This window comes from Curvibacter gracilis ATCC BAA-807 (assembly GCF_000518645.1).
In the GTDB taxonomy this organism is placed as follows: domain Bacteria; phylum Pseudomonadota; class Gammaproteobacteria; order Burkholderiales; family Burkholderiaceae_C; genus Curvibacter; species Curvibacter gracilis.
In genome coordinates, this window is the sequence record NZ_KI912466.1 from 310,988 (window position 1) to 424,175 (window position 113,188).

General features: G+C 67.2%; 103 protein-coding genes, 3 tRNA genes and 1 pseudogene (1 of these 107 only partly in view). 44 read left to right on the top strand and 63 right to left on the bottom strand.

The annotated features are described in order from the left end of the window. A pseudogene (locus tag L880_RS34615) lies at positions 1-232 on the top strand (histone); the annotation flags it as partial. 91 nt (positions 233-323) lie between these two features. On the opposite strand, the gene L880_RS0127030 reads toward L880_RS34615, so the two are convergent. The 7 genes from L880_RS0127030 to L880_RS0127060 all read right to left on the bottom strand — a co-directional run bounded on the left by L880_RS0127030 (position 324) and on the right by L880_RS0127060 (position 7,194). Then, positions 324-1,220, bottom strand: coding sequence for a carbohydrate kinase family protein (locus L880_RS0127030; protein ID WP_027478249.1), 897 nt, complete (start codon positions 1,218-1,220; stop codon positions 324-326). Positions 1,221-1,247: 27 nt separating this feature from the next. Beyond that, the gene (locus L880_RS36715) at positions 1,248-2,924 is read right to left on the bottom strand and encodes a zinc-ribbon and DUF3426 domain-containing protein (RefSeq protein WP_051443626.1); all 1,677 of its coding nucleotides are present in this window, start codon (positions 2,922-2,924) and stop codon (positions 1,248-1,250) included. Between the two features lie 79 nt (positions 2,925-3,003). Next, positions 3,004-3,891, bottom strand: a complete 888-nt coding sequence (gene prmA, locus L880_RS0127040) for a 50S ribosomal protein L11 methyltransferase (protein ID WP_027478250.1) — start codon at positions 3,889-3,891, stop codon at positions 3,004-3,006. A 60-nt stretch (positions 3,892-3,951) separates the two neighbouring features. Beyond that, positions 3,952-5,301, bottom strand: coding sequence for an acetyl-CoA carboxylase biotin carboxylase subunit (gene accC / locus L880_RS0127045; protein ID WP_027478251.1), 1,350 nt, complete (start codon positions 5,299-5,301; stop codon positions 3,952-3,954). A 110-nt stretch (positions 5,302-5,411) separates the two neighbouring features. After that, positions 5,412-5,867, bottom strand: coding sequence for an acetyl-CoA carboxylase biotin carboxyl carrier protein (accB, locus tag L880_RS0127050; protein WP_027478252.1), 456 nt, complete (start codon positions 5,865-5,867; stop codon positions 5,412-5,414). A 173-nt stretch (positions 5,868-6,040) separates the two neighbouring features. Further along, a complete protein-coding gene (locus L880_RS0127055; RefSeq protein ID WP_027478253.1) occupies positions 6,041-6,604 on the bottom strand; it encodes a TlpA family protein disulfide reductase in 564 nt (187 codons plus the stop codon). Further along, positions 6,601-7,194: a hypothetical protein gene (locus L880_RS0127060; RefSeq protein WP_027478254.1), complete on the bottom strand. Its 594-nt coding sequence runs from the start codon at positions 7,192-7,194 to the stop codon at positions 6,601-6,603. The genes L880_RS0127055 and L880_RS0127060 overlap by 4 nt, the downstream gene beginning before the upstream one ends. A gap of 168 nt (positions 7,195-7,362) precedes the next feature. Between L880_RS0127060 and mpl the strand changes: the two genes are divergently transcribed. Next, entirely contained in the window at positions 7,363-8,748 is a 1,386-nt protein-coding gene (gene mpl, locus L880_RS0127065) for a UDP-N-acetylmuramate:L-alanyl-gamma-D-glutamyl-meso-diaminopimelate ligase (protein WP_027478255.1), read from the top strand. A gap of 9 nt (positions 8,749-8,757) precedes the next feature. Here mpl and phnE read toward each other — a convergent pair whose 3' ends face one another. The 5 genes from phnE to L880_RS0127090 form a co-directional block, all read right to left on the bottom strand. After that, the gene (phnE, locus tag L880_RS0127070) at positions 8,758-9,570 is read right to left on the bottom strand and encodes a phosphonate ABC transporter, permease protein PhnE (RefSeq protein WP_027478256.1); all 813 of its coding nucleotides are present in this window, start codon (positions 9,568-9,570) and stop codon (positions 8,758-8,760) included. Next, complete coding sequence (locus tag L880_RS0127075; protein WP_027478257.1) at positions 9,567-10,400, bottom strand: PhnE/PtxC family ABC transporter permease; 834 nt, start codon at positions 10,398-10,400, stop codon at positions 9,567-9,569. The genes phnE and L880_RS0127075 overlap by 4 nt, the downstream gene beginning before the upstream one ends. Then, positions 10,397-11,230: a phosphonate ABC transporter ATP-binding protein gene (locus tag L880_RS0127080; protein ID WP_027478258.1), complete on the bottom strand. Its 834-nt coding sequence runs from the start codon at positions 11,228-11,230 to the stop codon at positions 10,397-10,399. Before L880_RS0127080 ends, L880_RS0127075 begins: the two co-directional genes overlap by 4 nt. A gap of 21 nt (positions 11,231-11,251) precedes the next feature. Then, positions 11,252-12,151 carry a putative selenate ABC transporter substrate-binding protein gene (locus L880_RS0127085; protein WP_157463079.1) on the bottom strand — a complete coding sequence of 300 codons (900 nt, stop codon included), beginning with the start codon at positions 12,149-12,151 and terminating at the stop codon, positions 11,252-11,254. A gap of 86 nt (positions 12,152-12,237) precedes the next feature. Next, entirely contained in the window at positions 12,238-12,483 is a 246-nt protein-coding gene (locus tag L880_RS0127090) for a hypothetical protein (protein ID WP_027478260.1), read from the bottom strand. A 304-nt stretch (positions 12,484-12,787) separates the two neighbouring features. On the opposite strand from L880_RS0127090, the gene L880_RS0127095 reads away from it, so the two are divergent. After that, on the top strand, positions 12,788-14,575 hold the full coding sequence (locus L880_RS0127095) for a sensor histidine kinase (protein WP_027478261.1): 1,788 nt from the start codon (positions 12,788-12,790) through the stop codon (positions 14,573-14,575). Between the two features lie 86 nt (positions 14,576-14,661). Further along, positions 14,662-15,300 carry a hypothetical protein gene (locus L880_RS0127100; RefSeq protein WP_157463080.1) on the top strand — a complete coding sequence of 213 codons (639 nt, stop codon included), beginning with the start codon at positions 14,662-14,664 and terminating at the stop codon, positions 15,298-15,300. Positions 15,301-15,325: 25 nt separating this feature from the next. On the opposite strand, the gene L880_RS0127105 is transcribed toward L880_RS0127100, so the two are convergent. The 6 genes from L880_RS0127105 to L880_RS0127130 are packed head-to-tail and all read right to left on the bottom strand — an operon-like array spanning position 15,326 to position 19,962. Continuing rightward, on the bottom strand, positions 15,326-16,105 hold the full coding sequence (locus L880_RS0127105; RefSeq protein ID WP_245615393.1) for a lysophospholipid acyltransferase family protein: 780 nt from the start codon (positions 16,103-16,105) through the stop codon (positions 15,326-15,328). Positions 16,106-16,136: 31 nt separating this feature from the next. Next, positions 16,137-17,444, bottom strand: a complete 1,308-nt coding sequence (locus L880_RS0127110; RefSeq protein WP_027478264.1) for a dihydroorotase — start codon at positions 17,442-17,444, stop codon at positions 16,137-16,139. Between the two features lie 14 nt (positions 17,445-17,458). Then, positions 17,459-18,421 carry an aspartate carbamoyltransferase catalytic subunit gene (locus L880_RS0127115; RefSeq protein ID WP_019577122.1) on the bottom strand — a complete coding sequence of 321 codons (963 nt, stop codon included), beginning with the start codon at positions 18,419-18,421 and terminating at the stop codon, positions 17,459-17,461. Positions 18,422-18,437: 16 nt separating this feature from the next. Continuing rightward, a complete protein-coding gene (pyrR, locus tag L880_RS0127120; protein WP_019577123.1) occupies positions 18,438-18,944 on the bottom strand; it encodes a bifunctional pyr operon transcriptional regulator/uracil phosphoribosyltransferase PyrR in 507 nt (168 codons plus the stop codon). After that, entirely contained in the window at positions 18,941-19,366 is a 426-nt protein-coding gene (ruvX, locus tag L880_RS0127125) for a Holliday junction resolvase RuvX (protein ID WP_027478265.1), read from the bottom strand. The genes pyrR and ruvX overlap by 4 nt, the downstream gene beginning before the upstream one ends. Continuing rightward, the gene (locus L880_RS0127130; protein ID WP_019577125.1) at positions 19,363-19,962 is read right to left on the bottom strand and encodes a YqgE/AlgH family protein; all 600 of its coding nucleotides are present in this window, start codon (positions 19,960-19,962) and stop codon (positions 19,363-19,365) included. The genes ruvX and L880_RS0127130 overlap by 4 nt, the downstream gene beginning before the upstream one ends. A 21-nt stretch (positions 19,963-19,983) precedes the next feature. On the opposite strand from L880_RS0127130, the gene L880_RS0127135 reads away from it, so the two are divergent. Continuing rightward, positions 19,984-21,459 carry a cryptochrome/photolyase family protein gene (locus L880_RS0127135; protein WP_027478266.1) on the top strand — a complete coding sequence of 492 codons (1,476 nt, stop codon included), beginning with the start codon at positions 19,984-19,986 and terminating at the stop codon, positions 21,457-21,459. 36 nt (positions 21,460-21,495) lie between these two features. Here the strand turns inward: L880_RS0127135 and L880_RS0127140 are convergent, their stop codons facing one another. From L880_RS0127140 to L880_RS35310, 6 genes are read right to left on the bottom strand one after another with little or no spacing between them, the layout of a single operon-like run. Further along, complete coding sequence (locus L880_RS0127140) at positions 21,496-27,948, bottom strand: Hpt domain-containing protein (RefSeq protein WP_027478267.1); 6,453 nt, start codon at positions 27,946-27,948, stop codon at positions 21,496-21,498. A 38-nt stretch (positions 27,949-27,986) separates the two neighbouring features. Further along, on the bottom strand, positions 27,987-30,311 hold the full coding sequence (locus L880_RS0127145; protein WP_027478268.1) for a methyl-accepting chemotaxis protein: 2,325 nt from the start codon (positions 30,309-30,311) through the stop codon (positions 27,987-27,989). 25 nt (positions 30,312-30,336) lie between these two features. Beyond that, a complete protein-coding gene (locus tag L880_RS0127150) occupies positions 30,337-30,882 on the bottom strand; it encodes a chemotaxis protein CheW (protein ID WP_027478269.1) in 546 nt (181 codons plus the stop codon). Positions 30,883-30,907: 25 nt separating this feature from the next. Then, on the bottom strand, positions 30,908-31,273 hold the full coding sequence (locus L880_RS0127155; RefSeq protein WP_019577130.1) for a response regulator: 366 nt from the start codon (positions 31,271-31,273) through the stop codon (positions 30,908-30,910). Beyond that, a complete protein-coding gene (locus tag L880_RS0127160) occupies positions 31,273-31,671 on the bottom strand; it encodes a response regulator (RefSeq protein WP_019577131.1) in 399 nt (132 codons plus the stop codon). Before L880_RS0127160 ends, L880_RS0127155 begins: the two co-directional genes overlap by 1 nt. 50 nt (positions 31,672-31,721) lie before the next feature. Further along, complete coding sequence (locus L880_RS35310) at positions 31,722-31,895, bottom strand: rubredoxin (RefSeq protein ID WP_084461699.1); 174 nt, start codon at positions 31,893-31,895, stop codon at positions 31,722-31,724. A gap of 92 nt (positions 31,896-31,987) precedes the next feature. On the opposite strand from L880_RS35310, the gene thiD reads away from it, so the two are divergent. The 4 genes from thiD (at position 31,988) to L880_RS0127180 (ending at position 35,986) form a co-directional block, all read left to right on the top strand. After that, complete coding sequence (gene thiD, locus L880_RS0127165) at positions 31,988-32,920, top strand: bifunctional hydroxymethylpyrimidine kinase/phosphomethylpyrimidine kinase (RefSeq protein WP_027478270.1); 933 nt, start codon at positions 31,988-31,990, stop codon at positions 32,918-32,920. Continuing rightward, positions 32,904-34,220 carry a glutamate-1-semialdehyde 2,1-aminomutase gene (gene hemL / locus L880_RS0127170; RefSeq protein WP_027478271.1) on the top strand — a complete coding sequence of 439 codons (1,317 nt, stop codon included), beginning with the start codon at positions 32,904-32,906 and terminating at the stop codon, positions 34,218-34,220. The genes thiD and hemL overlap by 17 nt, the downstream gene beginning before the upstream one ends. 135 nt (positions 34,221-34,355) lie before the next feature. Continuing rightward, positions 34,356-34,535, top strand: a complete 180-nt coding sequence (locus L880_RS0127175; RefSeq protein WP_019577134.1) for a hypothetical protein — start codon at positions 34,356-34,358, stop codon at positions 34,533-34,535. A 92-nt stretch (positions 34,536-34,627) separates the two neighbouring features. Next, positions 34,628-35,986: a sigma-54 interaction domain-containing protein gene (locus tag L880_RS0127180; RefSeq protein WP_027478272.1), complete on the top strand. Its 1,359-nt coding sequence runs from the start codon at positions 34,628-34,630 to the stop codon at positions 35,984-35,986. Here L880_RS0127180 and ccoG read toward each other — a convergent pair whose 3' ends face one another. Then, positions 35,987-37,423 (bottom strand): cytochrome c oxidase accessory protein CcoG, encoded by a 1,437-nt coding sequence (gene ccoG, locus L880_RS0127185; protein ID WP_027478273.1) that lies wholly within the window; start codon positions 37,421-37,423, stop codon positions 35,987-35,989. Between the two features lie 237 nt (positions 37,424-37,660). After that, entirely contained in the window at positions 37,661-37,918 is a 258-nt protein-coding gene (locus L880_RS36120) for a hypothetical protein (RefSeq protein ID WP_169737812.1), read from the bottom strand. Between L880_RS36120 and L880_RS33775 the strand changes: the two genes are divergently transcribed. The 4 genes from L880_RS33775 (at position 37,917) to L880_RS0127205 (ending at position 46,676) form a co-directional block, all read left to right on the top strand. After that, positions 37,917-40,415, top strand: a complete 2,499-nt coding sequence (locus L880_RS33775; RefSeq protein WP_051443627.1) for an EAL domain-containing protein — start codon at positions 37,917-37,919, stop codon at positions 40,413-40,415. The genes L880_RS36120 and L880_RS33775 overlap by 2 nt on opposite strands. A 222-nt stretch (positions 40,416-40,637) precedes the next feature. Next, entirely contained in the window at positions 40,638-43,859 is a 3,222-nt protein-coding gene (locus L880_RS0127195) for an efflux RND transporter permease subunit (RefSeq protein WP_027478274.1), read from the top strand. A gap of 1 nt (position 43,860) precedes the next feature. Continuing rightward, positions 43,861-45,198: an efflux RND transporter periplasmic adaptor subunit gene (locus tag L880_RS33780; protein ID WP_245615395.1), complete on the top strand. Its 1,338-nt coding sequence runs from the start codon at positions 43,861-43,863 to the stop codon at positions 45,196-45,198. Next, positions 45,195-46,676, top strand: a complete 1,482-nt coding sequence (locus L880_RS0127205; RefSeq protein WP_027478275.1) for an efflux transporter outer membrane subunit — start codon at positions 45,195-45,197, stop codon at positions 46,674-46,676. The genes L880_RS33780 and L880_RS0127205 overlap by 4 nt, the downstream gene beginning before the upstream one ends. Before the next feature lie 18 nt (positions 46,677-46,694). Here the strand turns inward: L880_RS0127205 and L880_RS0127210 are convergent, their stop codons facing one another. Genes L880_RS0127210 through L880_RS0127245 form a run of 8 tightly spaced genes read right to left on the bottom strand, consistent with a single transcriptional unit; the run spans position 46,695 to position 54,841 of the window. Further along, complete coding sequence (locus L880_RS0127210; RefSeq protein ID WP_027478276.1) at positions 46,695-47,498, bottom strand: crotonase/enoyl-CoA hydratase family protein; 804 nt, start codon at positions 47,496-47,498, stop codon at positions 46,695-46,697. Positions 47,499-47,517: 19 nt separating this feature from the next. Beyond that, positions 47,518-48,540, bottom strand: a complete 1,023-nt coding sequence (locus tag L880_RS0127215; RefSeq protein ID WP_027478277.1) for an acyl-CoA dehydrogenase family protein — start codon at positions 48,538-48,540, stop codon at positions 47,518-47,520. A 37-nt stretch (positions 48,541-48,577) separates the two neighbouring features. Next, on the bottom strand, positions 48,578-49,753 hold the full coding sequence (locus L880_RS0127220; RefSeq protein WP_027478278.1) for an acyl-CoA dehydrogenase family protein: 1,176 nt from the start codon (positions 49,751-49,753) through the stop codon (positions 48,578-48,580). A gap of 37 nt (positions 49,754-49,790) precedes the next feature. Next, positions 49,791-51,053 (bottom strand): CaiB/BaiF CoA transferase family protein, encoded by a 1,263-nt coding sequence (locus L880_RS0127225; RefSeq protein ID WP_051443628.1) that lies wholly within the window; start codon positions 51,051-51,053, stop codon positions 49,791-49,793. After that, positions 51,050-52,054, bottom strand: coding sequence for a Bug family tripartite tricarboxylate transporter substrate binding protein (locus L880_RS0127230; RefSeq protein WP_019577145.1), 1,005 nt, complete (start codon positions 52,052-52,054; stop codon positions 51,050-51,052). Before L880_RS0127230 ends, L880_RS0127225 begins: the two co-directional genes overlap by 4 nt. Positions 52,055-52,081: 27 nt before the next feature. After that, positions 52,082-53,074: a Bug family tripartite tricarboxylate transporter substrate binding protein gene (locus L880_RS0127235; RefSeq protein WP_027478280.1), complete on the bottom strand. Its 993-nt coding sequence runs from the start codon at positions 53,072-53,074 to the stop codon at positions 52,082-52,084. 41 nt (positions 53,075-53,115) lie between these two features. Continuing rightward, a complete protein-coding gene (locus tag L880_RS0127240; protein ID WP_051443629.1) occupies positions 53,116-53,607 on the bottom strand; it encodes a MaoC family dehydratase in 492 nt (163 codons plus the stop codon). Between the two features lie 13 nt (positions 53,608-53,620). Then, positions 53,621-54,841: a CaiB/BaiF CoA transferase family protein gene (locus L880_RS0127245; protein WP_027478282.1), complete on the bottom strand. Its 1,221-nt coding sequence runs from the start codon at positions 54,839-54,841 to the stop codon at positions 53,621-53,623. 77 nt (positions 54,842-54,918) lie between these two features. Between L880_RS0127245 and L880_RS0127250 the strand changes: the two genes are divergently transcribed. Both L880_RS0127250 and L880_RS0127255 read left to right on the top strand, forming a co-directional pair. Then, positions 54,919-55,827: a LysR family transcriptional regulator gene (locus tag L880_RS0127250; protein ID WP_027478283.1), complete on the top strand. Its 909-nt coding sequence runs from the start codon at positions 54,919-54,921 to the stop codon at positions 55,825-55,827. Positions 55,828-55,925: 98 nt separating this feature from the next. Then, positions 55,926-56,357 (top strand): YidB family protein, encoded by a 432-nt coding sequence (locus L880_RS0127255; protein WP_027478284.1) that lies wholly within the window; start codon positions 55,926-55,928, stop codon positions 56,355-56,357. Between the two features lie 13 nt (positions 56,358-56,370). Here the strand turns inward: L880_RS0127255 and hemW are convergent, their stop codons facing one another. The 5 genes from hemW to L880_RS0127280 all read right to left on the bottom strand — a co-directional run bounded on the left by hemW (position 56,371) and on the right by L880_RS0127280 (position 61,022). Beyond that, complete coding sequence (gene hemW, locus L880_RS0127260) at positions 56,371-57,549, bottom strand: radical SAM family heme chaperone HemW (protein WP_245615414.1); 1,179 nt, start codon at positions 57,547-57,549, stop codon at positions 56,371-56,373. A gap of 23 nt (positions 57,550-57,572) precedes the next feature. After that, complete coding sequence (rdgB, locus tag L880_RS0127265; protein WP_019577152.1) at positions 57,573-58,187, bottom strand: RdgB/HAM1 family non-canonical purine NTP pyrophosphatase; 615 nt, start codon at positions 58,185-58,187, stop codon at positions 57,573-57,575. Between the two features lie 33 nt (positions 58,188-58,220). Then, a complete protein-coding gene (gene rph / locus L880_RS0127270) occupies positions 58,221-58,961 on the bottom strand; it encodes a ribonuclease PH (RefSeq protein WP_027478286.1) in 741 nt (246 codons plus the stop codon). 151 nt (positions 58,962-59,112) lie between these two features. Continuing rightward, positions 59,113-60,015, bottom strand: a complete 903-nt coding sequence (locus L880_RS0127275) for a PP2C family protein-serine/threonine phosphatase (protein ID WP_027478287.1) — start codon at positions 60,013-60,015, stop codon at positions 59,113-59,115. Beyond that, positions 60,012-61,022, bottom strand: a complete 1,011-nt coding sequence (locus tag L880_RS0127280) for a serine/threonine protein kinase (RefSeq protein ID WP_027478288.1) — start codon at positions 61,020-61,022, stop codon at positions 60,012-60,014. The genes L880_RS0127275 and L880_RS0127280 overlap by 4 nt, the downstream gene beginning before the upstream one ends. A 71-nt stretch (positions 61,023-61,093) precedes the next feature. On the opposite strand from L880_RS0127280, the gene L880_RS0127285 reads away from it, so the two are divergent. The 4 genes from L880_RS0127285 to L880_RS0127300 all read left to right on the top strand — a co-directional run bounded on the left by L880_RS0127285 (position 61,094) and on the right by L880_RS0127300 (position 65,253). Further along, positions 61,094-62,011 (top strand): YicC/YloC family endoribonuclease, encoded by a 918-nt coding sequence (locus tag L880_RS0127285; RefSeq protein WP_084461702.1) that lies wholly within the window; start codon positions 61,094-61,096, stop codon positions 62,009-62,011. A 34-nt stretch (positions 62,012-62,045) separates the two neighbouring features. Continuing rightward, a complete protein-coding gene (gmk, locus tag L880_RS0127290; RefSeq protein WP_019577157.1) occupies positions 62,046-62,666 on the top strand; it encodes a guanylate kinase in 621 nt (206 codons plus the stop codon). Positions 62,667-62,682: 16 nt separating this feature from the next. Further along, positions 62,683-62,883, top strand: coding sequence for a DNA-directed RNA polymerase subunit omega (gene rpoZ, locus L880_RS0127295; protein ID WP_027478290.1), 201 nt, complete (start codon positions 62,683-62,685; stop codon positions 62,881-62,883). A gap of 96 nt (positions 62,884-62,979) precedes the next feature. Beyond that, positions 62,980-65,253: a RelA/SpoT family protein gene (locus L880_RS0127300; RefSeq protein ID WP_027478291.1), complete on the top strand. Its 2,274-nt coding sequence runs from the start codon at positions 62,980-62,982 to the stop codon at positions 65,251-65,253. A 17-nt stretch (positions 65,254-65,270) separates the two neighbouring features. Here L880_RS0127300 and greB read toward each other — a convergent pair whose 3' ends face one another. Beyond that, a complete protein-coding gene (gene greB, locus L880_RS0127305; RefSeq protein WP_027478292.1) occupies positions 65,271-65,840 on the bottom strand; it encodes a transcription elongation factor GreB in 570 nt (189 codons plus the stop codon). Between the two features lie 247 nt (positions 65,841-66,087). Here greB and L880_RS33785 point away from each other — a divergent pair, with 247 nt between their 5' ends. Then, positions 66,088-66,339, top strand: coding sequence for a hypothetical protein (locus L880_RS33785; RefSeq protein WP_043330814.1), 252 nt, complete (start codon positions 66,088-66,090; stop codon positions 66,337-66,339). Between the two features lie 30 nt (positions 66,340-66,369). Continuing rightward, positions 66,370-67,938 carry a polyphosphate:AMP phosphotransferase gene (pap, locus tag L880_RS0127315; RefSeq protein WP_027478293.1) on the top strand — a complete coding sequence of 523 codons (1,569 nt, stop codon included), beginning with the start codon at positions 66,370-66,372 and terminating at the stop codon, positions 67,936-67,938. A gap of 163 nt (positions 67,939-68,101) precedes the next feature. Here pap and L880_RS0127320 read toward each other — a convergent pair. Then, positions 68,102-68,178: transfer RNA gene (locus L880_RS0127320), tRNA-Arg, on the bottom strand. 455 nt (positions 68,179-68,633) lie between these two features. Here L880_RS0127320 and L880_RS35970 point away from each other — a divergent pair. Beyond that, positions 68,634-68,846, top strand: a complete 213-nt coding sequence (locus L880_RS35970) for a hypothetical protein (RefSeq protein ID WP_157463081.1) — start codon at positions 68,634-68,636, stop codon at positions 68,844-68,846. Between the two features lie 12 nt (positions 68,847-68,858). Then, positions 68,859-69,278 (top strand): Rap1a/Tai family immunity protein, encoded by a 420-nt coding sequence (locus tag L880_RS0127325; protein WP_027478294.1) that lies wholly within the window; start codon positions 68,859-68,861, stop codon positions 69,276-69,278. A gap of 7 nt (positions 69,279-69,285) precedes the next feature. Here the strand turns inward: L880_RS0127325 and L880_RS33790 are convergent, their stop codons facing one another. Beyond that, the gene (locus L880_RS33790; RefSeq protein WP_051443631.1) at positions 69,286-69,918 is read right to left on the bottom strand and encodes a TetR/AcrR family transcriptional regulator; all 633 of its coding nucleotides are present in this window, start codon (positions 69,916-69,918) and stop codon (positions 69,286-69,288) included. A 130-nt stretch (positions 69,919-70,048) separates the two neighbouring features. On the opposite strand from L880_RS33790, the gene L880_RS0127335 reads away from it, so the two are divergent. After that, positions 70,049-71,335, top strand: a complete 1,287-nt coding sequence (locus L880_RS0127335; RefSeq protein ID WP_027478295.1) for an MFS transporter — start codon at positions 70,049-70,051, stop codon at positions 71,333-71,335. Positions 71,336-71,628: 293 nt separating this feature from the next. Next, complete coding sequence (locus L880_RS0127340; protein WP_027478296.1) at positions 71,629-73,494, top strand: subtype B tannase; 1,866 nt, start codon at positions 71,629-71,631, stop codon at positions 73,492-73,494. Between the two features lie 204 nt (positions 73,495-73,698). Here L880_RS0127340 and L880_RS0127345 read toward each other — a convergent pair. Further along, a tRNA-Ile gene (locus tag L880_RS0127345) sits at positions 73,699-73,775 on the bottom strand. Between the two features lie 46 nt (positions 73,776-73,821). Then, positions 73,822-74,826, bottom strand: a complete 1,005-nt coding sequence (gene hrcA / locus L880_RS0127350; RefSeq protein ID WP_019576040.1) for a heat-inducible transcriptional repressor HrcA — start codon at positions 74,824-74,826, stop codon at positions 73,822-73,824. A gap of 29 nt (positions 74,827-74,855) precedes the next feature. Between hrcA and L880_RS0127355 the strand changes: the two genes are divergently transcribed. From L880_RS0127355 to rapZ, 3 genes are read left to right on the top strand one after another with little or no spacing between them, the layout of a single operon-like run. Then, positions 74,856-75,752, top strand: a complete 897-nt coding sequence (locus L880_RS0127355) for an NAD kinase (RefSeq protein WP_027478297.1) — start codon at positions 74,856-74,858, stop codon at positions 75,750-75,752. A gap of 2 nt (positions 75,753-75,754) precedes the next feature. Beyond that, the gene (gene recN, locus L880_RS33795; RefSeq protein ID WP_051443632.1) at positions 75,755-77,467 is read left to right on the top strand and encodes a DNA repair protein RecN; all 1,713 of its coding nucleotides are present in this window, start codon (positions 75,755-75,757) and stop codon (positions 77,465-77,467) included. A gap of 3 nt (positions 77,468-77,470) precedes the next feature. After that, positions 77,471-78,322 carry an RNase adapter RapZ gene (gene rapZ, locus L880_RS0127365; RefSeq protein ID WP_027478298.1) on the top strand — a complete coding sequence of 284 codons (852 nt, stop codon included), beginning with the start codon at positions 77,471-77,473 and terminating at the stop codon, positions 78,320-78,322. A gap of 17 nt (positions 78,323-78,339) precedes the next feature. Here the strand turns inward: rapZ and mutY are convergent, their stop codons facing one another. The 3 genes from mutY to mutM all read right to left on the bottom strand — a co-directional run bounded on the left by mutY (position 78,340) and on the right by mutM (position 82,248). Then, positions 78,340-79,395 carry an A/G-specific adenine glycosylase gene (gene mutY / locus L880_RS0127370; protein WP_027478299.1) on the bottom strand — a complete coding sequence of 352 codons (1,056 nt, stop codon included), beginning with the start codon at positions 79,393-79,395 and terminating at the stop codon, positions 78,340-78,342. Between the two features lie 4 nt (positions 79,396-79,399). Then, the gene (locus tag L880_RS0127375; RefSeq protein ID WP_019576045.1) at positions 79,400-81,355 is read right to left on the bottom strand and encodes a dynamin family protein; all 1,956 of its coding nucleotides are present in this window, start codon (positions 81,353-81,355) and stop codon (positions 79,400-79,402) included. A 77-nt stretch (positions 81,356-81,432) separates the two neighbouring features. Beyond that, positions 81,433-82,248, bottom strand: coding sequence for a bifunctional DNA-formamidopyrimidine glycosylase/DNA-(apurinic or apyrimidinic site) lyase (gene mutM, locus L880_RS0127380; RefSeq protein WP_027478300.1), 816 nt, complete (start codon positions 82,246-82,248; stop codon positions 81,433-81,435). Positions 82,249-82,286: 38 nt separating this feature from the next. On the opposite strand from mutM, the gene L880_RS0127385 reads away from it, so the two are divergent. The 7 genes from L880_RS0127385 to pth all read left to right on the top strand — a co-directional run bounded on the left by L880_RS0127385 (position 82,287) and on the right by pth (position 88,101). Next, complete coding sequence (locus tag L880_RS0127385; protein WP_245615397.1) at positions 82,287-84,038, top strand: tetratricopeptide repeat protein; 1,752 nt, start codon at positions 82,287-82,289, stop codon at positions 84,036-84,038. Next, complete coding sequence (locus tag L880_RS0127390; RefSeq protein ID WP_043330816.1) at positions 84,035-84,553, top strand: lipoprotein insertase outer membrane protein LolB; 519 nt, start codon at positions 84,035-84,037, stop codon at positions 84,551-84,553. Before L880_RS0127385 ends, L880_RS0127390 begins: the two co-directional genes overlap by 4 nt. Positions 84,554-84,580: 27 nt before the next feature. Beyond that, entirely contained in the window at positions 84,581-85,453 is an 873-nt protein-coding gene (gene ispE, locus L880_RS0127395) for a 4-(cytidine 5'-diphospho)-2-C-methyl-D-erythritol kinase (RefSeq protein ID WP_027478303.1), read from the top strand. A gap of 20 nt (positions 85,454-85,473) precedes the next feature. After that, positions 85,474-85,550: transfer RNA gene (locus tag L880_RS0127400), tRNA-Gln, on the top strand. A gap of 47 nt (positions 85,551-85,597) precedes the next feature. Next, the gene (locus L880_RS0127405; protein ID WP_019576050.1) at positions 85,598-86,572 is read left to right on the top strand and encodes a ribose-phosphate pyrophosphokinase; all 975 of its coding nucleotides are present in this window, start codon (positions 85,598-85,600) and stop codon (positions 86,570-86,572) included. A 111-nt stretch (positions 86,573-86,683) separates the two neighbouring features. After that, positions 86,684-87,307, top strand: a complete 624-nt coding sequence (locus L880_RS0127410; RefSeq protein ID WP_027478304.1) for a 50S ribosomal protein L25/general stress protein Ctc — start codon at positions 86,684-86,686, stop codon at positions 87,305-87,307. Between the two features lie 137 nt (positions 87,308-87,444). Continuing rightward, on the top strand, positions 87,445-88,101 hold the full coding sequence (gene pth, locus L880_RS0127415) for an aminoacyl-tRNA hydrolase (RefSeq protein WP_027478305.1): 657 nt from the start codon (positions 87,445-87,447) through the stop codon (positions 88,099-88,101). On the opposite strand, the gene L880_RS0127420 is transcribed toward pth, so the two are convergent. Further along, entirely contained in the window at positions 88,092-88,349 is a 258-nt protein-coding gene (locus L880_RS0127420) for a YfhL family 4Fe-4S dicluster ferredoxin (RefSeq protein WP_027478306.1), read from the bottom strand. The genes pth and L880_RS0127420 overlap by 10 nt on opposite strands. A gap of 285 nt (positions 88,350-88,634) precedes the next feature. Between L880_RS0127420 and L880_RS0127425 the strand changes: the two genes are divergently transcribed. The 6 genes from L880_RS0127425 (at position 88,635) to L880_RS0127450 (ending at position 95,454) form a co-directional block, all read left to right on the top strand. After that, positions 88,635-89,585, top strand: coding sequence for an ABC transporter permease (locus tag L880_RS0127425; RefSeq protein ID WP_027478307.1), 951 nt, complete (start codon positions 88,635-88,637; stop codon positions 89,583-89,585). After that, a complete protein-coding gene (locus tag L880_RS0127430) occupies positions 89,582-90,463 on the top strand; it encodes an ABC transporter permease (RefSeq protein WP_027478308.1) in 882 nt (293 codons plus the stop codon). The genes L880_RS0127425 and L880_RS0127430 overlap by 4 nt, the downstream gene beginning before the upstream one ends. Before the next feature lie 26 nt (positions 90,464-90,489). After that, positions 90,490-91,506 (top strand): ABC transporter ATP-binding protein, encoded by a 1,017-nt coding sequence (locus L880_RS0127435; protein WP_027478309.1) that lies wholly within the window; start codon positions 90,490-90,492, stop codon positions 91,504-91,506. Continuing rightward, on the top strand, positions 91,503-92,375 hold the full coding sequence (locus tag L880_RS0127440; RefSeq protein ID WP_027478310.1) for an ATP-binding cassette domain-containing protein: 873 nt from the start codon (positions 91,503-91,505) through the stop codon (positions 92,373-92,375). Before L880_RS0127435 ends, L880_RS0127440 begins: the two co-directional genes overlap by 4 nt. 163 nt (positions 92,376-92,538) lie before the next feature. Beyond that, positions 92,539-94,026, top strand: coding sequence for an ABC transporter substrate-binding protein (locus tag L880_RS0127445; RefSeq protein WP_027478311.1), 1,488 nt, complete (start codon positions 92,539-92,541; stop codon positions 94,024-94,026). A 3-nt stretch (positions 94,027-94,029) separates the two neighbouring features. Then, positions 94,030-95,454 (top strand): amidase, encoded by a 1,425-nt coding sequence (locus L880_RS0127450; protein WP_027478312.1) that lies wholly within the window; start codon positions 94,030-94,032, stop codon positions 95,452-95,454. 13 nt (positions 95,455-95,467) lie between these two features. Here the strand turns inward: L880_RS0127450 and L880_RS0127455 are convergent, their stop codons facing one another. After that, complete coding sequence (locus L880_RS0127455; RefSeq protein ID WP_043330818.1) at positions 95,468-96,331, bottom strand: LysR substrate-binding domain-containing protein; 864 nt, start codon at positions 96,329-96,331, stop codon at positions 95,468-95,470. Positions 96,332-96,444: 113 nt separating this feature from the next. Here L880_RS0127455 and L880_RS0127460 point away from each other — a divergent pair, with 113 nt between their 5' ends. Together L880_RS0127460 and L880_RS33800 are read left to right on the top strand one after the other, a co-directional pair. After that, positions 96,445-96,843: a tautomerase family protein gene (locus tag L880_RS0127460; protein WP_027478314.1), complete on the top strand. Its 399-nt coding sequence runs from the start codon at positions 96,445-96,447 to the stop codon at positions 96,841-96,843. A 38-nt stretch (positions 96,844-96,881) separates the two neighbouring features. After that, complete coding sequence (locus tag L880_RS33800) at positions 96,882-98,282, top strand: tetratricopeptide repeat protein (protein ID WP_051443633.1); 1,401 nt, start codon at positions 96,882-96,884, stop codon at positions 98,280-98,282. 34 nt (positions 98,283-98,316) lie between these two features. Here the strand turns inward: L880_RS33800 and L880_RS0127470 are convergent, their stop codons facing one another. The 8 genes from L880_RS0127470 to L880_RS0127505 form a co-directional block, all read right to left on the bottom strand. Next, on the bottom strand, positions 98,317-98,553 hold the full coding sequence (locus tag L880_RS0127470; protein ID WP_211245364.1) for a hypothetical protein: 237 nt from the start codon (positions 98,551-98,553) through the stop codon (positions 98,317-98,319). 4 nt (positions 98,554-98,557) lie between these two features. Further along, entirely contained in the window at positions 98,558-99,577 is a 1,020-nt protein-coding gene (locus tag L880_RS0127475; RefSeq protein WP_027478316.1) for a hypothetical protein, read from the bottom strand. A gap of 111 nt (positions 99,578-99,688) precedes the next feature. Continuing rightward, positions 99,689-100,555: a DUF429 domain-containing protein gene (locus L880_RS0127480; RefSeq protein WP_027478317.1), complete on the bottom strand. Its 867-nt coding sequence runs from the start codon at positions 100,553-100,555 to the stop codon at positions 99,689-99,691. A gap of 2 nt (positions 100,556-100,557) precedes the next feature. Beyond that, entirely contained in the window at positions 100,558-101,439 is an 882-nt protein-coding gene (locus L880_RS0127485; RefSeq protein ID WP_027478318.1) for an EamA family transporter, read from the bottom strand. Between the two features lie 51 nt (positions 101,440-101,490). After that, complete coding sequence (locus tag L880_RS0127490) at positions 101,491-101,913, bottom strand: BLUF domain-containing protein (protein ID WP_027478319.1); 423 nt, start codon at positions 101,911-101,913, stop codon at positions 101,491-101,493. 2 nt (positions 101,914-101,915) lie between these two features. Further along, positions 101,916-102,617 (bottom strand): GTP cyclohydrolase I, encoded by a 702-nt coding sequence (gene folE, locus L880_RS0127495; protein ID WP_019576066.1) that lies wholly within the window; start codon positions 102,615-102,617, stop codon positions 101,916-101,918. Positions 102,618-102,757: 140 nt separating this feature from the next. Continuing rightward, positions 102,758-103,969, bottom strand: coding sequence for a cardiolipin synthase ClsB (gene clsB / locus L880_RS0127500; RefSeq protein WP_051443634.1), 1,212 nt, complete (start codon positions 103,967-103,969; stop codon positions 102,758-102,760). Between the two features lie 2 nt (positions 103,970-103,971). Further along, positions 103,972-104,709 (bottom strand): endonuclease/exonuclease/phosphatase family protein, encoded by a 738-nt coding sequence (locus L880_RS0127505; RefSeq protein ID WP_027478321.1) that lies wholly within the window; start codon positions 104,707-104,709, stop codon positions 103,972-103,974. Between the two features lie 150 nt (positions 104,710-104,859). On the opposite strand from L880_RS0127505, the gene L880_RS0127510 reads away from it, so the two are divergent. Beyond that, entirely contained in the window at positions 104,860-106,629 is a 1,770-nt protein-coding gene (locus L880_RS0127510) for a response regulator (protein WP_027478322.1), read from the top strand. 30 nt (positions 106,630-106,659) lie between these two features. On the opposite strand, the gene nudB is transcribed toward L880_RS0127510, so the two are convergent. The 6 genes from nudB to ubiB all read right to left on the bottom strand — a co-directional run. Beyond that, on the bottom strand, positions 106,660-107,121 hold the full coding sequence (nudB, locus tag L880_RS0127515; RefSeq protein WP_027478323.1) for a dihydroneopterin triphosphate diphosphatase: 462 nt from the start codon (positions 107,119-107,121) through the stop codon (positions 106,660-106,662). 97 nt (positions 107,122-107,218) lie between these two features. Beyond that, positions 107,219-109,027, bottom strand: a complete 1,809-nt coding sequence (gene aspS, locus L880_RS0127520; protein WP_027478324.1) for an aspartate--tRNA ligase — start codon at positions 109,025-109,027, stop codon at positions 107,219-107,221. Between the two features lie 27 nt (positions 109,028-109,054). Continuing rightward, positions 109,055-109,681: a DUF502 domain-containing protein gene (locus L880_RS0127525; RefSeq protein WP_027478325.1), complete on the bottom strand. Its 627-nt coding sequence runs from the start codon at positions 109,679-109,681 to the stop codon at positions 109,055-109,057. 8 nt (positions 109,682-109,689) lie between these two features. Continuing rightward, positions 109,690-110,055, bottom strand: a complete 366-nt coding sequence (locus L880_RS0127530; RefSeq protein WP_027478326.1) for an FmdB family zinc ribbon protein — start codon at positions 110,053-110,055, stop codon at positions 109,690-109,692. A gap of 97 nt (positions 110,056-110,152) precedes the next feature. After that, positions 110,153-111,607, bottom strand: a complete 1,455-nt coding sequence (locus L880_RS0127535; protein WP_027478327.1) for a high affinity choline transporter 1 — start codon at positions 111,605-111,607, stop codon at positions 110,153-110,155. 60 nt (positions 111,608-111,667) lie between these two features. Next, on the bottom strand, positions 111,668-113,188 hold the 3' portion of the coding sequence (gene ubiB / locus L880_RS0127540; protein ID WP_027478328.1) for a ubiquinone biosynthesis regulatory protein kinase UbiB. Its footprint extends 45 nt past the window's final position; 1,521 of the gene's 1,566 nt are visible here — the last part of the coding sequence; its start codon lies off the right edge, out of view; its stop codon occupies positions 111,668-111,670.

A 113,188-nucleotide genomic window follows, 5' to 3' on the forward strand; every position in this document is an offset into this window, starting at 1 on the left:
TCCTGCCAAGAAGGCCGCTGCACCGACCAAGAAGGCTGCTGCTCCGAAGAAGACCGCGGCCACTGTGGCCAAGAAGGCTCCGGCTGCCAAGAAGCCTGCTGCCAAGAAGGCTGCCGCGAAGAAGGCGCCCGCCAAGCCTGCCGCTGCCCCTGTGGCTCCTGCTGCTCCGGCCGCTCAGACCACACTCAACCCTCAGGCTGCCTGGCCTTTCCCGACCGGCAACAAGCCCTGAGCGACACGTTCTCCGACGTGCCAGCCCGACGCCTCACGGCCTCGGGCTTTTTTGTGGGTGAAGCCGGCGCAGGCCGGGCCCCTTCACCCGATCAAGGCTGGAAGTCGAGCTGGTAGTTCTGCGGCCCGCGCTGGGCGATCTTGAGCGCACCGACCCGGCTGCCCAGGGCCGCACAACGCACCAAATCCCAGCCCTGCTCCAGACCGAACAGAAGAGCGCCGCGCCAGGCGTCACCACAACCGGTCGGGTCCACCACGGCCTGGGCCTGCACCGGCGGCACATGGGTGCGCTGGCCCGCCACCCACACTTCGCTGCCTTCGGCGCCCAGCGTGATCACCAGGCCACCCTGCACACGCCGCGAAATCTCGGCCGGGGTCCAACCGGTGCGATCACACAACATCTTGCCTTCGTAGTCGTTGACGGTGACCCAGGTGGCCTGGTCCACGAAGCGCGCCAGATCGGCACCGTCGAACATCGGCAAACCCTGCCCCGGGTCGAACACAAAGGGGATCCCGGCGGCCTTGAACTGGGCGGCATGCTCGATCATGGCGTCGCGCCCGTCTGGCGAGATGATGCCCAGGCGCACATCGGGGCGCGCCTCGATGCGGGTCTGGTGCGCCTGCATCATGGCGCCGGGGTGGAAGGCCGTGATCTGGTTGTTGTCACGGTCGGTCATGATCATGGCCTGGGCCGTGTAGGTGTCCGAGACCTGACGCACGTACTCGCAGCTGATGCCCAGCGTGCGCAGGCGCTCCAGGTAGTCAGCGCCATCGTTGCCGACCGTGGCCATGGGCAAGGGCGTGCCCCCCAGCAACTTGAGCGCATAGGCGATGTTGCCGGCGCAGCCACCAAAGTCGCGCCGCAAGGCCGGCACCAGGAAAGACACGTTGAGGATGTGGAGCTGATCCGGCAGGATCTGGTCCGCGAACCGCCCCTCGAAGGTCATGATGGTGTCGAAAGCCAGGGAACCACAGATGATTGCTGCCATGTTGTTGAAATCGTTTCTTGAAAGTCGTCAGGGATAAAAAACCAGCACCCGGTAACCCGCGATGCGCAAAGAAGCGGCTCCCGCCACCCGCACAGGCAAGGTCGCACTCCACTCGGCTCCGGGGCCCAATGTCGGTGGCGCGCCCAGTTCGGCCGGCAGGAACACCCGGCGCAGCACGGCCTGGTCCTGCGAGTCGGTGAGGCTGAGTTCGGCGGCCGGCATGCCCAGCGGCAGCGCGCCGGTGTTGCGCACGGCCAGGGCCAGTTGAAAGCCCTCGCCATGGGTCTTGTTGAAGGCCGAGGATTCGATGACCAAGGACTCGATGCGGCGCAGCGGCGCCAGATCACAGCCCACCACGTCACACAGGGCTTGCAAGGCGGGCCGCAGACCGGGCTCGGCGGCCACCAGGCGGGCACGTTCGTGCAAGGCCCACTGGAGCACCAGCAGGCCGGACAACAGCAGCGCCGCCAAGCCCAGCACGCCACGCACCAGCGGACGGCGCCAGAAGGCCTCGCGCCGCGCCCGGCGCAGAAACTGCAGGCCCTTGAGCACATCGGGACCAAAGGCATCCACTTCATCTTCGGCACGCCGAGCGGGCGCCGGCGCGGGTGCGGCCGCCATGGCCTGGGCCGGCGTTTCGGCAGCCCACTGCGTGGACAGATCTCCCGGTGCATCCACGGCGGCCGATTCGGACAGCAGGCTGGGCGACACCTCGTCCGCCAGGCCTGGCTCGTGCCGCACGGGCTCGGTCTTCAGTGGCGGCACGGGCTCCGCCACGCCGGATGCGGCCGGTGCGGCGGGTGGGGCCGGATCATCCGGAAAACGCAGGGCCGCCAGTGTCACCCCCGGGGGATCGGCACGCGGAGGCCGCGGGGTACCGGGCAGGTCCAGCTCAGGCACCGACAACACGGGAAACCGATCGCCCTGCGGGCGCACACGCGGCTCGACGGACTCGGTGACGGGCGCAAACTCGACCTGAACGCGGGGCTCCTCAGGCTCGGGCTGGGGGGAGAACACCTCCCGCAGATCCAGACCCAGATCGTCCTCGTCCAGGGTGGGCTCGACCTGGCGACGTGCATCGGGCGTGGCCAGATCCAGATCCAGCCGGGCCAGTTGTTCGGCCAGCAATTCATCGGCACTGCGTGGCACCACGGGCTCGGCCACAGGCGCCTCAGGTGCGGGGACACGAACAGGTGCAGGGGGTGGGGGCAGCACCAGATCGGGCATCACCAGCTCTGGCATCACCAGCTCTGGCATCACCGGCTCGCGGCTGGGCCGGGGGGCTGGCGGGGCAGCGGGTGGTTCTGGCGGCGAAGCCGGCACGGGCGCCACGGCCGGCACAGGCACCTGGACCGGCGCTGCGACAGGCTGGCGTACAGCCTGCGGCGCAGGCGTTACCGATGGGCTGATCGGGCTGCGGACGGCAGGGGTGGAAGGTGGGCTCGAAGGTGTGCCGGGGTTGGTACCGGAAGGAGCACGCAAAAAGGCCGGCGGCTCGGGCCGGGGGCTTCGTGCGGCGGACTGCGGCCCCTGGGCCAGCGGGCCGGCAGCGGCAGGGGCATCGCCCTCCTGGACCAGGTTGGCCGTGGCATCGAACACCTCGGTGCACTGCCCGCAGCGCACCCAGCCGTCGGAAATCCTCAATTGGTCCGGCACGACCTTGAAGGTCGTGGCGCAGGCTGGGCAACGTGTGATGAGGCTCATGGATGCGCCTGATTGTAGGGGCGCGGCCGCATTTTTCACCCGGCGGATCACCCGCTGGCACGGCGGGTGTGGCGCCGGCTTAACGCTGCGCGGTCATCAGGATCCAGCCGTCTTCGCTGTCGGCCACCGACAACTGCAGCCAGGGGGCGTAGGCCGCCTTGAGTTCATCGGCCTGGCGCTCCAGGATGCCGGCCAGCACCAGCGAGCCGCCTGCCGCCACATGGGCACACAACAGCGGTGCCAACACCTTCAAAGGCGTGGCCAGGATGTTGGCCAGCACCGTGTCGTAAACGCCTTGCGCCTTGTCTGGCAGGCCGGCGTTCAAGGCCACACCGTTGGCCTCGGCATTCAGGTGGGTGGATTGCACGGCCGCCTCGTCGATGTCGACCGCGTCGATGGCCTGGGCACCGTGTTTGGCCGCACCGATGGCCAGAATGCCCGAACCACAGCCATAGTCCAGCACGCGGCCCAGGGCGGCCGTGGCCGGCCGCCGCGCAATCCAGCGCAGGCACATGCGGGTGGTGGGGTGGGTGCCGGTGCCGAAGGCCAGCCCCGGGTCCAGGCGGATCACCTGGCGGGCCTGCTCGGGCGGCTCGTGCCAGGTGGGCACGATCCAGAACTCGGGGGTGATCTCGACCGGCGAGAACTGCGATTGGGTGAGGCGCACCCAGTCTTCATCGGGCACCTTGGCCAGGCCCAGCAGACGGCAGTCGGCAAAGAAATCCTGCAACTGCAGCAGCTTGGCCGCCTCATCGGCGCTGGCCTCGTCGGGGAACAGGGCGATCACGCGCGAACGCTGCCAGCCCTCCTTGGGCGGGGGCATGCCGGGTTCACCGAACAAGGCCTGCTCGGCATCGGTCTGGGCGTCGGCGTCCTCGACGCTGACGCTCAGGGCATCCAGCGCATCGAGCGCGTCGCTCACGGTTTCGACGTGGTCTTCGGGGCACAGCAGCCGGAGTTCAAACATGGCGTTCCTGGGGTCTTGGGAGGCCGGCCGCCCGCAGCGGGGCAGTCCGGCCCGGGCCGATCAGCGCTTGTGGTGGCCCAGCCACTCTTCAAGGTAGTGGATGTTGGTGCCGCCGGCCATGAACTTGGCATCCACCATCAGCTCGCGGTGCAGCGGGATGTTGGTGTTGATGCCCTCGACCACGGTCTCCAGCAAGGCGGTGCGCATGCGGGCCAGGGCCTGCTCGCGGGTGTCGCCGTGCACGATGATCTTGCCGATCATCGAGTCGTAGTTGGGCGGCACGAAGTAGTTGGTGTAGACGTGCGAATCCACGCGCACACCGGGGCCGCCCGGCGCATGCCACATGGTGATGCGGCCCGGCGACGGCACGAACTTGTACGGGTCTTCGGCGTTCACGCGGCACTCGATGGCGTGGCCCCGGATCTCGATCTGGCGCTGCGTGAACGGCAGCTTCTCGCCCGCGGCGACCATGATCTGGGTCTTCACGATGTCGATGCCGGTGATCAGTTCGGTCACCGGGTGCTCCACCTGCACGCGGGTGTTCATCTCGATGAAGTAGAACTCGCCGTTTTCGTACAGGAACTCGAAGGTGCCCGCACCGCGGTAACCGATCTTCTTGCAGGCGGCGGCGCAACGCTCACCGATCTTTTCGATCAGCTTGCGCGGGATGCCCGGGGCCGGCGCCTCTTCGATCACCTTCTGGTGGCGGCGCTGCATCGAGCAGTCGCGCTCGCCCAGATAGACCGCATTGCGGTGCTTGTCAGCCAGGATCTGGATCTCGATGTGGCGCGGGTTCTGCAGGAACTTTTCCATGTAGACCGCAGGATTGCCGAACGCAGCCCCCGCCTCGGCCTTGGTCATCTGCACCGCATTGACCAGCGCGGCCTCGGTGTGCACCACGCGCATGCCGCGGCCACCGCCGCCGCCTGCGGCCTTGATGATGACCGGGTAGCCCACGGTCTTGGCGATGCGCTTGATCTGCACCGGATCATCGGGCAGTTCACCCTCCGAACCCGGCACGCAGGGCACGCCGGCCCGGATCATGGCCTGCTTGGCCGACACCTTGTCGCCCATGATGCGGATCGACTCGGGCGTGGGGCCGATGAACTGGAAACCGCTTTTCTCGACGCGCTCGGCAAAGTCGGCGTTCTCGCTCAGAAAGCCATAGCCAGGGTGGATGGCCTCGGCGTCGGTCACCTCGGCTGCCGAGATGATGGCAGGCATGTTGAGGTAGCTTTGGGGTGACGGGGCCGGGCCGATGCACACGGCCTCTTCCGCCAGCTTGACGTACTTGGCATCGCGGTCGGCCTCGGAATAGACCATCACCGCCTTGACACCCAGTTCGCGGCAGGCCCGCTGGATGCGGAGGGCGATCTCCCCCCGGTTGGCAATCAGGATTTTCTTAAACATCAGTGCTCCCGGGGCGGCAGAGCCCCGCACGCAGCGCGTGCACTATCTCAGGGATGGGCACCCGACGGCTGACGGCCCCGCAGGCCCGCCGTGCCGGCACCCCCATGCGCTCACTCGATCACGAACAAGGGTTGACCGTATTCGACGGCCTGGCCGTTCTCACCCAGGATCTGGGTCACGGTGCCCGACTTGTCGGCCTCGATCTCATTGAGGATCTTCATGGCCTCGATGATGCAGATGGTCTCGCCTTCCTTGATCTGGCTGCCCACCTCGACAAAGGCCTTGGCACCCGGGCTGGAGGCGCGGTAGAACGTCCCCACCATGGGCGACTTGACCGTGTGCCCTGCGGGTGCCGCAGCGGCGGCGGGTGCAGCGGCAACCACCGGAGCGGCAGGTGCTGCGGCCACGGCAGGCTGGGCCAGCACAGGCGCTGCCACCACTTGCTGAACCACGGCCCCGCCCCCCTTCACGATGCGCACCTTGCCTTCGGCTTCGGTGATTTCCAGTTCTGAAACATTGGATTCAGACACCAGATCAATCAGGGTCTTGAGTTTTCGCAGGTCCATGTAAGCTCCAACAGCTGAAACGATAACAGGCGCGAATTTACTGCAAAACAGCGCCAAAATTCATCATCAGCAGACAAATTAATTACAACTTCATTCAGGCACATCAAAGAAAATGCCCTGGAAGTCTGCAGGAAGGCCCCTGAGCAGAAGGGGCCTCAAAGACACCCCGGCGGTCAGCCGGAGCGGGTCCACGCCGCCAGTTCCTGGGGCGTGATCTGGCCCATTTTACGCTGTATTACCCGTCCATCCGGCGCGATCACCACCGAAAACGGCAAACCGCCGTTCTCATTGCCCAGGGCACGCGCCAGCTCGGTGCCCCCCAAACCGGCCAGTCCGACCGGAAATCCCAGCGGCGTACGGCTCAGGAAACGGGCCACAGAACTGGGCTGATCGATCGCCAATCCCAGCACTTGCCAGCCATTGGCCGAAGTTTCGCGCTGGAACCGATCCAGCATGGGCAGCTCCTCCACACACGGGGGGCACCAGGTGGCCCAGAAGTTGATCAGCAGGGGTTTGCCCTTGAAATCGGCCAGCACCAGCTCACCGCCACCGGGGCGGTCGAACTTCAGGCCCCACAGCTCGGACAAGGCCGCACCGGCCTCCCCGTCCGTGCCTTGCGGCCGCATGCGCCACCAACCCAGGCCAGCGCCGGCCACGGCGGCCAACCCTGCGGCCGAGGCCCACAACCAGCGGCGCCGACCGGCACCGGAAGAATTCACCACCGGGGATTCGCTCATGCTTCAGCTTTCTTCAACAAGGCCTGGACGGCGGCCAGATTGCCCCGGGGCGCACGCCCGCGGGCATCGGGCAGCAGGGCGCCACGCAGATCGTCCAGGTCATAGATCAACAGATGCACACCGATCACCTCGCCCAGCGCCTTGCAGGGCGAGCCCAGCGACAGGGCCTCGACCGGCTCACCCCGAAAACCCTGCACCGTCTGCGGCTCGTAGTCGACGTTGTGGTCGATCAGCCGGATCTCGGCCGACTTGGGGTCATCACAGAACAACTGGATACGGATATCGGACAGGCGCGTCGCGGTGCCCTGCCAGACCGCCCCCGTCAGGTGCGGGCGGAACTCCGCCATGCGCTCCATCCAGACCAGGGCCAGTTCGCGCAGCGCACGCAACTCGGCCGGCTGGGTGTCGGCACAGAACAATTCGATGTACTCCAGCACCGCATCCTCGACCGCGAGGTTGTCGGGCAGGGCCGTGCGGGCCGGCAAACCCAGCTGCTTGACGGCACGGCGCTTGGCCGCGCCATATTCCAGGCCTTCTTCCACCACCATGCGGGCAGCGGTCGCGGCGATTTCTGAGGCGAGACTTTCCATGGAGACTGGCCAGGCGGGCCTTCAGCACGCTGACCGCAGAGATTGCAAAGCGGGCATTTTGCGCTTTTTCGCCGCCCGGCTCCGCCGCTACCAGATTGATAGCTCGGCAGCCCGCCCCCACGCTGGCCCTGGCCGGCACCGCCCATGACCCCACGTAAAATCGGTTTCATGCACATTCACATCCTGGGTATTTGCGGCACCTTCATGGGCGGCCTGGCGGCCCTGGCCCGCGAGGCGGGCCACCGCGTCACCGGCTGCGACGCGGGGGTCTACCCCCCGATGAGCGACCAGCTGAGGGCCTTGGGCATCGACCTGATCGAAGGCTTCTCGGCCGATCAGATGGCCCTGAAGCCCGATGTCTTCGTGGTCGGCAACGTGGTCAGCCGCGCCAGACTGGCCGACGGCAGCCCCAAGTTCCCGCTGATGGAAGCCATTCTGGACCAGGGGGCGCGCTACACCAGCGGCCCGCAATGGCTGGCCGAGCACCTGCTGCACGGCCGCCACGTGCTGGCCGTGGCCGGCACGCACGGCAAGACCACCACCACCTCGATGCTGGCCTGGGTGCTCGATCAGGCCGGCCTCCAGCCCGGGTTTCTGGTCGGGGGCGTGCCACTGAACTTCGGGGTGTCGGCACGGCTGGGGCAAGGCAGCGCCTTCGTGATCGAAGCCGACGAGTACGACACCGCCTTCTTCGACAAGCGCAGCAAGTTCGTGCACTACCGCCCGCGCACTGCGGTGCTGAACAACCTGGAGTTCGACCACGCCGACATCTTCGACAACCTGGCCGCCATCGAACGCCAGTTCCATCACCTGGTGCGCACCGTGCCGGGCCAGGGCCGCGTGGTGGTCAACGGCCTGGAAGAAAGCCTGACCCGCGTGCTGGCCCAGGGCTGCTGGAGCGAGGTGCGCAGCTTCGGCAGCACGGTGAGCGATTTCTCCGCCGAGGGCGAGGCCCATGATTTCGCCGTGCTGCGCCATGGCCAAACCGTGGCCCGCGTGCAGTGGGCGCTCAGCGGCGCCCACAACCAGCTCAATGCCCTGGCCACCGTGGCCGCGGCCGATCACCTGGGCGTGCCCGCCGAGGTGGCGGCCGAGGCGCTGTCGCGCTTCCAGAACGTGAAGCGCCGCATGGAAGTGCGCGGCCAGGTCGGCGGCATCACCGTGTACGACGACTTTGCCCACCACCCCACGGCCATCCGCACCACACTCGACGGCCTGCGCCAGCGCCTGGGCCCGGTGAGCGACACCGGTGGCCGCATCCTGGCGGTGTTCGAGCCACGCAGCAACACCATGAAGCTGGGCACCATGAAGGCCCAGTTGCCCTGGTCACTGGCCAGCGCCGAGCTGGCCTTCTGCCACACCGGCGGCCTGGACTGGGACGCGGCCGAGGCCCTGGCGCCCCTGGGTGCGCGCGCCCACACCGCCCCCGACATCGCCACCCTGGTGCAGCAAGTGGCGGCTGCGGCCCGCCCCGGCGACCACGTGGTGTGCATGAGCAACGGCGGCTTCGGTGGCGTACACCAGCGCCTGCTGCAGGCCCTGACCCGGGCCTGAACAGCCCCCTCAGCGCATCAGGGCACGGCGCGCCAGCAGGCTGAGCGCGTCCACCGCCGCCACCATCAACAACATGGCGGCCAGGATGGTGGCCGTCTTGCCCATGTGGAACAGGCCCATGTGAAAGGCCAGCAACTGGCCCAGGCCACCCGCCCCCACCACGCCCAGCACGGCCGCGGCGCGGATGTTGTTCTCCCAGCGGTACAGGGTGTAGCTGAGCCACTGGGGCAGCACCTGGGGCAGGCTGGCGTAAGCCAGCACCTGCACGCGCCCCACGCCCTGCTGGCGCAGCGCCTCGGCCGGGCCGGTCGGGGCATTCTCCAGCGCCTCGGCAAACAGGCGCCCCAGCACGCCCAGGGTGTGGCAGGCCAGGGCCAGGGTGCCGGCGAACGGCCCCAGGCCAGCCGAAATCAACAGCAGCGTGGCCCAGACCAATTCTGGGATGGAGCGCAAGGCATTGAGCAAGCAACGCGTCGGGGTGCGCAGCCAGGCCCGCTCCCCCGCCTGCAGCCGGCTCGCCGGCAGCGCCAGCAGCAGGCCGCCCAGCGCGGCCAGCCCGGTGCCAAGCAAGGACATGGCCAGGGTCTCCCAACTGGCCACCAGCACCTGGCGCAGCAGGCCGGGCGACAGATCGGGCGGGTAGAACTCGCCCAGGAAGCGGCCCATGCTGTGCAGGGCCTCCAGCGACAGGAACTGCTGCCACTGCAGATCCAGCGAGGCCGCACTGGCCACCACCAGCGCCAGCACACCGACGGCAAACCACAGACCGGGTCGGCGCCAGGGCGCCGGGGCCCGCAGATCTGAAGGCAAGACGGGCCTCATCCGAGCAGCCTCCGCAGGCCGGCACTGACCCGATCGGCCAGGGCCACCAGGGCCATGAACACCAGCAGCATGCTGGCCACCTCGGCGCCATTGAACATCTTCATCGAGTTGTCGAGTTGCTGGCCCAACCCCCCGGCACCGACAAAGCCCAGCACCACCGAGGACCGGATGGCGCACTCCCAGCGGTAGACGGTGTAGGAACTGAGCTCGGCCGCGCAGGTGGGCAACAAGCCGTGGAAGAAGGCCTGCAGGCGGCCCGCGCCATTGCGCAGCAGGGACTGGGCCGCATGCTGCTCGCCACTTTCCAGGATTTCGCCATAGACCTTGCCCAACATGCCGGCATAGGTGAGCGCAATGGCCAGCACACCGGCGGTGGGCCCCAGCCCGACCACCCGCACAAACACCAGGGCCCAGACCAGCTCGGGCACGCTGCGCAGCACGATCAAGAGCGCACGCACAAGCTGGCGCGCCCAGAACGGCCCCCGGGCCATGCGGCCGGACAAGGCCGACACCGACAAGGCCGCGGTCGACAGCAAGGTGAGCGGCACCGCCAGCAACCAGCCCAGCGCCACCCCGACCGTGGCCATGGCCACCGTGCGCCAGGACTCGCGCGCCAGCATCGTCAGAAACTCGGCCCCGCCCGCCAAGGGCCAGAAGCTGGCCAGAAAGCGCCCGCTGAAGGCCAGCGAGTCGGGCTGCAGCAGGATCCAGGGCTTGAATTCGGTGGCCTGCAGCAAGGGCCACAGCAGCACCAGCACCACGGCGCAAGCGGCCAGGCGCTGTCGCCAGGCCGGGTCGCGCTGCGGGGCCAGGCGTGCCGCCGGGTTCAACGACACGACAGCCCCACCGGCTCCACCAGGTCATCGACATGCAGGCCTGGGGCGGGTGGCCCCTCACCCCGCAGCTCATGTTCGTGCTGGGCATACAGCCGAGCCAGCCGCTGCGGGCTCACCTCGGCGGCGGGCAGGTCGAACACCAGACGCCCCTCGCGCAGGCCCACGATGCGGGTAAAGCAGGCCAGCGCCACCTCCACCTGGTGCAGCGAAGCCACCAGGGTGATGTCCCGCTCACGGGCCACCCGCTGCAGGGTGGCCATGGCCTGGCGGGCCCGGGTGGGGTCCAGGGCCGACAGGGGTTCATCCACCAGCCACAGCGAGGCCGGTGCCAGCAGGGCACGGGCCAGGCCCACGCGCTGGCGTTCGCCGCCCGACAGGCGATCCACCCGCTCGAACAGCTTGTCGCCCAGATCGAAGTGCTCCAGGGCCTCAAAAGCCGCCGGCAGATCGCTGGGGTGGAACAGCGAGGCCAGACTGGCCAGCAGCCCCATGGCCGGCAGGCGCCCGGCCAGCACCGAGGTGACCACGCGCTGGCGGGGCGGCAGCGGTGGCACCTGGGGCGCCAGGAACAGACGGCCGCGCAGCTGCTGCAGGCGCCCCCGTGGCAGTCCCCAGGGGTCAAGCCCGTCCAGCCTCAGCACCCCGCTCGAGGGCGGCAGAGCACAGGCCATCACCTGCAGCAGGCTGGTCTTGCCAGCGCCCGAGGGCCCGATCACGGCCACCTGCTCGCCGGGCCGCAGGCGCAGGCTCAACCCGGCCAGCGCGGCCCGCGCGCCTGCGCGTGCGGCCGGGTGCTGGGCAGCGACCTGGTCGAGCTCAAGCATCAGACCCAAGGGCGGCTCCGATCAGAGCAGACCGGCGCTGCGCGCGGCCGCTTCGATGCTCTTGTAGTTCTCGACCTTGGTCGGGATGAAACGGGTGGCGCGCTGCAGGTCCAGCACTTCTTTGCCCTCGGGCGTGCTCTTGTTGAGCGCGAGGAAGGCCTGGGTGATCTTGTCGCGCAGGGCGGCCGGCATGTCGGCGTGCACCGACCAGTTGTAGTCGTAGTAAGGCGGGGTGGTGTAGAACACCTGCACCTTGCTGGTGTCCACCTTCTTGTCGGCCACGAACTTGTCCCACACCGAGATGTTGAGCGCCCCGGCCTGCACCTTGCCCGAGGCCACGGCGGCGATGGTGGCGTCATGGGCGCCGCTGTAGGCAACCCGGCGGAAATCATGCTCGGGGTTGAGGCCGGCCTGCAGCAGGAAGCTGCGCGGCATCAGGTGGCCCGAAGTGCTGCTTTGCGAGCCGAAACTCACATCCTTGCCCTTGAGGTCGGCCAGCGACTTGATGGCCGGGTCGGCGCTGATGAAGACCGACTTGAACTTTTCGTCTTCTTCACGCTGCACCAGCGGGATGATCTTGCCGTTGGAACGCACCTGGGCCTGCACGAAGGTGAAGCCGCCGAACCAGGCCATGTCCACCTTCTTGTTGACCAGGGCCTCCACCGAGGCGGCGTAGTCGGTGACCGGGGTGTATTCCACCTTGACCGCCAGCTTGGCTTCCAGGTACTTCATCAGCGGCGCGGCCTTGCGGGCCAGCTCGGTGGGCGACTCGTCGGGGATGGCGGTCACTCGCAGCACCTGCTGGGCCTGGCTCAGCGGGGCCAGGCTCAACAGCGCGGCGGCCAGCAGAGTGCGCAGAGCGGTGTTGCGGGTGACGAGGCGGGGGGTCGGGCGGGGGGTCGGGCTGATGAGCGAGTGCATGCAGGGTCCTTGCGGGTCGGGAAGGCCGGCAGGTTACACCGAAAGATTGTCCGCCCCAACAACGAACTCACATTCGGGTGCAGGCTTCAGCCTTTGGCCACAGGCCACGCCGCAGGAGGGTGTTCGCGTGCATCGGGCAGACCCAGCACCAGAAAGCAGCTGTCACAGCGTGCATAGGCGACCGGGTCACTCAAAGGCCAGGCCAGATGCTTGTCCTTGGTGCGGGCCCCGCAATAGACCGCCTCGTCGATCTCGCTCAGGGCCAAGCGCCCACAGCGCGGGCAGGCCAGGCTGGACAGGTCGATGTTGAACGCGGCGGCTTTGTTGGGCATGGCAGTCCGGAAATCGATGGACAAGGGGCAGGTCGCAAATCAGCTGCCACGCCCATGCGGTCAACAAGGCTTCAACAGCTCACCTGAGGGGATCTTGAAGCAAATGCTGCACCGCAGCAACCAAAAACCCACCCCACCCGCGCAATAGTTGGCGACGCCGCGCGATTCGCACATCCAGCAAGCCATTCGTGCCGTTTTTGTTCGCAGTACGAAGCTCCCCTCTCCCCCTGCTGTCGCCCAACGGTCAAACGGTGGCGCCAAGCGGATGTAGCACCGTATGATGGCAAGAAACCAAGACGTCACCATGTCCGAAGCCTCGGCGCCATCGTCCCCTCTCACCCCCCTGATCTCACCCCCTCAGCTGATGCGGGGGTTCACCGGCTCACGCCTGAGCTGGATGGTGGCCCTGTCGGTGCTGGCCCTGCTGGCCATCGGTTGGGTGGCCGTGGTGCTGACGCTGGATCTGAAGGCCCGTGATGCGCTGGCCGCCGAGGTGCGTCAGAACACCAACCTGGCCCGGGTGCTGCAAGAGCAGACGGTGCGGGTGCTGGCCTCGGTCGATCAAGCCACGCTGCGCATGCGCGACCTGGCCGTGGCCGGCGAACTGACATCGGCCGACTACGTGCGCATTGCCAACGAAACCGGTCTGGTGCCACACATCCTGACCCAGCTGTCGTTGATCGACGCCAAGGGTCGCTTCGTGGGCAGCAACATCGACCCGACCGGCGAGAAGACCGGCCACGTCGACCTGTCGTCACGAGAGCACGTTCAGGTTCACCTCGCGCCCGACAAGGTGCCTGACGCATCGCGCCAGATGAGCGCTGATGGCCTGTACATCGGCAAACCGGTGTTGGGCAAGGTCTCGAACAAATGGACCATCCAGCTGTCGCGCCAGATCCAGAGCAGCGACGGCAAACCCTTGGGCGTGATCGTGGCCTCGCTGAACCCGGCCTACTTCGAGCAGTCCTACAGCGAGGTCAACCTGGGCTCACTGGGCGGTGTCACCTTGCTGGGCGATGACCGCAATGTCCGCGCCCGGGTGATCGGTGGAGCACCGACCGGCATGGGCACCACCTTGTCGAACAACTCGACCATGGCCCGCCTGCCCCAGAACGAGCGGGCCGGCTGGTCCATCATCACCAGCAACATCGACAAGGTCGAACGCGTGGCCGCCTACCACCGTGTGGCCGCATACCCTTTGCGCGTGTACGTGCTGACCAGCACCGAAAGCGCGCTGAGCGACTGGCGCAGCCTGCGCAATGTGAGCGTGACGCTGATGGGCCTGCTGACCGTGGCCTCGCTGGCCGGCGCCGGGGTGTTTTTGCGCGGCCTGCGCCAGTTGGAAAACAAGAACCATGCACTGCAGATCAGCGAAGCGCAGGCCCAGTCGGCCAGCCGTGCCAAGAGCGAGTTCCTGGCCGCCGTGTCGCACGAATTGCGCACCCCCTTGACCAGCATCCGGGGCTTTGCCGAGCTGATGGAGATGCGCCTGGAGCAGCCCCGCTTCAAAGACCAGGCACGCATGATCCGCAAGGCAGCCGAGCACCTCAATGAGCTGCTCACGGAGATCCTCGATCTGGCCAAGGTGGAGGCTGGTGCCATGCCGGTCACACCCGAGCCTGTGGCCTTGACCGAGCTGCTGCAATCGACGCTGGACTTTTTCAGCGTGACGGCGGCGCAGAAATCGCTGGACCTCAAGTTGCAACTGGCCCCCAGCACCCCACAGACCCTGTTGTGCGATGGCCTGCGCCTCAAACAGATCCTCAACAACCTCCTGTCCAACGCGCTCAAATTCACCGCTGAGGGCAGCGTGACCGTGGAGGTGGACGCCGGCGACGACAGGGTGAACTTCCATGTGGTGGACACCGGCCCCGGCATTGCCGCCGAGTTGCACGAGACCATCTTCGAGCGCTTCCGCCAGGGCAATGACCGTGTCAGCTACGAGCACGGCGGCACAGGCCTGGGCCTGTCACTGTCTCGCGCGCTGGCCGGCCTGATGGGCGGCACGCTGACCGTGCAATCCAGCCCCGGCCAAGGGGCCCGCTTCACCCTCAGCCTGCCGCGTCCGGCCCTCCCCCAGGCAGCGGCCTGAAACGCGGCTGACCAGCCTGGCGCCTCGTCATGGCGCCGTCATGCGCGGCCCGAAGAATGGCGCTCGTGATGGCCAACAGCAACTCCATGCAAGCATTCGAAGGGCAACTCGCCAGCGCGGGCTGGCGCCCCGGTTTGCCGCCGGCTCACGCGACGGTGTCCGGGCGACAAGAGGCATCTGCCGCCCGTGAAGGCTTCGCGGCCTGCGCCCAGCACCCCGGGCTGCTGTTCTTCCACGCCGGCCCTTTCAATGCCGAGCTGGTGCAGGCAGCCACCCAACGCCTGCGCCAGCGCCTCGATGAGCTGGAGGCGCCCCGACACGCCAAGGAGCGCCTGCTTCGCGTGTTCACCGCGCTGGCGCGCCACCTGGCCAGGCCGGGGCTTGAGGCGGCAGAGCCCCAGGGGCGCATCGCCGTGGGCGGTCTCGGTGAGCATTTCTGGGTTCTTTGCAGCCGGCGCCTGCCCTCGGACCAAGTGGCAGGGGTGCGCGCCCGACTGGACACCCTGCGCCTGCTGAGCGCCGACGAACTCGCCGTGCTCAACCCCGGCGAGCACCGGTTCGACACCCTGAGCGAGGTGGCCGGTGCGCCAGACGAACCCGGGCCTGAAGAGGGCGACTCAGGCTGGTTGCAGGTGGCCTGCAACAGCTCGGCCCCGATCGAATACGGGTTCTCGAGACCGCTGCCCGATGGCGGCGCCCAGCTTCACGTGCGCGCCTGGATCTGAGGGATCTGAGCCCGCTGCGCTGGCTTCAATCGGCCAGTCGGCTCACCTGCTGGTGCAGGTCCGCCGCCCAGCTGCGGCGGTCACGGCCCAGGGCGTGCTGCAGTTCGCCGTAATGCACCACCGCCACGATGGGTTCGCTGGTCAGCGTGCGCCACAACGAGCCGACCAGGGTGTCATCCCCCACATAGCACGGCGCCAGCGAACGCTGGCCATCGGCCGCGTCGACAAACTTCAGGGCCACCGGCTGCACCGGTGCCGCAGCCGACACTGCGGCCTGCAGCAAATTGGCGTGGAAGGGCAGCACCTGCAGACCGTCCCCCGTGGTGCCCTCGGGAAACACGGCCAGCACGTCGCCGCGCTTCAGGCTGTCGCTCATGTCGTGCACCACCCGCATGGCGTCACGGCGTGAAGCGCGCTCGATGAACAAGGTGCCGGCCGCCGAGGCCAACGCACCGATCAGGGGCCAGCGCCGCACCTCGGATTTGGACACGAAGCGGCAATGCCGGCTGGCGTGCAGCACCACGATGTCGAGCCAGGAGATGTGGTTGGACACCAGCAGCGCCGGCCCCAGGGGGACCGGTGTGCCCCGCACCTGCAGGGCAATGCCCAGCACCTGGAGCAGGCGGCTGGCCCAGGCCTGCACCTGCATTTCGCGCTGCTCTGCGCCCAGGCGCGGAAAGCGCAGCATCACGGTCCAAAGGCCCGCCAACACGTGCAGCAGCACGCGCCACAGGCGCCAGACAGCCTGCAGCGCCCGCAGCCAGGTGCCCGGGGCACCCGGCTGGCGGTGGGTGGAGGGGTTCATAGCGCGCAGCAACCCGGACTGAGGCAGCGCCTCAGGCGCGCTCGAAGGCCACCTGGCCGCCCACCACCGTGTAGCGCACCTGGCCCGGCATGGCCGTGCCGGTCAGCTCATAGGCAAACGGGGTGTGCTTGCCCTGGCTGCGCAGCGCCTGCGGCAGCACCTGCCACACGGCTTCGGGGTCGAACACGCACAGGTCGGCCACGCCACCTTCGATCACCTGGCCCACGCTGGCCTGCAAGGTGCCCAGCGCCGAGCCCAGCACCTGGGCCGGGTCGCGCGTCAGCACCGACAGCGCGCGCGGCAGGCTCAGACCCAGCTCCTGACCCCACTTGAGGGCCAGGCTGAGCAGCAGCTCAAAGCCGGTGGCACCGGGCTCGCTCTCGGCAAACGGCAGGGTCTTGGCGTCTTCGTCGACCGGGTTGTGGTCGGACACCAGGGCGTCGATGGTGCCGTCGGCCAGCGCTTCGCGCAGGGCGTCGCGGTCGCGTTGCTGGCGCAGCGGCGGGGTGAGGCGGGCACGGCTGTCGAAGAAGCCGATGTCGGCATCGATCAGGTGCAGCGAGTTGATGCTCACGTCGCAACTCACGGGCAGGCCCTCGGCCTTGGCCTGACGCACCAGGGCCACACCGGCGGCGCTGCTCAGGCGGCACAGGTGGACCCGGGCACGGGTGCTGCGCTGCAGCTCGAAGATGGTGTGCAGGGCGATGGTTTCGGCGGCCACCGGCACGCCGCTCAGGCCCAGGCGGGTGGCCAGGGGGCCGCTGGCGGCCACGCCCTTGCCCAGGTACAGCTCTTGCGGGCGCAGCCAGACGGTGTAGCCGAAGGTGCTGGCGTATTGCAGGGCGCGCTGCAGCACCTGGGTGCTGACCAGGGGCACCTCGGCCTGGCCGAAGCCGATGCAGCCGGCCTCGGTGAGCTCGGCCATCTCGGTCAGCACTTCGCCGGCCAGGTTGCGGGTCAGTGCCCCCAGCGGGAACAGGCGCGACTGGTGCAGCTTCTCGGCACGGAACTTGAGCATCTCGACCAGACCGGGTTCGTCAAGCACCGGGTCGGTGTCGGGCAGGCAGACCACGCTGGTCACGCCGCCGGCCACGGCCGCCGCCATCTCGGATTCGAGCATGCCCTCGTGCTCGTGGCCGGGCTCGCGCAGGCGCGCCGCCAGGTCCACCAGACCCGGGGCCACCACCAGACCGGTGGCATCGATCACGCGCTGCGGCGTGAACTCGCCCCGCAGGGCGCCAATCGACACGATGCGGCCCGCGGCCACGGCCACGTCGGCCACTTCGTCACGGCCCGAGGCCGGGTCGATCACACGGCCGTTCTTGATCAGCAGATTCATGGTGTTGCTCTCCCTCAGGCCTCGTTGCCGGCCACGATGCTCATCACGGCCATGCGGACCGCGATGCCGAAGGTGACCTGGGGCAGGATCACCGATTGCTTGCCGTCCACCACGGCCGAGTCGATCTCGACGCCGCGGTTGATCGGGCCCGGGTGCATCACGATGGCATCCGGCTTGGCCAGCTGCAGCTTCTCTTCGGTCAGGCCGAAGCTCTTGAAGAACTCCTGGCTGGAGGGCAGCAGCGCGCCGCTCATGCGTTCGTTCTGCAGGCGCAGCATGATCACCACGTCGCAGTCCTTGATGCCCTCTTCGAGGGTGTGGAACACCTTCACGCCCATCTGCGCCATGTCGCTGGGCACCAGGGTCTTGGGGCCCACCACACGCACCTCGGCACAGCCCAGGGTGGTCAGGCCGTGGATGTCGGAGCGCGCCACCCGCGAGTGCAGCACGTCGCCCACGATGGCCACCGTGAGGTTGGAGAAATCCTTCTTGTAGTGGCGGATGGTGAACATGTCGAGCAGCCCCTGGGTGGGGTGCGCATGGCGGCCATCGCCGGCATTGATCACGTGCACATGGGGGGCCACGTGCTGGGCGATGAGGTAGGGCGCGCCCGACTCGCTGTGCCGCACCACGAACAGATCGGCCGCCATGGCCGACAGGTTGGCGATGGTGTCGAGCAGCGACTCGCCCTTGGAGGCCGAGGAGCGCGCGATGTCGAGGTTGATCACGTCGGCCGACAGGCGCTTGGCCGCGATCTCGAAGGTGGTCCGGGTGCGGGTGCTGTTCTCGAAGAACAGGTTGAACACGCTCTTGCCGCGCAGCAGGGGCACTTTCTTGACCTCGCGGTCGCTGACGCTGACAAAGTTGGCCGCCGTGTCCAGGATGTGGGTCACGATGTCCTTGGGCAGGCCTTCGATGGAGAGCAGGTGGATCAGCTCGCCGTTCTTGTTGAGTTGGGGGTTTCGTTTGTGGAGCATGGCAATTCCCGGTGGTTCAGGCCTGTTCGACATGGAAGCTGAAGCCGCCCGCCTCGCTGCGTGCCAGCGCCAGCGTGCTGGCTGCCGGCAGGGCGACTCGGGCTGCGGCGTAGTCGGCCTGGATGGGCAGTTGACGCCCGCCCCGGTCCACCAGCACGGCCAGGCGCACGCTGGCCGGGCGGCCGTAGTCGAACAGCTCGTTGATCACGGCGCGCAGGGTGCGGCCGGTGTAGAGCACGTCGTCGAGCAGCAGGATGTCGGCGCCATTGACGTCGAAGGGCAGCAGGGTCTGGCCGGCCGAACTCAGGCCGCGCTGGGCGAAGTCGTCGCGGTGCAGGGCCGATGAGATCACGCCCGGCGCGCCGGGCAGGCCCAGCTCTTTTTGCAGGCGCTCGACCAGCCAGGCACCGCCCGAGGTGATGCCCACCAGGCGGGTTTCAGGCCCCATCAGGGAACGGACACCGCGCACCAGCTCGCGGTAAAGTGCTTCGGCATCCAGGACCAGGCTTCCGGTGGAACTCAAGGCAGACTCCTCAAAAACTGTTCAAGAATGATGCACGCCGAGGCCGCATCGGCATCGGCGGCACCCAGGGAATGGGCTTCGGTGGTGCTGTAGCGCTCGTCCACCTCGAACACCTGCAGGCCGTAGCGGCCCTTGAGCTGGCGCGCGAAACGGCGCGCCTTGACGGTGTTCTCGTGTTCGGCGCCGTCGGGGTGGAAGGGCACGCCCACCACCAGGGCGTCGGGCTGCCACTCGGCCAGCACCTTGGCGATCGCCTCGAAACGGCGGTCGCCTTCGGCGGCAATGGTCTTTTGCGGCGTGGCCGACCGGGTGAAGCGGTTGCCCACCGCCACCCCGGTGCGCTTGGCACCGTAGTCAAAAGCCAGAAACGATTGGAACTGGGCGGGAACCGCTGGAACGCCGGGGCGGTCAGCAGTGCTCATGCGTGCCCCGCCTCGGGCGACAGCATCCAGGCCTGCAGGCCCAGCAGGGCCAGGGCCTGGTCGTAGCGCTGTTCGATGGGGGTGTCGAAGATCACGCGGCTGTCGGCATCGACCGTGAGCCAGCTGTTTTCAGCCAGCTCGGACTCGAGCTGGCCACCGCTCCAGGACGAATAGCCCAGGGTGACGATGACCCGGCGCGGGCCGGCGCCGGTGGCCAGCGCCTCCAGCACATCGCGCGAGGTGGTCATTTCAAGCCCCCCGGGGATGGTCATGGTGGAAGCGTAGGCCGACTGGTCGCCCTCGGGCGTGTCGGCCACCATGGCGTCGTGCAGCACGAAGCCGCGTTCGGTCTGGACCGGGCCGCCTTGCAGCACCGGGGCGTCGGACAGGTCGGACCGACGCAAAGACAGATCGACCTTGTCAAACAAGGCCTTGAGTGAGAGATCGCTGGGTTTGTTGATGATGAGGCCCAGCGCGCCGCGCTCGCTGTGCTCGCACAGGTAAACCACACTGCGCGCAAAAGCCTCATCCTCCAGCCCGGGCATGGCGATCAGGAAATGATTCGTCAGGTTGATGGGGGCAGAATCAGAAGGCATCCCGCGATTTTAACGGTCCCTATGCCCAAGCCTTACCCGATCGGTCTTTTCTGGTTCCGGCGCGACCTGCGCGCCCTCGACAACGCCGGCCTGCACCAGGCCCTGAGCCAGTGCGAACAGGTGCACACGGTGTTCGTGCTGGACACCGACATTCTTGACCCCTTGCCGCGCCAGGACCGGCGGGTGGACTTCATCGTGCAGAGCCTGGCCCAGCTCGACGAGGCCTTGCGCGCCCTGGCCGGGCGGGCCGCTGCCGGCCTGATCGTGCTGCACGGCCCGGCCCGCCATGAGGTGCCGGCCCTGGCTCTGCGCCTGGGTGCCCAGGCGGTGTTCACCAACCACGACGACGAGCCCGCCGCCCTGCAGCGCGACAGCGAGGTGCGCACGGCCCTGAGCCGCCAGGGCCTGGCTTTCCACACGGCCAAGGACCAGGTGATCTTCGAGCGCCGCGAGGTGCTGACCCAGACCGGCTCGGTGTACGGCGTGTTCACGCCCTACAAGAACGCCTGGCTCAAAAAAATCACGCCCTTCTACCTGAAAGGCTACCCGGTGGAACGCCACGCCAGCGCCCTGGCCGACCGGCCGGAAGGCCTGCGCGAAGCACCACCCAGCCTGGAGGCCATCGGCTTTCAGCCCACCAACCTGAACAGTCTTCGCCTGCCCGTGGGCCTGATCGGCGCCCGCACCCTGCTGGACGACTTCCGGCCCCGGCTGGAGGCCTACCAGCGCACGCGCGATTTCCCGGCCCTCAAGGGGCCCAGCTACCTGAGCACGCACCTGCGCTTCGGCACCGTGTCGATCCGTGAGCTGGCCGCCCTGGCCCACCAGGCCAGCCGCCAGGACCCCACCGACACCGGTGCCGCCACCTGGCTGAGCGAGCTGATCTGGCGCGATTTCTACATGCAGATCCTGGCCAACCACCCGGGCGTGGTGACGAACAGCTTCAAGCCCGAGTACGACGCCATTGAGTGGGAACAGGGCCCGCAGGCCGAGGCCTGGTTCCAGGCCTGGTGCGAGGGCCGCACCGGCTACCCGCTGGTGGACGCGGCCATGGCCCAGCTCAACCAGACCGGCTACATGCACAACCGGCTGCGCATGGTGGTGGCGAGCTTTCTGGTCAAGGACCTGGGCATCGACTGGCGTCGCGGCGAGGCCTATTTTGCGCAGCAGCTCAATGACTTCGACCTGGCGGCCAACAACGGGGGCTGGCAATGGGCCAGCTCCAGCGGCTGCGATGCACAGCCCTACTTCCGCATCTTCAACCCGGTGAGCCAGAGCGAGAAGTTCGATGCCGAGGGCCGCTTCATCCGGCGCTACCTGCCGCAGCTGGCGGGCTTGCAGGGCGCCGCCCTGCACGCGCCCTGGCAGGCCCGCCCCATCGACCTGCAGGCCGCCGGCCTGCGCCTGGGGGTGGACTACCCGCTGCCCATCGTGCAGCACGACGAGGCGCGCCAGCGCACGCTGGCGCGTTACGCGGTGGTCAAGAAGGCGGGCTGACCCTGGCTTCGGGTCAGCGACGGGCCAGCTTCGAGGTCAGGCCGGGGTGTCGGCCACCACGCCCTGGCCGGCATAGTGCCGCACCAGGCTCAGCAGTTCCTCTTCGGCGTAGGGCTTGCCCAGGTAGTGGTTGACGCCCAGCTCCAGCGCGTGTTCACGGTGCTTGGCCGCAATGCGCGAGGTGATCATGATGATGGGCAGCTCGCGCAGGGCCGCATCGTGGCGGATGTTGCGCGCCAGGTCGAAGCCGTCCATGCGCGGCATCTCGATGTCGGACAGCACCACCACCGGGCGTTCGTCCTGCAGACGCTCCAGGGCCTGCAAGCCATCGGCGGCCAGGGTCACACGGTAGCCTTCGCGCTGCAGCAAGCGCTGGGTGACGCGGCGCACGGTGATCGAATCGTCCACCACCAGCACCAGCGGCGCCTGGGTATCGGCCAGCACGGCCGGCTCGGCCACAGGGCCTGAGGCATCGGCCGCCGCGGCCACCGACAGGGCATGGCGGGCCCGGATCTGCTCGCCATACACATTGGCCAGCGCCACCGGGTTGTAGATCATCACCACCGCCCCCGAGGCCAGCACCGACATGCCGGCCAGGCCGGGCAGGCGCGAGAGCTGCGGCCCGAGGTTCTTCACCACCACTTCCTGGTTGCCCAGCACTTCATCGACGTGCACCGCGATGCGTTGGGCCGCGCTGTGGAAGATCACCACCGGCCGCGTGCGGGCTGCCGGCTCCTGGCTGTGCGCGCCCAGTTGCAGCAAGGCCCCGCCCCAGTAGAAGGGCACGGTCTCGACCCCCAGGTCGAACTGGTCACTGCGGTAGGCTTCGTCCAGCTCGGTGGGGCCCGAGCGGCGCACGATCTCGACCAGGCTGGCCGGCACGCCCAGGGTGGCCTGGCCGATGCGCAGCATCACCACCTGGGTGACCGCCGTGGTCAGGGGCAGCACCAGCTTGAAGCGGCTGCCCTGCCCGCTGCGGCTGCGGGTTTCGATGCGCCCGCCCAGGGCGTTGACCTCGGTGCGCACCACGTCCATGCCGATGCCGCGGCCCGCCAGCTCGGTGACCTCGCTGGCGGTGGTGAAGCCGGGCATGAAGATCATCTGCGCGGCTTCGTCCTCGGACAGCACGTGGCCGGGGGCCATCAGGCCCTGGCTCTGGGCGCGTTCGCCGATCGCCGCCAGGTCCAGCCCGGCACCGTCATCGGCGAATTCGACCGACACATCGTTGCCGCTTTGCGTGACCTGGATGCCGATGCTGCCGGTGGCCGGCTTGCCAGCCGCCGCACGTTGCTCCGGGCTTTCGATGCCGTGCGCCACCGCGTTGCGCAGCAGGTGCTCGAAGGCCGGGGTCATGCGGTCCAGCACGCCGCGGTCCATCTCGATGCTGCCACCGCTGATGTCGAGCTTGATCTGCTTGCCGGTTTCCTTGGCCGATTGCCGTGCAATCGCGTACAGGCGCTCGGCAATGCCGTCGAACTCGACCATGCGGGTGCGCAGCAGGTCGCGCTGCAGCTCACGCGCCTGGCGGGCCTGGGCCACCAGCTCGTCTTCAGTGCTGTCCACCGTGCGCTGCAGGTTGCGCTGCACCATGGCCACGTCGTTGACCGACTCGGCCATCATGCGGGTGAGCTCTTGAACGCGGGTGAAGCGGTCGAACTCCAGCGGGTCGAAGCCCGCATCCGAGTCCTTGGCCTGGGCCAGGCGCGACTGCATCTGCGACTCGGCCTGCAGCTCGATGTCGCGCAGCTGCTGGCGCAGCCGATCCAGGTTGCCTGTGAGCTCGCCCAGCGAGTTGCGCATCTGCCCCACACGCGACTCCAGGCGCGAGCGCGAGATCATGACCTCGCCGGCCTGGTTGACCAGGCGGTCCAGCAGCTGCGAGCGCACCCGCACCGACTGGCCCGCCAGCGTCTTTTGCGGCACCCACTGCACGGTGGGCGGCAGGGCCGGCCGTGGCACGGCGGCGGCCGGGGTTTCACCCGACAAATCCTGCGTGGCGGCCTGCAGATCGGCCTCGGTGGCCGCCTCGCTGTAGCCGCGCAGCGCATCAAAATTGGCCTGCAGACCGTCAAAGCGGTTCACCAGGGCCTCAAGCGCCGGGGCGTCCACGCCGGTCTCGCCCAGCCCTTCAATGGCCGACTCCATGCGGTGGGCCATCTCGCCCAGGCGCAAGGCACCCGCCAGGCGCGCACTGCCCTTGAGGGTGTGCAACAGGCGCAGCAGTTCGGCCCGGGGTTCGGTCTGGGCCGGATCGTCCTGCCAGTGGCGCAGGCTGGCCGCCACTCGGGGCAGCAATTCGAGGGCTTCTTCTTCGAAGATCGGGAACAGGTCGGGGTCGATCACGTCGACCGCGTCAAACTCGTCGTCGTAGGCCCGCTCGGGCGCGGCCTCGGGGGCCAGGGGTTCAGGGGCCGCCAAGGGCTCGGGCGGGGTCTCGTCGGCGGGCAGCTGCGCTTCGGCGAGCGGCTCTTGCGGCGACTCCAGCGCCAAGTCCGGCACCCACTCTGGCACCAAGGCCTGCGCGGCCTCAGGGCTCAGCGCAGCGTCCACGCCTTCGGTCAGCGCCTCAGGCGCAGCGAAGGCCTCAGGCACCGCTTCAAGCTGGGGCTCGGGCAGGGCTTTGTCCGTGGCGCCCGGTGCAGCCAGAGGCTCAGCCACAGGGGACTCGCCCGTTTCGGCGAAGCCGGGCTCGTCAAAGACCGGCTCATCAAAGGCGGGTTCGTTCGACGCCTGGGCCGGCGCATCGATCCATTCCGAGGGCTCGGCCAGGGCCAGGCCCTCCGGCATGGGAACCCCCGCCTCGGTCGCCAGAATGGCCTCGAGGGCCTGCACCACGGCCGGCTGCGGCTCTTTGAGGAAGCCCGCGGCAAACTGGTGCAGCAGGCGGCGGATGTCATCGGCCGCGTCGACAAAGGCACGGGCATCGGCCTCGGTGCCCCGGCTTTGCAGCTGCACGTGTTGCAGCGCATGTTCCAGCGTGCGGGCCAGCGAAGACAAGGCCTTGAAACCCACGGTGGCCGAACTGCCGGCCAGAGAATGCGCCAGCGCCACCGCCGTGTCGGGCACAGGCTCGTGCAGCTCCAGCGCCCACTCGCCCAGCGAGGTCTGCAGACGGCGTGACCACTCGTCGGCCTCATTGAGGTAGACGTTGTACAGCGGAATGCTCAGGCGCAGGTCGCCGATGACCCGGATCGACTCGTCGTCGCTGGCAGGCGCCAGGAGGCTGGCGGCATCGGCATCGGCATCGTGCTCCGGCTCCGGCTCCGGCTCCGGCTCCGCAGGCTGATCTGCTTGGGCGACTTCACCCGGCTCGGTCAACGCGGGCTCCAGCGCCAAATCGGCTTCGATCGGCAGCGGCAGCAACTCGTCAAGGCCGTCGGCCTGTGCCTGGTCCAGGGCCTCCAGCGGCAGATCGGACAGCGGCTCGGCCAAGTGATCAACCGGCAGGGCATCCAGGGCGCGCGAGAGCTCGTCGTCCAAAGCAGCATCCACAGCAGCGTCCAGGCTGGCTTCGTCCAGGGTGCTGGCAGGCAACGGCGGGCTGGCAGGCCCGGCATCGGCTTCCAGCGGGAAGTCGAGTTCAAAATGGGGCAAGGCGTCAGCCACGGCAGCGGCCTCAGCCGGGTCACCTGGCAGATCGAGGTCCAGATCCGGCAGGCCAGCGCCCAGCTCATTGGGGGCCGGCGCGGCGGGCTCGGCAGGGGCACCGGCCAGGGCTGCCTCGAACTGGGCGAAATCAATGTCCTCGACATCAAATGAGGCCGGGGTGGGCTCGGCTTCAGCGGCCGTCTCAACCGGCGCATCCTCGCTGTAGGACATCATCGCCGTCGGTGCGAAGTCGAGCTGATGAGGCGCATCGTCTGTTGACACCGCTGGCTCTTGCGGCAACGACAGGCCGTCGAGTGAGAGGTCGAAATCAGCGTCCAACCCGGCCTCGAGCGCGGGTTCGGGGGCCGGTTCAGCCTCAGGCAGCGGCGCAGGGGCTGTGGCTTCGGCCAACTCCAGGCTCGGCAGTTCGGGCAGTTCAGGCAGCTCGGTTGGTGCCGCAGCGGGCTCATGGCCCTCGGCCGCAGTTTCCAGCAGAGGCAGCAGACGGTCCTCCAGCCGCAGGGCATCGGCGGCCTCGCGGAAGGGGGCGGCACGCCAGTCCTGGGCCTGGTGGGCGGCAATGTCGTCCACCCAACGCGAAAACTGATTCAGGGCCTGGATGGACAGCGTCAGCAAAGGCTTGCTGGCGGGCTTCTGGTCGGCCAGCCAGGCGTTGTGCAACTGCTCCAGCGCCCAGGCGGCTTCGCCGAATTCGCCCAGCCCCACCATGCGCGAGCTGCCCTTGAGGGTGTGGAAGGCCCGACGCAAGGCGGTCTGGTCGCCCAGCGATGCCGGGTCGTGGTGCAGGGCATCGATGGTGGCGGCGCCCTGGGCAAAGACCTCACGGGCTTCTTCCAGGAAGACGTCGATGAGTTCATCCTCTTCGATCGCGGGGGCCTCGGTCCGGGCCGGCGGCGGCAGCGAAGGCGCGGCCACTTCATCACCCAGCGCACCCATGTCCAGGCTTGCGGGCTCGGTGGGCGTGAAGGACGCGGTGCCGGGAAGGGATGGCGCAGCGCTGGGCACGGCCTCGACGGGGCGCGGCGGCACCGAGGATGGGGCGCCCAAGGCCAGCGAGTCGACAAAAAGCGGGGGCTCGACCGCCGCTTCGCCAGCGTCGGCCGGGCCGAATTGCTGGCGCTGTCGGCCACCCAGGAACTTCAGCTCGCCAGCCTCTTCGTCGTACACGAACAGCTTGCGCGCCAGCGTGCGCTGGTAGCTCAGCATGTCGATCAGAAAGCCCAGGGCCCCCAGGCTGTTGCCCAGGCGCTCGAAGGTGCCGGCGCGCAGGGCGTCGCTGGTCACTTCATCGACCATCAGGCGCTCGACGCTGTCGCGCATGCGCATGGCCGCGTGGGCGGCCTGCTCCAGCCCCAGCACCGAGAGCACGCCCCGCATCTGCGACAGGCGTGCCGGCACGGCGGTCAGCACCTGGCTGTCCGAAGGCTGGCGGAAGAAGGTGTCGAGCGACTTCTCGACCTCGGTCAGGGTGGAGCGCAGTTCTTCGACCACGCTGCCCATGGTCTGGCGATCGCTGACACGGCGGTACAGCTCTTCCATCCAGGGCTCCAGGGGGCCCACCTCCTCGCCCGCCAGCACCTGGTCCAGGCGCTGGGCCAGCGCGCGCGAGCGCTCGCTCATCTGGGCTTCGTCGATGTCCATTTCCTGGTAGCAGGCCTGCAGGAACAGCACGGCCGTGGCCACCTCCATGGCCAGCGAGGCGCCCGGGGCGTCGCCGCTCAGTGCGGTGGCTTCAGCCGCCCGCTGCAGGGCCTGCCCCAAGGGTTGGCTGCCTGGGTGCAGCTTGGACAGCGATTCACCCACCAACGCAAACTGGTCGACGGCGCTGCGCAGCTTGTTGCGGTCGCCGCCGGCCAGGGCCGACCAGGTGTCGGTGGCGGTGGCAATGCGCTTGCGTGCCTGCACCAGCACGGCCGGATCGAATCGACCGAACCGGCGGGTCTCGTAATCGGCCGGCGCATGGCGTTGCAGGCCATAGGCCTCGCGCACCGCCCGCAGCAAAGGGGCCGGCTGGCTGTCCGCCGGGCAGGCCTGGGCGCAGTAGAAGAGAAGGTCCTGGAACAGGCGCTCCGACACGGCCACCTCGCCGCGGGCCAGGGCCGAGTACTGCACCAGCACGCGTGAGATCACGCGCTTGACGTAGACATCCAGTGGTACCAGTCCCAGCGACAGGCCTTCGAAGAAACCCGCGGCCACCTTCCAGAACAGGCGCCCGCCCTGGGTGCCGGCGCTCGCCAGCCCGGCGGCGATCTGGGCCATGGCGCGGGCCCCTGCGGGGCGGCCGGTCTTGACCAGCTTGAGCATGGCGTGGTCGAAGCGCGAGCGCACGTCGGGGTGGTAGTCGAGCGGCACCACGCTGTCGGGCAGGGCCGGATCGGCCACCCGGCGCTCACTGCCCCACAGATCGGCGGGATGGATGCGCTCCACGCCCAGCCACTGCTGCACGTCGCGGAACTGGGGGAACAGGCTGACGGCCGACACCTCGTGACCCGCCAGCACCGCCTCCAGGTATTCGCTGATGGCGAAGCTGGCCCGCTCGATCAGGCCGATGGTGTCCGGGGTGCAGCTCGATGGCGTCTGGATGAACTTCTGCGCCATGGACTCCAGGGCCCGCATCATCAGCGCCACCGGCGCCATGCCCACCATCTCAAGGGCCCCTGTGGCCTGGTGCATCTGCTGGCGCGCCAGGCGCAGCGCGCTCACATCGACGCTGCCCAGCTCGGCGCCGTGGCTCAGCGAGGCCTCATGCACATGGCGGCGCATCGCCTTGATCGCGCCGTCGAGGGACTTGCGCAGTTCGTCCAGCACCCAGGCCAGGGGGCCCAGGTCATGGTCTGCCGCCTCCAGGGCGGCAGGGGACACAGCGTCGGTGGGTCGCATGGAAGGTTCCAGTCAGGCGTTGGGGCGAACGGCCCCGATCAGGCGATCTTGAACCGCGCCACCGAGTGACGCAGTTCATCGGCCATCTGCGACAGTTCGCGCACCTGCTGGGCCGTGGTCCGGGTGCCTTCTCCGGTCTGTTCGGTCACGGCAAAAATGTGCTGGATGTTGTCGGCCACCTCGTTGGCCAGCGTGGCTTCCTTGGACGCCGCCGACGAGATCTGCTCGATCAGCTCGGCCAGTCGTTGCGACACGCGGTCGATCTCGGTGAGGGCGGTACCGGCGCTGTCGGACAGTCGCGCCCCTTCCACCACACCCTGGGTGGAGCGCTCCATGGCGGCCACGGCATCCTGGGTGTCGGTCTGAATCGCCTTCACCAGCGCCGCGATCTGGCGCGTGGCGTCGGCGGAGCGCTCAGCCAGGCGCTGCACTTCTTCCGCCACCACCGAGAAGCCGCGACCGGCTTCACCGGCCGACGCGGCCTGGATGGCGGCGTTCAGGGCCAGCACGTTGGTCTGCTCGGTGATGTCCGAAATCAGCTCGGTGATTTCACCGATCTCCTGTGACGATTCACCGAGTCGCTTGATGCGCTTGGAGGTTTCCTGGATCTGGTCACGGATGGCGTTCATGCCGCCGATGGCGTTCTGCACCGCCTGCAGACCCGAGTCGGCGGCCTGCAGCGATTGGCGGGCCACCGAGGCCGACTCTTGCGCCTGCGCCGACACGCCATTGATGCGCGAGGCCATTTCGAGCACCGAGCGGCCGGTTTCACGGATCTCCCGCAGCTGCTCGGTGGAGGCCGCCAGCAGTTCGGTCGAGGTGTTGTCCACCTGGGCCGTGGTCTGGGCCACCCGGGTGGCCGTGTTCTGCACGTTGCCCACCAGCACCCGCAGTTCTTCCACCGTGTAGTTCACCGAGTCGGCGATGGCGCCGGTGATGTCTTCGGTCACCGTGGCTTCCTGGGTCAGGTCGCCTTCGGCCACCGTCTGCAGTTCGTTCATGAGTCGCAGAATGGCGGCCTGGTTGGCGTCGTTGACGCGCTTGGCCTCCTGCTCCTGGCGCTGGGCTTCGAGCTGCTGCAACTCGGCAGCGGTCTGGCGGTTGCGGCTGTCGAGCAGCTGCACACGGGCCAAGCCGAAAGCACAGATCAACACGAAGAACGAGGCCACCACCAGCGACAGGATGGAGGTCAGGCTCAGACCGGTCTGCGAGGACAGGCGCCCCTGCAGGTCTTCCAGGCCCCGGCGCAGCGGCTCGGAGTCGTTCAGGATGGCGGATTGCGCCTCGCGGGCCGACACCAGGCCTTGCAGGTTGCCCAGAATGGCACCGGCCTGGCTGCGGGTCTGGTCATAGACCTTGATCAGGCTTTCGAGCTGTTCGCGGGTCTGGGCGTCCTTGGAGGCGGCCAGCCGCAGCTCGGGGCTGCCATTGAGCAGGCCCTGGGCGATCTCGCGGAAGGAGTTCAGGTCCTTGCCCAGCAGGAACACGGCCTCGGGGCTCACGCCCTCGGTGGTCTGGAACTCGTTGGCCGACTTGCCGATGCGCTGGGTCAGCATCACCAGCTGGCCGGCGGCCGAGATCTCGGAGGCCGGTGCGTTCTGCTGCAGCTTGAGCGAGGAGATGGTTTCGGCGATCTCCAGCAGGTCGGCAGACTGGCGGTTGATGGTGCGCAACGCCTCACCCACCTGGGTCAGGATCTTCTGCTGGCTCATCACCACGGCAGCGTTGCGCTCGGCACGCTCCATCAGGGGCATGACCTTGTCCAGATCGGGCTTGAAATCATTGCCCAGCGGCTCCAGGCGCATCTGGTCGTCGCCACTGGTCAGGCCACGCACGGTCTTCACGAGCACCCCCGAGCTCTCGACCACGTCAGGGAAGGCCTGCGGGCTGCCCACCAGGGCCTGCGACACCGACTTGGCCAGGCGCTGCGACTGCATCAGCGACTGCCCCGAAGCGGCCAGCTGCTGGGCCACCTTGTCGGCCTGGCTCAGCGCCACACCGGCAATCGCCGCCAGCACCAGCAAGGCCACCCCCAGCAGGATGAACAGCACACGCTGGTGCCGGGCCACCGTGCCCCGCCCCAGCAGGGGCAGCTCGATCTGGCCCTCGGTGGCGTCCTTGATCTCGGATTCGGCCAGCCGGGTTTCCGAGAAATTGACCTGGCGGTTGTCCAGTTCGGTCTCAGGCGCCATGGAGTCGACCAGGCCGCCCGCGTTCTGTGCCAGGTCCTGGGCTGAATCGACATGCTCAGGCAACGCGTGCAGGGTATCTGGCCCGCCCAGCCCCACGGCCACCGAGGACTCGGCCTCCGCCGGAGACTTCTTCTTGGCAAACAGCTTTCCGATTTGATCCGCAAATGACATGGAACGACCTTGATGGCTGAGGCACTCAGGCACTGATACTGAGGAACTGCGCGGACTGCGAGAGCGACAGGAGTTGGATCTCCTGCCAGGCCTCGCCTTGCGCATCGGTGTGGAGGGCGCCGAAGAAGCCCGGGGCATCTTCGGCAGGGGGCGCACTGGAGACGAAAGCGTCGGGGCTGCGCAAACCGGCCAGGCGGTCAACCACCAGGGCCACGTTCACATCCAGGGCGGCATTGAGCGCCAGCAGGCTGCAATCGGCCTGGGCCAGTTCGGAGCGCGGACGCAGGGCGGGCGCAGCAGGCCAGACCTCGGTCAGGAAAGCGGCCAGGTCGACCACACCGGACAGGTTGCCACGCAAATTGGCCACGCCCCAGAACCAGGGCCGGGTGTAAGGCACCGGCTGCACCGGCGACCATGGAAAGATCTCACCCGACTGGGCCAGTGGCATCAGGTAACGCCCGGCTCCGGCGTGCACCGCCAGCCAGGCAATCGAGGGCCCTTCGGCTTGCGCAGCTTGCAGTCGGGCCGCCAGACGGCTTTGGAGTTCGCGGAGAGCATCTCGATTGGCCATTGGGGGGGGTCGCAGGTCTGGGCGATCAGTTCAGCGCGTTGATCTTGGCCTTGAGTTCGGCGGGATCGACCGGCTTGGTGATGTAGCCCCGGGCGCCCTGCCGCAAACCCCAGACCCGGTCGGTTTCCTGGTTCTTGCTGGTGCACATGATGATGGGCACGTCGGCGTACTTGGGGTCGCGGCTGATCGAGCGTGTGAGCTGGAAGCCGTTCTGGCCGGGCATCACGACATCCATCAGGATGAGATCGGGTTTTTCTTCGGCCAGGCGCTTGAATGCTTCGTCAGCGTTTTCAGCGGTGCGGACCTGCATACCGCTTTTCTGCAGCAAATCAGACAGGAACATCAGTTCCGTCTTCGAATCGTCAACGATCAGCACTTTGTGAATCGACATCACAACGCTCCTAGAGTCGGCATACCGAATTGCCGCACGGCCTGCAGCAACTGGTCCTTGGTGAAGGGTTTGGTGAGGTAATCCTGACAACCCACCATGCGTCCGCGCGCCTTGTCGAACACGCCGTCCTTGGAGGACAGCATCACGACCGGCGTCGCAGCAAAGCGCTCATTGCGTTTGATGATGGCACAGGTCTGGTAGCCATCCAGCTTGGGCATCAGGATGTCGCAGAAGATGAGCTGCGGCTCGTAGTCATTGACCTTGGCGAGCGCATCAAAGCCGTCGTCGGCCAGCAGGACGTCATGGCCGCCTTGCTTGAGAAAGATTTCGGCGCTGCGGCGGATGGTGTTGCTGTCGTCCACCACCAGCACCTTGAGACCTGAACTGTCAATGGACATCAGTGCATTCCTCGTGTCGCCAGATCGACGCCAGCAAAGGAGTCACGGGTTCAGATCTGGACCATTTCAAAGTCTTCCTTGCGGGCTCCGCACTCGGGGCAGGTCCAGTTCATCGGAACCTTTTCCCAGGGGGTGCCTGGCTCGATGCCATGCTCGGGAGCACCGGTGGATTCGTCATAAATCCAGCCACAAATAAGACACATCCAAGTTTTGTTATCAGTCACAGCTTAAGGGGCCTTCGAATAGAATGCAATGATTGTATCGAGTCCCAAGGCCGCTTCTGCTACCCTGAGCAGACTGCCCATTTCCGGACTTCATGACCACGCTCACACCCCCCCCCAGCGCCCCTGCGGCCAGCGACGAAGACAGCACGCCGGCCTGCGTGATGGTGTTCAACGCCAGCGACCCGAGCGGCGCCGGCGGCCTCACGGCAGACATCACCACGATCGCCTCGGTCGGCGGCCATGCCCTGCCCGTGGTGACCGGCAGCTACATCCGCGACACCTCCGAAATCTTTGACCACGCCGCCTTCGACGACGAGGTGGTCACCGAGCAGGCGCGCACCATGCTGGAAGACGTGCCGGTGCAGGTGATCAAGGTGGGCTTCGTGGGCGACCCGGAAAACCTCAGCGCGATCGCCGAGATCAGCTCCGACTACCCCGACATCCCGGTGGTGGCCTACATGCCCAACCTGTCGTGGTGGCAGGAAGACAAGATCGACAGCTACCTGGACGCGTTTTCCGAACTGCTGCTGCCCCAGACCTCGGTGTTGGTTGGCAACCACAGCACCCTGTGGCGCTGGCTGCTGCCCGACTGGAACAGCGACCGCTCCCCCAGTGCGCGCGACATTGCCGCAGCGGCCGCCAAGCAAGGCGTGCCCTACACGCTGGTCACCGGCATTCCGCTGGCCGAGCAGCACGTCGACAACGTGCTGGCCAGCCCGCAAAGCATCCTGGGCCACGTGCAGTTCGAGCTGTTCGACGCCGTGTTCGCAGGCGCTGGCGACACCCTGTCGGCCGCGCTGGCCGCGCTGGTGGCCACCGGCATCGACCTGGGCGAAGCCACCAGCGAGGCCCTGAGCTACCTGGACCGCTGCCTGGATGCGGGCTTCCGCCCCGGCATGGGCCATGTGATCCCCGATCGCCTGTTCTGGGCCCAGCCCGAAGAAGGTGAAGACGACAACGAGAACCCCGACGCCAGCGACACGCTGGCCGGGTTTGTGATTCCTCCCCATGACACTCAACACTGACCTGAACCTGCCCCTGTTCGAGCGCGCCAAGCGCGTGATCCCCGGCGGCGTGAACTCGCCCGTGCGCGCCTTCCGCGCCGTGGGGGGCACGCCGCGTTTCGTGAAACGCGCCCAAGGCGCCTATTTCTGGGACGCCAACGACCAGCGCTTCATCGACTACATCGGCTCCTGGGGCCCGATGATCCTGGGCCATGGCCACCCGGCCGTGCTCGAGGCCGTGCAGAAGGCGGCCCTCGAAGGCTTCTCTTTCGGCGCCCCCACCGAGCGCGAGGTTGAGCTGGCCGAAGAAATCCTGAGCCTGGTGCCCTCGATGGACATGGTGCGCCTGGTCAGCTCCGGCACCGAAGCCGGCATGACCGCGATCCGCCTGGCCCGAGGCGCCACCGGTCGCAGCAAGCTGATCAAGTTCGAGGGCTGTTACCACGGCCACGCTGACGCCCTGCTGGTCAAGGCAGGCTCGGGCCTGGCCACCTTCGGCACCTCCACCAGCGCCGGTGTACCGCCCGAGGTGGTGCAGCACACCCTGGTGCTCGAGTACAACAACATCGAGCAGCTTGAGGAGGCCTTTGCCCTGCACGGCAAGGAACTGGCCTGCGTGATGATCGAGCCGATCGCCGGCAACATGAACTTCGTGCGCGCCTCGGTGCCCTTCATGAAGCGTTGCCGCGAGCTGTGCTCGGAGCACGGAGCCCTGCTGATCCTCGATGAGGTGATGACGGGCTTCCGCGTGGCCCTGGGCAGCGCCCAGAGCGTCTACGCCCAGGCCATCCCCGGCTTCGAGCCCGACATCACGGTGATGGGCAAGGTGATCGGCGGCGGCATGCCGCTGGCCGCCTTCGGCGCGCGCCGCGCCATCATGGAACACCTGGCCCCGCTGGGCGGCGTTTACCAGGCCGGCACCCTGTCGGGCAACCCGGTGGCCACCGCCTGCGGCCTGGCCACGCTGCGCGAGATCCGCAAGCCCGGTTTCTTCGAGGCCCTGTCGGCCAGCACCCTGTCTCTGGTGGACGGCCTCAAGGCGGCTGCCGCCGCCGAGGGCGTGCCCTTCAGCGCCGACTGCCAGGGCGGCATGTTCGGCTTCTTCCTGATGCCGGAGCTGCCGCAGAACTACGCCACCGTCATGAAGACCGACAGCGCCCGCTTCAACCAGCTGTTCCACGGCCTGCTGGAGCGCGGCGTCTACATCGCCCCGGCGCTGTATGAAGCCGGCTTTGTGAGCAGCGCCCACAGCGCCGACGACATCGCCCAGACCGTGGCTGCTGCCCGCGAGGTCTTCAAGACCCTGGCTGCCGCAGGCTGAGCGCCTCAGGCCGGGCCGCGGCCCGGCCGGGTGCGGCCTGGTGCGGTCGGGTGCGGCCAAAGCCCTTGCAGATGCGCACCGCTGTGCTAAAAATGAAGCACTGACCGCGCCCTGCGGCCATGAAAAGAGGGCGTCATGAGCAACAACAAGCCGCTTCGCTTCTGGGAAGTCGATCTGCTGGAGTGGGCCAAGCAGACCCTGATCGACCTGTTCGTGCTGGCCCAGTTCACCTCGGTGTTCCTGTTCCTGACCCTGCCGGTGGTGATTCCGGGCTTGTTGATGTGGGGATTCCAGATCCTCACCGGCCGCCCCTGAGGGGCGCGTCCCCCACCTCTTTCGCTTCACCATCCCCCCTGGACTGCCATTTCTTTGGCAGTATTGGCAGCCACTGCCAATCCACTGCCGCCATGCCCCGCACCCGCCCCCTGCTCCGCCCCACGGCGGCACTGCCCAGCCCCGATGAGCTCAAGGCCCTGCTGTCCTTCCTGGAGCACGACCCTGCCCCCATGATGGTGCTCGACCCGGCCTACAACATCCTGGCCGCCAACACCGCCTACCGGCGCCAGTTCGGGGTGGCCGACGCCTCGCCCCTGGGGCGCAAATGCTATGAGGTGTCGCACCACTACGACGTGCCCTGCGACCAGGCCGGTGAGCATTGCCCGATGCGCCACGCGCTGGAGCGACGCCGCGCCGATCGCGTGCTGCATGTGCACCACACCCCGCGCGGGCTGGAGCATGTCGACGTCGAACTGCGCCCGATCCAGGACCACCAGGGCCAGGTGATCGCCTTTGTCGAACGGCTGTCCACCCTGCGCAGCGCTTCGCCCCAGGTGCGGGCCGACGGTCTGGTGGGGCACTCGAGCGCCTTCACCCAGGCCCTGGCCGCCTTGCAACGCGTGGCGCCCTCGAACCTGCCGGTGCTGTTGCTGGGCGAATCGGGCACCGGCAAGGATTTGTTTGCGCGCGCCCTGCATGAGGCCAGCGAACGCGCCAACGGCCCCTTTGTGACCGTGGACTGCTCGGGCTTCACCGAGACCCTGTTCGAGAGCGAGCTGTTCGGCTACGAGAAAGGGGCCTTCACCGGCGCCACCCAGCGCAAGAAAGGGCTGGTGGAGACCGCCACCGGGGGCACGCTGTTCCTCGATGAAATGGGCGACGTGCCCTTGAGCATGCAGGTCAAGCTGCTGCGGCTGATCGAATCGGGCACCTTCCGGCGTGTGGGGGGCATCGAGACCCTGCGCGCCGATTTCCGCCTGGTGGCCGCCACCCACAAGCCCCTGGCGCGCATGGTCGAACAAGGCCAGTTCCGGCAAGACCTGTACTACCGCATCAACGCATTCCCGGTGCACCTGCCCGCCCTGCGCGAGCGTGCCGACGACATCCCACTGCTGGTGGAATCCATCCTGGCGCGCAGCCCCGCCGGGGGCCTGCGCTACCGGGTCGACGCCGAGGCGCTGCGCTGCATGCAGCAGTACGCCTGGCCGGGCAACATCCGCGAGCTGCGCAATGTGATCGATCGGGCGCGCCTGTTCGCCGACGATGGCGTGATCGGCCTGGCCCACCTGCCGCCGGACACACTTCAATCCGGCGCCCACGACAGCCCATGGACTGCCACTGCGGCACGGCCAGCGGCACTCCCACCGGGCGCCCGCCAGACACCCGACGCGCTGCGCGAACTGGCCAGGCGCTTTCAGGGCAGTCGCAAAGAACTGGCGCGCCAGCTCGGCCTGAGCGAGCGCACCCTCTACCGGCGCCTGAAGGACTGATCAGCGCGGCACCAGGAAGGCCGACTTCTCGGACACATGCGCGTCGCCGCCTTCCGCACCGATCGAGAAGTACACCGTGTGCGAACCCGCCGGGGCCGAGCCATAGGGCACCTGCAGACGCACCGGCACCCAGCGTGACTCGGCAGGGCCCACCTCCACCCGTTCCTCGGAGGCCAGCTTCAGCCCCTCCAGGCCCGAGGCGCCCAGCCGGTAGGTCTGCGGCTTTTCGGTGGCGTTCATGATCTGCAGCCGGTACACGTTCTCCAGCATGCCGCCCGGGGCGATGCGCGACAGCGCGGCGCGGTCGCGCACCACATCCACGCGCAGCGGGGTGCGCAGCATCAGGTGGGAGAACAGGGCCACGGTCAGCGCCAGCAGCACCGTGGCATACACCAGCACCCGGGGACGCATCACGTGGCGCAGGATCTGCGCCCGCGACCAGCCGTTGCGCACCGCGTTCTGGGTGGAGTAACGCACCAGCCCGCGCGGGTAGTTGAGCTTGTCCATCACCGTGTCGCACACGTCGGCACAGGCGCCGCAACCGATGCACTCGTACTGCAAGCCCTTGCGGATGTCGATGCCGGTGGGGCACACCTGCACGCACAGTTCGCAGTCCACGCAGGCGCCCAGCTTCAGTGCGGCCGGGTCGGCCTTGCGCGAACGCTTGCCACGCGGCTCGCCACGCGCCTCGTCGTAGGTGACGATCAAGGTGTCCTTGTCGAACATGGCGCTCTGGAAACGCGCATAGGGGCACATGTACTTGCACACCTGCTCGCGCATGAAGCCGGCGTTGCCATAGGTGGCAAAACCATAGAACAGCACCCAGAAGGTCTCCCAGGGACCCAGGGTGTGGGTCCAGACCTCCAGGCCCAGGGTGCGCACCGGCGTGAAATAGCCCACGAAGGTGAAGCCCGTCCAGCCGGCCACCGCCAGCCAGACGAGGTGCTTGCCGCCCCGCCGCCACAGCTTGTTGAGCGACATCGGCGCCTCGTCCAGCCGGATGCGGGCCATGCGGTCGCCCTCGAAGCGCCGCTCGATCCACAGAAAGATCTCGGTGTACACCGTCTGCGGGCAGGCGTAGCCACACCACAGCCGCCCAGCAACTGCCGTGAACAGGAACAGTGACAGCGCCGAGATCACCAGCAGCCCGGTCAGGTAGATGAAATCCTGCGGGTACAGCACGATGCCGAACAGGTAGAAGCGCCGGGCCCCCAGGTCGAACAGCACCGCCTGACGCTGCCCCCACTCCAGCCAGGGCAGACCATAGAAGACGATCTGGGTGAGGAAAACCAGCCCCCAGCGCCAGCGCGCAAACAGGCCGCTGACCGAGCGAGGGTGGATCTTCTTCGTGGCGGCATACAGAAACACCTCGGTCTCTTCCGGCGGAGCCGCAACGATGGGGATGACTTTGTTCGTGGAGGAAGGTGTGGAATCCATGGCAACCCGGTTCAATGAGGGCCTCACCGCGCGCACCGTGCCTCGCAGTTGAGCCCGCGCGCACCCGGTGGTGTCCCGGGTCCGCAGATCATGGCTTGACATGGGCAGATTTCGTGCCAGCCCGGTTTGTGACGAAAAGTCATTTGAATACAAGGACTTAGGCATGACACACCGGCAGGGCTCGGGTTCTGGCAGCCGTCTGACCGCCAAAAACTGCCAAACACTGCCATATCGGCCTCAAATCACTGCCAACACTGCCAAGCCTGAGCGCGACATCACAGCGGTGCCGGGAAGGACCTTCAGTCGCGCCTCAGCCCAAAAATCACTTTCGTCAATTTTATTTCGAAAATCAGAATTTAATTTCACAAAAATCATCTTGAAATTAAAAAATGCTTGCGCCGTTTCATATCTAGTATATATTTCAAATAAATCGACATCCCATCCGCTTGGCACCCTTCCACCGAGGCCATGGCACATCTCAAGGTTGGCCCCCATGACACACGTCAGCAGTCCAGAGCACCCGCCCCCGCAGCCCCTGGCTGCCGCAGAGCAGAGCGCCCTGCAACGCCTGCACCAGCAGTTGCGCCAAAACTGCCCTGACGTGTTCCAAGCCGCTGCACATCACCTGCTGCAGGAGCCCCTGAGCCAGGCGCACCGCCCCAACGACGCCTCGGAAACGCAGTTGCAACAACTGCAGACCGCCTACTTCACCAATCTCACGGAAGGGCCCTATGGCGAGGGCTATCGCCAAAGCCGGGACCAGATGGGCCTGGCCATGGCGCGCCTGGACCTGCCTCCCAGCTGGCTGGCCGAGGCCTATCGGCACTACCTGCAGACCGTGCTGCCCTGCATGGTCCAGGCCCATGCCAAGCAACCGGACGAGTTGCTGACCCAGATGCTGGCCCTGAGCAAGGCGCTCATGCACGACATGGGCTTGGCCTCCGATGCACTGCTGCGCCACCGCCAACCCACGCTGCCCCGCCTGGGCAGCTACGACGCCGCCTTTGCCGGCCTGCCCTGCGGCACCCTGGTGCTCACCCCGGACCTGACCGTGGTGTATGCCAACCCGGCCATGGAATGCCTGCTGAACCTGCACGCCGGGGATCTCCCGGGAACTGCTCTGCAAGATTGGCTCGACGTGACGCCCCTGTTGGCGCTTGCGGAGCAGTCCATCCACCAGAACCTGGCCTGCGAGACCCTCACGCTGTGCCGCAGCGGGCATCCCGAAGCCCTGGCCATTCCCGTGCGCGCCACTGCACGCCCTCTGCGCGACGCCCCAGACAGGGGCGAGCCCCATCTGCTGCTGGTGTTTGAAGACCTGCGCCATCAAACCCGGCTCACACGCGACCTGCTCAACGCCCAGGCGGTGGCCAGCGTGGGCACCTGGCAGATCGACCTCGCCACCGATGTGATGCTGCTCAGCCCCCAGGCCATCAGCCTGCTGAACTGGCCTGAAGACCAGGTCTGCACCTTCCGGGCCCTGATGGATCACATCCATGAGGAAGACCGGGCCAGCGTCGAAAAGGCCTGGCAGGCGGCCCTGGAAGGCGCCCCTTTCCGGGTGGAGCACCGCATCCAGATCGGGCAGAGGCTGCGCTGGGTGGAGGCCCGCGGCCGCCTCGAATATGACGCGCAGGGTCTGCCATTGAAAGGCCACGGCACCTTGCTTGACATCTCGGAGCGCCATCTGGCGGCCGAACACCTGCAGCGCCTGGCGTTCTACGACGTGTTGACCGGGCTGCCCAACCGGACCCATGGCCTGGTGCTGGCGCAGCAGATGCTGGACCGCTGCGAGCGTGCCGGCCGTCAACTGGCCTTGTTGTTCCTGGACCTGGACCGCCTGCAGGAGATCAACGACATCCTGGGTCACGCCATGGGCGACCAGGTGCTGCGCGAGGTGGCGCAGCGCTGCCAATCCATGCTGTGCAAGGACCAACTGCTGGCGCGCATCGGTGGCGACGAATTCATGGTGGCCTGTGAAATCGACGGCCTGGAAGATGCCCACCACATCAGCCGCCACCTGATGCACACCCTGGCCCAGCCGATCGGCACCACGGCGCCTGCGATCGAGGTGGGGGTGAGCATCGGCATGGCCTTGTTTCCCAGCCAGGGGCACACGGTCGAAGAACTGCTCAAGCACGCCGATCTGGCCATGTTCAAGGCCAAATCCCTCGGTGGCGGGCACTGCGAACTGTACGAGCAGCACATGAGCGAACGGCTGCACCGCCGCAACACCCTGGCCACACGCCTGGCCAAGGCCCTGGGCAGCGGCGGCCTGCACCTGCACTACCAGCCCAAGATCGACCTGCACAGCGGCCGACTGACCGGCCTGGAAGCCCTGGCCCGCTGGAACGATCCCGAACTGGGCACGATCAGCCCGGGCGAATTCATCCCGGTGGCAGAAGAACGCGGGCTGATCGTGCAACTGGGCGACTGGGCCCTGCGCGAAGCCAGCCGCCAATGGACCGCCTGGTGCACGCCCGCCACACCGGCCCCGCCGCCGATTGCCGTGAACGTGTCGGCCGCCCAGCTCAGCGACGAATCCTTCCCGACCCGGGCGATTCAATTGGTGCGCGCGGCCGGCGCCCGGCCCGAGGCGATCGAACTGGAGATCACCGAAACCGCCATGATGCTCGACCCCCAACGGGCCCGGCGTGTGGCCGACCAGTTGGTGGCGGCGGGCTTCAACCTGACGATCGACGATTTCGGCACCGGCTACGCCTCGATGGCCCAGTTGAAGAACTTTCCGGTCGGCAAGCTGAAGATCGACATGAGCTTTGTGCACGACATGCTGCGCGCCCCGGCCGACCAGGCCATCGTCACGGCGGTGATCAGCATGGCCCGGGCCCTGCAGCTGCGCACCGTGGCCGAAGGGGTGGAAACCCCGGAACAGGCCCGCACCCTGCTGGCCTTGGGCTGTGACGAGGCCCAGGGCTACCACTATGCGCCCGCGCTGCCGCCCCGGCTGCTGGCGGCAGAGTGGCTGGCATAGCCATCAGACCGATCAGAATCAAAACCATCGGTACCAGCATTTTTTTCAGAAAAACCAGCACAGAGCCATGCGGACCCATGGCTTTGCCAAGCCAGCCAAGGCCTGGCGTCGGCCTGGGTCATGCTTCTCCTGCAAAATGTTTGGTTACGTTGAGCGCCGGCAGCTCCATCAGGGGATGGGCCCGTTCGCACCACGCCTGTCTGCCAACCGGATGCCTGCCCCATGTGGATCGTCAATATTGCGCTGCGCCGACCCTACACGTTCATCGTGATGGCCTTGCTGATCGTGCTGGCCACCCCCTTGGCGCTGATGCGCATGGCCACCGACATCTTTCCGGAAATCAACATCCCGGTGATCAGCATCATCTGGAACTACACCGGTCTGTCGGCCCAGGAGGTGGGCACCCGCATCACCAACGTCAATGAACGCTCGCTGACCACCACGGTCAACGACATCGAGCACATCGAGTCGCAGTCGCTGGCCGGCATCGCGGTGATCAAGGTGTTCTTCCAGCCCGATGCCAACATCCAGACCGCGCTGGCCCAGGTCACCTCCTCGGTGCAGGCCATCGTGCGCCAGATGCCCCCAGGCATCACGCCGCCGCTGGTGATCAAGTACTCGGCCTCCAGCATCCCGGTGATCCAGCTGGGCCTGGCCAGCCCCTCGATGTCGGAGCAGGGCCTGTTCGATGCCGCCGTCAACTTTCTGCGCCCGCGCCTGATCACCATCCCCGGCGCGGCCGTGCCCTTCCCCTACGGTGGCAAGAACCGGGTGGTCTCGGTGGACCTGAACACCCGCGCCCTGCAGGCCAAGGGCCTGACCCCCTCGGATGTGGTGAACGCCATCAATGCGCAGAACCTGATCCTGCCCGGGGGCACGGCCAAGCTCGGCGAGACCGAGTACACGGTGTCGATGAACGGCTCGCCCGCCAACCTGGAGGGCCTGAACGCCCTGCCCATCCGCTCCAGCAACGGCACCACCATCACCCTCAGCGACGTGGCCAATGTGCGCGACGGCTTCAGCCCCCAGACCAACATCGCGCGCCAGGACGGCAGCCGCGGCGTGCTGCTGTCGGTGCTGAAGAACGGCAGCTCGTCCACCCTGGAGATCGTCACCAAGCTGCGCGAGCTGCTGCCCTCGGTGGCCCAGACCCTGCCGCCCGATCTGAAGATCACCCCCTTGTTCGACCAGTCGCTGTTCGTGAAGGCGGCCATCAGCGGCGTGATCCATGAGGCGCTGATCGCCGCCTGCCTGACCGCCGCCATGATCCTGCTGTTCCTGGGCAACTGGCGCAGCACCTGCATCATCGCGGTGTCGATCCCGCTGTCGGTGCTGTCGGCCATCCTGATGCTCTATGCCCTGGGCGAGACCATCAACCTCATGACCCTGGGCGGCCTGGCCCTGGCGGTGGGCATTCTGGTGGACGACGCCACCGTGACCATCGAGAACATCGAGCGCCACCTGCACCTGGGCACGCCGCTGGAGCAGGCGATTCTGGAAGGGGCCGGCGAGATCGCCGTACCGGCCTTTGTCTCCACGCTGTGCATCTGCATCGTGTTCGTGCCCATGTTCTTCCTGACCGGCGTGGCCCGCTACCTGTTCGTGCCGCTGGCCGAATCGGTGGTGTTCGCCATGATGGCCTCCTACGTGCTGTCGCGCACCCTGGTGCCCACCCTGGTCAAGCTGCTGATGCGCAACGCCCCGCCCGTGGACGACAGCCGGCCAGGCTTCTTCCGCCGCATCTACCTGAGCTTCGACGCCGGCTTCGAGAGCCTGCGCGGTGTCTACGTGGTGATCCTGAGCGGCCTGCTGACGCGCCGCGCCAGCTTCATCACCGCCTTTCTGGTGTTCTGCATCGCCTCCTGCGGGCTGTATGGCGTGCTGGGGCGGGACTTCTTTCCGAGCGTGGACGCCGGCCTGATCCGCCTGCACTTCCGCGCCCCCACCGGCACCCGCATCGAAGAAACCGCCCGCCTGGCCGACCGCATCGAGAACGCGGTGCGTGAGCTGATCCCGCCCGAAGAACTGGAGACCATCCTCGACAACCTGGGCCTGCCCTACAGCGGCATCAACCTGTCGTACAGCAACGCGGGCACCATCGGCACACTCGACGGTGAGGTGCAGATCGCCCTGCGCCATGGCCACAGCCCCACCGACGAGCACGTGAAGCGCCTGCGCGCCGAACTGCCCAAGCGCTTCCCCGGTGTGGAGATCTTCTTCCAGCCGGCCGACATCATCACGCAGATCCTCAACTTCGGGCAGCCGGCCTCCATCGACGTGCAGTTCAGTGGCGCCAACATCGCCGAGAACTACCGCCTGGCCAGCGTGCTGCAAAGCAAGGTGCGGCAGATCGATGGCGCGGTGGACGTGCACATCCAGCAGCGCATCAACCAGCCCACCAAGAAGCTCGACATCGACCGCGCCCAGCTGCAGCAGCTGGGCCTGAACGCCAACAACGTGGCGCAGAACCTGCTGGTCTCGCTGTCGGGCAGCTTCCAGACGGCGCCGGCCTTCTGGCTGAACCCGGCCAACGGCGTGGTCTACAGCATCGCGGTGCAGACCCCGCAGTACCAGGTCGACTCGCTGGACAACCTGTTGCAGATCCCGGTGGGCGTGCCCATCACCAACAGCGTGCCCACCGGCAGCACCGCCGCCGCCCAGCCCCCTGCCCAGTTGATGAGCAACCTGGTCACCGTGCGCCCCACCCGCGAGCAGACCGTGGTGTCGCGCTACAACATCCAGCCCGTGGTGGACGTGTTCGTGAGCGTGTCCGGGCGCGACCTGGGCAGCGTGGCCGCCGAGGTGCAGCAGGCCATCGACAGCATGAAGGCCGACCTGCCCCGGGGCAGCAGCGTGAAGATGCGCGGCCAGGTGGAGACCATGCAGAGTTCGTACCTGGGCCTGGGCGTGGGCCTGATCATGGCCATCGTGCTGGTGTACCTGCTGATCGTGGTCAACTTCCAGTCCTGGGTGGACCCCTTCATCATCATCACCGCCCTGCCCGCCGCCCTGGCCGGCATCGCCTGGATGCTGTTCCTCACCGCCACCACGCTCAGCGTGCCCGCGCTCACCGGGGCCATCATGACCATGGGCGTGGCCACGGCCAACAGCATTTTGATGATCTCGTTTGCCCGCGAACGCCTGCTGGACGGCGCGCCGCCCCTGTCGGCCGCGCTGGAAGCCGGCACCACCCGCCTGCGCCCGGTGCTGATGACCGCCCTGGCCATGATCATCGGCATGCTGCCCATGGCCGTGGGCCTGGGCGAAGGCGGCGAACAGAACGCGCCGCTGGGCCGAGCCACCATCGGCGGCCTGCTGTTTGCCACCGTCTCCACTTTGTTCTTCGTGCCTGTGGTGTTTGCCGCAGTGCACCGCGCCCTCGAACGCCGGGCCGCCCGCCGACTTCAGGCGGCCGCCCCCCTCTCCGCCCAAGGAAATGCCTGATATGAGCCACGCGCAGCGACACTCTTCCATCGGAATCCACGGTCTGCACCAGCACGAAGGGGCCCACAACATCAAGCGCATCCGACTGCTGCGGCGCGCGCGCTGGGCGGCCCTGGGCGTGCTGCTGGTGCTGGGCGCCGGTGCCGCCCTGGTGATGACCGAGCGCGCCGCCCAGGCCAAGGCCCTGGCGGCCAGCACGCAGGAGAACGCCAAGGTGCACGTCTACGTGGTCTCGCCCCGCCCCGGGCGCGGCCAGCAGACCCTGCAACTGCCGGGCAGCCTGCAGGGCTACATCGAGACCCCCATCTACGCGCGCAGCAGCGGCTACGTCAAACAGTGGTTCAAGGACATCGGTGCGCGCGTGAACAAGGGTGAGCTGCTGGCCGAGATCGCCACCGGCGAGATCGAACAGCAGCTGGCCGAGGCCCGGGCCAACCGGGCCCAGGTGCAATCCAACCTGCAGCTGGCACGCACCTCGTTCGAGCGCTGGCAGGGCCTGCGCGCCCGCGATGCCGTGTCGCAGCAGGAGCTCGATGAGCGCCAGAACACGCTGAAGCTGGTGCAGGCCAACCTGGCCGCCAGCGAGGCAGTGGTGCAGCGCCTGGAGCTGCAACTGTCTTACAACCGCATCGTGGCGCCCTTCAGCGGCGTGGTCACCAAGCGCAACATCGACGTGGGCAGCCTGGTCGACGCCGGCAACGGCGGCGCCCCCAAGCTGCTGTTCACCCTGTCGCAGACCGATGTGCTGCGCCTGTACGTGTCGGCACCGCAAAGCGTTGCGCCGCGCATCAAGGCCGGCCAGGAAGCCCTGGTCACCCTGTCCGAGCTGCCGGGCCAGACCTTCACCGGCAAGGTGGTGCGCACCGCCGGCGCCATCGACCCGGCCACCCGCACCCTGCAGGTGGAGATCAACCTGCCCAACCCCGACGGCAAGCTGCTGCCGGGCTCGTATGTGCAGGTGGCCCTGCAGGCCGCCGGCGCCGACAAGCCCCTGCTGACCGTGCCCAACAACGGCCTGCTGTTCCGCCCCGAAGGCACGCTGGTGGCCACCGTGGTCGACGGCAAGGTGCAGCTCAAGAAGGTGACCCTGGGCCGGGATCTGGGCGTGCGCATCGAGATCCAGAGCGGCCTGTCGCCCCAGGACAAGCTGATCATCAACCCCCCCGACTCGCTGGCCGAGGGCGACGCGGTGGTGGCCAGCGACGCGCCGGTGCCGGCCAACAACAAGGAAGGCGGCAAGGAAGGCAGCAAGGACGGCGGCAAAGAGGGTGCCAAGCCTGATACCCAGCCCAACAAGGCCCCCGAAGCCCCGGCCAAGGCCGAGCGGAGCGCCTCATGAAAGCCCCCGCGCTGCAGCGCCTGGCGCGGCACGGCGCCTGGCTGGGCCTGGCCCTGCTGGGCGGCTGCTCGGCCGTGGGGCCCGACTACGTGCGCCCCACCACCGCGGCCCCGGCCCACTGGCAGGCCGAAGCCGGCTGGCAGGCCGGCCAGCCGCGTGACGACGAACTCAAAGGCCCCTGGTGGCTGCTGTACGCCGACGCCACGCTGCAGAGCCTGGTCGACACTGCCCTGAAGCAGAACAACACCCTGGCCCTGGCCCAGTCACGCCTGGACCAGGCCCGGGCCCAGACCGACTCGGCCCTGGGCGCCCTGCTGCCCCGGGTGGGCCTGCAGGCCGGCACCTCGCGCTTTCGCACCTCGGCCAACCGGCCGCTGAGCAGCTACACCAGCGCCAACAGCTCGGTCGAGCAAAGTGACTACCAGACCGCCCTGACCGTGAGCTATGAGGTCGACCTGGCCGGCCGGGTGCGGCGCCAGCTGGAGAACGCCCGGGCCGCCCAGGCGCAATCGGGTGCCGATTTCGAGAACACCCGCCTGGTGCTGACGGCCCAGCTGGCCAGCAGCTACCTGGCCCTGCGCGGGCTGGATGCCGAGATCGAGGTGCTGAACCAGACCCTGAAGGCGCAGCGCCAGACGCTGGACTTCGTCACCGCCCGGCACGACCTGGGCAGTGCCTCGGGCATCGACCTGGAGCAGCAGCAAGGCCTGGTCTCGGGCACCGAGGCCCAGCTGCAGGGCCTGCGCGACAGCCGGGCCCGCTTCGAGCACGCGATCGCCACGCTCACCGGCCAGCCGGCCCCCAGCTTTCAACTGGCCGCCGACACCCGCCTGCCCGAGCCGCCGCAACTGCCCCTGGGCACCCCGGCCTCGCTGCTGGAGCGCCGCCCCGACATTGCCAGCGCCGAACGGGCCATGGCCGCCGCCAATGCCCAGATCGGCATCGCCACCAGCGCCTACTACCCCAGCCTGACCCTGAACAGCCTGTATGGCGACGACAGCAACGGCTTCAGCAAGCTGTTCTCGGCGCCCAGCCTGCTGTGGTCACTGGGCCTGAGCGCCACCCAGACCCTGTTTGACGGCGGCCGCACCACGGCGGCGGTGAACGTGGCCAAGGCCGGCTACCAGCAGGCCAGCGCCAGCTACCGGCAGACCGTGCTGCAGGCCTTCCAGGAGGTGCAGGACAGCCTCACCACCCAGGCGGCGCTGCGCGAAGCCCAGCGCTCGCTGCAGCAGGCCGTGAAAAGCGCCGGCAAAGTGCTGGAGCTGTCGCAGGCCCGCTACCGGGCCGGCGCCTCCAGTCTGCTGGAGGTGGTGCTGGCCCAGCAGACCCTGCTGGGCTACCAGCGCCAGCAGGTGCAGAACCAGAGTCAGCAGTTGCTGACCTCGGTGCAGCTGATCAAGGCCCTGGGCGGCGGCTGGAAGGCCAGCGACGCCACCCTGGGCCAGGCCAGCCCGGCCCGCGTGGCTCAGGACTGACAGCGCGGCGCTCGTGGCTCAAGACTGGAAGCGCGGCGCGCGCTTCTCGACAAAGGCGCGCACCGCCTCGAAGTGGTCTTCGGTGGTGTGGGCCAGGGCCTGGTAGGCGGCCGACAACTCCAGCAACGACTCCAGCGAGCTGCGCTCGCCCTCGCGCAGCAGGCGCTTGGTCATGCGCAGCACACCGCCCGGGTTGGCGGCGATCTTGCCGGCCAGGGCGCGGGCCGCCGCCATCAATTGATCGGCCGGCACCACGCGCGAGACCAGACCGCAGGCCAGGGCCTCGGCGGCGCCGATGGCCTCGCCCGTGAACGCCATCTCGGAAGCCTTGGACAGGCCCACCACCCGCGGCAGCAGCCAGGCGCCGCCATCGCCGGGCACGATGCCCACGCGCACAAAGCTCTCGGCAAAGCTGGCGCCCTCGGCGGCAATGCGCAGATCGCACATGCAGCACAGGTCCAGCCCGGCTCCGATGGCCGGCCCGTTGATGGCCGCGATCACCGGCACGTCGAGCTGGTACAGGGCGCGCGGCAGGCGCTGGATGCCCTGGCGGTACTCCTCGCGGATGGCGTCGGGGGAGGGCCGGTCGCGCTCGTAGCGCTGCATGTCCTTGACGTTGCCGCCCGAGCTGAACACCGGGCCCTCGCCGGTCAGGATCACCACCCGCACGCCCGGGTCGCGGCGCACCGCCTCACAGGCCTGCACGAACTCGGCCACCGCGGTGTTGCCGGTCAGCGCATTGCGCGTGGCGGGCTGGCTCATGGTGAGGATGAGGACAGGGCCCTCGCGTTCGGATTTCAGGAAAGGGCTTGAGTCGGTCATGGGGAACTCCAGTGGGGGGTCATGCAGTCAGCGGGCTGGCATCGGTGAGCTGGCGCAACAGGTCCAGCGCCAGGCCCTCGTGCCCGTTCACCAGCGCCTCGCCCAGCACGCCCTGCCAGTGCGATTCGCTGCCACCAGCCTGGCGCCAGGCGTGCAGGCGGCGCGTGTAGAGCTGCAGGTCGAACTCGGCGGTGAAGCCGATGGCGCCATGGATGGCATGCCCCAGCGCCGCCACCTCGGGCGCGGCCTCGCTGCAGCGCGCCTTGGCCAGCGCGGCGCGCAGCGGATCGGGCGCCTGCACGGGGCCCTGGCAGCCCAGGCGGGCGGCCATGCGCGAGGCGAACACCAGTTCGGCCATCACGCTGAGCTGGTGCTGGATGGCCTGGAACTTGCCGATCGGGCGGCCGAACTGCTGGCGCTCGTTGGCATGCTGCAGGCTGCGCTCGAACACCGCCCTCATGGCGCCGGCCATCTGGGCCGCGTACAGCACGGCCTGCAGCTCGCGCAGCGGCGGCAAGGCGCCGGGCCAGGCGGGCGCCGCCTGCCAGGTGGCCAGCGGCCAGCTCAGGGTGGCCTCCTGGGCCAGCCCGGCGGCGTCCACCCGGGCCTCGGCCACCGGCAGCAGGGCACAGCGGTCGAGGTGGCGCAGCAGCACGTGGCTGGCCACGCGGGCACAGGGCACGCCGGTGCAGACGAGGCGCTCCCCGTCGTCCAGCGCCTGTGCGGCCAGCGTGAGCGGCCCCTCGGGCCAGGCCAGGCCGGCCTGGGCCAGCAGGCCGCGCGCCAGCAGGGTCTCGCCCAGCGGCACAGGCAGGGCGAACTCGCCGCACAAGGCCAGCAGGCCGAAGGCCTGGCCCAACCCGAGGCCGGCGCCGCCCTGGGCCTCGGGCAGCAGGGCGTCGGCAAAGCCCGAATCGTGCAGGGCCTGCCACAGGGCCTGGGCCGGGCCACCGGCCTCGACGGCGCGCACCACGGCCGGGTCGGCGTGGGCCTGCAGCAGGGTGCGCAGCGAGGCGGCAAAAAGGTCTTGCTCGTCGTTCATCAACCGGCCTTTCTCGATGGAGTGGTCAGGCGGCTCATCAGCGCAGCCCCAGGCCGCGCGCGATCATGCCGCGCAGGATGTCGCGGGTGCCGCCGCGCAGCGAGTACGAGGGCGCCACCTGGATCACGTAGTTCAGCGTGTGCAGCAGGCCCAGGGGCACGCTCTGGCCCTCGGCCAGCCGGGTGCCCAGGTCGTCCGCCAGCGCAGCCGGGATCAGCTGCTCGACGCCGGTGCCCAGGTCTTTGACCAGGGCCGACTCGACTACCGGGCTCTCGCCCCGCGCCAGCCGCCCGGTGACCGCCACCGACATGGCGCGCAGCGGGGCCAGTTGGGCCAGCACCCGGCCGGCCAGCCGCAGGGCGGCCGTGTTGCGCTGCGGGTGGGTGGCAGCGTCCTGGCGCACAAAGGCCAGCCATTCGTCGAACAGCACGATGCTGGAGTACAGGCGCTCGGGCCCGCTGCGCTCGAAGGCCAGCTCGGCCGTCACCTGGGCCCAGCCCTGGCCCTCGGCACCGATCAAGGCCTCGGGGGCCAGCGCCACATCGTCGAAGAAGACCTCGCAGAAATGGCGGTCGCCCGATTGATCGGTGATGGGCCGCACCGTGACCCCGGGCAGCGACAGGTCGACGATGAATTGCGACAGGCCCTGCTGGCGGTCGCCGGCTTCGCCCGAGCTGCGCACCAGCGCGATCATGTAATGGCAGTGGTGGGCGTTGGTGGTCCAGATCTTCTGGCCGTTCAGGCGCCAGCCGGTGTCGGTGCGGGTGGCGCGGCTGCGCACGCTGGCCAGGTCGGAGCCGGCGCCGGGCTCGCTCATGCCGATGCAGAAGAAGGCCTCGCCGCGGCAGATGGCCGGCAGGTAGTGACGCTTCTGCGCCTCGGTGCCGTATTTGAGGATCAGCGGGCCGCTCTGGCGGTCGGCAATCCAGTGCGAGCCCACAGGGGCGCCGGCGTTGAGGAACTCTTCCACCAGCACATAACGGGCATAGGGGCTGCGCCCGCCGCCGCCATAGGCCGTCGGCAGGGTGATGCCCAGCCAACCCTGCGCGCCCAGCGCCCGGCTGAAGGCCGGGTCGTAGCCCGACCAGGAGCGCGCCCGGGTGACGCCGGGCACGCCGCGCAAGGCCTGCTCCAGAAAGGCCCGCACGGGGGCGCGCAAGGCCTCGTCCTCGGCGGGGATGGGGGTCAGGTCCAGGGAGTCGAGGGCACTCATTCAGCCATCCTTGTGAGGTGATGTGCGGCGAGGCGATTCATGCCAGCACCCCTTGTTGCGTCAGTTGATCGAGTTCGGCCTCGCCCAGGCCCAGGCACTCGGCCAGCACGGCACGGGTGTGCTGGCCCAGGGTGGGCGGGGCGTGGCGGTATTGCACCGGGGTGTCCGACAGCCGGATCGGGCTGGCCACCAGCGGGATGTCGGCCCCGGCCACCGGGTGTGGCAGGTGGGTGATCACGCCGCGCGACTGCAGCTGCGGGTCGGCAAACACCTGGGCCATGTTGTTGATGGGGCCGCAGGGCACGCCGGCCGCCTCCAGCCGCGCCACCCAGTCGGCGGTGCTGTGCATCACGGTGCATTGGCGCAGCAGCGGGATCAGCGTGGCACGGTGGGCCAGGCGGGCGCTGTTGCTGGCGTAACGCGGGTCTTGCGCCCACTCGGGGTGGCCGGCCTCGGCGCAGAAGCGGGCGAACTGGCTGTCGTTGCCGATGGCCAGGATCATGTCGCCGTCGGCGGTCGGGAAGTCCTGGTAGGGCACGGTGTTGGGGTGGGCATTGCCCATGCGCTGGGGCAGCTGGCCGCTGTAGAGGTAGTTCATGCCCTGGTTGGCCAGGCAGGCCACCTGCACATCAAGCAGGGCCAGGTCGATGTGCTGGCCGCGCCCGCTCTGGTCGCGGGCCCGCAGGGCGGCCAGCACCGCCGTGCTGGCGTACAGGCCGGTGAGGATGTCGGTCAGCGCCACGCCCACCTTCAACGGGCCGGCCCCGGGCTCGCCCTCGGGCCGACCGGTGACGCTCATCAGCCCGCCCATGCCCTGCATGAGAAAGTCGTAACCCGCACGGGCGGCGTAGGGCCCGGTCTGGCCGAAGCCGGTGATCGAGCAGTACACCAGGCGCGGGTTGAGCGCGCACAGGGTCTGGGCATCGAGGCCGTAGGCGCGCAGGCCGCCGACCTTGAAATTTTCGATCAGCACATCGCTGCCCTGCGCCAGGCGCCGGATCAGGTCCTGCCCGGCGGGCTGGGTCAGGTCGACCGCGATGGAGCGCTTGTTGCGGTTGGCGCACAGGTAGTAGGCCGACTCGTGGCTGGCCTCGCCCAAGGCATCCTTCAGAAAGGGTGGGCCCCAGAGCCGGGTGTCGTCACCGACGCCTGGGCGCTCGACCTTGATCACCTCGGCGCCCAGGTCGCCCAGGGTCTGGCTGGCCCAGGGGCCGGCCAGCACGCGCGACAGGTCGAGCACGCGCAGGCCGGCCAAAGCGCCCGCGTGGGATGCAGGGGGTGTGGCCTGGTCGGTGCTCATTGCAGCTCCACCCGGGCCTTCTGGGCGATGCGTTTCCAGAGCTGGATCTCGCTGGCCTGGAAGGCGCGCATCTCCTCGGGCCCGCCCGACATCACCTCGGCGCCCAGGCGTTCGTAGAACTCGCGGGTCTCGGGCAGGCCTTCGATGCGGGTGAACAGCGCAGCCAGGCGCTCGACCTCGGCGCGCGGGGTCTTGGCCGAGACCATGGCGGCCACCCAGGTGTAGGCGCTGAAGCCGGGCAGGCCGGCCTCGGCGGCGGTGGGGATGGTGGGCAGCGCCGGCACGCGGCGCTCGGAGGCCACGGCCAGGGCCTTGAGTTTGCCGCCCTTGATCAGCTCCTGGGCGCTGGTGGTCTCGGCAAAGGCAAATTGCACGGTGCCGCCCACCACGGCGGTCACCGCCTCGCCCGCGCCCTTGAAGGGCACGTGGTGGGTCTGCACCCGGGCGGCGTCGTTGAACAGCTCGGCCATCAGCTGGTAGCCCGCCGAGCCGGCGCCGTAGTTGAGCGCATCGGGCCGGGCCCGGGCGGCGCTGATCAGATCGCCCAGGGTCTGCTGCTCGGCCTGGCCGGGCACCACCAGCAAGGCGGGCGAGCGCATCAGCATGGACAAGGGCGCGAAATCGGCCACCGGGTCGTAGGGCAGCGACTTGAACAGCGCCGCATTGACGGCCAGGGTGGAGTTGCTGCCCACGAACACCGTGCTGCCATCGGCCGGTGCCGCCAGCACGGCGCGCACCGCAATGAAGCCGTTGCCGCCGGCGCGGTTGTCGACCACCACAGGCTGGCCACTCAGTTCGGTGAGCTTGCGGGCGAAGTAGCGCGCCGAGGTGTCGGTGCCGCTGCCGGGCGGAAACGGCACCACGAAGCGGATGGGCCGGTTGGCCGCATCGGGCAAGGGGGTGAGATGGGGCGCGCTCGCCTGGGCGCGCGCCCAAGGGTGGCTCAGCGCGAGGCAGGTGCCCAGGGCCAGGCCCAGGGCGAGCAGGGTTTTGCGTTGCATGGAGGGTCTCCAGAGTTCGCCGGCGGCTCAGTCGAGGGCGGCGCCGGTCTGGCGCACCACCTCGGTCCAGCGGCGGATTTCGCTGTCGATGTAGGCGCCGTATTCGGCCGGGGTCGAGCCCAGGGGCTCGGCCCCCTGCTGGGCCAGTTTGGCGCGCACATCGGGGCTGGCCAGGGCCTTGAGCAGCTCGGCGTTGAGCCGGTTCACGATCTCGGGCGGGGTGCGCGCCGGCACCAGCAGGCCCTGCCAGGCCCCCACCTCGAAGCCCGGGGCCACGGTCTCGCTGAGGGTGGGCACCTCGGGCAGCACGCTGGTGCGCTTGAGGCTGGTGACGGCCAGGGCGCGCAGGCGCTTGTCGCGGATGAAGGGCAAGGCCGAGTTGACGGTGTCGGTCATGAACTGCAGCTGCCCACCCACCAGATCGGTCAGGGCCGGCGCGCTGCCCTTGTAGGGCGCATGGGTGGCCTGCAGGCCCTGCCCCTTGAGCAACAGAAAGGCGCCCAGGTGGGTGATGTTGCCGTTGCCCGCCGAGCCGAAGGTGAGCCGCTCGCCCTGGGCCCGGGCGTAGGCCAGGAACTCGGCCGGCGTGTGCACCGGCAGCGAGGGGTGCACCACCAGCACCAGCGGGATCACCGCGGTGAGGGCCACCGGGGCAAAGTCGGTGCGCACGTCGTAGCTGAGCTTCTTGTACAGCGCCGGGCTGAGCGCCACGGCCGAGGTGTTGTAGAACAAGGTGTAGCCGTCGGCCGGGGCGCGGGCCACCATCTCGGCCGCGATGTTGCCGTTGGCGCCGGGGCGGTTGTCGACCAGCACCGACTGCCCCAGTTGCTCGCCCAGCTTCTGCGCCAGCACGCGGGCCACCAGATCGGTCGGGCCGCCGGGCGGAAAGGCCAGCACCAGGCGCAAGGGCTTGTCGGGGTAGCGGGAAGACGCCGGGGCCGCCTGGCCCAGGGCCAGGGAGGACAAGCCGGCCAGCGCCAGGCCGGCCAGGGTGCGTCGCAAAAAGGGTCTGGGCTGCATGCCGGGGCTCCTGGGTGTCGTTCGGGGCGTCATTCGGTGCGTCATTCGGGTCGCCCTGCCAACAGGCGCTTGGCGCTGTAGTGCATGACCTCGATCTCATGCTGGTTGAAGACCGTGATGTCGGAGCTGACCACCGCCCGGCCCTTGGCCGAGGTGGGGCGCACCTCGGTCACGGTGATGCGGGCGTGGATGGTGTCGCCCACCCGCACCGGGTGCAGGATCTTCTGGTGCAGCTCCAGCATGGCCAGGCCGGTGCCCTGGATCATGGTCTGCAGGATGAACCCCTCGATCAGGGTGTAGGTGAGCGCCCCGGGCACGGGGCGGCCGGCGATGGCGCCGCCGTCGAACTCGGCATCGATGAAGATCGCCTCCAGCATGCCGGTGCACGAGATGAAATTGACCAGGTCCGTCTCGGTGATGGTGCGCCGGAAGGTGCGAAATGTCTGGCCCACCGACAGGTCCTGCCAGTGGAAGCCCTGGCCCAGAAGCGGTGGTGGAGGGGGTGGAGGCGATGGGGGCGTGTGGTGAGGCATGGCAAGTCCTGTTTCAAGCCGGGGGTTGATGGGCCTGCACCGCGCCAGTGGCCAGCCAATCGTTCAAGGTGTCGGGGGGCACGCCGGCCTCGCGCAGCACTTGCACCGTGTCGGCCCCCAGGCGCGGCGGCAGGCCGACCGGGGCGCGCTGGCCGTCAAAGCGCGGGGCCACGCCAGGAAAGCGCAGCGCGCCCATGGCCGGGTCGTCGATCGGTTCGAAAAAACCGGTGGCCTGCAGGTGCGGGTCGCGCTGCAGGTCTTGGAGCTGGTTCATGCGCGCCACCGGCACCTCGATGCGCTCGCACAGGGCCAGCCAGTGGGCGGTGTCGTGCCGGGCCACCAGGCGGCCGGTGGTTTCGTACAGGGCCTCGATGTGGCGGGTGCGGGCCGCCATGCTGGCAAAGCGCGGGTCCACCGCCAGGGCGGGCTCGCCCACCGCCTCGAAGAAGCGGCGCCAGTGGGCATCGGTGTAGGGCATCAGGCAGACATGGCCGTCGGCCGTGGCGTAGGGGCGGCGCCAATCGGCCAGCACGCGCGGGTAGCCCGGCGCCGAGCGCGCCGGCTCGAAATGCTCACCATAGAAATGCTCGACCAGGTTGAAGCCCACCATGGTCTCGAACATGGGCACCTCGACAAAACCGCCCTGCCCCGTGGCCTGCCGCTTGACCACCGCGGCCACGATGGCCAGGGCGGCCACCAGGCCGCAGGTCTTGTCGGCGGCGATGGTGGGCAGGTAGCGCGCCACCCCGCTTTGCGCCTGCATCAGCGCGGCGCTGCCCGACAGGCCCTGGATGATGTCGTCGTAGGCCGGCTTGCCGCTGTAGGGCCCGCCGTCGGCAAAGCCATGCAGGCCGGCAAACACCAGGCGCGGGTGGCGCTGGCACAGCGTGGCCGGGTCCAGCCCCAGCGGGGCCAGCTTCTGCGGCCGCATGCTGTGCATGAACACATCGGCCCCGGCGATCAGGGCCTGCAGCGCGGCCTGGCCGCCGGCCTGCTTGAGGTCGATCACCACGCTTTGCTTGCTGCGGTTCACGCCCAGAAAGATCGCCGCCATGCCGGCCTCGGCGGCCGGGCCGGTGTGGCGCGTGGAGTCGCCCTCGGGCGGCTCCACCTTGATCACCTCGGCGCCCAGGTCGGCCAGCCACTGGCTGGCGTAGGGGCCCATCACCACCGCGCTGGCATCCACCACACGCAGGCCCGCCAGTGGCTGGGCCGCCTTGTTTGTCTCCGTCATGGAGATCGACTGTAGGAATCGCTTGTCAGGGCGTCCAATATTGATTAGCGTCGATCCAATACCGTTCGAGTATCAAAATGAACCTCAGGCAACTGGCGCAATTTGTCGATCTGGCCGAAACCGGCAACTTCCACCGCACGGCCGAGCGCCTGCACATGGCCCAGCCCCCGCTGTCGGTGTCGATCCGCAAGCTGGAGGACGAGCTGGGCGGCGCCCTGTTCGACCGCACGCCGGCCGGCGTGGTGCTGACGGCGGCCGGCCAGGCCATGCTGGCCGATGCCCGCAAGGCGCTGGCCCATGCGGCCCAGTGCCGCCAACGGGTGACGGCGGCCCTGCATGGGCTGGGCGGGCTGCTGCGGGTGGGCTTCATCGGCACCGCCACCTACTCGCTGCTGCCGCGGCTGATCCCGAGTTTTCGCGCCCACTACCCGAAGATCGAGCTGGAGCTGACCGAGTCGACCACCCAGGCCGCGCTCGATGGCCTGGCCGCCGGGCGGCTGGACGTGGGCCTGGTGCGCTACCCGGTGCTGACGCCCGGCGACTGCGAGTTCACGGTGCTGGAGCGCGACGAATTCATGCTGGCCGTGCCCGGCAACAGCCCGCTGGCCCGGCGCAGCGCGATCGCCCTGTCAGCGGTAGCGCAGGAGCCCTTCATTCTTTACGAGCAGGCCCGGGTGCCCGGGCTGTTTGCGCTGGCCATGCTGCGCTGCCAGCACTCGGGTTTCAGCCCGCGCGTGGCGCAGCAGGCGATGCAGGTGGCCACCATCCTGAGCCTGGTGGAAAGCGGCCTGGGCCTGGCCCTGGTGGCCGGCGTGGCGCGGCACCAGATGCGCCGGGGCGTGAAGCTGCTGCGCCTGACCGACACCCCGGCCGACGCCCGGCTCGACATGGCCCTGGCCACCCGCCCGGGCCATGGCAACCAGTTGGTGAACACGTTTGCGGCACACGCCATGCGGGTGGCCCAGGATGAACCCGCCGCATCATGAAATACAGGTTTGCGGGATTTGTTCACAGGCGAGTCAAGACCTTCCAACTAGACTGATCACACGTTTATCAAGCGCCTGCGGGCCAAGAGAGGATCACCATGGGTTTGTTCGATCAGGTACTGAGCACGGTCGGGGGCCTGGCAGCCCAGCAGGGCGGCGGCGCGGCAGGCGGCTTGCCCGAGGTGGTGCTGCATTGGCTCAATGACCCGCAGACGGGCGGCCTGTCCGGCCTGGTGAAGACGTTTGAACAGCAGGGGATGGCCCATGTGGTCGCCTCGTGGATCTCGAATGGGCAGAACCTGCCGATCGATGCCAGCCAGCTGCAAGCCGTGCTGGGCAGTGACACGGTGCAGCGCCTGGCGGGCCAGTTGGGCCTAAACCCGGCCGAGCTGTCGGGCCAGTTGGCACAGTGGCTGCCCCAGATCGTCGATCGGCTGACGCCCCAGGGGCAGTTGCCGGCCCAGGGCGCCCAGGGCGAATCACCCCTGGTGGCCGAAGGCCTGAGCCTGCTCAAAGGCCTGCTGGGCTGACGAGCCTGCGGCCTCAGACCAGGAACAGGGCCTGCAGGTCGCTCAGGAAGTCAAAGCCCCGCTCGGTGGGCTTGACGCGGGCGAAGTCGCGCTCGATCAGGCCCTTGCGCTCGGCCTCGTCCAGGCCGGCGGCGATGGCCGACAGGGGCAGGCCGGTGCGGTCACAAAAATCCTGCAGGGCAAAGCCTTCGCGCAGGCGCAACGCGTTGAGCATGTACTCGAAGGGCAGTTCGCTGCGCTTGACTTCGGTCTCTTGCGCGATGGCTTCGCCGGCCAGGGCCTTGTCCATGTACAGGCGCGGCTCGCGCACCCGCACCTGGCGGACGACGCGGTGCGCAAAGCTGAGCTTGCCGTGCGCCCCGGCGCCTATGCCCAGATAGTCGCCGAACTGCCAGTAATTGGTGTTGTGAAAGCAGCCATGGCCGGGCTGGGCATAGGCCGACACCTCGTAGCGCTGCATGCCTCGGGCCGCGGTGCGCTCGGTGATCAGGTCCAGCATGGCGTAGGCGGTGTCGTCCTCGGGCACCACCGGCGGGTACTTGGCGAAATAGGTGTTGGGCTCGATGGTCAGGTGGTAGACCGAGAGGTGCGGGGGCGCCAGCGCCAGCGCGGTGTCCAGGTCTTGCGAGAACTCGTCCAGGCTCTGGCCGGGCAGCGCGTACATCAGGTCGAGGTTGAAGGTGTCGAAGGCGCTGCGCGCCTCTTCCACCGCTGCCAGGGCCTGGGCGCGGTCATGCACCCGGCCCAAGGCCTTGAGATGCTGGTCGTTGAAGCTCTGCACCCCCACCGAGAGGCGGGTCACGCCGGCCTGGCGGAAGGCGCGGAAGCGGTCTTTCTCGAAGGTGCCAGGGTTGGCTTCGAGGGTGATCTCGCACTCGGCCTCCAGGCGCAGGCGGGCCCGCAGACCGCTGATGAGCTGGTCGATCGATTCGGGTGAGAACAGGCTGGGCGTGCCGCCCCCGATGAAGATGCTGTGCACCGAACGGCCCCAGACCAGGGGCAGCGAGGCCTCCAGGTCGGCCATCAGGGCGGCGATGTAGCGCGCCTCGGGGGCCGGGGCGGGCTCGCCGCCCTCACCCCGGAACTCGTGCGAGTTGAAATCGCAGTAGGGGCACTTCTTGAGGCACCAGGGCAGGTGCACGTACAGCGACAGGGGTGGCAGCGCGGGCAGGCTGAGGGTGCCCGGGCGCATGTAGTGGGCCAGGTCGGGGGTGCTCACGCGGTGGCCTCCGGCAGCCAGTTGGCGCGCATGAGCTGCAGCATCTGCTGAGCCGCCCGGCCGCGGTGGCTGTGGGCGTTCTTGACCTCGGGGGGCAGTTGGGCAAAGGTCTGGCCGAACTCGGGGATGAACATCACCGGGTCGAAGCCAAAGCCATGCTCACCCACCGGCTGGCGGGTGATCTGGCCCACGGCGCGGCCCACCGCGATCAGGGGCTCGGGGTCTTCGGGCGAGCGCACCGCCACCAGGGTGCTGACCAGGGCGGCACGGCGTTGTTCGATGCCCTGCATCTGCTCGAGCAGGGCGCGCACATTGTTGTCGTCGCCCTTGGGGTAGCCGAACTGGGTGGCGTAGTAGGCGGTGTCGACACCGGGCAGGCCGCCGAAGGCGTCCACGCACAGGCCGGCGTCATCGGCCAGGGCCGGCAGGCCGCTGTGGGCGCTGGCGTGCCGCGCCTTGGCCAGCGCATTTTCGACAAAGGTGCGAAAGGGCTCGGCGGCTTCGGGGATGCCCAGCTCGCCCTGGCGCACCAGTTCGACGCCCAGGGGGGCGAACAGGGCTTGCAGTTCGGCCAGCTTGCCTTGGTTGTTGGAGGCCAGGACCAGTTTCATGACAGTGTTCTCACATCCAGGGGTATCGCGATTTCAGGCCGCCAGGGCCTGCTTTTGCAGCAGCACCAGTTCGGCAATGCCGGCTTCGGCCAGGCCGAGCAGCTGGTCCATCTCGCGGCGGGTGAAGGCCGCGCCTTCGGCGGTGCCCTGCACTTCCACATAGTGGCCGGCGCCGGTCATGACCACATTCATGTCGGTGTCGCAGGCCGAGTCTTCGGTGTACTCCAAGTCCAGCAAGGGCGTGCCTTCGACGATGCCCACCGAGATGGCGGCCACCTGGTCGAGGATGGGCGACTGGCTGATCTTGCCCGCGGCCAACAGGCCGTTGACCGCGTCCTGGGCCGCCACGAAGGCGCCGGTGATGGCCGCCGTGCGGGTGCCACCGTCGGCCTGCAGCACATCGCAGTCGAGGTGCAGGGTGCGTTCACCGAGGCGCTTGAGGTCGAACACCGCGCGCAACGAGCGCCCGATCAGGCGCTGGATCTCCTGGGTGCGGCCGGTCTGCTTGCCGCGGGCGGCCTCGCGGTCGCTGCGGGTGTGGGTGGCGCGTGGCAGCATGCCGTACTCGGCGGTCACCCAGCCTTCACCGCTGCCGCGCTTGTGCGGAGGCACCTTCTCTTCAACCGAAGCGGTGCACAGCACCTTGGTATGGCCGAACTCGATCAGCACCGAGCCTTCGGCGTGCATGGTGTAGCCGCGCGTGATGCGCACCGGGCGCAATTGGGCCGCGGCACGCTGCTGGCTGCGTTGGAAAGAGGTGGGGGTGGCCGTCATGGTGAGTTGTCCGTTGAGATGAAACAGGCCGGCCAGGCGGCCGGCAGGGCGTGATTGGAACCCGCCGCAGGCCCGGGTTCAAGCCCGGGCCGGGATGCCCTGTCGCCGCACCGGGGCAATCCAGGGCAACACGGGGTGCTCGAGGGCCTGCTCAGTGCTTGCGCTGGGCCGAGCGGCGGATGGCTTCGTTGATCTCGGCGATGGAGCGCTCGATGGCCGCATCGTCCAGATCGTCGACAAAATTGTCCAGGGCCCCCGACTGGATGGTCGAGGCGAACACCCCTTCGCTGATGCTGTCGGTGGAGATGCCGCGGGTGGATTCGAAGGTGTCGGGGGTCTCCCACTCGAGCGCGATCACGGTGACGTTGTCGCTGCTCTCTCCGGCCTTGCGCAGGGCGGTCTCGACCAGCTCGGGCACCGCCTCGGACACGGACAGGCGGCTCAGGTGGCGCACGATGTCGTCGTCAGGGACGCTGCCCCACAGGCCGTCGGAGCACAACATGATCTTGTCGCCCTGCTGCAGGATGACCGGCCCGGTGACGTCGAAGACGGGCTTGGTGGGCGAACCCAGGCAGGTGAACAGCACGTTGCGGTTGATGCGCTCGGGCAGCATCATGGTCGGGCTGCGGTGCTCCATGTAGGAGTGGTCGCGGGTGCGGGTGAGCAGCTCGGCATCGCGCACCAGGTACAGGCGCGAGTCACCACAGTGCACCCAGCTGGCGCTGCCGCTTTGCACCACCCCGGCCACCAGGGTGGTGCGCGGGGTGTCGAGCATGCCCTTGTCGGCGGCGTAGCGCAGGATCTGGTGGTGCGCGGCCATCAGCGCGGTGGTCAGGAACTCGGTCACGTCGGCCAGTCGGGGCTGGGCATCGCGCTGGAACAGGGCCGAGATGGTCTGCAAGGCGATCTGGGCCGCCACCTCGCCCTCGGGGTGCCCCCCCATGCCGTCGGCCAGCACGAACAGGGCCGAGTCACGGGTGTAGCAATAGCCCATGCGGTCTTCGTTCTTTTCACGACCTCCGCGGCGGCTGACCTGGAAAACTGAGAATTTCATTTCGGTTTCGCACCCACGTCCGTGGGTTCACGGCCGGTTTTCTTCTTGTTGTCGGACACCAGGGTGTCGAATTGCAAGCGCACCTTCTCGCCCACGGAGAGCTTGGTGTAGCGGCGCTCGCCCTCGCGGCTGAGTTCTTTTTGCAGCGCAAACACCGACTGCGGGCGGGCCAGCGGATCGAGCGCCATGCACCACTCGACCACCTCGATCAGGTTGTCGGAGTAGACCCCGCGCAGGCGCGACAGGGCCAGCGAGAGGCGGTCTTTTTCGATGCGCTGGGGGGCTTCGTTGGGCGGGTAGCCCTGCATGCAGGCGTAGATGCAGGCGCCGATGGCGTAGATGTCGGTCCAGGGGCCCATGGCCGCATCGCGCCGGTACATCTCGGGGGCGGCAAAGCCGGGCGTGTACATCGGGCGGATGAAATTGCCCTCTTTGGACAGCACTTCGCGGGCGGCACCGAAGTCGATCAGCACCGCCTTGTTGTCGTCGGTGATGAAGATGTTGGCGGGCTTGATGTCCAGGTGCAGCATCTTGTGCTGGTGCACGATGCGCAGGCCGCGCAAGACCTCGTCGAACAGCGAGCGGATGGTCGATTCGCGGAACACCTTCTGGGTTTTCAGGTCGCGCGCGGTGATGATGAAGTCCTGCAGGGTGGCCCCCTCCAGGTAGTTCATCACCATGTAGACGGTTTCGTTCTCGCGGAAGAAGTTCAGCACGCTCACCACCGAGGGGTGGGAGATCTGGGCCAGCGAGCGCCCCTCTTCAAAGAAGCTCTTCAGGCCGAGCCGGTACAGCGAGAGTTTTTCGGGCTGCACCCGGGGCAGCAACTCGCCAGCGCCGCGCGTGGCCAGCGATGAAGGCAAGTACTCTTTGACGGCGACCTGCTGGCCTTCCATGTCCAGGGCCAGGTACACCACACCGAAGCCGCCCGCAGAGAGACGACGCACCACGCGGTAGCCACCGATGACGGTATCCGGTGGAAGCGGTGCCGGTTTGACCTTCGACATGTGGAGATAGACGGGACGGGCACCCCGTCCAGGCGGGATAATCCCTGTATTGATTTATGTAATAGAACCCAATGCCAGTTTACAGCATGACCGGTTACGCCACTGCCCAGCAGGACGTGGCCACCCCTGAGGTCGGCGGCGACGCCAAAAGCAGTGCCACCACCCGGTTCGGCCTGGAAATTCGCGCTGTGAACAGCCGCTTTCTGGACCTGAGCTTCCGGCTGCCCGAAGAGTTGCGCCAGCACGAGCCCGCCTTGCGCGAGCTGCTGACCGCCAAGCTCAAGCGCGGCAAAGTCGAGGTGCGCGCCGCGCTCGAGCAAGAAGGCGGCGACGGCCTGAAAGAGCCGACCACCCGCCAGCTGCAGAAGCTCAATGCCATCCAGGACCAGGTGCGGGCCTGGCTGCCCCAGGCCACGCCTCTGAGCGTGGCCGACGTGATCCGCCTGGGCGGCTCGGACACCCATACCCTGCTGCCCAGCGCCGAAGAGGTGCAGGCCCTGGCCGCCAAGGTGGTCAAGGAGCTGCTGTCGGCGCGTCAGCGCGAAGGCGCCCGCCTGAGCACCATGCTGCAAGACCGCATCGGCCAGCTGCGCGCCCTGGCGGCCCAGGCCACGCCGCTGGTTCCGCAACTGGTGGAACAGCAGCGCCAGCGCTTTCTGGAGCGCTGGAAAGAGGCCATGAACCTGACCGAGGGCAGCACCCTGCCCGAGGCCGCCCAGGACCGCGCCCTGTCCGAAGCCACGGCCTTTGCCATCCGCATCGATGTGGCCGAAGAGATCACCCGCCTGGATTCGCACCTGGACGAGCTCGAGCGCCTGCTCGGCAAGGGCGGCGAGCTGGGCAAACGGCTCGACTTCCTGATCCAGGAACTGCACCGCGAGGCCAACACCCTGGGCTCGAAATCGGCCGCCCTGGAACTGACCCGCATCAGCGTGGACATGAAGGTGCTGATCGAGCAGATGCGCGAACAAGTCCAGAACATCGAATAAGCCCCCCGAGCCCAACCCAGACCCTGACCTCATCATGGATTACCCAGGAAACCTGTTTGTCGTGGCCGCCCCCAGCGGGGCCGGCAAGTCCAGCCTTGTGAAGGCTCTGCTGGAACTGGACTCGCGTGTCCAGCCCTCCGTGTCGCACACCACCCGGCCGCCGCGCGGCCAGGAAAAGCACGGCCGCGAGTACTTCTTCGTGTCCCAGCCCGAATTTGATTCGATGGTGGCCAACAACGCCTTCATCGAGTGGGCCCATGTGCATGGCAACCGGTATGGCACCTCGAAAAAGGCCATCGAGGAGCGAATCGCCGAAGGCGCCGACGTGGTGCTGGAGATCGACTTCCAGGGCGCCATCCAGATCAAGAAGGCGTTTGCCAACGCCATCCTGATCTTCATCCTGCCGCCCAGCTGGGAAGAGCTGCGCTCGCGCCTGGAGCGCCGCGGCGAAGACGCCCCGGACGTGATCGAACTGCGCCTGAAGAACGCCGCGGTCGAGATGGCGCAGGCCTCGAAATTCGACTTCGTTATAATCAACGAATTGTTTGAGCGCGCCCTTTTCGACATGAAAGCCGTGGTGCACGCCCAGCGTCTCAAGTATGCAGCCCAGCGACGCGCCCGGGCTGACACCTTCCACTCACTGAACATAGCCTAGCCGGCGGAGAACCCTCATGGCACGCATTACCGTTGAAGATTGCCTGGTCAATATCCCGAACCGCTTCCAGCTGGTTCTGGCGGCCACCTACCGTGCCCGCATGCTGAGCCAGGGCCACTCGCCCAAGATCGAAAGCAAGAACAAGCCCGCCGTGACCGCCCTGCGTGAAATCGCTGAAGGCAAGATCGGCCTGGAAATGCTCAAGAAGGTTCCCTGAACCCGTTCGCGCCCCTGGCGCCGAAAAAGCACCGCAGCTGCGGTGCTTTTTTTTGCCCTTTCTCCCACTCATCCCTGACAGCGCTACATTAGAAGCATGACTGCGGTGCTGCCCTCTTCCTCTGCCACGCCTCCGAAAAGTGCTGCCGCGGCCGCCGGCTCCACCACGACCGCCGCGGCCAACGCTGCTGCGGCAAGCTTTGCCGCCCTGGTCGACGGCCTGGGCTACCTGGGCCCGGCCGGCATCGAGCAGGTGCGCCAGGCCTACCGGTTTGCCGACGCCGCCCACCTGGGCCAGTTGCGCAACAGTGGCGAACCCTACATCACCCACCCCATCGCCGTGGCGGCCCAGTGCGCCGTCTGGAAGCTCGATGCCCAGGCCCTGATGGCGGCCCTGCTACACGACGCGCTGGAAGACTGCGGCGTGACCAAGGCCGAACTGGTCGACCGCTTCGGCCTGCAGGTGGCTGAGCTGGTGGACGGGCTGACCAAGCTGGACAAGCTGCAGTTCAACACCCGCGAAGAGAACCAGGCCGAGTCCTTCCGCAAGATGCTGCTGGCCATGGCGCGCGATGTGCGGGTGATCCTGATCAAGCTGGCCGACCGCACGCACAACATGCGCACGATGTCGGACATGCCCAAGAGCAAATGGGGCCGCATCGCCTCCGAGACGCTCGACATCTATGCCCCGATCGCCCACCGCCTGGGGCTGAACCAGACCTACCGTGAACTGCAGGACCTGTCGTTCCGCCACCTGCACCCCTGGCGCTACGCCATCCTGGCCAAGGCCGTGGCCAAGGCCCGCAGCCGACGCCGCGACCTGATCCAGAAGGTGCAGGCCGATGTCGATGCCGCCTTTGCCACGCTGGGCATGCGCATCCGCATGGCCGGGCGCGAAAAAACCCTGTATTCGATCTATTGCAAGATGGACGAAAAGCACCTGAGCTTTGCCCAGGTGACCGACATCTACGGCTTTCGCATCATCGTGCCGGGCATCACCGACTGCTACACGGCGCTCGGCGTGCTGCACCAGATGTACAAGCCGGTGCCGGGCAAGTTCAAGGACCACATCGCGATTGCCAAGGTGAACGGCTACCAGTCGCTGCACACGACGCTGGTGGGCCCCTCGGGCATCAACATCGAGTTCCAGATGCGAACCGAGGAGATGCACATGGTGGCCGAAGCCGGTGTGGCCGCCCACTGGCTGTACAAGGCCTCCGACCACGAAGGCGATCCGTCCGAGCGCCTGGGCACCCAATGGCTGCAGTCGCTGCTCGACATCCAGAACGAAACCCGCGATGCCGCCGAGTTCTGGGACCACGTCAAGGTCGACCTCTTCCCCGATGCCGTCTATGTGTTCACGCCCAAGAGCCAGATCATGGCGCTGCCACGCGGCGCCACCATCGTCGACTTTGCCTACGCCATCCACAGCAACATTGGCGACCGCACCGTGGCGGGCAAGATCAATGGCGAGCAGGTGCCGCTGCGCACCGAACTCAAGAACGGCGATGTGGTCGAGGTGGTCACCGCCCCGGTGTCCTCACCCAACCCGGCCTGGCTGGGCTTTGTGCGCACCGGGCGGGCCCGCTCCAAGATCCGCCATTACCTGAAGACACTGGCCCAGACCGAGTCTGAATCGCTGGGCGAAAAGCTGCTGATCCAGGCCCTGCGCGCCGAGGGCATCGACCGGCTGCCGGAAACCCGTGACCCGCACTTCCCGGGCATCTGGGACAAGCTGCTGCGCTTCACCGGCAACAAGACGCGCAGCGAACTGATGACCGACATCGGCCTGGGCAAGCGCATTGCCAGCATGGTGGCCAAGCGCCTGACCGTGCTGATGACCGAGGGCGGCGAAAAGCGCGATGCCCTGCTGCTGACGCGCGAACGCTACACCTCGCATGAAAAGCTGTCGCAAGGCGCCGTGCTGCTCGATGGCAGTGAAAACGCCTCGGTCAAGTACGCCCCCTGTTGCCGCCCCATCCCTGGCGACGCCATCGTCGGCTACCTGGGCCGTGGCGAGGGCCTGGTGGTGCACACCGCCGACTGCGCCACCGCCAAGCGCCTGCAGCACAAGGACAGCGAACGCTTCATCGCGGTGGACTGGGCCGACGAGCCCGTGCGTCCATTCGAGACCGGGCTGGTGGTCACCGTGACCAATGGCAAGGGCGTGCTGGCCCGCGTGGCCGCCGATCTGGCCGCCTCCGAGGTGGACATCACCCATGTGGACATGGGTGATGAGGGCCCGGCCAGCACCGCCGAGCTGCGCTTTCTGGTGTCGGTGCAGGACACCCCGCACCTGGATGCCGCCCTGCGCCATCTGCAGCGCACGCCCACCGTGCTGCGGGCAGCGCGCATCAAGCCCGGGGCCTGACGGACGAGCAGGCGGGCTCAGCCCGCCGCGACAGGCGCCGGATAGACCACCTGCAGGATCTCGATGTCGCGGGCCCCCGAGGGCGTGATCAGCTTGACCACGTCTCCTTCACGGGCCTTGAGCAAGGCGCGCGACACCGGCGAGATCCAACTCACCTGCCCCGAGGCACTGTCGGCCTCGTCGATGCCCATGATGGTGACCGTGCGCTGCACCCCCTCGTCGTCTTCGTAGGTGACCGTGGCACCGAAGAACACCTGATCGCTGCCGTGGTGCACGCTGGGGTCGGTGACCTCGGCGATCTCCAGGCGCTTGGTCAGAAAGCGGATGCGGCGGTCGATCTCGCGCAGGCGCTTTTTGCCGTACAGGTAGTCGCCGTTTTCCGAACGGTCGCCATTGCTGGCCGCCCAGTGCACCACATCCACCACCTTGGGCCGCTCTTCGTCAATCAACTGGAACAGCTCGTCACGCAGCCGCTGGTAGCCCGCAGCCGTGATGTAGTTGCGTGTGCCCGCAGGCAGGGCCGGCAGACCCAGGTCTTCGTCATCGTCCGCCCCGGATTCCGACTCTCGCGTGAACGCCTTGCTCATGATCTCCTCGTCAACAAGCTCGCCAACCATCCCGGCCAGCGACTGACCCCAGGCCCGTGGTGGGCTGGGCCGCATGGGCCCGAGTGTGCACGATTCCACCGCCCCTCCGGGCCAAGCCGTCTGATCGAGGTCGATTTGACCCGAGCTTGCCCCACATCAATCCAGCAGTCCACACAGGCCTGGCAGCAATCGATACATTCAGTGCAGGCCTTGCCCCAGGAAGGCATCGGGCCCCGGAAAGGAATCCATGCCCACCGAAGCCATTCAAGCTGAGCGCCGCGCGCGGTCCGATCTGCGCGCGATCTTCCTCGAAGCCTTTGAGATGCTCTCGCCGTTTTTTTCGCAGCAAAATGGCTGGGGCAGCGCCAGCTCCCACGATCACCTGGCCTACCGGGCGTTGAAAGAGCGGTTTCCGATGCTCAGCGCCCAGGACTGCCTGGTGCTGGTGATGACGGCCAAGCGCCTGCCACCTCAGGGGCGCCCCATCGGCAAGCCCTGAGCCCCTTCTTGCCCACAGGAGCCTGTCCCGATGTTTGAATCTGCCGAGCTGGGCCACAAGATCAGCAAAGCCGCCTACAAGGCCGCCGTCCCCGAATTGCGCACGGGCCTGCTGCAGGCCCAGGCTGAGCTGTATGAGAAAAAGCCCTTCCCCGTGCTGCTGCTGATCAGCGGTCAGGACGGCGCCGGCAAGGGCGAAGCCATCAACCTGCTCTACGAGTGGATGGACTCGCGATTCCTGTCGACCCTGGCCTTTTCCGAGCCGACGGACGAGGAACGTGAACGCCCCCCGATGTGGCGCTATTGGCGCTCGCTGCCGCCCAAGGGGAGGCTGGGCATCTTTGCTGGATCCTGGTACTCGGACCCGATCCGACAACGCATCGCAGGCGAGATCACCCTGCCCGAGCTGGATGCCCGGGCCGCCCAGATCAACCGCTTCGAGGCCATGCTGGCCCAGGAGGGCGCTCTGATCCTGAAGTTCTGGTTCCACCTCACCAAGGACGCGCAGCGCGAGCGCCTCAAAGCCCTGGAGAGCGACCCGCGCACGGCTTGGCGCGTCAGCCGCTGGAACTGGGATCGGCTCAAAACCTACGACCAGCTGCAGGATGCCGCCGGCCACCTGCTGCGCATCACCAACACGGCCCAGGCGCCCTGGATCGTGCTGGAGGGCAATGACGACCGCTACCGCTCACTGACCGTGGGGCAGTTGGTGCTCAAGGCGCTGCGCGAACGCCTGGCCCAGCCCGCTGCCACCAACGCACCGCCGCCCCCCGCAGCCCCCCTGCTGCGGGTGGACACCGACGGGCGCAATGTGCTGTCGCAACTCGACCTAGCCCGCTCCCTGGCCGACAAGTCGTACAAGACCGAGCTGGCGCATTGGCAGGGGCTCCTGGCCGAGCTGGTGCGCCACCCAGGCTTTCGCCAGCGTGCCCTGGTCTGCGCCTTCGAAGGGCCGGACGCAGCGGGCAAGGGCGGCGCCATACGCCGCATCGGCGCGGCCTTGGATGCGCGCCAATACCAGGTGATTCCGGTGGCCGCCCCCAGCGAGGAAGAGCGCGCGCAACCCTATCTGTGGCGCTTCTGGCGCCACCTGCCCCGCCAGGGCAACATCAGCATCTTCGACCGCACCTGGTACGGTCGCGTGCTGGTGGAACGCATTGAGGGCTTTTGCAGCGAAGCCGACTGGCAGCGCGCCTACTCCGAGATCAATGACTTCGAGCACGAGCTGGCCGATGCCGGCACCATCGTGGTGAAGTTCTGGCTGCAGATCAGCCAGGAGGAACAGCTGCGCCGCTTCCAGGAGCGTGAAGCCATTGATTTCAAGCGCTTCAAGATCACCGAGGAAGACTGGCGCAACCGCGAAAAATGGGATGCCTACCAACAGGCCATCTGCGACATGGTGGAGCGCACCAGCACAGGCAACGCTCCCTGGACCCTGGTGGAAGCCAATGACAAGAACCACGCCCGCGTGAAGGTGCTGCGGACATTGTGCGAGCGGCTCGAAGCCGAACTGGAGTCCAGCAAAGCGGTGAAGACCAAAGCACGCAAGCCCGAGGCCAAACCTGAAACAGCAACCCGCAAAAAGCCCAAGAAGGCCTGACGCCCGAGGCCAGGCCAGGCCAGGCCAGGCCAGGCGGGCCCAGCCGACGGGCCGGGCCTGGATGGCCCGGCATGGCACATGTGCCAGGTTGGCAGCACATGGCCCCAAGCGGATGCCGGAAACGAAAAAGCCCTAGAACATTTCTGTTCTAGGGCTTGTCGTTTGGTGCGGCTGGCAGGATTCGAACCCACGACCCCTTGGTTCGTAGCCAAGTACTCTATCCAACTGAGCTACAGCCGCTGAGCTTTGTATTCTAACCTGATTTTTTTGCGTGCTTTGCGAAGTTTGAAAAATTTTTCTTACTTGCTTTGCATCGCTTGGCTTCAGGCCAGAAGCGCTTCGTTGTGCGAAGACCGCTATTATGCACGACTTTCGAGCCCACTCGGGGAAACCCGGAATTTTTTTGATCTTTTGCCAAAAGACCCAGCCGCTTGGGCGACCACCATGAATCTGCAGCCGCGGTGCCCCGAAGGCGCCGGAATTGGGCAAAATCTAAGCTCACAAGGAGGTGGCAGCATGAGCCAGATGGGGAGCGGTCGATGGCACGGGTGACTTGCCGTGAATGCGGAACGGCGTACGCGTCTGATGCGTTCGTGTGCCCTCATTGCAAGGCGTGGCGTGGCGAAGCCGGCACGGGCGCACACCCCTCCAGCGAGCCGTCCAACCGCATTCTTCAGACCGTGGCAATTGCGCTGATGGCTGCCACACTGTTGTGCACCATCGGGCTGATGCTGCTGTGGAACTCCACCCCCCTGCCCTCGGCCCGCCCACCCGAGACCAGCCGGCCACCAGCCCAGGAACTGGCGCACGCTGACACCACCGGACTGGCATCCACAGGGGCTGGCAGTGCAGACACCTCGGGACGGCCCAGCCCTCAGCCCACCCCCACACTCCGACCATCGCCCTGATCACTGCAGCCCATGCTCCCACCCTCCTCCCGTCATGCCAAGGCCTCTGCCATCCGCCCCACCAGCGCCTGGGTGCGCCAGGGCATCGCCGCCTTGTTGGGCGGCCTGATCTGCGTGGGGGCCAGTGCCGAATTCATCGACGGCGCCGAACTCAATCGCTGGTCGGAAGCCTACGAGCGGCAACGCCAGGGCCTGCAAAGCGCCAAGGATGGCCGCGACATCCTGATGTTCATGGGCTATGTCATGGGGGTCTGGGACGCCACCCTGGGGGACCGCGACTTTCTGTGCACGCCCGACGATTTTGCGTCGATGCAGATGTACCAGATCGTGGCCAAACACGTGCGCGATCACCCCGAGAAATGGGGCCTGCCGGCCGACTACCTGATCCGCGAAGCCGCCTTGCGCACCTACCGCTGCAAAAACAAGAACTGAACCTGTCTCAGCAGGGTTCGGATTCAGGTGAAGGCGCTCCGGGCTCGGCGCCGCCGGGTGTCGGTGCCAGTGAAGCCAGCACGCCACGCACCTGATCAAGCACCTCGTCGGCCAGCGCCCGGTCGGCCTTGACCACGCCGCGCGAGATCGCATTGGCCCCGACAAAGGCGGCCACGAACACGCTGGCCAGCGCGGCCCGCTGCGCCGCATCCATCGTGTCGGGCAGCACCGACTCGACGCCGGCACGGAACTCGACAAAGGCCTCGGCAAAGCTCTGGCTCAGTTGCTCTCCCTGGCGCCCCGTCTCACAGGCTGTGGCGATCAAGGGGCACCCGGCCTCCAGGTCGTCGCGCCGGCGTGGGTTGAGGTAGGCCTTGAGGTAGGTGTCCACATCGCGCTCCCCCCCGGGCCGTGGTGCATTGACCCGGTCAAAACCCCGCCGGAATGCGTGGCTGAAAGCCTGGGCCGCCAGGTCCTGCTTGTCGGCAAAGTGCTTGTACAGCGCACCGGGCGTCAAGCCCGCCTCCCGGCTCACCTCGGCCACGCCGATGCCGTCGATCCCGTGCTTCTTGAACAGCCTGCCGGCTGCATCCAGCAAGGCCTGCCGGTTTTGCTGCGCCTGCTCCTTGGTCACTTTCATGGCTGAACACCTCGTTGACACTTTTTGATATCGACCATTATCATAAACACCCTCAACCCACACAACCTGAAGCCAGCCGCCTCGCTCAACCATCGGCGAAGCAGCCCTTCACCCTGAAGGACGCCACCGCATGCTCGCACCCCGTCTGGCTTTGTATCTGAAACACCTGGGCATCCATTACGCCTGGGTGATCGCGGCCCTGACTTTTCTGGCCATGCTGGTCACCTCGGCCGCCCTGGGGTTGCCCGGCGCCTTGATGCAGCCGCTGAGCCAGGAGTTTGGCTGGACCACCACCGAGTTGTCCTCGGTCTTTGCCATCCGTTTTGCACTGTATGGGCTGCTGGGGCCCTTTGCCGCCATGGTGCTGATGCGCTATGGTGTGTCGCGCATGGTGGCCATTGCCGCGGCGGTGATCGCCAGCGCCTTGCTGCTGGGGGTGTTCATGCACAGCCTGGGGCAGGCCTTTGCGCTGTGGGGCCTGCTGCTGGGCGTGGGCACCGGCCTGACCGCCATGGTGCTGGGCGCCACGGTGGCCAACCGCTGGTTTGTGCAACGCAAGGGCCTGGTGATGGGCCTGCTGGCCGGCAGCAGCGCCACAGGGCAGCTGGTGTTCCTGCCGCTGGTGGTCTGGCTCATCGAGCAATACGGCTGGCGCTGGGCCCTGGCCCCGGTGATTGCGGCCTCGTTGGGGGTGTTTGTGCTGATGCTGCTGTTCATGCGCGACCACCCGTCCGACCTGAAGCTCAATGCCTACGGCGCCCCCGCGGGTGAGGCCATCCAACCCCCTGCGGCCAAAGCCGACTGGGGCCTGCCGCTGCGCACGCTGGCCAGCGCCTCCAGGGTGCCCTCATTCTGGGTGCTGGCGGGCAGCTTCTTCATTTGCGGGCTGAGCACCAACGGCCTGATCCAGACCCATTTCATCTCGCTGTGTGGCGACAACGGCCTGGGGGCGGTGCCGGCTGCGTCGGTGCTGTCGATGATGGGGCTGTTCGACCTGGTGGGCACCACCCTGTCGGGCTACCTGTCTGACCGCTACGACAGCCGCAAGCTGCTGTTCTGGTATTACGGGCTGCGTGGGCTCTCGCTGTTCTGGCTGCCGTATTCCGAGTTCACCCTGGTCGGCCTGTCGATGTTTGCCGTGTTCTACGGGCTCGACTGGATCGCCACCGTGCCCCCCACCGTGAAGCTGGCCGCCTCCGAGTTCGGCCCCGAACGCGCCAGCGTGGTCTTTGGCTGGGTCTTTGCCGCCCACCAGTTGGGCGCCGCCACCGCCACCTACGGCGCCGGACTGTCGCGCTCGGTGCTCGCCTCGTACACACCGGCCCTGTTCGTGGCCGGCGGGGCCTGCCTGATCGCAGCGGTGATCATCATGCGGCTGCAGCCTGCCGCCGCACGCGCCAGCCAAGCTCAGCGCTGACCCCAGGCCCTTGATCCGGGCCTCTGGGCCTCTGGGCCTCTGGGGCTCTGGGGCTCTGCAGTGGCCCCGCCCCCAGGGCCGATCCAGGCCCTATCGGCACCGGCGTGATAACCAAGGGAGTTCACGCCCACCGATTCAGCATCTTTTCAGATGTGCGGCATCTCTCAAGAATCCGTCCACTTGCAGGGCACAAGCACCCGAGCAAGAAGACGGAGAGCACACCAGCGGCCAGCCCCACCCGGGCCCGCCCTGGGCCGTGATGCCCGACCACCACCACATCTGAAGAGACAAACATGACCCAGCACTTTCCCTTGCGCACCCTGGCCGGCACTGTCGCGGCCCTCACGGCCGCCGGCATCCTGACCGCCTGTGGCGGCGGCGGTGGCGGCAGCAGCTTGTTCGGCGGCGTCTACGACAGCCAGTTGGCCTTCGACAAGTCCAAGTACACGACCATCACCGTCACCCTCGACGGCGTGAGCACCCCCGTGCGCTGGTACCGCGAGGTGTGCTATGTCGCCAAACCCATGAAGCTGGCCCCCACGCAATCGGCCGGCGCGGTGGACAACCAGGCCTGCGGCTACCAGAACATGAACATCTTCGTGCGCGAGGTTGACGCGGCACGCCAGGACAACGCCATCCTGCTCAACGTCAACAACGCCGGCTGGCTGGCCAGCTACCAGGGGGGCAAGGGCGGATGGAACGGCACCGACGCGATCACCAGCGCCAACTACAGCGGCGCCGACATCGTGAACGGCGGCAGCTACGTCAGCAACAGCGACACCGACAAGAAAGGGGCTGCGCTGGCGCGTGGCTTCGTCTACATCAACATGGCCTCGCGCAGCCGGGGGGCCGTGGCCCCCGCAGGCGTCTACACCGATGGCATCTACCAGGGCAAGGCCCCGGCCGCCATCGTGGATGCCAAGGCCGCCGTGCGCTACCTGCGCCTCAACGACAGCCTGATGCCAGGCAATGCCAGCCGCATCGTGGTCAACGGCACCAGCGGTGGCGGCGCCCAAAGCACCCAGCTCGGTGCCACCGGCGACAGCACCGACTACCTGCCCTACCTCAAGGCGGTGGGCGCAGCAGGCATCGACATCAACGGCAACAGCACCACCCTCAGCGACAAGGTCTACGCCGTCGTGGCCTACTGCCCCATCCAGGACCTGGGCAGCGCCGACCTGGCGTATGAGTGGATGTTCAACGTGCTCAACACCCGCAGCCTGGTGTCGGCAGACCAGAAAGCCGGCCTGATCGTCGATGCCAACGGCAACGAGCTGGTGCGCGCGTCCAACCCCGATCCGAGCGGCAGCGCCACCCTGATGAACAAGTTTGTGGCCTACCAGGCCAGCCTGGGCCTGAAAAACGACGACGGCAGCGCGCTGACCACCGACAACATGCTGACCGCCCTGCAAAGCGAGATCACGAAAGCAGCCAGTGCCTACGTCAAATCGGGCAAGGCCTTCGTCGCTTACAACGCCAACGGCAGCGCTGCCGCCAATGGCGTGGCCGGCGGCAGCGGCACCCTTTACTACAAGAACGACTTCATCAACGTGGATGCCAGCGGCGCCGTCACCTTCTTCAACTTTTCGAACTACCTGAAGTTCGTGGCCAAGCAGGCTCGCCTCAAGGCCCTGCCCGCCTTCGACCAGCTCGGCCAGACCCCCGCCCTGGCCGCCACCGCGACCAGCGACACCACCAAGGCCGGTGCCACCATCTACGGCAACTACAGCGGCGGCGAATCCAACCTGTTCGGCACGGCCGCCCAGGTGTACTCCAACTTCACCGAGTACGCCTGGAACAACAACAACGGCGGCGACGCCATCAACGCCACGCAAAGCGATGTGGGCCTGAAGAACACCGGCTACACCTGGGCCAGCAACCCGCAACAGGCGTACCTGCTGAACCAGTACAAGCTGATCAACGCCCTGCCCTACATCGGCAAGACCGACGGCATCACCCCCCACTGGCGCATCCGAGTCGGTGCACGCGACCGCGACACCTCCTTCACCGTGGCCTACAACATCAGCCGCGCCCTCAAGGCCGACACCAAGGTCAAGAACGTGGACTACGCCCTGTTCTGGGACCAGGGCCATGCGGGCAACTACGACGTGCAGGACGCCTTCAACTGGATCGACCAGCGCCTGGCGGCGGGGAACTGAGGCCGGATTGCGGCGGATCGCCCCAGGCAGGCCGTTGACGGGCTTTGGGCGCCCCAGCCATCCCCAGTCGAATTGCGACCGCTCTGACGCCCTGAACGCCGGGCCTGCCACCCCAGGACAAGAAGCGACTTACAAATCACCGACATCGCCCGCCCAAGAAAAAACCGCGCTACCTATTCGATAGCGCGGTTTCCTTGTCTAGCTTGGTAGGGCGTGAGGGACTTGAACCCGCGACCAAAGGATTATGAGTCCTCTGCTCTAACCAACTGAGCTAACGCCCCCCAACCTGAGCCCGTGACCGGGTCAGGATCTTTGTATTGTAAGAGGCTACTTGTTGTGGCTCAGGGCGTTGGTGACCAATTTCGCCGTGATGTCGACGATCTGGATCATGCGGTCGTAGGGCATGCGGGTGGGGCCGATGACGCCGAGGGTGCCCACGATCTGGCCGTCGACCTCGTAGGGGGCGCTGACGACCGAGAGTTCTTCGAAAGGCACGGTCTTGCTTTCGCCGCCGATGAAGATGCTCACGCCGTCGGCCTGGCTGGAGATGTCGAGCAGGCGCATGAGCTGGGTTTTCTGCTCGAACAGGTCAAAGGCCCGGCGCAGATGGCCCATGTCGCCCGAAAAATCGCTGACCGACAGCAGGTTGCGTTCACCCGAGATGACGACCTCGTCCTGGGCCTGGGTGAGGGCGTCCGAGCTGACATTGACGGCGGCCTGCATGAGGGCCGCGATCTCGGCGCGCAGGCTTTCGACCTCGCCCTTGAGCCGTTCGCGCACCTGCTCGATGGCCAGGCCCGCGTAGTTGGCGTTGAGGAAGTTGGCCACCTCCAGCAGCTGGGATTGGGTGTAGTCGGCCTCGGTGAAGATGACGCGGTTCTGCACGTCGCCATCGGGCGAGACGATGATCACCAGCAGACGGCGGTCGGACAGGCGCAGAAACTCGATGTGGCGAAACACCGAGGTGCGCCGGGGGGCCATGACCACGCCCACGAACTGAGACAGGTTGGACAGCAGGTGGGCCGCATTGGCGATCACCTTCTGGGGTTGTTCGGGGGCCAGTTGGGGCGTCAACAATTGTTCACGCTGCACTGTCAACATGGTGTCCACGAACAGCCGATAACCCCGCGCCGTGGGAATGCGACCGGCCGAGGTGTGGGGGCTGGCGATCAGGCCCAGATCCTCGAGGTCGGACATGACGTTCCGGATGGTGGCGGCCGACAATTCCAGGCCCGAGGCCTTGGACAGCGTGCGCGAACCGACCGGCTGGCCGTCGGCGATGTAGCGCTCGACCAGAGCTTTCAACAACAACTTGGAACGGTCATCGAGCATGGCGCGATTTTAATGATGTAATTTATCGAATGAAGTCCAAATTCCACCACGTTGCCCTGATCGGCAAGTACCAGACTCATGGGCCTGGCGCCAATGCCGTCAACTCGCGTCAGGTGCTGGATGACATCGCGCATTTTCTGGCCCGTCAAGGCTGTGAGGTGGTGCTGGAAAGCGAGACCCAGGCTAACACGGGCTTGGGCTCTTACGCCACGCTCAGCGTCGAAGAAATCGGCACACGCTGCGATCTGTGCCTGGTGGTGGGTGGCGACGGCACCATGCTGGGCATAGGCCGCAGGCTGGCCTGTCATGGCGTGCCCTTGATCGGCATCAACCAGGGGCGGCTGGGTTTCATCACCGACATCCCCCTGGAGAACTACCAGACCACGCTGCGCCCCATGCTGCGTGGCGAGTACGAAGAAGACCACCGCAGCCTGATGCATGCGCAGGTGATGCGCGACGGCCATGTGGTGTTTGATGCCCTGGCCTTGAATGACGTGGTGGTCAACCGGGGTGGCACCTCGGGCATGGTCGAGCTGCGGGTGGAGGTGAACGGCCATTTTGTGGCCAACCAGCGCGCTGACGGGCTGATCATCGCCTCGCCCACCGGCTCCACCGCGTATGCGCTGTCGGCCGGCGGGCCCTTGATGCACCCGTCCATCCCGGGCTGGATCCTGGCGCCGATTGCCCCGCACACGCTGTCCAACCGTCCCATCGTGCTGGCCGACACGGGCGAGGTGGCGATCGAGATCGTGAGCGGGCGCGACGTGAGCGCCAATTTCGACATGCAATCGCTGGCCTCGCTGATGCTGGGCGACCGGATCATCGTGCGCCGCTCGGTGCACCGGGCCCGGTTTCTGCACCCGCGCGGCTGGAGCTACTTTGACACCCTGCGCAAGAAAATGCACTGGAACGAGGGAGGTTCCTGACCGTGGCGCTCAAACGCATAGCCCTTCGCGACTTCGTGATCGTGGAGCAACTCGAACTGGACCTGGCGCAGGGCTTCACGGTGCTCACCGGCGAGACCGGCGCCGGCAAATCGATCCTGATCGACGCGGTGCAACTGACGCTGGGCGCCCGGGCCGATGCCACGGTGGTGCGTGACGGTGCGGCCCGTGCCGACCTGTGTGCCGAGTTCGACCTGACACCCGAGGTGCGCCAATGGCTCGAAGAGGCCGCCCTGGAGGGCGACGACCACAGCCTGTTGCTGCGCCGCACGGTGGATGCCCAGGGCAAGAGCCGCGCCTGGATCAATGGCACCCCGGCCACAGCCACCCAGCTGCGCCAGCTGGGCGACCTGCTGCTCGACATCCACGGCCAACACGCCTGGCAAAGCCTGACCCGACCCGAGTCGGTGCGCAGCCTGCTGGACGCCTATGCCCAGATCGACACCCGCGCCATGCAAACCAGCTGGCAACAGTGGCGCACGGCGCTGAGCGCGCTGGAGCACGCCCGCGCGGCCCAGGCCACGCTGCTGCGCGAGCGTGAACGCCTGACCTGGCAGATCGGCGAACTGGACAAACTGGCCCCTGGGGCCGACGAGTGGGACGAACTGAGCAATCAGCACACCCGCCTGTCCCACATGCACACCTTGCTGGAGGCCGCCCAGGGCGCCATCGAAACCCTGGAAGCCGAAGACGGCGGCGCCGTGGCCCTGCTGGCCCGCGCCCAGGCCCGCCTGCAAGACCATGAGCACCTGGAGCCCGAGTTCAAGGCCATTGCCGATGTGCTGGCCTCCAGCCTGGCCCAGGCCGAGGATGCGGCGCACTCGCTCAACGCCTGGTTGCGCCGCACCGACCTCGACCCCGACACCCTGGCCGAGCTCGACCAGCGCCTCACGCAGTGGATGGGCCTGGCACGGCGCTACAAGCGCCCCCCGGCCGACCTGCCCGCCCTGCTGGCCGACTGGAAGCGCGAGTTGCAGACGCTGGACGCCGCGGCCGATCTCGACAAGCTTGAAAGTGCCGCCGCGCAGACCGAAAAAGCCTTTCTGGCCGAAGCGCGGCAGGTCTCGCGCCAGCGTGCCGTGGCCGCGCCGCAGCTGTCGCGGGCCATCACCACCGCCATGCAGTCGCTGGGCATGAAGGGCGGCCGCTTCGAAGTGGCCCTGCCCTCCGCCGCCAGCCCTGGTGCCAGCGGGCTGGAAGACGTCGAGTTTCTGGTGGCCGGGCATGCCGGCACCACACCCCGGCCGGTGGGCAAGGTGGCCTCGGGGGGCGAGCTGTCGCGCATTGCCCTGGCGATTGCCGTCACCACCAGCCGCCTGGGCCAGGCCCAGACGCTGATCTTCGACGAGGTGGATTCGGGTGTGGGCGGCGCCGTGGCCCAGACCGTGGGCCAGTTGATGCGCCAACTGGGGCAAGACCGGCAGGTGTTGGCCGTGACCCACCTGGCCCAGGTGGCCGCCTATGCGCACCAGCACCTGCAGGTGTCCAAGCTGTCGGGGGCCGGTGGCACCCGCAGCAGCGTGGCCCCCATCAGCGCCGACAACCGGGTGCAGGAGGTGGCGCGCATGCTGGGTGGCGACGCGCAGTCGGCCGCCTCGCTGGCCCATGCCCGCGAAATGCTGGACCGGGTGCCGCCGGGCGCACTGCCTGAACCCGTTGCCGTCGCTGCGCCTGTGGCGCGCAAGAAAAGGGCCTGAGCCATGGAAATCGTCCTCATCACCGGCATGTCCGGCTCGGGCAAATCGGTGGCGCTGCACGCGCTCGAAGACGCCGGTTTCTACTGCGTGGACAACCTGCCCCCCGAGTTGTTGCAACCCCTGGTGGCCCTGGAGCAGGCCCACCACGCCCACAAACTGGCCATTGCGATGGATGTGCGCAGCGCCACCTCGCTGCCCCAGGTGCCGCAGCAGCTGCGCGCCCTGCGCGACGCGGGCATCACGGTGCGGCCACTGTTTCTCGATGCCACCACCGACATCCTGGTGCGGCGCTACTCCGAGACCCGGCGCCGCCACCCGCTGTCGCAGGGCGCCACGCAAGAACGCGCCCTGGTGCAGGCCATCGAACTCGAGCGCGAGCTGCTGGCCGACCTGCGTGAGCAGGCCCATGTGATCGACACCAGCTTCATCCGGGCGGCCCAGTTGCAGCGCCACGTCAAGGACCTGGTCTCGGCGCCGGCCAGCCAGCTGACGCTGGTGTTTCAATCGTTTGCGTTCAAGCGCGGCATTCCGGTCGATGCCGATTTTGTGTTCGACGTGCGCATGCTGCCCAACCCGCACTACGAACCCGAGCTGCGCGCCCTCACCGGCAAAGACCAGCCTGTGGCCGATTACCTGGCCGCCAGCCCCCCGGTGGGGGAGATGCAGCGCCAGGTGGCCGAATTTGTGGCCAACTGGCTGCCCTCCATGGCCAGCGATCACCGCAGCTACGTCACCGTGGCCGTGGGCTGCACCGGGGGCCAGCACCGCTCGGTGTACCTGGTCGAGCAGCTGTCACGGCATTTCGCGGCCGACTGGGTCACCCTGACCCGCCACCGCGAACTCGACAGCCACTGAGCCCCCCAGTCACTGGATCACTGCGCCTCGAACAGGCGCCGCACCGGCGCCGGCAATCCCAGGGCCGGCCAGTCGCTCGCGGCCACCCAGCGCCCTTCCAGGCCCGGCACCGGGGGCTGGTCGACCTGCTCGCAGCGCCATTGCACCGGGTGCAAATACAGATCGCGGTGGGTGAGCACATGCAGAAAAGCCGGCAGTGCCTGCACCGACAGGCCGGCCGGGCTGGCCGGCAATGCGGCCTCGCTGTCAAACACGGGCAGGCACTCCAGCCCGGCCCAGATGCCTTTTTGCGGGCGCCGCTGCAGCCACACCTGGCCCTGCGGGCCCACCGGCCACAACAGCCACCAGCTTTCGGCACGCCGCTTGAGTTTGCGGGTGCGCACCGGGTAGCGCTCGGGCTCGCCCTCGGCCAAGGCCTTGCACGTGGCCTGCAGCGGGCACAGCAGGCAGGCCGGCTTGCGCGTGGTGCAGACCGTGGCGCCCAGGTCCATCAGGCCCTGGGTGTAGGCCGGCATGTCGGGTGAGCGATCGGCATCGCCGCCGGTGGCGGGCGCCTCGGGCAGCAAACCGGTGGCCAGATCCCACAGGCGGCGCTCATGGGCCGCCACCGCCAGGTCGTCACCAAAGCCCAGGGCCCGGGTCAGCACCCGCTTCACATTGCCGTCCAGGATCGCCACCCGCTCTTCAAAGCAGAAGGAGGCGATGGCCGCCGCCGTCGAGCGGCCAATGCCTGGCAGGGTGGCCAGCAGCTCGGCGCTGCGCGGAAACGCCCCGCCATGCCGCTCGACCACCTGGCGCGCGCAGGCGTGCAGGTTGCGCGCCCGGCTGTAATAGCCCAGGCCGCTCCACAGGCCCAGCACCTCGTCCTGCTCGGCTGCGGCCAGCGCGGCCACATCGGGAAAGCGCGCCAGAAAGCGGTCGAAGTAGTCCAGCACGGTCGACACCTGCGTCTGCTGCAGCATGATTTCCGACAGCCAGACCCGATAGGGGTCGCGGGTGTTTTGCCAGGGCAGATCATGGCGCCCATGCTCGCGCTGCCAACGGACGACCCGTTGGGCCAGTGTTTCGGTCATTTGCTCACCCGGTGATGGTTTCAGGGCGCTGGGGCACCTGGTCGACCGCTTCGAGCAGGTCTTCGGTCAGGCCTTGCAACTGGCGCGACTGGCGCTCAAGCTGCTGCTCACTGGCCTCGATTTCGGCAATGCGGTCGGCCAGGCTGGTGGCCGCCTGCTGGATGCGGTCGATCGCCTCCAGCCGGCGGATGAAGCTGCGGCGGCGCTCACGCACCTGGGCGTCCATCTGCGCCATGGCGGCCCGGCTCCAGAGCTCCAGGTCGTTGGCGGCAGACTCCAGCACCACGCGCAGGCGCGTGCCCAGGGCCCGCACCAGGCGCTCGCCAAACGCCGGCTGGGCCAGGCGCAGCACATTGCCCAGGCTCAGGTACTGCAGGTGATTGCTCTCGATGCGCAGCAGTTCGGCCTCGTAGCGGGTCATGTCGGGGGCGGTGGGCACCTGCAGCGAAAAGCCATACTCGGCATTGAACTGCTTGAACGAACTCGACAGCATGGTCTGCAACTCGCCGCTGGCGCTGATGGCGCTTTTCAGCACCCGACGCAGCTCCGCAAAGGTGTCCAGGTAGGCCTTGCGCGCGCCCAGCTTGATGCCGGGCTGGCGCAGGGCCTGCGCCAGCTGGCTGAGGATGATCTTCAGGTTGCTGGCCGACAGCGTCTGCAAGGCCTCGCGCTGCAGCTTCAGGTGCACCGATTTGACGGCCTGCACCCGGGCATTGCTCTCGTCGAACTCGCCCTGCTCCTGCTCGATGCGGATGCGCATGCCATGGATCACCGAGGCGTTCTTGCCACGCAGGCCGTTGAGCTCGAGCATCTGCTCGGCCAGATCGCGGCGGCGGATGTTGAACACGCGCCCCAGTTCGGTTCGCAGATCGCCCACGCCCTGCGCCACCGCCTGCTGAAGAATCGCCCGGCGGCTGCCCAGCAGGCCTTGTCCCAGCGCGTCCTCCAAGGCGGGCAGGCGGCTGGCGGCCAACAAGGATGCGTCGTTCGACACCTTGGCCACCAGGCCCTTCTGGGCCGATACGGCCAGCACCTGTTCGACCGGCACGCCCAGCATCTCGGCCGACTGGGCACGCTGGCGCTGGATCTGGGCTTCGATCTGCTCGGGGCTGCTCAAGGCATCCCACAGGGTGTCGATCTTGTTGAGCACCACCAGGCGCGACACCGACGAGCCCTCGGGCGGCGCCAGGTGATCACGCCACATGGTGAGGTCAGAGCGGGTCACGCCGGCATCGGCGGCCAGGATGAACACCACGGCGTGCGACTGCGGGATCAGGCTGACGGTCAACTCAGGTTCGGCCCCGACCGCGTTCAGCCCCGGGGTGTCGAGGATCACCAGGCCCTGCTCCAGCAGCGGGTGTGCCAGGTTGATCAGCGCGTGGCGCCAGCGGGGCACCTCGATCAGGCCGGCGGCATCGGGCAAGGGGTTGTCTTCAGGCGTTTCGTCATGCCAGAAGCCCAGCGCCCGCGCCTCGTCCTGGCTGACCCGGATCACCTCCGAGACCTTCTCCAGGGTTTGCGCCAGGGCTTCGGGGTCTTGCAGGTCGAGGTCGATGCGGGTCCACTGTGCGGCCCGCTCGCGCCACTCGGCCAGGGCCAGGGGCTCGAGCCGGGTCTGTACCGGCAGCAGGCGCAGGCAGGCCGGCAGATCCGGTTCGTAGCCCAGCTCGGTCGGGCACATGGTGGTGCGGCCGGCCGCGGCCGGCATGATGCGGCGGCCGTAGCCGGCGAAGAACAAGGCGTTGATCAGCTCTGATTTGCCGCGGGAGAACTCGGCCACAAAGGCCACAGTGACCTTGTCGGCCCGCACCTGGGCCTCCAGGCGCTGCAGCTGGCCCTGCACGGCGGCATCTGCCAGGCGGTGCGTGCGCGCCCATTCGCCCAGCTGCTTCAGGCGCAGCGCGAAATCACGCCGCCAAGCCCCATGCTGGTCAAATTGTTCATTGAAAGTTGTGCCCACGGCGGCCCCGAAACGATGTGCGATTGACTATAGCATCGGCCCCCTTGGCGCCAAGGCTTGCGCTCAGGCCCGCACGCTCAGGCATGTTGGCATTGGGGGCAATAGAAGGTGGAGCGCTGGCCCTGCTTGAGCTGCCTGACCAAGGTGCCGCAGGCCCGGCAGGGCTGCCCGGCGCGCCCATACACCATGGCCTCGAGTTGGAAATACCCCGACTGCCCCTCGGCGTTGCTGAAGTCGCGCAGGGTGCTGCCCCCTTTTTCGACCGCCCGCGCCAGCACATCCCGGATGGCACCGTGCAGGCGGCGCGCCCGTGCCAGGCTGATGCGATCGGCCCGGGTGGTGGGGCGGATGCCCGCCAGAAACAGGGCCTCGGACGCATAGATGTTGCCCACACCCACCACCACATCCCCCGCCAGCAGCACCTGCTTGATGGCCGAACGCCGCTGGCGCAAACCGGCGTGAAAGTTCTCAACCTGGAAATCATCGCCCAGCGGCTCCAGGCCCAGGTGGTCCAGCAGCTTGCGAGCCACAGGGTCCGACTCATCACGGGCGTGCACCACCGCGCCGAAGCGGCGCGGGTCGTGCAGACGCAGCAGGCCCTGGCTGGTGTGCAGGTCGAAATGGTCGTGCACCCCCGCCGGGGTGGCGGCCGCACCGAAAGTCACACTGCCCGACATGCCCAGGTGCAACAACAACAGGCCCTGATCCAGATCGAGCAACAGGTACTTGCCGCGCCGCCGCACCCGCAGCACACGCCGCCCCACGAGGGCGGACGGCTCGCAGCCCAAGGGCCAACGCAGCGGCTTGCCCAGGCTGGCGGAGAGCACTTCTGCACCGGCGATGCGATCGGCAAAACTGCGCCGGGTGACTTCAACTTCGGGTAATTCGGGCATCGCACATTTCGTTTGCAAGCATGGATTATTATGAGTCGATGAAGCCTTTTCGCCGCTTGGTTCCTGTTGCCGCCGCCGTCCTGCTGGCCCTTGTTCAGCCTGTCCAGGCCCAGACGCCTCCCGCGCCCGCGCCGCAGCGCGAAGCCCCCGAGCCACCGTCGCTCATGGATGCCCAGCTGTTCTACGAGATCCTGCTCGGCGAGATGAATGCCAAGGGCGCTGACCCGGCCACAGGCTTTGCACTGCTGCTCGACAGCGCCCGCCGCACCAACGACAGCCGTCTTTACCAGCGCGCCATGGAGATTGCACTGCAGGCCCGCTCAGGCGAGTCGGCGCTGCAAGCGGCTCAGAACTGGCGCCTGGCCCAACCCGAGTCCCGCGAGGCCAATCGCTACGTGCTGCAGATCCTGCTGGCACTGAACCGGGTGAGCGACTCGATCCCGGCGCTGCAACGCGAACTGGCCCTGGCATCGGCCACGCAAAAACCCCAGTTGCTGGCGGCCATCCCGGCCCTGTACGGCCGGGTTGGCGACCGCGCCCTGGCCGCCAAGGTGGTGGAAGAAGCCCTCGACAAAGAGCTGCGCCACCCCGAGATGGCCGGCGACGCCTGGGCAGCAGTGGGCCAATTGCGGCTGGCCGCCGGGCAGACCCCGCAGGCGCTGGAAGCCGCCCAGACCGGCTTGAAGCTGCAACCAGCCTCCGAGGCACCGGTTCGGCTGGCCCTGCAGATCATGGGCCCCAAGACGCCCGCGGCAGAAACCCTGGTCAGAGGCTACCTGGACAGGTACCCCCAGAAGGGTGAGATGCGGATCGCCTATGCCCGCACCTTGCTGGATGCGCAGCGTTACAACGAAGCGCAGCAACAACTCACCACGGTCACCATCAACCAACCGGAGCTGGCCGAGGCCTGGCTCATCCTGGGCGCTCTGCAGACCGAGGAGAACCAGCAGGCCCAGGCCCAGAAGTCTCTGGAGCGCTACCTGGGCCTGGCCAGCGCCCAACCCGAGGGCGAGGCACGCCAGCGCGGGCTGTCGCAGGCCTACCTGTCGCTGGCCCAACTGGCAGAGAAGCGGCAAGACTACGCGGCGGCCAACGCCTGGTTGAGCAAGATCGACAGCCCTTCGCTGCAGACCACGGCGCGCACCCGGCGGGCCGCCATCCTGGGGGCCCAGGGCAAGGTCGACGAGGCCCGTGCGCTGCTGCAAACCCTGCCCACCAACACCCCCAGCGAAGCACGCACCCGGCTGATGGCTGAAGTGCAGCTGCTGCGCAGCCAGAAGGCCTACGAAGCCGCCCTGCAATTGCTGGACTCGGCCCTGCAGTCCAGCCCAGACGACACCGACCTCATGTACGACCTGGCCATGATGGCCGAGAAGCTGGGGCGCTTCGACCAGATGGAAAAGCTGCTGCGCGACATCATTGCGCAACAGCCTGAAAACCAGAACGCCTACAACGCTCTCGGCTACTCGCTGGCCGATCGTGGCTTGCGCCTGGACGAGGCACACCAATTGGTGACGAAAGCGCTGGAACTGGCCCCCAACGATCCCTTCATCAGCGACAGCCTGGGCTGGGTGGAATTCAAGCGTGGCCGTTTGCAGGACGCCATCCAGATCCTGGACAAGGCGTTCCAGAGCAAACCCGACCCCGAGATCGCCGCCCACCTGGGTGAGGTACTGTGGGTCGCCGGTCAGCGCAGCCGTGCCACCGCGATCTGGAAACAAGGGCTCTCATTGGGCCGGGACAACGAAACCCTTCAGGACACGATGCGCCGGTTCAACGTCAAGCCATGACGCCCGAACCACTGCGCCTGCGCAGGCGCCTCGTCTTTGCGGGCGTGTTGTCGCCGCTGGGCTTGCTGGGCTGCGCCAGCGGCAGGCGCGCCTCACCCGACGACGGCAGCCCGCGCCCGGCCCACCTGTGGAGCGGGCGCCTGGCCTTGAAGGTGGAGGGCGACGCCCCCCAATCCTGGTCGGCCAGTTTTGAGCTGCTGGGCACGCCCGATCAGGGCTCGCTCGAGCTGTTCAGCCCGCTGGGCAGCACGGTGGCCCACCTTGAATGGACGCCTGATCAGGCACTTTGGCAGGCGCGCGGCGAGACCCGCCGTTACGCCACGCTGGCCCAACTGGCCGCCGACGCCACCGGCACGCCCGTGCCGATCACGGCACTTTTCCATTGGCTGCAAGGTCAGCAGCCCAAGCTGCCTGGCTGGCAGGCCGACCTCAGCCAACTCGACAACGGACGCCTGACAGCCCGGCGCGACCAGCCTCAGCCCGCCCTCGAATTGCGCATCGTGCTGGACCGCTGAACCGCAGCGGGGCCGGATAATGGCTCCATGAAGGCGATTTACGACGTTCCGGCCCCCGCCAAACTCAACCTGTTTCTGCACATCACCGGGCGCCGCCCGGACGGCTACCACCTGCTGCAGTCGGTGTTCATGCTGATCGACTGGTGCGACACCCTGCATTTCGAACGGCGCCCCGATGGCCGCATCGAACGCACCGACCTCACCACCCCCCTGCCCGTCGACGATTTGGCGGTGCGGGCCGCCCGCTTGCTGCAACAGGCCGGCCAGGTTCAGGAGGGGGTGCACATCAGCATCGACAAGCAGATCCCGGCGCAAGCCGGCATGGGCGGCGGCTCCTCCGACGCCGCCTCGACCCTCTTGGCCCTCAACCGGCTCTGGAAGCTCAACTTCAGCACCGAACGCCTGTGCGAACTGGCGATCCGGCTGGGGGCTGATGTGCCGTTCTTCATTCGAGGGCGCAACGCCTGGGTCGAAGGAATTGGTGAGATAATCCGCCCGTTGGAAAATTCTGCGCAGTGCCCGCCGGCACGTTTCATCGTGGTGAAACCTCAGGCCGGACTGGAAACTGCAAAAATTTTTTCGTCGCCTTTGCTGGAGTGGTCAAAAAACGCTGCTACAATCGAAGGCTTCGCTGCCGATCACTACCGGTACGGTAAGAATGACCTGCAGTCAGTTGCTCAGCAACTTTGTCCTGAAGTTTTAGATTCAATCAATTGGCTAAAACAACAGAATTTAGATGCTAGAATGACGGGCTCAGGTAGTGCTGTGTTTTCACACATCACTGACTCAGTAGATCTGAAGGATGCGCCAGGCATCTGGAAGATCCGAGAGTGCAGCAACATGGAAGTTCACCCTTTGCTGGGTTGGGCTTTCAGCGAAAAGTTGTCGGTGGGTGTCTGACTTCAGACATCAACCTGTGTAGGGGAGTCGCCAAGTTGGTTAAGGCACCGGATTTTGATTCCGGCATTCGAGGGTTCGAGTCCTTCCTCCCCTGCCAAATTCTTTGCACGCACAGGCCAATTTCCTTCAGACCGCTGGACGCTCATGCAAGCCACCCCTCCTGATTTCATGGTTTTCACGGGCAACGCCAATCCTGGTCTGGCCGCTGAAATTGCTAAAAACCTCGGCACCACGCTCGGCGCGGCCCATGTGGGTCGTTTCTCCGATGGTGAGGTCACTGTCGAGATCAACCAAAACGTTCGTGCCCGTGATGTGTTCGTGGTTCAGTCCACCTGCGCTCCGACCAACGAAAACCTGATGGAACTGCTCATCATGGTCGACGCACTCAAGCGTGCATCGGCCGAGCGCATCAGTGCCGTGATCCCCTACTTCGGCTACGCCCGCCAGGACCGTCGTCCTCGCTCCACCCGCGTGCCCATCTCCGCCAAGATCGTTGCCAACCTGCTGCAGACCGTGGGCGTGGCCCGCGTGCTGACCATGGATCTGCATGCTGACCAGATCCAGGGTTTCTTCGACATCCCGGTGGACAACATCTACGCCTCGCCCGTTCTGCTGGGCGACCTGCGTCAAAAGAATTACGAAGACCTGATCGTCGTGTCGCCCGATGTGGGTGGCGTGGTGCGTGCACGTGCCCTGGCCAAGCAACTGGGTTGCGATCTGGCCATCATCGACAAGCGCCGGCCCAAGGCCAACGTGAGCGAAGTGATGCACGTGATCGGCGAAATCGAAGGCCGCAACTGCGTGATCATGGACGACATGATCGACACCGCCGGCACCCTGGTGAAGGCCGCCGAAGTTCTGAAGGAACGTGGCGCCAAGAAGGTGTATGCCTATTGCACCCACCCGATCTTCTCGGGCCCGGCCATCGAACGCATCTCCAAGGGCTCGGCCCTGGATGAAGTCGTGGTCACCAACACCATTCCCTTGAGCGATGCCGCCAAGGAATGCAGCAAGATCCGCCAACTCTCCGTGGCTCCGCTGATCGCAGAAACGATCCAGCGCATTGCACGCGGTGAGTCGGTGATGAGCCTGTTCTCCGATCAAGACGGTCAGAACTGAAACTGAACGTCCCGGTCGATAGAACACACAGAGGGCTGACGGCAGCATGCCGCCAGCCCATTTTCAAATCAGGGTCGCACTGGTCGCGGTCGACCCCATCAGGAGTTCACTATGAAATTCGTCGCTTTTGAGCGCGCCAAGCAGGGTACGGGTGCGAGCCGCCGTCTGCGCATCACGGGCCGCACGCCCGGTATCGTCTACGGTGGTGAGGGCAAGGAACCCCAGCTGATCGAGCTGGACCACAACGCTCTGTGGCATGCCCTGAAGAAGGAAGCCTTCCACGCCTCCATCCTGGACATGGAACTGAACGGCCAAGAAGGCAAGGTTCTGCTGCGTGACGTGCAATACCACCCGTTCAAACAACTGGTTCTGCACATCGACTTCCAACGCGTCGATGCCAAGACCCGTCTGTCGATGAAGGTGCCTCTGCACTACAGCGGCGAAGAAGAATCCGCAGCTGTGAAGGCCGACAAGTGCCTGATCAACCACGTTGTGACCGAACTCGAAGTTGCCTGCCTGCCGGCCGACCTGCCTGAGTTCATCGCCGTGGATCTGAAGGACCTGAAGAAGGGCGTGTCCCTGCACCTGAACGACATCCAATTGCCCAAGGGCGTGACCGCTGTCACCCACGGCAAGAAGAACCCGGTTCTGGTGTCGGTCGTGGCCCCGGTGGAAGAAGTCATCGCTCCGGTGGCTGCCGCTCCTGCTGCTCCCGCCAAGAAGGGCAAGAAGTAATCTCAGGCCCGGCCTGTTTTCAACTTCCCCCCCTGGATGGCAGGCCTTCAAGCCTGCCCTTCCTGCAAAACGGCTCACCTCGGTGGGCCGTTTTGCATGGAGCCCCTCGCATCACACCCCGCAGATAATCTCACCCCATGATCAAGCTGTTTGTAGGCCTGGGCAATCCCGGCACCGAATACGAAGCCACCCGCCACAACGCCGGCTTTTGGTGGATTGACGAACTGGCACGCACCCTGAAGGTCAGCCTGACGCCCGACAAGGCCTACCAGGCCAAGGTGGCACGGGCCAATGTCAATGGCCAGACGATCTGGCTGCTGGAGCCGCAGACCTTCATGAACCTGTCGGGCCGCTCGGTCTCTGCGCTGGCGCGCTTCTACAAGATCCAGCCCGAGGAAATCCTGGTGGTGCACGACGAGCTCGACGTGGTGCCCGGCGAAGCCAAGCTCAAACTCGGCGGCAGCCACGCCGGCCACAATGGGCTGCGTGACATCCATGCCCAGTTGGGCTCAGACCGCTACTGGCGGCTGCGCCTGGGCATCGGGCACCCTGGCGTGAAATCAGAGGTGGTGAACTGGGTGCTCAAGAAACCCGCACCCGAACAACGCGAAGCCATCGAGACCTGCATCGAGCGCACGCTGAAGGCCGCCCCGGCCCTCATGGAAGGGCAGATGGAGAAGGCCACGCTGCTGATCCACACCAGCAAGCCGCCTCGCCCCAAGCCGCCCAAGCCAGCCCCAAAAACGCCTGACACGCCGGCCACGCCGGCCACGCCGGCCGATCCTCAGGCCTGAGCCGCAGCCTGCAGACGCAGGTACTTCTGCATCAGGGTCTCGCGGTTCTCCACGTGCTGCGGGTTCACCGGGATGCAGGCCACCGGGCACACCTGCACACACTGGGGCTCGTCAAAGTGCCCCACGCACTCGGTGCACTTGGCGGGGTTGATCTCATAGATCTCTGGCCCCAGAAAAATGGCCTGGTTGGGGCATTCGGGCTCGCACACATCGCAGTTGATGCATTCATCGGTGATCATCAGTGCCATGCGCACTCCTTGGCACATCGCGCAGACGGCTGTTTCAACGGTAGACAGGGCTTGCAAAGCATAGTCTCCATTATCCCGCGATCGTCCCGGCCACTCTGCGGCCGCAGGCATTCACCGATCCGCCGGGGACGATACCGTCCGGTTAAGTGAACACTCCATTCATTTGTCGCTTTTCTGCGGCACTCCGCCAGCGCGACAACCGGAGGCGGCAGTTTCCGATATGCTGATCTGCTTTCACGGAAACAACCCCAACGCCATGGCCCTGCCCTGGCAGCCCAGCGGCCCATGAGTCTGTTCCTGTTCAAACGCTTTCTGACCTTTCTGGCCACTCTGGTCGGCGCGTCCGTCGTCATCTTCACCGTGCTGGAGGTCCTGCCGGGCAATGCGGCGCAGATGCTGATGGGGCCGGACGCCGCACCCGAAGCCGTGGCAGCCCTGACCACCCAACTGGGGCTCGACCAACCCGCGCTCACGCGCTACGGGCACTGGGTGAGCGGCATGCTGCAGGGCGATCTGGGCAACAGCTATACCTACAGCACCCCCGTGCTCGAGCTGGTGCTGGAGCGGCTGGCCCTGACCGTGCCCCTGGCGCTGCTGGCCATGCTGATCACCACGGTGATCGCCTTGCTGGCCGGCCTGTACGCGGCCTCACACCACAACAAGGCCGGCGATGTGGGGGTGATGAGCCTGGCCCAGATCGGTATCGCCATCCCCAACTTCTGGTTTGCCATCCTGCTGATCCTGCTGTTCTCGGTGCACCTCAAATGGTTCTCGGCCGGCGGGTTTCCGGGCTGGGAAGACGAACCCCTGGAGGCCCTCAAGTCGCTGCTGCTGCCGGCCATCTCGCTGGCCGTGGTGCAGGCCGCCATCCTGGCGCGCATCACGCGCTCGGCCGTGCTGGAGGTGATGCGCGAAGACTTTGTGCGCACCGCCCGGGCCAAGGGCCTGAGCCGGCGCGCCACGCTGTGGCGCCATGTGCTGCGCAACGCCCTGATCCCGGTGATCACCGTGATGGGCCTGCAGTTTGCCAACCTGCTGGCCGGCACCATCGTGGTCGAGAACGTGTTCTTCCTGCCCGGCCTGGGGCGCCTGATCTTCCAGTCGATTGCCAACCGTGACCTGATCGTCGTGCGCAACTGCGTGATGTTGTTGGCCAGCATGGTGGTGGTGGTGAACTTTGTGGTCGACCTGCTGTATGCCGTGATCGACCCCCGCGTGAAAGCCAGCGACATATGAGCCCGCAGCCCCATCCGGCCCTGTCCGCAGCCGCCGTCACCCCTCCCGGATTTGTGAAGCGGGCCGCCCGCCACCCCAGCTTTGTGCTGGGCGGCGTGTTGACCGCGCTGCTGATCCTGGCGGCCGCCCTGTCCTATGCCTGGACGCCCTGGTCGCCTTATGAGGTCGACCTCAGCCTCAAGTTGCAGGGCCCGTCGTGGCAGCACTGGCTGGGCACCGACACCTTCGGGCGCGATGTGGCCTCGCTGCTGCTGGTGGGCGCCCGCAGCTCGATCGCGGTGGGCCTGATCGCGGTGGGCATCGGCATCGGCCTGGGCACGGCCCTGGGCCTGCTGGCCTCGGCGCGCCGCGGCTGGACCGAAGAGCTGGTGATGCGCCTGGCTGATTTCACCTTCGCGTTTCCGGCCATCCTGTCGGCCATCATGCTGACGGCGGTGTTCGGTGCCGGCATGGTCAACTCCATCATCGCCATCGGCATCTTCAACATCCCCACCTTCGCCCGCGTCACCCGCGCCTCGGCCAATGCGGTCTGGTCACGCGAGTTCGTGCTGGCCGCCCGTGCCTGCGGCCGCAGCACCTGGCAGATCACCCGCGACCACGTGCTGCCCAACATCGTGTCGGTGCTGGTCGTGCAGGCCACCATCCAGTTCGCCCTGGCCATCCTGGCCGAGGCCGCCCTGTCCTACCTGGGGCTGGGCACCCAGCCACCGCAGCCCTCCTGGGGCCGCATGCTCAGCGAGGCGCAGAGCATGCTCTTCCAGGCGCCGCTGCTGGCGGTGTTCCCAGGCCTGGCCATCGCGCTGGCCGTGCTGGGCCTGAACCTGCTCGGCGACGGCCTGCGTGACCTGCTCGACCCCCGCCTGGCGCGCAAACGCTGATCCACCCGCTCCACCTGCAAGCACCGATGGCCCTGCTCGACGTTCAAGACCTCCACATCCGGCTGCAAACCCCACGGGGCCCGGCCGACGCCGTGCGCGGGCTCAGCTTCTCGCTCGACAAAGGCGATGCCCTGGGCCTGATCGGCGAATCAGGCTGCGGCAAGTCGCTCACCGTGATGGCCTTGATGGGCCTGCTGCCCGAAAGCGCCCAGGTGCGCGGCAGCATCCGCTTTGAAGGCCAGGAGCTGGTGGGCATGGACGAACACCAGCTGTGCCGCCTGCGCGGCGACCGCCTGGCCATGATCTTCCAGGAGCCCATGACGGCACTCAACCCGGTGCACACCATTGGCCACCAGGTGGCCGAGCCCCTGCGCCTGCACCGCGGCATGGGTGCCAGCGCAGCACGCTCCGAAGCCATCGCCCTGCTCGACCGGGTGGGCATCCCGAACGCAGCCCAGCGCGTGGACGCCTACCCCCACCAGTTCTCGGGCGGCCAACGCCAGCGCATCACCATCGCCATGGCCCTGGCCTGCAACCCCGATCTGCTGATCGCCGACGAGCCCACCACCGCCCTCGATGTCACGGTGCAACGCCAGATCCTGGACCTGATCAACGAACTGGTGGACGAGCGCGGCATGGCCTTGATGCTGATCTCGCACGACCTGGGCGTGATCGCCAACAACGTCGACCGCATGCTGGTGATGTATGGCGGTAGCGTGGTCGAAAGCGGCCCGACCGAGGCCGTCTTCGCCCGCATGGCCCACCCTTACACGCGCGGCCTGTTCGCCGCCCGACCCCGCCTGGGCCCGCGCCCCCCCGGGCCGCGCCCGGCGCTGGCCACCATCGCCGGCACCGTGCCTGAGCTGGTCGACCTGCCCGCCGGCTGCGCCTTTGCCGGCCGCTGCGCCCTGAGCACAGCGCAATGCGAGCAGCAACGCCCTGTCGCGCGCCAGGTCGGCAGCCCCGAAGCAGCGGATGAACTGCCCCCCCACCTGGTGAGCTGCTGGCACAGCCCCGAACTGCCCGCAGAGGCCCAGGCATGAGCACACAGCCCCCCCTCCAGAAGGCAAACCAGCCCCCCTTGCTGCGCGTGCAGCACCTGGTGCGCGAATACACCCTGCCCCGCGAAAGCCTGTGGCGCCCACCGGCCAGCGTGAAAGCGCTGCAGGGCGTGAGCTTCGAGATCCAGGCCGGCCGCAGCCTGGGCATCGTGGGCGAGTCCGGCTCGGGCAAATCCACCCTGGCCCGCCTGGTGATGGCACTGGACCAGCCCACCGCGGGCTCGGTCGAGCTGGAAGGCCAGAACCTGCACACGCTGACGCCTGCCGCGCTGCGCCAGGCCCGCCAGCATTTCCAGATGGTGTTCCAGGACCCCTACGGCTCGCTCGACCCGCGCCAGACGGTGGAGCGCATCGTCACCGAACCCCTGTACGGCCTGCGTGTGGCCACCGGTGTCAGCCGTGAACAGGCCCGGCAGCAAGCCGGCGAGGTGCTGCGTGAGGTGGGCCTGCGCCCCACCGACCTCGACAAATACCCGCACGAGTTCTCGGGCGGCCAGCGCCAGCGCATCGCCATCGCCCGGGCCCTGATCACACGCCCGCGCCTGATCGTGGCCGACGAGCCCGTCAGCGCGCTCGATGTGTCGGTGCAGGCCCAGGTACTGAACCTGATGCAAGAGCTGCAGACCCACCATGGCATCACCTACATGCTGATCAGCCACGATCTGGCCGTGGTCAACCACCTGTGTGACGACGTGGCCGTGCTGTTCAAGGGGCAGATCGTCGAGCAGGGCGCGCCCGATGTGCTGTTCAGCGCCGCCACCCACCCCTACACCCAGACCCTGCTGCAGGCCGTTCCGCAGGCCCGGCCCGGGCAGCGCCAACGCAAGCCGCGCCGGGTCGATGCGGCATGACAGCCGATATGACGATGCCGCATATCGCCGCCCGGCGGCAGGCTTCTACAATGAAATTTCGATCGGCCCATCCGCCAGCGCCTGTCCCCCCGGGGACGCTGGTGTCTGGGTGTGATCCCAGTCCATTCCCGGCTTTTTCTGGCTTTTTCTGGAGCATGACCCCATGATCAACCGCCGCACCGTCCTGAGCTCTGGCGCCCTGGCCGCCCTGAGCGCAAGCACCTCCCTGGAAGCCCTGGCCCAAAGCCGCAAAGATTCGGTGGTGCTGGGCATGACCCTGGAGCCGCCAGGCCTGGACCCCACCGCCGGCGCCGCCTCGGCGATTGCCGAAGTGGTGCAGTACAACATCTTCGAGACCCTCACCAAGATCAATGCCGACGGCAGCGTCACCCCCCTGCTGGCCGAAAGCTGGGAGGTGTCGCCCGACCTGAAGACCTACACCTTCAAGCTGCGCAAAGGTGTGAAGTTCCAGAACGGCGAGCCCTTCAATGCCGCCGCCGTCAAGTTCTCGTTCGACCGCGCTGGCGGCGACAAGAGCACCAACAAGGACAAGCGCACCTTTGCCGAAATGAGCACCCAGGTGGTGGACGACAGCACGGTGGTGGTGCTGCGCAAGGAGATCGATCCCGACTTCCTGTTCGTGCTGGGCCAGGCCACGGCCATCATCGTCGAGCCCAAGAGCGTCGACACCAACGCCACCAAGCCCATCGGCACCGGCCCTTACAAGCTCGATGCCTGGAACAAGGGCGCCAGCGTGGTGCTGGGCAAATGGGACGGCTACCGCAATGCGGCCGCCATCAAGATCAAGAAGGCCACCTTCCGCTTCATCGGCGACCCGGCGGCCCAGGTGGCGGCCTTGCTGGCCGGCGATGTGGATGGCTTCCAGCGCGTCACCCCCCGGGGCGTGCCGCAGTTCAAGGGCAACCCGCAGTTCCAGGTCATCGTGGCGGGCTCGCGGGCCAAGACCATCCTGGCCATCAACAACAAGAAAAAGCCGCTCGATGATGTGCGCGTGCGCCGTGCCATCGCCGCCGCCATCGACCGCAAGGCCGTGATCGAAGGCGCCGTGGACGGCTACGGCGTGCCCATCGGCAGCCACTACGTGCCCGGCGCCCTGGGCTATGTCGACACCACCGGCATCAACCCCTTCAACCCCGAGAAGGCCAAGGCCCTGCTCAAAGAGGCCGGCGTCACCACGCCACTCGAGCTGAACCTGCTGCTGCCCCCCGTGCCCTACGCGCGCCAGGGCGGTGAGGTGATCACCTCGCAACTGGCCAAGATCGGCATCGTGGCCAAGACGCAGAACGTGGAATGGGCGCAGTGGCTCAGCGGCGTCTACACCAACAAGAACTACGACCTGACCATCATCTCGCACGTCGAACCCTTCGACCTGGCCAACTTCGCCAAGCCGGGCTACTACTGGAACTACGAGTCGCCCAAGTTCAACGAGCTGTTCAAGAAGATCAACAACACCCCGCGCGAGGCCGACCGGGCCAAGCTGCTGGGCGAGGCGCAGAAGCTGCTGGCCGAAGACTCGGTGCACGCCTTCCTGTTCCAGCCGCAATGGATCACGATCGGCCACAAGAACCTCAAGGGCCTGTGGAAAGACATGCCGGTCTTCGTCAACGACCTCTCTGCCCTGTCCTGGTAAACCATGCCCACTGCCGACCTTGCTGGCCAGCCGCTGCACAGCCTTGAAGCCCACACCCTGATCGCGGCCTACCGGCAGCGAACCCTGTCACCGGTGGAGGTGACCGAGGCCGTGATCCGCCAGATCGAGCGCTGGGAGCCCGCCCTGTGCGCCACCTGGCTGTACCGGCCCGAAGCCGCCCTGGCCCAGGCCCGCGCGGCCGAGGCGCGCTGGCTCAAGGGCCAGCCCCTGGGCCTGCTTGACGGTGTGCCGGCCACCCTCAAGGACAACATCGCCACCGAGGGCGACCCCACCCCCCTGGGCAGCGCCGCGGTCAGCCTGAGCCCGGCGGCGGCCGATGCGCCCCCTGCGGCCCGCATGAAGGAAGCCGGGGCGGTGATCGTCAGCAAGACCACCATGCCCGACTACGGCATGCTGTCCTCGGGCCTGTCCACCTTCCATGCCCTGGCGCGCAACCCCTGGGACCTGAGCAAGGGCCCGGGCGGCTCCAGCGCCGGCGCCGGTGCCGCCGCGGCCGCCGGCTACGGCCCGCTGCACATCGGCACCGACATCGGCGGCTCGATCCGGCTGCCCGCCAGTTGGTGCGGCATCTTCGGCCTCAAGCCCAGCCTGGGCCGCATCCCCATCGACCCGCCCTACACCGGCCGCGCCGCCGGCCCCATGACGCGCAGCGTGGCTGACGCCGCGCTGATGATGCAGGTGCTGTCGCAGCCCGACGCCCGCGACAGCATGAGCCTGCCCTGGCAGGACATCGCCTGGTCGCAGTTCGACACCGGGGTCGACGCCTTGCGCGGCCTGCGCATCGGCCTGCTGCTGGACGCTGGTTGCGGCCTGCCGGTCGAGCCCGAAGTACGGGCCGCCGTCGAACGTGCTGCGGCCCTGCTGGCCCAGGCCGGTGCCCACATCGAGCCCCTGCAGCCCTTCATGACCCAGGCCATGCTCGAGGGCATGGACCACTACTGGCGCATGCGCTCGCACATCGACCTGTCGGCCCTGCCGCCGGCCCAGGCCGACAAGGTGCTGCCCTACATCCGCCGATGGGCCGACAGTGCTGCCGGCCTGAGCGGGGTCGAGGTCTTCAACGCCAGCCACCAGTTCCACCAGACCCGGCTGGCCAGCGTGAAGGCCTGCAGCACCTTCGACTACGTGATCTCGCCCACCGCGCCCATGCCGGCCTTCCCGGCCGAACTGCCCTCGCCCACCGACGACCCCCTGCATGGGCTGGAGCACATCGGCTTCACCGTGCCCTTCAACATGTCAGAGCAGCCCGCCGCCTCGATCAACTGCGGCTACACCCGCGCCGGCCTGCCCATCGGCCTGCAGATCGCCGGCGCCCGTTTTGACGACCTCGGCGTGCTGCGCGTGGCCCGCGCCTTCGAGCTGATCCGCGACCCGCAACGCCCCTGGCCGGAACCGCCGAAAGCATGAGGCCCCGTTGGGTTCAGGCCAGATCGGCGACCAGCAACGAGCGAGCCTGGGTCACGAACGCGCTTTCCCCGGCGCGGGCCGGCAACACCCGGAATTCGGCCTGAGGCAAAACGGGCAGGCCATGGGGTTCGGGCACTGGCGCGATGCCGACACCTTGGGCTGACTCATTCAGGCATGCGATGCCCAGGCCTGCAGCCAGCGCCGACTGCAGACCTGCCACGCCCGAGGCCTGATGAACCAGCACAAAAGGCACGCGCCGTCGCTGCAACAAGCCCACCGTGAATTGATGCAGTGAGCAGGTGTCGGGCAGTGCCAACAAGCGCCAAGGCTCGCCCGTCGGAGGTCGCCACCCCGATGCCGCCAGCCATCGCAAAGGCTCACGTTTGAGCAATTGGCCAGGCCGTCCACCCGATGCACCCACGACGCGCAAGGTCAGCCCCACATCCAATTCACCGGCGGCATAAGCCGCCTCGATCAACCCGCTCTTGAGCACAGACACCTGCAGGCTCACCCGGGGGTAGCGGGCCTGCATGCGCGCCAACAGAAGGGTCAACTCAGACGGGCGGAAATAGTCCGTCACCCCCACCCGCAACTGTCCAGCCAGAGGTACCCCCTTCAAATCTCTGTAGGCCTCATCGTTGAGCGCCAACAGTTGCCGAGCCCAGCCCATCAGGCGTTGCCCTTGAGGTGTCAGCACCACCCCGGACTTGGAGCGCAGCAACAGGGAGTGCCCCGCCAGCTCTTCCAGCTTGCGCAACTGCTCGCTCACCGCAGACTGGGACAGAAAGACCCGCGGGGCGCCGGCAGTCACGCTGCCAGCCTCCACCACGGCCACCAAAGTGCGCAGTTGATCCAGGGGAAACACAGGTGTGGCCATCGCATCTATCCAACGGTTTATCAAATGGGTTCCAACATTATTTCCTGCTTTTCCGAATATTCACAAAAAACCAGAATAGAGCCCTGTCCAACCCTTGAGCCGAGAAGATCACCATGCCTCATATCGTCATCCACCTGTCTGGCCAGCCCGATCCCGTGTTGGCTCGCCAGGTAAGCCAAGCGCTCACCGAGCTGACCCACCGACACCTGGGCAAAGTGAAAGCGGTGATGGCCACCACAGTGCAATTCATTGGGACTGACAGCTGGTTCATTGGCCAGCAAAGCCTTGCTGACCTGGATCAGAACGCCTACCACGTGGACATCAGCGTCACCGACGAAACCAATACCAAGGCGGAAAAAGCCCGTTTTCTGAAGGAGGTCCACGCCTTCATGGGCCAGTTGTTGCCACGCCTGCACGAGATCAGTTACTGCCACGTGATCGATGCCCGCGCGGCGGCCTATGGCTACGGCGGGCACACACAAGAATGGCGGCATCAGCAAGCAGGAGTCTGAGGCCGGCACGCGGGCACCGAGGCGGGCACAATCGGTTCATGCCTACCTTCCACCTTGCTTCATCCGATGCGCGGCCCACCACCGACAGCCTGGGCAACCCGGTCACCCTGAGCGACCCGGCCAGCCTGGGGCCGCTGAATGACTTTGTCGAAGGCTTCATCGCCTGCGAGGCGCGCTGTGTGAACGTGCTGCAGGCGGTGCAGGACGACAGCCCGCTGGTGCAGGCTTATGCGGCGGCACTGCACATGTTTGCCGAGACGGGCGACGCACCGGCCCAGGCCCGGCCCTTCATCGAGCGGGCCGAGGCGCAGGCGCCGGGCGCCACCGAGCGCGAGCAGCGCTTCGTGGCCGCGGTGGCGGCCTGGGTGCAGGGGGATCTGGCCCGCGCCGTGGCCCTGCATGAGGAACAGGCGCGCCTGTTCCCGCGCGATCTGGCCTCGCTCAAGCTGGGGCAATACCACCTGTTCAACCAGGGGCAGTCGCCCGGCATGCTGCGGCTGGCGCTGGCCGCCCTGCCCCACGCGGCCGATGTGCCCCACCTGCATGGCATGGCGGCCTTTGCCTGGGAGCAATGCCATCTGCTGCGCCAGGCCGAGGCCGCCGCACGCACGGCCCTGCGCCTGAGCCCCAAAGAGCCCTGGGCGCAGCATGCGCTGGCCCACGTGATGCTGACCGAAGGGCGTCTGGAGGAAGGGCGTGGCTTCATGCGCGAGGCCAGCGCCAGCTGGGTGGGGCTGAACTCCTTCATGCAGACCCACAACTGGTGGCACCTGGCCTTGTTCGAACTGGAGCGAGGCGACTTCGACGAGGCTTTGCACCTGTTTGACGAGCAGGTCTGGGGCGTGGTGAAGGACTACAGCCAGGACCAGATCAACGCCATTTCGCTGCTGGCACGGCTGGAGCTGGCCGGCGTCGATGTGGGCCCACGCTGGCAGGACTTGGGGCAGCATCTGCTGCGGCGCCAGCCCGACCACGTGCTGCCTTTTCTCGATCTGCAATACCTGTACGGCCTGGCCCGCGCGGGCCACCTGGGCGAGGCCCGGGCCCGACTGCAGGCCTTGCACCACCATGCGGAGCAGGCCACCGGCCCGCTGCGCCCCGCCTGGCAGCAGGTGGCGGTGCATGCCGCCGAGGCCCTGCTGGCCCATGCCGAGGGCCGATACGAGCGCAGCGCCCAGGGGCTGGGACAGGCGCTACCGCGCCTGAGTGAAATCGGTGGCAGCCATGCGCAGCGCGATCTGTTTGCGCAGATCCACCTGGAGGCGCTGTTGCAATCAGGCCAGTGGGTGGGCGCCCAGAACCTGCTGCAACCGCTGTGCAATCAGCAGCCCGAATCGCGACGCCTGGCGGCCTTGGCACGCCGGCTCTACCAGGACCTGGGCCTGGATCTGGGCCTGGAGGAAGTGGGCGCATCGGTGGGCGCCTCGGTAGACGCTTGAACAGGCGGTTCAGGGGTCGCTGAACCGCACTGACTCACATCGGCAGCAGCCTGGGGGGCAGCTTGCGGCAGTCGGCGTCCAGAAACGGCCCGCCTTGCTGCACCCAGCCCGCCCCGGGTGAGGCTTGGGCGCAGACCTCCTTGCCGTCGAGCTTGCTGCGCCACACAAACCAGGGGGCGGGGCCGGCCTGGGCCAGGCTGGCGAGCAGGCAGGCCGCCAGGCCGATCCCCAGGAACAGCGGGCCTGACAGCGGAGATCGCAGCCTGTTCATGCCTTCACTCGACCAGGTAATGCCCGGGCAGCAGATGAACCGCCTGCCTCAGGTGTTGAAGAATGCTCTCGTGCTCGCGGGGTGTCAGCATGCGGGCCCCGAAAGGGGTATCGACCGTGGACAGGCGCTCGGCCTCCAGCACACGCAGGCCGCGCGCCACATCCTGCACCACCCGCACCGGCACCTGCATGTTGCCGCTCTGATACATCAAGGTCTCGGGGCTGCTCAGGTGCATGGCGTAGTCGGGCCCGGTGATGCGCCCATCGGGCTGCAGCGTGGGTTGGACAGAATGGGGGCCGTCGTTCTCAATGGCCTGGGATCTGACCCGGTAGGCCTCGTCGCCGAAATCCGGCGCCACCATGGTCAGCTTGTAGCCACAGCGTTCGCACTGGTAGTGATCGGTGCCGGCGTCACGCAGCATGAAGCGCAAGCTGTCGTCGCGGCAATGCGGGCAGGGTCGGCGCTGAGCCACATCGGCCAGGGCATCGGGCAAGGGCCTGGGCGTCGGCGCCATGGCAGCGGGTTGAGTCGGGGTCTGCGGGGCCAGGCTTTGGCTCACCCGCGCCAGAGGCTGCAGGGCGAAGGGGTCTTCCAGCCCGGGCAGCGCAGATCGGGCTGCCGCCACGGCGGACAGGCCAGCGGCCGCCGCCTCATCGGGCTTCTGATCGGCCGGTGGCGGGGCACGGTCAGGCGTCAGATCCAGCTCGGGTGAACCATGGCTGGGCGTGATGCGCACCCGCACGCCCCAGCCCACAGGTTTGCGGAAAAACCCGATGCGGCAAGCCACCCAGGGCAAGCCATCCTGGGCCAGCGCCTGGGCAAACGCCTGTGCCGCGGACTGCACCCGCGCCGTGGTGCCCTGCTCGGCCCCCTCCTCGGAGCGGCGCAGCCGACACACCAGCGCAGGCCCATCGTGGCCCATGCAAAGCTCGCCGTCGGTCCAGCCCTCGGGCCGATCCGCGATGGCGGCCTGCGCCAGGACCTTCAGCAGGGGCTGATAAGACGAGTATCGGGTCGATTTCATGGTGTTGTTCTCCCACCGCGAGGCCGGCTCAGGCCTGCGGGGTGAAGCACAGTGATGTGGCAAGTGTAGCGAGGGCCCCTGGCGGGTGTCGATGCGCCGGTCGCGTGCGGCTCAGCCAGGCCAGGCCGCACTGACGATCCAACCCTCCAGCGGGTCCAGGCCAGGCGGCAAGCCATACAGCGGGTCCCCTGCGGCATGACGGCGCTGTGCCCAGGCCGCCTGCAGCAGGCACAGCACGGCATCCAGGCTGTCGCCGCTGGCATCGTCCACCAGGGTGTCGCGCTGGGCGTGGCTGAGCTTGAGGCTCAGCCCCAGTCGGGTCTGCCCCTGCTCCAGCGCGGTGATCAGGTCTTTGCGCGCAATCAGGCGCTCGGGCGTCTGCTTGACCGGGTCGTCGCTCTTGTACGAGCGTTTGCCCAGCACCTCGCGGGCCAGCAGGCCGGGATAGGCCTCCAGCGCCACCCGGGCGGGTGCGCCGGCACGGGCCGTGGGCTGCCACAGGCCCGGCAGTTGCACCCCGGCGGCCAGCAAGGGGGGCACGCCCGCATGCATCATGTAGGCCACCGGCGGGTTGACCCATTTCATCGACGGGCTGGACCCGGCCGGCCCGTCCGTGGCCCGGTGGGCGAACTTGCCCCCCACGGGGCGGGCATCACAAAAGGCCGCGAATTCGGCCCGGATCTGTTCACGCGACAGGCTGGCATAGTGCGCCATGCAGGCCGCCCAGTCGGTGGGCCAGCCCAGGGTGCTCACCAGTTCGCGCGGCAGCCCGAAAGGCAGGTCAAAGCCGCCCACCCACTCACGGGGCTCGGCCAGCCAGGCGGCGTAGGCCTCCAGCGTCTGCAGGCGCTCCAGGCGGCTCAGCACCACCCGGCCGGCACGCTCATGGCCCAGGGCCAGCAGCACCGGCTTGCGCCGCGTCGGTCGGCTGCTGAAGTCGCAGCCCAGCAGCAGCATCGGGGCGTCAGGATTCGCCATGGTCAGCCCAGCCCCAGCAAGACCACGCCGGCGGCGATCAGCACAGCCCCGCCCACGCGGGCCAGGCGATCGCCCTCGCCCAGCAGGTGCCCGCCGATCAATGCGGCAAACAGCATCGAGACCTCACGCGCCGGCGCCACATGCGACAGCGGAGCGCTCTGCATCGCGTACAACACCAACACATAAGAGATCGGGCTGATGCTGGCCACCAGCAGGGCATGCTTCCATTGCAGGCGCCACAGTCGGGCGGCCTCGGGCCGGTCCCGCCACACCTGGGGGGCCAGAGCGGCCACCCGCACGAAGTTGCCCATGTAATCGATCAGCACGGGCGACATCAGCATCACCTTGACGGCATAGCCGTCGACCACGGTGTAGCTGGCGATGAAGGCGCCGGTGAGCAGGCCGTAGACCAGGCCCAGGCGCACCCGCGTCTGGTGCTCGGCACTGCGGCCAGCCCGCCACAGGCCTGGCCCGCCGGCCACCAGGAACACCCCCAGCACCACGCCCAGCAGGCCCAGTCCGCTGGAGGCCGTCAACTGCTCGCCCAGCAGCAGCAAGGCCACGGCAGAGGACAGCAAAGGCCCGGAGCCCCGCGCCAGCGGGTACACCACGGTGAGGTCGGCACGCTGGTAGCCCCGCAGCAGGGTGACGTAATAGACCACATGCAGCAGCCCGCTGAGGGTGACCAGCCCCCACTCGGCGGCCCCCCAGCCATTGACCACGCCCCAGCCCATCCACAGACCGGCCGGCGCCCACACCCCCATCATCAGGAAAGAGGTGAAGAAGGCGAAGCGGGAATCACCCCCGGCCCGCTTGGCCGCGATGTTCCAAAGGGCATGGATGAGGCCGGCCAGCATGACCAGCGAAAAAGACAGAGGACTCATGAGGCCGGCCCGGCGCTGCGAAAGCGCCGAAGGCGAGACGCGGGACCGTGTTCAGGCCCGGCCGATGATGGAAGCGGTGGCCATCAACTCTTCGAGCAGGGCCAGGGAGACGCGACCGGACACCGCATAGGGATCCAGCTCGGGACGCTCGGAGTACTTGAGCAGGATCGAGGTGTTGAGCTTGGACAGGTTCACCAGGCCCATGGTCCAACCGCCGAAATGGCGCTCGGAGATTTCTTCGTAGACCAGCAGTTCGACCTGGCTGTGCCGGGTGTCACGCAGGATGTGACCGTAGAGTTCATTGACGGCGGAACGACCACCCTCGATGGCCTGCAGAAAAATGCCGCCGCCGTAGCACAGCACCCCTGTGATGCCGCAGCCCGGGTTGTGTTGGCGCGACTGGGCCAGGATGGCATCGATCGCGGCCGGCGAATTGTCAACCACGCGGCTGGCGTAGAGCAGACGAACAAGCATGGTCAGTCCTTGCGAGGAATCAGGGAGAGGAATTCACGGCGCAGCGCGGAATCCTTGAGGAACACGCCACGCATCACCGAGTTGATCATTTTGCTGTCCATTTCGCGCACGCCACGCCAGGACATGCAGAAATGGCTGGCCTCCATCACGATGGCCAGGCCATCGGGCTGGGTCTTCTCCTGGATCAGGTCGGCCAGTTGCACCACGGCTTCTTCCTGGATCTGGGGGCGCCCCATCACCCAATCGACCAGTCGGGCGTACTTGGACAGGCCGATCACATTGGTGTGTTCGTTGGGCATCACACCGATCCAGATGCGGCCCATGACCGGGCAGAAATGGTGGCTGCAGGCGCTGCGCACCGTGATCGGGCCGACGATCATCAGCTCGTTGAGGTGTTCCGCATTGGGGAACTCGGTGATCGGCGGGGCCGCCACGTAGCGGCCCTTGAACACCTCGTTCAGGTACATCTTGGCCACCCGGCGGGCGGTGTTGTTGGTGTTGTGGTCCCGCTCGGTGTCGATCACCAGGCTGTCGAGCACGCCTTGCATCTTGTGCTCGACTTCGTCGAGCAGCTTCTCGAGTTCACCGGGCTGGATGAACTCGGCGATGTTGTCGTTGGCGTTGAAACGCTTGCGCGCTGCGGCCAGGCGCTCACGGATTTTCAGCGAGACGGGGGTGCCCTCGTCCGGGTTGATTGGGTTCATTGCGGCTTGTACTCTGTCCAAACAGCCAAGGATGGTAACAGCGATTGAATTTTGGGGTTTATAGGCCGATAGCCACTGCGGAACAAGGGTTTCACGCTACACAATAAGTAGCAATGAAGCCCTGTTGAACGGATCTGTGCTCAATAGCGGTAGCCGGTCAGCCACAAGGCCAGCCGCATCAGGCCGAAGGCCACCCGGTCCAGCACCCGCAAATGCCAGGATCGCCGCGCCAGCAGTTCGGGCTGCACCGGGCGCCCGGCCTGCCGCATGGCGGCGTGCAAGGCACTGCGCAGGCCAGCGGCGAACTCGCGGTCGTCGATGACCACATTGGCCTCGCGGGCCAGCAACAGGCTCAGGGGATCGAGGTTGGACGAGCCCACCGTGCTCCAGCAGCCGTCCACCACCGCCACCTTGGCATGCAGAAAGCTGGGCTCGTACTCGTGGATCTCCACGCCCGCGGCAAGCAAGGGGCCGTACACCGGACGGGCCGCGTGGTGCTGCATGAAGCTTTCATAGCGCCCTTGCAGCAGCAACTGCACCCGCACGCCGCGCTGCGCCGCCATCACCAGGGCGCGGCGCAGCTTGCGCCCGGGCAGGAAGTACGCGTTCGCAATCAGCACCTCCTCGCGCGCGGCCCCGATGGCCCGCAAATAAGCCTTTTCGATGCGCGCCCGATGCCGCAGGTTGTCGCGCAGCACCAAGGCGGCGCGCAGGCCCTGGGGCCCGTTTCGCAGGGTGCCAGAGGCTGGTGCCGGCAGCGCCTGACGCCAGTCCTCCAGGGCCCGCGGCAGGCGCCGCGACCGGATGGCCTGCGCCGCTTCCAGCCGCCACCACAGGCGCGACATGGTGTCCATGGCCTCGGCCACCACCGGGCCGGACAGACTCACGGCCAGATCAAAGCGCGGCTGCCGCAGCACCCCATGGTGCGGGTCGTACCAGTCATCCAACACATTGATGCCGCCGCAGAACAGACGCTCGCCATCCAGCACGCACAGTTTGCGGTGCAGGCGGCGCCAGCGGTTGGGGATCAGCAGACCGCCCGGCCCCAGGGGTGAAAAGACCCGCCACTGCACGCCCGCAGCCTGCCAGCGCTGCCGCCAGAGCGTGGGAATCGTATCGGTGCCCACACCATCCACCACCACGCGCACCGACACGCCACGCAGTGCCGCCCGCGCCAGGGCCTGGGCCACGTCCTGCGCGCTGCCGGTGAAATCAAAGATGTAGGTCTCCAGCCAGATGCTGTGGCGCGCCGCATCCATGCCGGCGATCAGGGCCGGAAAGAACTCGGTGCTGCCCTGCAGCAACTCCACCTCGTGGCCGGCGCGGTAACTCAAGCCATGGGCCCGCGGCATGGCTAGAACCTGAAATCGGTGATCAAGGGCAGGTGGTCGGACATGCGTGCCCAGGCCCGCCCATGGGGCACTTCGGCACGGATCGGAGCCAGGCCGCGGGCGTAGATGTGATCCAGCTGCGCCAGGGGCAGGCGCGACGGGAAGGTGGGGTGGCGTGTGGCCTCGAACTCGATCAGGCCGTCGTGGCGCAGGGTGCGGCTCAGCGAGCCGCCAAACTCATTGAAGTCACCCGCCACGATCAAGGGCTCGCTGACCCGCACTTCACGGGCGATGAAGCGGCGCAGCTGATCCACCTGCCGCACCCGACTGCCTGGTATCAGGCCCAGGTGCACCACGATCACATGCACCGGCCGATCCGCCACCCGGATCTCCACATGCAGCAGGCCGCGCTGCTCGAAACGGTGGTCGGACATGTCCTCGTGCTGGTGGTTGACCACGGGCCAGCGCGTGAGCAGGGCGTTGCCGTGCTCGCCATGGCGGGTGACGGCATTGGTTCGGTAGACCGCTTCATAGCCCTCGGGGGCCAGGTACTCGGCCTGGGGCATGGCCGGCCAACGTGCGAAGTGGCTCTGCTCACGGCGATGCACCTTGCGCACCTCCTGCAGGCACACCACATCGGCGTCCAGCTGCTCCACACCGTGGCCGATGTCATGAATCTCCAGCCGGCGCGTCGGCCCCATGCCGCGCACGCCTTTGTGGATGTTCCAGGTGGCCACCCGAAAAACGCCGTCTTTGTCCATGCCGGAATTGTGGCCCATCCCTTGGCAGGCGCGTGCCGCCTGAAACAGACACGGACTAGGTAAATTTTCTGATTTCGGGGCGGAACACCCGCTCTAAACTATCTTCAGGCAAAAATCGGTGCCTGGTCAGTACTACAACGAACACAACACATGGCAACAGCCCCCCAACGCGACATTGCCGATTGCCTGGCCCTGGTGATCGACAGCAATGCCACTTCGCGCAGCATCCTGGCTGGCCAGTTGCGCGACTATGGCGTGGGCAAGGTGGTGCAATGCAGCCGGGTGCGGGATGCACGCAACCGGTTGGAGCACACGGTGTTCGATTTTGTGCTGTGCGAGCAGTACTTCGACGAAACCAACGAATCCGGCCAGACCCTGCTCGATGACCTGCGCCGGGCCCACCTGCTGCCCTTCTCGACCGTGTTCTTCATGGTGACGGCCGAGGCGTCCTACGCTTCGGTGGCCGAAGCCGCCGAATCGGCCCTGGACGGTTACCTGCTCAAACCTTTCACCCCGGTGGCCCTGTTCGACCGACTCAGCCTGGCGCGCCTGCGCAAGGTGCACCTGATGCCGATCTTCAGCGCCATTGAAGACGAGAACTTCGAGCTGGCCGCGAGCCTGTGCGTGCAGCGCTTCGAGGCGCAGCAGCCCTACTGGCTGTACGCCGCCCGAATCGGCACCGAATTGCTGCTGCGTCTGGGGCGCCACGACGAAGCCCGCACCCTGTTCGAGGCCGTGATCGCCGCCCGTGCCCTGCCCTGGGCCAAGCTGGGCGTGGCCCGGGCCCAGGTCGAATCCGGCCAGGCCACCCGCGCCATCACCACCTTGATGGGCCTGATCGGCGAGGACGCCAGCTACACCGACGCCTACGACGTGCTCGGGCGCGCCCAGGTCGAGGTGGGCAATTTTGCCGAGGCCCTGGAGACCTACCGCACCGCCAGTACCCTGACACCCGACTCGGTCGGGCGGCAGCAGAAGTTCGGCATGATGGCTTTCTACATGGGCGACCGCGTCACGGCCACCAAGGCCCTGGCCCGGGCCACCATCCTGGGCATCGACTCCAAGCTGTTCGACTTCCAGTCCATCGTGCTGCTGGCCTTTGCCTATTTTGCGGACAACGACCGCAAAGGCATGGAGCGCTGCATGGCCGACTGCGCCCGCATTCTGGAGCGGCACCCCGACAGCCCCCGCGTGCGCCGCTTCGCCGAAGTGACCGGCGCGCTGCAGCAGATCCTGCAAAGGCAGTTTGCCCGCGCGGTGGAGATGGTGCGCAACATGGCCGCCCAATTGACCGATGTCGATTTTGATTTCGAGGCCTCCTGCAACCTGGCAGGCCTGCTGTCGGTGCTGGCCCACACCTCGATCGACCTGTCCGAAGGCAGCGGCTGGATCAAGCAACTGGGCATGCGCTACGCCAACACCCGGGGCCTGAGTGAATTGATGGCCAACGCCTGCCACCTGCACCCGCCCTATGCCGACATGATCCGCGAGTGCCTGCAGGAGATCAACGGCACAGCCGAGCGCGCCATGGGCCTGAGCCTGTCGGGCGACCCGGCCGGGGCCGTGCGCAGTCTGCTGCAACACAGCGAAGCCACCCTGAACGTCAAGCTGCTGGACATGTCGCAGCAGGTGCTGTTGCGCCACCAGGCCCGCATTGCGCAAGCCGAGCCGCTGCAGCAGCAGATCGATGCGCTGCGGGGCCGCTGCGGCACCACGCCGGCCCGGGCCGTGCTGGGCCAGGACAGCGAGCGCCAGCCCGGTGGCGTCACCTTGCGGCTGCGCAAGCGGGCCGAAGCCAAGGCCCAGGCAGCGGAGAAGCTCCGGGTTGCCGCACCGCCCGCAGAGGCAGCGCCCCAAGCTGCGGCTGAATCAAAAGCAGAGTCCGGGCTGGACGCGCTGCGCCTGCGGCCGGGTCGCTGAGGCACTGAGGCACTGAGGCGCGGGCAGCATTCACGCCAGGAAGCGCGGCAGCATCAGGCAAGCCTCTGCATTCGAGGCCGAAAAGCACCGATCCGCCGCCTCCAGCCAGGGCAGCCACTGGCTGGCCGTGTGTTCACGGGGGCTCAGGCGCACGGGCAGAGGACGGGGTACGGTCAGGCCGAACACGCGCTCGCGATTGCGCCGCACACCGGGTGCGTAGCGATGCTGCCACTCGGGCCAGATGTCATAGACGTTCTCCAGCCCCCAATCCAGCAGGCGATGCCCCGGCGCCAGGGCGTCGATGCCGGTCTCCTCCATCACCTCGCGCACCGCGGTGTCGAGCCAGCTTTCATCGACATGGTCCTTGCTGCCGGTGACGGATTGCCAATGCTCGCCAGCATCGGCGCGACGGATCAGCAGCACCTGGCGGTCGGGCGTGTGGATCAGCACCAGCACCGACTCGGGAATCTTGTAGGCGCGCGGCTCGGACATGGGGCTCTCCGGGGCAAGAAAAAAAGCGGCCAGAGCTTGCGCCGTGGCCGCTTCGGTCCTGATCGCCCCAGGGGGCCGATCAGGTGATCTGCCGGCCTCAGGCGGCGGGCGTGGGGTTGCGCAGGCGGATGTGCAGCTCGCGCAGCTGCTTTTCGTCCACCGGGCTCGGGGCCTGGGTCAACAGACACTGGGCGCGCTGGGTCTTGGGGAAGGCGATCACGTCACGGATCGACTCGGCGCCGGTCATCAGGGTCACGATGCGGTCCAGACCGAAGGCCAGGCCACCGTGCGGAGGCGCGCCGTATTGCAGCGCGTCGAGCAGGAAGCCGAACTTCTGCTGGGCTTCCTCGGGGCTGATCTTGAGGGCATCGAACACCTTCTGCTGCACATCGGCACGGTGGATACGGACCGAGCCGCCACCCATTTCCCAGCCATTGAGCACCATGTCGTAACCCTTGGAGATGCACTTCTCGGGTGCGGTGACCATCCAATCCTCATGACCGTCCTTGGGGGCGGTGAAGGGGTGGTGCACGGCGTTCCAGCGCTGGGCATCTTCGTCGAACTCGAACATCGGGAAGTCGACCACCCACAGCGGGGCCCAACGGCTTTCGAAGAGGCCGTTCTTCTTGCCGAATTCGCTATGACCGATCTTGATGCGCAGGGCACCGATGGAGTCGTTGACGATCTTTTCCTTGTCAGCACCGAAGAACAGCAGGTCGCCGTCCTGGGCGCCGGTGCGGGCCAGGATCTCGGCAATGGCCTTGTCGTGCAGGTTCTTGACGATGGGGCTTTGCAGGCCGTCGCGACCCTTGCTCAGATCGTTGACCTTGATCCAGGCCAGGCCCTTGGCGCCGTAGATCTTGACGAACTCGGTGTAGCTGTCGATCTCACCGCGCGACAGGCCCGAACCTTCCTTGGCGCCGCCCGGCACACGCAGGGCCACCACGCGGCCACCCTTGGTGGTGGCGGGGGTGGAGAACACCTTGAAATCGACATCGCCCATCACATCGGTCAGCTCGGTGAACTCGAGCTTGACGCGCAGGTCGGGCTTGTCAGAGCCGAAACGGAAGGCCGCGTCCTGGTAGGTCATGACCGGGAACTCGCCCAGATCCACGCCCAGGGTGTTCTGGAACACGGTCTTGATCATGCCCTGGAACATGTCGCGGATGTCCTGCTCTTCCATGAAGGACGTTTCGATATCGATCTGCGTGAATTCGGGCTGGCGGTCAGCGCGCAGGTCTTCGTCGCGGAAGCACTTGGTGATCTGGTAGTAGCGGTCGAAGCCGGCCACCATCAGCAGCTGCTTGAAGAGCTGGGGCGACTGGGGCAGCGCGAAGAACTGGCCGTCATGCACGCGGCTGGGCACCAGGTAGTCACGCGCGCCTTCGGGCGTGGACTTGGTCAGCATCGGGGTTTCGATGTCGATGAAGCCGTTGGCATCGAGGAACTTGCGCACTTCCATGGCCACGCGGTAGCGCAGCATCAGGTTGTTCTGCATGTACGGGCGGCGCAGGTCCAGCACGCGGTGGGTCAGGCGGGTGGTTTCGCTGAGGTTGTCCTCATCGATCTGGAAGGGAGGCGTGACCGAGGGGTTGAGCACCTTGAGTTCGTGGCACAGCACTTCGATCTGGCCGCTCTTGAGCTTGTCATTGGTGGTGCCGTCCGGGCGGGCCCGCACCACCCCCTTGACCTGCACGCAGAACTCGTTGCGCACTTCTTCGGCCACCTTGAACATCTCGGCCCGGTCCGGGTCGCAGACCACCTGCACATAACCTTCACGGTCGCGCAGGTCGATGAAGATCACACCACCGTGGTCACGACGACGATTGACCCAGCCCGACAAGGTAACGGTTTGGCCCAGCAGGGCTTCGGTCACGAGACCGCAATAGTGTGAACGCATAGCCATAAGAAACATCCAGCGCCGGCAGGCGCATTACTGAGAAGATTGAGAGAGGATGGCCGGGCCCGCAGGAGCGACCACGCCCATGGAAACGATGTACTTGAGCGCCTCGTCCACGCTCATGTCGAGTTCGATGCAATCACTGCGTCGCAACATCACGAAATAGCCCCCGGTGGGGTTGGGCGTGGTGGGCACGTAGACGCTGAGAAAGTCGTCCTTGAGGTAGGTGAGCACATCACCACCCGGGGTCCCCGTGACGAAGGCCACGGTCCAGACGCCATCGCGCGGCCACTGGATCAGCACCGCCTTTCGGAAGGCGTTGCCGCTTTCCGAGAACAGCGTGTCCGAGACCTGCTTGACGCTGGAATAGATCGAACGCACCACCGGGATGCGGTGCACGATCGCATCACCCAGCTTGACGAGCTTGCGACCCAGGAAGTTGCTGGCGACGGCACCCACCACCAACAGGATGAGCAGCGTGAGCACCACCCCGAAGCCCGGGATGTGGAAACCCAGCAACTCGTCCGGCCGCCATTTCTGGGGCAGGATGAGCAGGGTCTGGTCCAGGGTGCCGATGATCCAGTCGAGCACCCAGATGGTGATGGCCACCGGCACGATGACCAGCAACCCCGCGAACAACCATTTGCGCATGGCGGCCATGGGGGAGGTCATCCGTGACAGGCGCAACCGCCGCCGCAAGAACCACCCGAGGCGGTGGGGGCTGAATCGGCCTTGGTCGTGCTGGCCGACGAGGACTCGGCCGGCGCGCTGGAGGCACCGGAGTCAGCGCCCGAGGCAGGGGCTGTGGCCGGAGCACTGGTTCCTGTGGCAGCACCATTGGTGCCACCGTTACCACCGCGGAAATCGGTCACATACCAGCCCGAACCCTTGAGCTGGAAACCGGCCGCCGTGATCTGTTTGCGGAAGGCCGAGGCATGGCAGGCGGGGCATTCCGTCAGCGGGGCGTCGGAGATTTTTTGCAAGACGTCTTTGCTGTGCCCGCAGGACTCGCATTTGTAGGCGTAGATTGGCATGGCTTTCTGAGCTTGGAAGGGGGTTGCAAAACCCTCAATTATAGGCGGGCGGTCATTCTGCAAGAGCCGCCCGGTCGATGAGCATGGGGCCCGGGCCTCAAAGCCCCGGCAAGGCGTGGTGCGAGGCGTGGCTGTTGCGGATGGCCTGCGGCCCCAGCGAGCCGATCAGCATACCCGCCAGCGCCGCCACAAAGCCAGCCAGTTGGGCCGGCACCTCTTCCCCTGCAGGGGTCACGATGAACAGCAGCCAGCACAAGATACCCAGCACGATCGAAAACAAGGCGCCCTGGGTGGTGGCCCGCTTCCAGTAGAGACCGGCCGTCAGGGGCACGATCGCCCCCACCAGGGTGACCTGGTAGGCACCCGACACCATCTCGTAAATGGGCTTGTCCTTGGAGAGGATGGCATAGGTGCAAACGAAGACGCTGAAGATCAGCACGGTGACGCGCATGGTGCGCAGCTCCTGCTGGTCGCTCTGGCGCGGAAAGAACTGACGCCAGATGTTCTCCACAAAGGTCACCGAGGGCGCCAGCAAGGTGGCCGAAGCCGTACTCTTGATGGCCGACAGCAGGGCACCGAAAAACAGCACCTGCATCACAAAAGGCATGTGCGTGCGCACCAGGGTGGGCAGGATCATCTGGCTGTCCACCTTGCGGCCGGTGGACAGGAGCTGCTCCGTGGTCTCGGGCATGATGATCAAGGCACTGGTGACCAGGAACATGGGCACGAAAGCAAACAGGATGTAGCAAATGCCGCCGATCACCGGGCCCCGGGTGGCGGCGCGCTCGTCCTTGGCCGACATCACCCACTGGAACACGTCCTGCTGCGGGATCGAGCCCAGCATCATGGTCATGCCCGCGCCGATGAAGAACAGAATGTCCTTGAACTGCATGGGGGGCCAGAAGGCGAACAGGTCTTTTTCCTGGGCATAGGCCAGCACCTTGTCCACCCCACCCGCCTGTTGGCCGGCAAACACGGCCAGGATCAACAGGCCGCAGACCAGGATGATCATCTGGATGAAATCGGTCACCGCCACCGACCACATGCCGCCGAACAAGGTGTAGGCCAGGATGGAGGCCGTGCCGATCAGCATGCCCACCGGCTGCGAGATGGCACCTTCGGACAGCACGTTGAAGACCAACCCCAGTGCCGTGACCTGGGCGGCCACCCAACCCAGGTAGCTGATGAGGATGATCAGCGAGCACAGGATTTCGATCACCCGGCCATAACGTTCACGGTAATAGTCGCTGATGGTGAGCAGCGACATCTTGTACAGCCGCGCCGAGAAGAACAGCCCGACCAGGATCAGGCAGAAGCCCGCCCCAAACGGGTCTTCGACCACGCCATGCAGGCCTTCCTTGATGAAGGTGGCCGGGATGCCCATCACCGTTTCCGACCCGAACCAGGTGGCAAAGGTGGTGGTCACGATCATGAACAAGGGCAGATGGCGCCCCGCGATCGCGAAATCGGCGGTGTTTTTCACCCGCTTGGCCGCCCACAGGCCGATGGCGATGGTGACGAGCAAGTAGATGATGACCAGGGTCAGCAGCACGGAAACCTCCAGGAAGACGGCGGATTATCCCGAAATCGGGCCCAGGCGGGCCGCTGGCCGTCAGAACAGACGGATTCTGATCACCAGTTGCAACGCCAGCAGACCCAATACAAATCCCATGCCACCGTAGACGATGGACTGCAGCAGCCGGTTGGTGCGCCGCTGCTCGGCCAACAACAGGGCCAACTCCTTTTTATGCCCGGACGGGCCTTGCTCCAGATAGCCGGCCAGCAGGCGCGGCAGCTCGGGCAGCAGCTTGGCGTAACGGGGGAACTCGTCGCGCAACTGCTTGAACAGGCGCTGCGGGCCCACCTGGTCGAGCATCCACTTCTCCAGGAAGGGCTTGGCCGTGCTCCAGAGGTCCAACTCGGGGTCCAGCTGCCGGCCCAGGCCCTCGATGTTGAGCAGGGTCTTCTGCAACAACACCAGCTGGGGCTGGATCTCGACCTGGAAGCGGCGCGAGGTCTGGAACAGGCGCATCAACACCATGCCCAGCGAGATTTCCTTGAGCGGACGGTCGAAATAGGGCTCGCACACACTGCGGATGGCGGCCTCCAGCTCATCGACCCGGGTTTCCGGGGGCACCCAGCCGCTTTCGATGTGCAGCTCGGCCACCCGTTTGTAGTCGCGACGGAAAAAGGCCGTGAAGTTCTGCGCCAGGTACTCCTTGTCGTACTCGGTCAGGGTGCCGACGATGCCGAAGTCCAGCGAGATGTAGCGCCCGAAGGTGCCGGGCGCCAGACTGACCTGGATGTTGCCCGGGTGCATGTCGGCGTGGAAGAAGCCGTCGCGGAACACCTGGGTGAAGAAGATGGTGACGCCATCGCGCGCCAGCTGGGGAATGTTGACCCCGGCCTCGCGCAGGCGCTCAAGCTGGCTGATGGGCACGCCCTTCATGCGCTCCATGACCATCACCTCGGGGTGGCAGAAATCCCAGAACACCTCGGGGATCAGCACCAGATCCAGCCCGCTCATGTTGCGCCGCAACTGGGCGGCATTGGAGGCCTCGCGCACCAGATCCAGTTCGTCGTGCAGGTATTTGTCGAACTCGGCCACCACTTCGCGCGGTTTCAGGCGCTTGCCATCCGAACTCAGGCCCTCGACCCAGCCGGCCATCATGCGCATCAGGGCCAGGTCCTTGTCGATCACGGGCAGCATGCCGGGGCGCAGCACCTTGATCGCCACCTCGCGCTCCACCCCGGCCGCCGTGCGCACCACGCCGAAGTGCACCTGGGCAATCGAGGCGCTGGCCACGGGCTCGCGGTCAAAAGCCAGAAACACCTCGTCGACCGGACGACGGAAGGCCCGCTCGATGGTAGCGACGGCCACGTCGGAGCTGAACGGAGGCACCCGGTCCTGCAGATGGGCCAGCTCTTCGGCAATGTCAGGGGGCAACAGATCGCGCCGGGTGGACAGCACCTGGCCGAACTTCACGAAGATGGGGCCCAGCTGCTCCAGCGCCTCGCGCAGGCGCTGCCCGCGCGGCGCGTCCAGCTTGCGGCCGATGGTGATGATGCGCGCCAGGCGGGTCATCCAGGGCCTGCCGAAATGGGTCAGCACCATCTCGTCGAGGCCATAGCG

Excerpts from the sequence above, each read along its gene's own strand:
- hemL (WP_027478271.1), top strand. The coding sequence starts at position 32,904 with ATGACACTCAACACTGACCTGAACCTGCCCCTGTTCGAGCGCGCCAAG.
- L880_RS0127470 (WP_211245364.1), bottom strand. The coding sequence starts at position 98,553 with ATGAACAGGCTGCGATCTCCGCTGTCAGGCCCGCTGTTCCTGGGGATC.
- L880_RS33785 (WP_043330814.1), top strand. The coding sequence starts at position 66,088 with ATGCCCACCGAAGCCATTCAAGCTGAGCGCCGCGCGCGGTCCGATCTG.
- accC (WP_027478251.1), bottom strand. The coding sequence starts at position 5,301 with ATGTTTAAGAAAATCCTGATTGCCAACCGGGGGGAGATCGCCCTCCGC.
- rph (WP_027478286.1), bottom strand. The coding sequence starts at position 58,961 with ATGACGGCCACCCCCACCTCTTTCCAACGCAGCCAGCAGCGTGCCGCG.
- pap (WP_027478293.1), top strand. The coding sequence starts at position 66,370 with ATGTTTGAATCTGCCGAGCTGGGCCACAAGATCAGCAAAGCCGCCTAC.
- L880_RS0127390 (WP_043330816.1), top strand. The coding sequence starts at position 84,035 with ATGACGCCCGAACCACTGCGCCTGCGCAGGCGCCTCGTCTTTGCGGGC.
- L880_RS0127110 (WP_027478264.1), bottom strand. The coding sequence starts at position 17,444 with ATGAATCTGCTGATCAAGAACGGCCGTGTGATCGACCCGGCCTCGGGC.
- rdgB (WP_019577152.1), bottom strand. The coding sequence starts at position 58,187 with ATGAAACTGGTCCTGGCCTCCAACAACCAAGGCAAGCTGGCCGAACTG.
- L880_RS36715 (WP_051443626.1), bottom strand. The coding sequence starts at position 2,924 with ATGAGCCTCATCACACGTTGCCCAGCCTGCGCCACGACCTTCAAGGTC.
- L880_RS0127280 (WP_027478288.1), bottom strand. The coding sequence starts at position 61,022 with ATGTCGAAGGTCAAACCGGCACCGCTTCCACCGGATACCGTCATCGGT.
- mutM (WP_027478300.1), bottom strand. The coding sequence starts at position 82,248 with ATGCCCGAATTACCCGAAGTTGAAGTCACCCGGCGCAGTTTTGCCGAT.
- L880_RS0127410 (WP_027478304.1), top strand. The coding sequence starts at position 86,684 with ATGAAATTCGTCGCTTTTGAGCGCGCCAAGCAGGGTACGGGTGCGAGC.
- L880_RS0127135 (WP_027478266.1), top strand. The coding sequence starts at position 19,984 with ATGCCCAAGCCTTACCCGATCGGTCTTTTCTGGTTCCGGCGCGACCTG.
- L880_RS0127220 (WP_027478278.1), bottom strand. The coding sequence starts at position 49,753 with ATGAGTGCCCTCGACTCCCTGGACCTGACCCCCATCCCCGCCGAGGAC.
- L880_RS0127115 (WP_019577122.1), bottom strand. The coding sequence starts at position 18,421 with ATGCTCCACAAACGAAACCCCCAACTCAACAAGAACGGCGAGCTGATC.
- L880_RS0127340 (WP_027478296.1), top strand. The coding sequence starts at position 71,629 with ATGACCCAGCACTTTCCCTTGCGCACCCTGGCCGGCACTGTCGCGGCC.
- L880_RS0127085 (WP_157463079.1), bottom strand. The coding sequence starts at position 12,151 with ATGCACTCGCTCATCAGCCCGACCCCCCGCCCGACCCCCCGCCTCGTC.
- L880_RS0127055 (WP_027478253.1), bottom strand. The coding sequence starts at position 6,604 with ATGAGCGAATCCCCGGTGGTGAATTCTTCCGGTGCCGGTCGGCGCCGC.
- L880_RS0127205 (WP_027478275.1), top strand. The coding sequence starts at position 45,195 with ATGAAAGCCCCCGCGCTGCAGCGCCTGGCGCGGCACGGCGCCTGGCTG.
- L880_RS0127195 (WP_027478274.1), top strand. The coding sequence starts at position 40,638 with ATGTGGATCGTCAATATTGCGCTGCGCCGACCCTACACGTTCATCGTG.
- L880_RS0127490 (WP_027478319.1), bottom strand. The coding sequence starts at position 101,913 with ATGCTTGTTCGTCTGCTCTACGCCAGCCGCGTGGTTGACAATTCGCCG.
- L880_RS0127430 (WP_027478308.1), top strand. The coding sequence starts at position 89,582 with ATGAGCCCGCAGCCCCATCCGGCCCTGTCCGCAGCCGCCGTCACCCCT.
- L880_RS0127485 (WP_027478318.1), bottom strand. The coding sequence starts at position 101,439 with ATGAGTCCTCTGTCTTTTTCGCTGGTCATGCTGGCCGGCCTCATCCAT.
- L880_RS0127475 (WP_027478316.1), bottom strand. The coding sequence starts at position 99,577 with ATGAAATCGACCCGATACTCGTCTTATCAGCCCCTGCTGAAGGTCCTG.
- L880_RS33780 (WP_245615395.1), top strand. The coding sequence starts at position 43,861 with ATGAGCCACGCGCAGCGACACTCTTCCATCGGAATCCACGGTCTGCAC.
- L880_RS0127210 (WP_027478276.1), bottom strand. The coding sequence starts at position 47,498 with ATGACCGACTCAAGCCCTTTCCTGAAATCCGAACGCGAGGGCCCTGTC.
- L880_RS0127175 (WP_019577134.1), top strand. The coding sequence starts at position 34,356 with ATGAGCAACAACAAGCCGCTTCGCTTCTGGGAAGTCGATCTGCTGGAG.
- ccoG (WP_027478273.1), bottom strand. The coding sequence starts at position 37,423 with ATGGATTCCACACCTTCCTCCACGAACAAAGTCATCCCCATCGTTGCG.
- folE (WP_019576066.1), bottom strand. The coding sequence starts at position 102,617 with ATGAACCCAATCAACCCGGACGAGGGCACCCCCGTCTCGCTGAAAATC.
- greB (WP_027478292.1), bottom strand. The coding sequence starts at position 65,840 with ATGAGCAAGGCGTTCACGCGAGAGTCGGAATCCGGGGCGGACGATGAC.
- L880_RS0127090 (WP_027478260.1), bottom strand. The coding sequence starts at position 12,483 with ATGCCCAACAAAGCCGCCGCGTTCAACATCGACCTGTCCAGCCTGGCC.
- mpl (WP_027478255.1), top strand. The coding sequence starts at position 7,363 with ATGCACATTCACATCCTGGGTATTTGCGGCACCTTCATGGGCGGCCTG.
- L880_RS0127385 (WP_245615397.1), top strand. The coding sequence starts at position 82,287 with ATGAAGCCTTTTCGCCGCTTGGTTCCTGTTGCCGCCGCCGTCCTGCTG.
- pth (WP_027478305.1), top strand. The coding sequence starts at position 87,445 with ATGATCAAGCTGTTTGTAGGCCTGGGCAATCCCGGCACCGAATACGAA.
- L880_RS0127435 (WP_027478309.1), top strand. The coding sequence starts at position 90,490 with ATGGCCCTGCTCGACGTTCAAGACCTCCACATCCGGCTGCAAACCCCA.
- L880_RS0127160 (WP_019577131.1), bottom strand. The coding sequence starts at position 31,671 with ATGTCCATTGACAGTTCAGGTCTCAAGGTGCTGGTGGTGGACGACAGC.
- L880_RS35970 (WP_157463081.1), top strand. The coding sequence starts at position 68,634 with ATGGCTGCCACACTGTTGTGCACCATCGGGCTGATGCTGCTGTGGAAC.
- L880_RS0127140 (WP_027478267.1), bottom strand. The coding sequence starts at position 27,948 with ATGCGACCCACCGACGCTGTGTCCCCTGCCGCCCTGGAGGCGGCAGAC.
- hrcA (WP_019576040.1), bottom strand. The coding sequence starts at position 74,826 with ATGCTCGATGACCGTTCCAAGTTGTTGTTGAAAGCTCTGGTCGAGCGC.
- L880_RS0127155 (WP_019577130.1), bottom strand. The coding sequence starts at position 31,273 with ATGTCGATTCACAAAGTGCTGATCGTTGACGATTCGAAGACGGAACTG.
- L880_RS0127275 (WP_027478287.1), bottom strand. The coding sequence starts at position 60,015 with ATGAAATTCTCAGTTTTCCAGGTCAGCCGCCGCGGAGGTCGTGAAAAG.
- L880_RS0127255 (WP_027478284.1), top strand. The coding sequence starts at position 55,926 with ATGGGTTTGTTCGATCAGGTACTGAGCACGGTCGGGGGCCTGGCAGCC.
- L880_RS0127240 (WP_051443629.1), bottom strand. The coding sequence starts at position 53,607 with ATGCCTCACCACACGCCCCCATCGCCTCCACCCCCTCCACCACCGCTT.
- L880_RS0127130 (WP_019577125.1), bottom strand. The coding sequence starts at position 19,962 with ATGCCTTCTGATTCTGCCCCCATCAACCTGACGAATCATTTCCTGATC.
- accB (WP_027478252.1), bottom strand. The coding sequence starts at position 5,867 with ATGGACCTGCGAAAACTCAAGACCCTGATTGATCTGGTGTCTGAATCC.
- L880_RS36120 (WP_169737812.1), bottom strand. The coding sequence starts at position 37,918 with ATGGGGGCCAACCTTGAGATGTGCCATGGCCTCGGTGGAAGGGTGCCA.
- L880_RS0127095 (WP_027478261.1), top strand. The coding sequence starts at position 12,788 with ATGTCCGAAGCCTCGGCGCCATCGTCCCCTCTCACCCCCCTGATCTCA.
- L880_RS0127245 (WP_027478282.1), bottom strand. The coding sequence starts at position 54,841 with ATGACGGAGACAAACAAGGCGGCCCAGCCACTGGCGGGCCTGCGTGTG.
- L880_RS0127455 (WP_043330818.1), bottom strand. The coding sequence starts at position 96,331 with ATGGCCACACCTGTGTTTCCCCTGGATCAACTGCGCACTTTGGTGGCC.
- L880_RS0127250 (WP_027478283.1), top strand. The coding sequence starts at position 54,919 with ATGAACCTCAGGCAACTGGCGCAATTTGTCGATCTGGCCGAAACCGGC.
- mutY (WP_027478299.1), bottom strand. The coding sequence starts at position 79,395 with ATGACCGAAACACTGGCCCAACGGGTCGTCCGTTGGCAGCGCGAGCAT.
- rpoZ (WP_027478290.1), top strand. The coding sequence starts at position 62,683 with ATGGCACGCATTACCGTTGAAGATTGCCTGGTCAATATCCCGAACCGC.
- L880_RS0127285 (WP_084461702.1), top strand. The coding sequence starts at position 61,094 with ATGCCAGTTTACAGCATGACCGGTTACGCCACTGCCCAGCAGGACGTG.
- L880_RS33800 (WP_051443633.1), top strand. The coding sequence starts at position 96,882 with ATGCCTACCTTCCACCTTGCTTCATCCGATGCGCGGCCCACCACCGAC.
- L880_RS0127080 (WP_027478258.1), bottom strand. The coding sequence starts at position 11,230 with ATGCTTGAGCTCGACCAGGTCGCTGCCCAGCACCCGGCCGCACGCGCA.
- L880_RS0127225 (WP_051443628.1), bottom strand. The coding sequence starts at position 51,053 with ATGAGCACCGACCAGGCCACACCCCCTGCATCCCACGCGGGCGCTTTG.
- L880_RS0127425 (WP_027478307.1), top strand. The coding sequence starts at position 88,635 with ATGAGTCTGTTCCTGTTCAAACGCTTTCTGACCTTTCTGGCCACTCTG.
- L880_RS0127180 (WP_027478272.1), top strand. The coding sequence starts at position 34,628 with ATGCCCCGCACCCGCCCCCTGCTCCGCCCCACGGCGGCACTGCCCAGC.
- ispE (WP_027478303.1), top strand. The coding sequence starts at position 84,581 with ATGAAGGCGATTTACGACGTTCCGGCCCCCGCCAAACTCAACCTGTTT.
- L880_RS0127145 (WP_027478268.1), bottom strand. The coding sequence starts at position 30,311 with ATGTCATTTGCGGATCAAATCGGAAAGCTGTTTGCCAAGAAGAAGTCT.
- clsB (WP_051443634.1), bottom strand. The coding sequence starts at position 103,969 with ATGCCGCGGGCCCATGGCTTGAGTTACCGCGCCGGCCACGAGGTGGAG.
- nudB (WP_027478323.1), bottom strand. The coding sequence starts at position 107,121 with ATGTCCGAGCCGCGCGCCTACAAGATTCCCGAGTCGGTGCTGGTGCTG.
- L880_RS0127505 (WP_027478321.1), bottom strand. The coding sequence starts at position 104,709 with ATGGACAAAGACGGCGTTTTTCGGGTGGCCACCTGGAACATCCACAAA.
- L880_RS0127235 (WP_027478280.1), bottom strand. The coding sequence starts at position 53,074 with ATGCAGCCCAGACCCTTTTTGCGACGCACCCTGGCCGGCCTGGCGCTG.
- L880_RS0127440 (WP_027478310.1), top strand. The coding sequence starts at position 91,503 with ATGAGCACACAGCCCCCCCTCCAGAAGGCAAACCAGCCCCCCTTGCTG.
- L880_RS0127060 (WP_027478254.1), bottom strand. The coding sequence starts at position 7,194 with ATGGAAAGTCTCGCCTCAGAAATCGCCGCGACCGCTGCCCGCATGGTG.
- hemW (WP_245615414.1), bottom strand. The coding sequence starts at position 57,549 with ATGCGCCCGGGCACCCTCAGCCTGCCCGCGCTGCCACCCCTGTCGCTG.
- L880_RS0127030 (WP_027478249.1), bottom strand. The coding sequence starts at position 1,220 with ATGGCAGCAATCATCTGTGGTTCCCTGGCTTTCGACACCATCATGACC.
- L880_RS0127355 (WP_027478297.1), top strand. The coding sequence starts at position 74,856 with ATGAAGTCCAAATTCCACCACGTTGCCCTGATCGGCAAGTACCAGACT.
- L880_RS0127100 (WP_157463080.1), top strand. The coding sequence starts at position 14,662 with ATGCAAGCATTCGAAGGGCAACTCGCCAGCGCGGGCTGGCGCCCCGGT.
- L880_RS0127480 (WP_027478317.1), bottom strand. The coding sequence starts at position 100,555 with ATGGCGAATCCTGACGCCCCGATGCTGCTGCTGGGCTGCGACTTCAGC.
- L880_RS0127105 (WP_245615393.1), bottom strand. The coding sequence starts at position 16,105 with ATGAACCCCTCCACCCACCGCCAGCCGGGTGCCCCGGGCACCTGGCTG.
- L880_RS0127230 (WP_019577145.1), bottom strand. The coding sequence starts at position 52,054 with ATGCAACGCAAAACCCTGCTCGCCCTGGGCCTGGCCCTGGGCACCTGC.
- L880_RS0127325 (WP_027478294.1), top strand. The coding sequence starts at position 68,859 with ATGCTCCCACCCTCCTCCCGTCATGCCAAGGCCTCTGCCATCCGCCCC.
- L880_RS0127405 (WP_019576050.1), top strand. The coding sequence starts at position 85,598 with ATGCAAGCCACCCCTCCTGATTTCATGGTTTTCACGGGCAACGCCAAT.
- prmA (WP_027478250.1), bottom strand. The coding sequence starts at position 3,891 with ATGTTTGAACTCCGGCTGCTGTGCCCCGAAGACCACGTCGAAACCGTG.
- L880_RS0127460 (WP_027478314.1), top strand. The coding sequence starts at position 96,445 with ATGCCTCATATCGTCATCCACCTGTCTGGCCAGCCCGATCCCGTGTTG.
- phnE (WP_027478256.1), bottom strand. The coding sequence starts at position 9,570 with ATGAGGCCCGTCTTGCCTTCAGATCTGCGGGCCCCGGCGCCCTGGCGC.
- L880_RS0127300 (WP_027478291.1), top strand. The coding sequence starts at position 62,980 with ATGACTGCGGTGCTGCCCTCTTCCTCTGCCACGCCTCCGAAAAGTGCT.
- rapZ (WP_027478298.1), top strand. The coding sequence starts at position 77,471 with ATGGAAATCGTCCTCATCACCGGCATGTCCGGCTCGGGCAAATCGGTG.
- ruvX (WP_027478265.1), bottom strand. The coding sequence starts at position 19,366 with ATGAGCACTGCTGACCGCCCCGGCGTTCCAGCGGTTCCCGCCCAGTTC.
- L880_RS0127150 (WP_027478269.1), bottom strand. The coding sequence starts at position 30,882 with ATGGCCAATCGAGATGCTCTCCGCGAACTCCAAAGCCGTCTGGCGGCC.
- L880_RS0127420 (WP_027478306.1), bottom strand. The coding sequence starts at position 88,349 with ATGGCACTGATGATCACCGATGAATGCATCAACTGCGATGTGTGCGAG.
- L880_RS0127445 (WP_027478311.1), top strand. The coding sequence starts at position 92,539 with ATGATCAACCGCCGCACCGTCCTGAGCTCTGGCGCCCTGGCCGCCCTG.
- L880_RS33790 (WP_051443631.1), bottom strand. The coding sequence starts at position 69,918 with ATGAAAGTGACCAAGGAGCAGGCGCAGCAAAACCGGCAGGCCTTGCTG.
- L880_RS0127510 (WP_027478322.1), top strand. The coding sequence starts at position 104,860 with ATGGCAACAGCCCCCCAACGCGACATTGCCGATTGCCTGGCCCTGGTG.
- L880_RS0127450 (WP_027478312.1), top strand. The coding sequence starts at position 94,030 with ATGCCCACTGCCGACCTTGCTGGCCAGCCGCTGCACAGCCTTGAAGCC.
- gmk (WP_019577157.1), top strand. The coding sequence starts at position 62,046 with ATGGATTACCCAGGAAACCTGTTTGTCGTGGCCGCCCCCAGCGGGGCC.
- L880_RS0127530 (WP_027478326.1), bottom strand. The coding sequence starts at position 110,055 with ATGCCAATCTACGCCTACAAATGCGAGTCCTGCGGGCACAGCAAAGAC.
- L880_RS0127215 (WP_027478277.1), bottom strand. The coding sequence starts at position 48,540 with ATGAACGACGAGCAAGACCTTTTTGCCGCCTCGCTGCGCACCCTGCTG.
- L880_RS0127525 (WP_027478325.1), bottom strand. The coding sequence starts at position 109,681 with ATGGCCGCCATGCGCAAATGGTTGTTCGCGGGGTTGCTGGTCATCGTG.
- aspS (WP_027478324.1), bottom strand. The coding sequence starts at position 109,027 with ATGGCTATGCGTTCACACTATTGCGGTCTCGTGACCGAAGCCCTGCTG.
- L880_RS0127335 (WP_027478295.1), top strand. The coding sequence starts at position 70,049 with ATGCTCGCACCCCGTCTGGCTTTGTATCTGAAACACCTGGGCATCCAT.
- thiD (WP_027478270.1), top strand. The coding sequence starts at position 31,988 with ATGACCACGCTCACACCCCCCCCCAGCGCCCCTGCGGCCAGCGACGAA.
- L880_RS33775 (WP_051443627.1), top strand. The coding sequence starts at position 37,917 with ATGACACACGTCAGCAGTCCAGAGCACCCGCCCCCGCAGCCCCTGGCT.